This window comes from Anaerobiospirillum sp. NML120448 (genome assembly GCF_023050945.1).
In the GTDB taxonomy this organism is placed as follows: Bacteria; Pseudomonadota; Gammaproteobacteria; order Enterobacterales; family Succinivibrionaceae; genus Anaerobiospirillum.
Map to the genome: position 1 here is coordinate 1 of NZ_JALKIM010000004.1, position 97,744 is coordinate 97,744.

The following is a 97,744-nucleotide window of genomic DNA, read 5'->3' on the forward strand; positions in this document are numbered from 1 at the left end:
ACCATATTTTTCAACTAAAACAAGTGATATTTTACAAAATTTAAAAAAAATATCACTAATATTGAAGTATATAAATAGTTAGTCTTTAGGTTACTTTTGTAATGCTATAATTGCAGAGTTCAGGTAAAAATCACTCCACCCCACATCCACTCCAACTCTAACTCCATTAGCGCCATAGCCTCAATGCACCTAGAACTCTTACTCTTAGTACCTTTCTATCTTGAGTAAATATGTATGGACGCTTTGCCCCTCCTAAGACAAGCTTTGTTCTCTTTTCCCATCATAGTTGCCTGACTAAACTGCTCACAATAAATGTCGTCAGCTATTGCCAGCCATTACCCTGGCAATCACTGGCTCTAGCCTGAGCAAGAGCACAGGCATGGTCAAAGACAAGGTCAAAGGCATAGGCAAGAGCAATGGCAAAGCCAATGGCCTAAACCATATCAGTAGGCGATACGGGTAAGCTCTTTACTTGAGATATTTAGCTTTTATAAATTGGCCTTGTGATGGCATAATCTAGGTAATTGCACCATATGACTGAAATTTGATGTCGGTAATATTACATACCAGAATCTTATTTAAAATTGTGAATATTTACGTATTTGCTATTTTTATCCTAATTGATAGGATTTATTCTATAGTCAATACATCGTTTCTAATAATACTTATCTTGTCGGCTAGATTTTTGCATAGTGGTGCAAGGTTGCTTTAATATCTTGCAAAGATCACTTAAAATAAGCACACTCAAAAGTATTAATAGTTGTTAATTTATTTATAGAGATAATAGCGGTTTTGCTGATGGAGAGATCAGGGGCCACCTGAGCTTATTAATTATGTATTTAGACACCCATTTGATACAAGGTATATGCAAAAACCTTGTTACAAGAGCTAAAGGTGCTTTGGATAGTGCTAACCATCCGAGCTCTTTATTCGTGTCTAAAAACTCCATTAAGCGCACTTTATTAGCTTTAAGCTTAGTACCTTTACTAGCTTTAAGCTCCCCATTAGTTTTTGCTCAAGATAATGAAACTTTTTCTAGTACTGAAGAAGATAGAGTTAAGAATAATCCAAACCTCAACTATGAGCTTGAGCTTTTAACTCAGCATGCCCAAATCGCATCTAATTACAACAATAATTACAACTCTTTAAAGCAAGTTAAACAACCAGCTAATAAGAGTGAAAAGTGCGATTTAAGCTCTGATCTTTTAGATCCAATTTTATCTTCTAACTCTATGGTCTTTTGGGAAGGTAGCTGCAAAAACGATCAAGCTGATGGCTTTGGTCGTGTCTATATCATTACATCAGGACGTATCGTCTTTGAAATGTTGGCTAACTTTAATTCCGACAACAATGATTTGACCACAGCTTATTACACCAAAAACACCAAAATTGACTCTCGTACTATCTATTTTTATGGCAAGTCTAATCGCTATCAAAGTAGTGGTATTCTCATTACCCAAAGCCGTGTTGATAACGACTTATTAGTGGGTATGCAAACAGTTGATAAGGTTAAGCTTATTACTTATCAAAAAGAGACTTCTAAAAACTCCAAATACGTTCTTAACATTAAGGACTATGGTAATTTCGTGCACTTTATTCACGATCTCATTCATACCCCTTATCGCTCCTTATCAATGTCCTATCGCTTAACCAATAGAGCTACTAACACTAACTATGGTTATAACTTTACAGGACAAACTGATGGCAGCATTATTGGCAATTATGTAGATCAACAAAATAACTCTATTCAGTCCGCCATTCCTGTGGATGTGCTTGATCACGTTATGGATCTCAATCGTGAAATTGATATCAATGTTGAGGGTGCACTTAAGAATGTTATTGAGGCTCTTCCAGTAATAGATGCCTACAAGAACGTAGTTTGTAGTGATTCCTATCAAAATCCTACTTGCACCAAGATGAAGTGTAAGGATATTTGTAACCTTAACAAAGAAATTACCCCTGATGATAATGAAGTTAAAGAGCTCTTACTACGCTTAGTAGATCACCACAATAGCAAGCCATTGGTAGCTTATTTAAATAAAGCTAAGACCTTTATGGGTACAGGCAATCTTAATCCAGAATATGACGCTCAAGATAATCTAGCTAATAGCGCCAATAAACAAGCTGCCATAAACAACCCAGATCAATTACAGGCTGCCGTTAATATTGATGGCTCTGCTTCTAGCACTATTGAGCAAGCTTATAGATTTTCACCTGCCCAAAACTATCAAGGTAGTGACTTTAATCCAGCGGCTAATCCTAATAGTGCAGATGCTTTAGGAACTAGTGCATTAAATCAAAATGCTATTAGAGAAGGTGGTTTATCATTTGGTAATCAGGTCAATGCAGATAGCACTGTACGTAGCCAACTTTATGAGGCTAAAGGCCCTAGTCTTTCATACGACCACTATAGTGCTGATGGTGATGTTAACCTCAATGAGCATCCACAGATACCAAAAGATACTCCAAACTTAGCACCTAACAATCTAAGAGCCAATGACCCATTATCACAAGCAGGTAAGGCTCAAAGTCAAAAAGAGCTACAAGCAAAGATTGATAAAGAAAAGGCTATTAGACAAGCTCAAGAGGCAGAGAATAAACGTCGTCAAGAAGAGCGCCGTCAAGAAATCTTAGAGCGACAAAGACAAGGTGATCAATTTAACGAATTACCTCCACCTATAGACTTTAGTCAAGTCGAAGAAGATCCTTATTAATTACATACCCTTATCTAACAAAGATAAGGGTATTTTATTTTACAGCCCCAAAACCTTAAAAATAGCGAAAACTGCTACAGCAATATTATGGCTTACTGCCCTTAGTACTACAGGACTTTAATGCCTAGACTGCGCACATTTTTAGTGCTATGGCGTGAAAGGCTTTAGTTATTTGCAAGTTATTGGTGCAATTTGTGGTTGTAAACTAGCTTTTAATACTTTTTTGCACTGCTCTTAGTCTTATTTAGGGTACGATATTTAGTTGTTTGTTTTCTTAATAAGAGGCCATTTAGTTCTTATTAAGTATTGTCCAAGATTTAATCTTTAGAGGATTGATCATGAGCTTTGTTAGTAAAGTAGTAGTTCCACAGGGTGAGAAGATTACAATTGATATCACTGGTAAGCTTCAAGTGCCAAATAACCCTATTATTCCATTTATTCGTGGTGATGGCATTGGTGCTGACATTACCCCTGTAATGCACGAAGTGGTTAACGCTGCTGTAGCCAAGGCCTATGACAATCAAAAACAAATTTCCTGGATGGAAATTTATGCAGGTGGTCGCTCCTGTGAGGTTTATGGTGAGTTTGTTTACTTACCAGATGAGACCATGGAGTTCATTAAAGACTATCACGTAGCCATTAAAGGCCCTCTTACTACTCCAGTAGGCGGCGGCATTCGCTCTTTAAACGTAGCCATGCGCCAGGGCTTAGATCTCTATATCTGCTTACGTCCAGTTCGCTATTTTAAGGGTACTCCAAGCCCTGTTAAGCAGCCTGAGCTTACCGATACTATTATCTTCCGTGAGAATGCTGAAGATATTTATGCTGGTATTGAGTGGGAGGCAGATAGCGAGGGTGCCAAGCAAGTAATTGACTTCTTACAAAACTCTATGGGCGTTAAGAAGTTACGCTTTACTGAGCATTGTGGTATTGGTATTAAGCCAATGAGTAAGCCAGGTACTGAGCGTCTTATCAGAGCTGCTATTAACTATGCTATCGACCACGATCGCAAGAGCGTAACCATTGTCCACAAGGGCAATATTATGAAGTTTACCGAAGGTGGCTTCAAGAAGTGGGGCTATGAGCTTGCTCAAAATGAATTTGGTGCTACTACTGATGACAAGGGTGTAGTATCTTTCAAGAATCCAAATACTGGCCGCCAAATTGTTATTAAGGATGTGATTGCTGATGCCTTCTTACAAAACATCCTACTCTACCCAGCTGATTACGATGTAGTAGCTGCTATGAATCTCAATGGCGACTATATCTCTGATGCCTTAGCTGCTATTGTTGGTGGTATTGGTATTGCCCCAGGCGCTAATATTGGCTCTCAAGCTGCTATTTTCGAGGCTACCCACGGCACCGCACCTACTATTGCAGGTAAGGGCATTGCCAACCCAGGCTCCATTATTCTCTCAGCTGAGCTCATGCTCCGTCATTTAGGTTGGAATGAGGCTGCTGATCTCATTATCAAGGGTATGGAAGGTGCTATTAGTGCAGGGCAAGTAACCTCTGACTTTGCTACCCATATGCCAGGCGCTAAGGCTCTATCCTCTGAGCAGTTTGGTCAGGCTATTATTGCCCACATGTAAGTTTTTAGCTCTTAGCAACAATTTAACTTACCAAGCCTACTCTTTGGTCTTACGACCAAAAGTAGGCTTTTTATTTTCAATCACACCTGCTACGTCCAGGCATACCAAGGCTATGCCTAAGAGCCATACAAAAGAACCTGGCCTTAGCAAATGCCCAAAGGCATTATCTTAGGCGTGACCATAAACATTCCATTTGCATGGCCTAATCATGGCAATGCTTTGACTATACACACTATCATGGCTCTTATTTGGGTTTTATCAGGTTGGAGCTTAATTTTACCTTAAGAGTGTTTGGGGCTAAATTTACAGGCATAGTGCATATTTTTGCTCCAGTTGTCATGGCACTACAAAAAATAGCTTATCTTTGTTAAAATCTGCAATTTGTTAAGCTTTTTGCTCTACTTTAGCTACTTAAGCAGAGCAGAGATTTTTCTATTTAAACATTAGAGGCTGATATGGCTGAGCGTTTTAAACCACACCTTACTGTAGCTCTAATTATTGAGCATGAAGGTCGTTTTTTAATGGTTGAAGAGTACCAAGAAACTGGTGAGTTATGTTTTGGTACTGTAGCTGGTCACGTAGAGGCCAAAGAAAGCATTATTGAAGCAGCATTGCGTGAAGGTTTAGAAGAATGCGGCTGCCCAGTTGAGCTTGATTATTTAGTAGGCGTTTATGATTACGTAAAAGACTACGAAACCATTTTACGCTTCACTTTCAAGGCTCATTTAAAGGATCAAGATCCTAACCAAGTTAAAATTAGCGATCCTGATGGTGATATCGTAGCTATTAAGTGGATGACTAAAGAGGAAATCTTTGAGGGTAAAAAAATGTGGCGTACCCGCCTCATTGGCCCAAATTATGAGGACTACTTTAACGGTCAACAAGTTCCTCTTTCATTTATTACTACTGTACGTTCTTAAAAACTTATGTCTGATACCCTATTTAGCCCTGATCACGAATTTAAAAGTGCTATCCCTTATGAGCAATTGCAAGGCAAGCATGTAGTTGTTGGTGTTTCAGGTGGCGTAGACTCCTCACTATCAGCTGCTTTATTAAAAGAAGCAGGCATGAAAGTTACTGCCCTCTTTATGAAAAACTGGGAAGAGGATGATACCGATAGCTATTGCTCAGCTGCTCAAGATAGACAAGATGCTCAGCAAGTCTGTGATACTTTAGGTATTGAGCTTAAAACCATTAACTTTGCTGCCGAATATTGGGATCGAGTTTTTGAAAACTTTTTAAGTGAGTACCGTGCAGGACGCACTCCTAACCCTGATATCTTATGTAATAAAGAAATCAAGTTTAAAGCCTTTTTAGACTATGCTCTAGAGGATTTAAATGCTGATTTTATTGCTACAGGTCACTATTGCTTACGTAGTTTTGACCATGGTATCGATGGCCCTGCTCACTTATTAAGAGGCCTTGATAAGAATAAAGATCAAAGCTACTTTTTACATGCCATAGGCCCTAATAAGCTACACAAAGTCTTATTCCCTGTAGGTCATATCGAAAAGCCTTTAGTCAGACAAATGGCTCAAGAGCGTGGCTTAGTAACCGCTAGAAAGAAGGATAGTACAGGTATTTGCTTTATTGGCGAAAAGCGTTTTGGTCAATTTTTACATCAGTACCTTCCAGATGCTTCAACACCAGGCCCTATTATTTCTACAGACAATAAAGTAGTAGGTGAACACCCTGGCCTTATGTATTGCACTATCGGACAAAGAAAGGGTCTGCATATTGGCGGCAGCGCTGATGGTACTGGTGAGGCATGGTATGTAGTTGACAAAGATATGAGCCGTAATGCTCTAATCGTTGCTCAAGGACATAACCACAAAGCACTCTTTTCTAATGGTTTATGGGCCAGCAATGATACTTGGATCATTGGTATGCCACCTACTCCATTAAAATGTACTTGTAAGGTACGCTATCGTCAGCCTGATGTTAAATGTACTTTAGAGCGTGTCGATCACGCTTTAGATGGAGTAAATGTACGCTCCATGCTGAAAGTAACTTTTGATGAGCCAGTTTCTGCTGTAGCCCCAGGCCAATCTGTAGTCTTTTATAATGGACAAGATTGTTTAGGTGGAGCCATTATTGAAGCTCCCATTAAAGATTAATTTAGCTAATACGCATTAATAATTTGGAAAGGATTGTATGGCCAGTGTAACTTACTTTGAAACTATTGCTCTTGCAGCACTGTTCCAGTCAGCTGCTCAAATCCAACGCATTGCACGTTTTGGAGCTGTTGACGAAAAAGCAATTGCACCTTTAATGCGTGCTTTAGTGATCACCAATCCTCAAACTATTGAGGAAATTTATGATCCTAAAACCATTATCCCTGGCTTAAATCAATTACTGACCTCTTTATACCCTAAAGAGGCAGCTCAGCCAAAGAATGCTGAACTTATTAAAGTAGCTTTTAGCATTATTGGTTTAGCTGGTACTTTAGAAAAGCAAGAGCCAATTTTTCAACAATTAGATCGTGAAGTTGATGTTCTAAGAGAGAATGTTTTAACTTTACACCCTGATTATGAAAAAGCCTCTGAAAACATCCTTATGGACTATGATGTTATCAAGCTTTATTCCAAAATTTATAGTGCTTTAATTAGCCCTAATTTCCCTAAGCTCATTATTTATGGCGAAGAAAGCTACTTACGCCGTACTGAGCTTCAAGAAATGATTCGTGCTTTATTATTATCTGGTATTCGTGCTAGCTTGCTTTGGCACCAAGTAGGCGGCAAGCGCTACTCCTTGATGTTCCGTTATAAGGATATTATTGAGTGTGCCCGCCAAGTTATTAATGATAATAATAAGTAATATCCAAAGATTTTCTTATAACTAATAAGCCACCTTGGTTGTGGCTTTTAGCTTTTAAGTTTTTAGCTTTATAAGCTAAGAAATATGAGCGCATCCTGTGCACTTAGTTAACTAAATGTTACTTCTTTTTTTGAGGTTAAGTTATGCAATTATCGCCTATCACTGCGATTTCACCACTTGATGGTCGCTATGAATCAAAGGTTCAAGAGTTACGTGCCATTTTCTCTGAATATGGCTTGATGCGCTTTAGAGTACAAGTAGAACTCACTTGGCTCAAGATGTTAGCAGCTTGCCCACAAATTAAAGAGGTTCCAGAGTTCTCTGCTGAGGCTATAGCTTTTATTGACAACATTATTGAAAACTTCTCTATTGAAGATGCTGAGGATATCAAGCGTCGTGAGGCAGTTACCAATCATGATGTTAAGGCAGTTGAGTACTTCTTAAAGGACAAGACCTCTACCAATGAAGAAATTGCTAAGGTTAAGGAGTTTATCCACTTTGCATGTACTTCTGAGGACATTAACAACAACTCTCACGCTTTAATGCTTAAGACTGCTCGTGAAGAGGTAATCTTACCTTTATGCGATAAGTTAATTGAAGAGATCACTCGTCTTGCACATGAGTACGTTAACCTACCACTCTTAGCTCGCACTCACGGTCAGCCAGCTTCCCCTACCACCTTAGGTAAGGAAATGGCTAACGTAGCTTATCGTTTACGCCGTCAACGTAAGCAAATTGCTGAGGTTGAAATTTTAGGCAAGATCAATGGTGCTGTAGGCAACTACAATGCTCACTATAGCGCCTACCCAGAGGTAGATTGGCCATCTTTAGCTAAGAACTTTGAAGAGTCCTTAGGCTTAACTTGGAATCCTTTCACCACTCAGATCGAGCCACACGACTATATTGCTGAGCTTTTCAACGCTATCGAGCGTTTTAACACCATCGTTTTAGATTTTGACCGTGATATTTGGGGCTACATTTCTTACGGCACCTTCACTCAAAAGACTATTGCTGGTGAGATTGGCTCTTCTACTATGCCACACAAGGTTAACCCAATTGACTTTGAAAACTCAGAGGGTAACTTAGGCTTAGCCAATGCTATCTTTGCTCACTTAGCTAACAAGCTCCCAGTATCCCGTTTCCAACGTGATTTAACTGACTCTACAGTGTTACGTAACTTAGGTGTTGCTTGCGGTTACTCAATCTTAGCTTGGAAGAGCACCTTAAAGGGCATTTCTAAGTTACAAGCTAACGAAGCTCACGTACGTGACGAGCTTAACCACAACTGGGAAGTTTTAGCTGAGCCATACCAGACTGTAATGCGTCGTTATGGCATTGCCAACCCATATGAGAAGTTAAAGGAACTAACTCGTGGTCGTGAGGTAAACAAGGAAACTATGCTTACCTTTATTGACACCTTAGAGATCCCTGAGGAGGCTAAGGAGAACTTACGTAAGTTAACTCCTGAGACCTATATTGGTATTGCCGATAAGATCACTGCCACTTTATAAGAGATCTTTTAGCTAATAGCTTTTAAGCTTGGCTCTTAAAATAGAGCATAAGCTCGTAGGGCATAGGAAGTTTTGATTAACTACTATGCCCTACTTAAGTTATCATGAGGGCTTTTTAGCCCTTTTGCTTTGGTGTATCCAATCTAGGGATTTTAAACCACAAAGATCTCTAGCTTGGTTGCATCTTTAAGACAAAAACCATATTCGTGCTCTTCTCGAGCATCAAGCTTTAATTGTTTCTTGCGCCCTGCGCTTGATAAAAGCCGTACATAACAACACTAACTTGTGTATGTAGGTACCATAGTCTTATTTAGCTTATATTGTTTGTTCCTAGTAATGATGCTTAACTCTAGTGTAAACAATTATGCCTATTACTTAAGACTTAATAGACAAGGCAACAAAGTACTAAGAACTATCCTTGGTGCTTTAGTCTTTTACAATACAAAGATCATCTCAATAGCCTCTATAGTCAGGTAATCACGACCCTATAGATTTAATGCAACTTGAGCACTGACTTATTAATAATGCTTAAATACCAAGTAAGCGTACCTGACTTAACTTAATACCCAGGCGACCTTACTTTTTAAGCTCTCTTTGTCTTAATGTATGCTCATTTGTAATCACTATAGATGAAATTACCGAGGCCAATTTTGAGCCAGACACGCGAACGTTATTTTGAGTGGATCCTTGTGGGTCTAATTCTCATTATGGGTAGCTTGCTTTTCTATCAAGCATTGCCTTTTTTAAACGGTACTTTGGGTGCTATCACTCTCTATATCTTATTAAGAAGGGTTAATCTATTACTCTCTACCCGCTTCTCTCCATCCATAGCTCCATGGATTATTACTATAGCTGTTACTATTTTTGTACTGATACCATTATCTATTTTCTTATGGTATCTCATTGATTTGGTACAAAGCGTCAACTTTGACGTACAAGTAATTATCAAGCGCTTTACTGATACTATTCGCTATCTGGAAAGAACTACCAATTTACAGATTGTTTCTGAAAAATCAGTAGCCTTTATTACTGCCAAAGGAACAGCCTTTGTTAACTCTTTAATGGCTGGTATCAATAACGCTGCTATCAATCTCTTTACTACTATCTTAATCTTATTCTTCTTGCTTGCAGGTGGAGTAAAGATGGAGATTGCTATTGCCCGTTGCTTACCTTTTTCTGATAACAACAAGCACACTATTATTAATAAAGTAAGCACCATCGTACGCTCTAATGCTATTGGTATTCCTTTATTAGCCATGATTCAAGGTGGTGTTGCTGCTGTAGGTTATTGGATTTGCGGCGTTAATAATCCAATTGAATTTGGTGCACTAACTGGTTTTGCCTCCATGATTCCAATTGTAGGCTCTATGTTAGTGTGGATACCTTTAGCTATTGTTCAATATTTTGAGCAAGGCACAGCTGCTAGTATTTATGTAGCTTTATATGGCGTGATTGTCATTTCCCAGTGTGACAATGTATTGCGCATGTTTATGCAAAAGCGCATGGCTAATACTCACCCATTAATTACTATTTTTGGTGTGATTGCAGGTCTACCTTTATTTGGTTTTATGGGTTTAATTTTTGGCCCTCTCTTAGTGGCCATGTTCTTATTGTTCTTGGAAATGTTCATTAAGCAATACATTATTGGTGATGACTTAAGCCTCCAAGATGCAAAAGCCAAGCGTGCTCGTACCTTTGATCCACAATCAAGCATTAAGGCTAAGCATAAATCTCAAGAAGAATTTATTGCCCAAGCTACCATTAAGAGCAAGCAGCTCAAAAACCGTGCTCAAATCAAGCACCAAAACAAGCAAGAGCTCTTATCAGGCAAGCAAAGCTCACCTGCTTCCAAAGCCAGCACCAGTGCCAGCACCAGTGCCAGCACTAGCACTAGTGCTGCTAGCGCTGAAAGCAGCGCCTTAGCAAGCACTGCAACCAATACCAGTGCCAATGCACAAGCTAAGGCTAATAACAAGGCTAGCGACAAAGCTATTACTAGCACTAAAAATACAGCTAAGAACAAGGCTGACTTTAAGACTAGCAAGGCTGAGATTAAGCAACAAAAGCGTCAGGCTGCTAAATTAAGAGTTCAAGAGGAACAAGAGGCTAATGAAAGAGAATTAGCTAAAAAGACTCTTAGTGTTCCTAAAAGAGAACCAATTAACTTAGCTGAGCGCTCTTTATTAAACTTTAACCATATTCCAGACAATAACCATCTTTCTGATGATGCCCCTGGTAAAAATATGGTAGCCCGTGCTGTATCTCAAGCGATCAACTCTTTTGATAAGTTTGATGACTTAGATGGCAATATGGCATTTGGTGGCAGTGAGTTATTTAAAGATGACTACCTAACTGCTAATACCAAGCAACAATTAGCTAAAAAGCGCAGCTTTAGTAAGATGGATCTTGAACAAAAGCCAATTCCTTTTGTTCAGGCTAATGATTTATCATCAAGCGCCCGCCCAAGCTCAGATGAGGCAACCAAGGCTCAAGCAAATGCCCCAGAGCACAGCTCAAATGAGGTCAGTAATGAGCCTGTATTAAGTTCTAAGACTCAAGATAAGGGCAGCAAAGAGCAGAAAACTGAGCACCATGCACGTAATGCACGCTCTAATCGTAAAGATCGTAAAGATAAAGCTCATCGTAACGATAGAAGCGAGAAGAGTGAGCGTAACGAACGTAGCGAGCGTAACGAACGTAGCGAGCGTAATGAGCGCAAAGACCGCCCTGAGCGCAACGAGCGTAGCGAGCACAATAGCCGCAAAGATAGAGCTCACGCTAAGGCTAGCGATCGCCACAACAAAAAGAATGACAGAAGCTCAAGTTATGAACGTAACAAGAGCAATAGTAAGGCAAGTCGTACTCGTAAGAGCCATGATAGCCATAAATCACGTCGTGATAACTTAGGCTACCAAACCATGCGCTCTGAGCGTAGCTCTGCTGTAGCCCAAGAACCTGTTATTCGTACTGTGGTATCACACCAATATGGTAACTTTGATCTTAATAAGAGCCGCAGCTCAGGTCTTAAGACCCAATTGGTATCCATGCATACTGCTAAAGGCACAGTGGTGGCTCAACCGCCACGTCGTCGCCCATCAAAGCGTCGTCCATATCACTAAAAGCTTGCTAGCAAGTTAAAACAAAAGCCAGAGCCTTCCCAAACGAAGGACTCTGGCTTTTTAGTTTTGATTACTACTACCACCACCACCAGCACCAACCGCAACAGCAGCAGCATCAGCCACTGCAACAGCAACAAAGCTCAACAAGCACTACCGAACACCACCATAGACCTCATGGCAATTAATAAGAACCAAACGGCTCAACGCTGTAAACAAGCGTAATTTCATTAATTAGGCTACTAAAAATGAGATAGAGCCTAATCTTGACTAAATTTGCTATGATTAATGGCCGTTAGACATAGAGGCAATCTTACATGTAGTGCATAGAGTTGCTTTTTATTGCACTTAATTTTAAAATTTTGTTGTCACTATAGTTTTAATTTTTCATAGATAAGATTGGCTTATTTATGTGACTATCAGTCTTTAGTTTTAGCCTTAATATTTGGATCTAGCTTCACTTTTTTTAGCTCTGGTCACATATCTTTTGTTGCTCTCTAGCTATAATTTAGTATGTTAGTATTTTCCTTACAAAATTTTAGACGTTGTATGTTTATTATTAAATTGCTTGCCGTTTTTGTATAAGAATTTTATTTTTTGCTTTTGTTTACCACAACCTCATAGCTAAACAATTGGTCTTAATTGAGCTATTGGCTTGCTTTTATTTACAAGACAAAAGCAAACTTTGATGTTAGTTGTTAGCTTCTACAAACATCATTTTTATTATCAAGGTACTATGCTTGAGCCTGGTATTAGTCGTCTGTATTGTCTGTAGCATTGGATTTAGGAAAAATTGCATTAGTTTGCAATAAGGATTTTTTATGGTCAGTTATATTAGTGAAATTAAGCTCAAGCAAGGCTTGCGAAAAGTAACAGCTATTTCGCTTATCAGCCTAATATTGCTGTCCTTATTTGCTTTTTCTACAGTTAAAGTAGTTTCTTATGTATATACCTCAACTAATAATGCTGAGGTTGAAACAACTATTAATGAGTATGCCATTACCATTAAGAGAAAAGCCCAAGGTGAAATGAGAGCCTTGCGTACTCTCGCTATGTTTACCTCCAAAAGTGATGACATTACTAAGACCTATAGTGCTGTAGGAACTGATAATATTCCTTTTGATGTAGTAGGATTCTGGAATCTTGATGGTTCCTGTGAGCAGGTTTCTATTAGTGGCGCTCGTACTGATTCTCACTATAAGAATTTACCACCTCAAGTAAAAGTTGCCATTTCCTCTGCTTGGCTGGGACAAAGTGCTGTATCTGCCCCTTACTACTCCCCTACCATTGGTCAGGAAATGATCACCTATGCATCTCCAGTTCATGCTACCTCTGGCAATGTAATTGGAGCCCTCTCTGGAGCTGTAGGTCAGCGTTCTTTTGATACAGCTTTACAACAGCTCTCTATGGTTAACCAAGGAATGGATACCTTTTTATGTAATTCCTCTGGTTTTATCTTCTCAACTGGTGTTAACTCCATTATTCCTAACGATTTAAAATCGATTAATGACTTTACTGGTTTTGATGAGATTACTCATGAGCAAATTAAAGTTGGTCTAGTTTCCACCAATAGTATCCAAATTGAGACCCAGCTTTATAACAAGAGTTATTTAATTACCTTAACTCCTTTAGGTTTTTCTGATTGGTATATTGGCACCTTAAGCAATAATGAGTTTAGTGAAAGTCCTTACTTTAAGTCCATTATCATATTGATAGTAAGCTTGTGTGTGATCTTCACTTTATGTGCCTTCATTGCTGTTTACCTCTTTATCAGCATGAAGAGCAGCTATAAGACTCAGCTCTTAATTGCTCACTACGACCCAGTGACCGATGCTTATAACTACCAAAAGTTCTTATTAGAGTTTAGAAATATCGACTATCGTACTAATACAGACAGCACTTACTCTGTAGTATCTCTTAACATTCATGACTTTAACTATATTGAGGACATGTTAGGCGAACTCCAGACTGATGAGTTACTACGTATTATTGCTAATACTTTAAAAGAGCAAGATAGTATCTTAATGTTCTGCCACCACGAGCTAGATCAATTCTTTATGATCTTACGTCTCAGAGAGCAAAAAGAAATTGATGCTGAAATTCGTCGTATTATGAATTTATGCGTCAGCAGAATTAATGTAGAAGTTTCTACTATTCCTATTGTTATGTACGCTGGTGTGGCCTTTACTTATCCAGACTTAACTCCAGATAAGATTGTTAGCCGTGCTGAATTTGCTAAAAAGCAGATTACTAAGACCTATACCCACGCCGTACGCTTCTATGATGAGAATGCTTATAAGAAAGAAGCTTTCTTACATAGTATTGAAAAGAGTATGAGAGATGCTTTAATTAAGGAAGAGTTCAAACTATTCTTACAGCCAAAGATCGATTTAGCTACAGGAAAGGTCTATGCTGCCGAAGCCTTAGTTCGCTGGATTTCTGATAGTGATGTCATAGTATATCCAAACGACTTTATTCCTTTATTTGAGCAAAATGGCTTCTGTACTGAGCTTGACCTTTATATGTTTGATAAGGCTTGTGCTCATATTCGTTACTATATGGATAATGGTATTGAACCAATTTACTATTCCATTAACCAGACTAAACTTTTAATTTTCCAAAAGGGCTATACCGCTAAGTTAAAGGCCATTATTGATAAATATCAAATTCCGCCTAAATACTTAGTAATTGAAGTATTAGAAGATTTAGCCACCCATAATGTTAACGAGCTGAACAACCGTATTAATGAGCTTAAGAGCCTTGGCCTCTCTATTGCCTTGGACGACTTTGGTTCTGGCTATAGCTCCCTTAATATTGTTGCTGGCCTGGACATTGATGAAATTAAGTTTGATCGTGAGTTCTTATTAGCCGAAGATCCTGAGCAGATTAAGAAGAATCACATGATCTTACGAGTACTCTCTAAATTAGCCAAGGAACTTGGTATTCGTACTGTAGTTGAAGGTGTAGAGCGTCACGAAGATGTTGAGTTCTTAAAGAGCATCGATTGTGACCTGGCCCAAGGCTATTACTACGACCGCCCAATTCCTGTTGACGCTTTTGACAAGAAGTATATGTTCCCAGGCACTCCTTTAGAGGATAAGTCAGAGCCATCCAAAGATAGCCCTGATGCTAAGTAAGCTTTAGTTAACAAAAAGAAAACAGCCTCTGATACCACCTACTAAGCCTCATGGGGTTTAGTAGGTGTCAGAGGCTATTTGTTTTGTTTTAAAGTTACTGCTTATTTAAAGAGATTGGGATTTTCTTCAATAAAGGTACAACTACCTTTCATATCAAGATCACAAGCTTTTTGGACAAGCTCAATAATCTTAGGGCCATTAGCCTTATCACCCTTTTTAGTATAAGCGCCTACAGCTTGCTCGCAAGCAACACCAGATTTAAGATCACAGCCCTTAGTAAACCATTTAGCAGCACGATCTAGATTTACTCTAACCTTCTCTCCTTTTAAGAAAATGTAGCCTACCTTTAAGCAACTATCTACATCGCCGCCATTACATTTGCTTTCAAGACTCAATACATCCTTAGGAATACGTTGCGGAGCAGCTACAGTACTAAAAGACGTAGACATTAGCGCACAGGCAGCAACAGCTAAAACTAAAGTTTTTGGCAAGCCAAAAGCATGTTGAAACATATTAAGACTCCTTATAGATCGTAGCCATAAATAAAGGCTTTATAAAAGTATGATAATTTTATCTGTTAGCTCTATCCTAGGTCTATAAACTACATCACACTTTCCTTTGTCCTCTCATAAATTTCCAGCCGCCATCGCCCATCCATTCCCCCAATCATCAAGCCAAGCCAAGAACTGTAAAACCCCTTCCTCTCTTTAGCAAGCTCGCAAGCCTTTTTGTTGTTTTTACAACCAATAATATTGACTATTTTTTTTTTTACGCTAGAATTATACTACACAATTATTTCTTATATGTACGCTTGTTATGTATCTATGGAAAAGGCCTTATTTTCCGCCTTCTCTATTGAAGTAATCCCCATCAAATTGCTTTAAATAATTCTCTTACACCCCATGCTCTTGCACCATCAACTAAAGCTTAGCAAAGATGATAGCTGCAAGCAGCTATAGCCTTAGTAAGTAGAATAGTTTCTTTTGGTCAAAAATAAACAAGCCATGCACATTAAGAAGCTCCTCAAATTTAGATAACTTGGTCTTGTATTCATGAAAGTGCAAATTGCTGGCTTAACCAAATTAGCTCCCTATGTTTGTAATCAGTTAGCCAATCATGGCCTTATGATTAATTCACAAACTGCTATTAACCGCAATTTTCTTTTTAATGGCCCAGTTGAGATTTTTAGTAATTGCATTTTGACCAGAGTACAGATGGACGCTTATTCCTACATTAATAATGATGCTACCATTCGTACTACTAAGATTGGTCGCTACTGCTCTATTGGCAATCACGTAGACATAGGCATGCCTTTTCACAATTACAAATATGCTACTAGTTCAACGGCTATCTTTACAGGATGCAATTTTGAGCGCTATGTAGGTAAGCTACCTGATGTCTTTCCTTATGCTCTCGAGCATCAAGGGTCATTATCAGCAGAGCCAACTATAGGCAATGATGTCTGGATTGGTGCGCACGTAAAAATCCCTGCCTCAGTTAATATTGGACACGGTGCTGTGATTGGCACTAATGCCGTAATTACTAAAGATGTGCCTCCATATGCCATTATTCAAACCAGCACTAACAACCAAAAGCTAAAACCTAATGAGCTTAAATACCGCTTTAAGGATGAGGTAATTGCTGATTTGCTGGAAATTAACTGGTGGGATTATGATCTACTAAAGATGCTAGCTGCGGGCGTTAAAGTTCCTTATACCAAGATAGAGGACTTTATTAAGTTCTTTAAGAACGAAGACCTGAGCGCCTTCCCTATCATTCCAGATGACTGGAAATTATTAACTATTCTTTCTGAAAATAAGATTAAGCTTATCCCAGGTCAAAAAGATATGTTTATGGACTTTACCCATATCGATTTGCCTGACGAGCCTTAATTGAGAACTTGTCTATAAGTAAGCCTGTTTAATTAGGCTGGCACTGTTCTATCACAGCTTCGTCATGCCTTAGCAATATGGGTGTAATGCGAGCAGCCTAAGCCTAGGCATAAGCCTAAGCCTACTTTGTTGGCTTGGGCTTGGGCTTGGGCAGGATGGCTAAGCAAATTGGTACTTTTAGCAGTCTACTATCTGCTAAAAAACAAAAGGCAGAGATATCACTTTGGAATCTCTGCCTTGGGCAAAATAAAGGTAAAACTAGTTAGTCTTTGTAAGTAGCTGCAATCTTATAAATTGCTTCACAATCTTCTGGGGTAAGATGGACAAAATTACCTACAGACTTTTTAGAAAGGTAAAGCAGCTTTAAGAGCTTAGGAATATCATCAATGCTAGCGCCAATTTGTTCAAAATTAAGTGGCATGCCTAAGGATTTAAAGAAGCTTCTTAGTGCGACAATACCAGCTTTGGCAGTACGCTTAGGATCTTCAAAATCCATGCTCACACCAAAAACACGTGAGGCAAATTGAGCAAAACGCATTGGATTATGAGCCATAGTGTATTCCATCCAGGCTGGGAACATCACCGCTAAACCAGCACCATGTGCCACATCATAAAGAGCGCTTAATTGATGCTCTAAAGCATGAGTAGCCCAATCCTGTTCACGTCCTACACCGCAAATATCATTATGGGCTAAAGTTCCTGCCCACATAATATTGGCACGAGCTTCGTAGTTATTAGGATCATGAATTACACGTGGAGCAGTTTCTACAATAGAACACAAGACAGCTTCACAAGTTCTATCAGTGATAGAGACCTCTGGAGTATTAGTAAAGTAACGCTCCATAACATGGGCCATCATATCAACCACACCACAAGCGGTTTGATAAGCAGGCAAGGTCTTAGTAAGCTCAGGATTCAAAATAGAAAAGACAGGTACATTAAAGGCATGGGAAAGACCACACTTAAGAACATTACCGTCTACTTCCTTTTGAATTACAGCACTATTAGAGCCCTCAGAGCCAGCTGCTGGAATAGTAAGAACTACACCAATACCTAAGGCCTTAGTAGGTGCTCTCTTTTGTAAGAAGAAATCAAAGAAATCACCATTATCTAAAATGCCTATGGCTACAGCTTTAGCAGTATCTATTACTGAACCACCACCTACAGCTAAGACAAAATCAACCTGCTGCTCTCGGCCATAATCAATCATTTCATAGACCAGATCAGCACGAGGATTAGGCTCGACACCACCTTTACTTACAAACTCAATACCCTCTTGGGCTAAAGACTTTTCAACTCTCTGCAATAAGCCAGAGCGGACACAAGAGCCTCCACCATAAATAACAAATACTTTATTTACCTTAAGGTTTTTGACAATTGAGCCTACTTCATTTTCTCTACCTGCACCAAAATAATAGGCAGTAGGCTTATGAAAGTTAAAATTATCCATGACATTCCTCACTTACAAAGCAAATCTATTTTTGCGCCTTAGCAACATCAGGGGTTTGATTTACCTTAATCACACACTCGCTATCGTAATAACGACCACTATAAGGCATAAAGTCCTTGGATACGGCTCTATTTGGATAGTCACACTTACGAGTAATGCTTTCTACCCCTAAGAAAGACGCTAAAATCTTATTAGTCCAATAGTCAGGATTAGCACGCACATCAGCAACATAAACATACTTGTAGGTATATGCATGCATTGGGCTAACTACAATATGAGTTTTGCCAGCCTCAATCTGGGACAAAATCTCAGCATCTCGAGCCTTTTGATCATTATTTAAAATAATGGTGCAGTAGATAGCATTAATCATGGCGCTAACCATAAAGAGAGTGCCAAGAATTAACAATGCTTTACTAATTTTTGGAGGCAATAAATTATCAAAACGCTCTAGTGCAACCTTAGCTAGACCAATCACACCTACGATCATAAAAATAGTAAAAGGAGTGGCTGAGCGAGCTGGAAAATTAGGTGAAAAGATCATTAAAAATAAAGCAAAGACACCTGTATAAATGAACCACATACTGCCATGATATAAAGATGGCAAAGAGTATTGGAGCATGGCTGAGCGCACTTTAAAGCGTAAATAAACAGCCATAATCACTAATACAAAACAGGCTAATAAGCTTTCAAAGAAAATATCAACCGAACTAATGGTATGCTCTAAAGCATCAAAGCCTTTCTCCTCCATACTGTCTAAGCGTGCTTGATTGCCAGGAGCAAAGATTAACAAAGCAAAACCAATTAAAAAGCCTGTATAGCCCACACATTGCCACAGCTTTAAACGGTGCATTCTTAAATTAAAAAGCAAATACAAGCCCAGGCCAGTAGCTACAGCTGCTGCGGTGTTTTCATTAGACCAACCAGCTAGCACACCTAAGATAAACATCATAGGAAGTAGTACTAAGATATGAGTTTCCAGATCACGCTCCATAGAAATGCGATAAGGCAACAAAAAGATTAGTACTATAGTGGTTGTCCACAAATAATTGGCTGAGCTGACAATATTAAACACTACCTCACCATAAGCTCTTAACTGCATAAAGAGCAATAAAGAGATAATGAAAATAGGCATGAGGCGTAAGCGCAAGGTAGGCTTAATACCATAAGCGTTATAGTAAATAAATAAAATTAGCGTGACGTAGCATAATGCTTGAGCTACAGCAGATGCAGGCTTACCCCACCATAATAATGTCTGAGCAATAACATGAGCTACAGAGCGCCCGCCCCACTCAAAATAGTGGCGATATTGAGATACTAAAATATCACCAAATGAGCCTACAAAATCTTGAGTTCCTTGAACTAAGAAGTAGCGGTAATCATTTGCAAAATATGGGGTTAAATTTGAGCCCAATGCAATGAGGCCAAACCAAAATAATAAATAACAATAACTGCGAGTGCTTATTTTCATGCTACTGTCCATAATGCTTTGTTAGGAACATTAACCTAAGAGCCTAGCCTAACTTGCTCTAAAATCCCTTGCCTGCAATCTATATGCCCGTATAGCTTAACAAAGCTAACTTAGCACAAATTCAGTAGTTACCACTAAAAATAGTGAGAATAATACTAACCCAGCCCCTGCTCAAACTATAAACTTGGTTATCATTACAACTAATAAATTAGCTAGATCTTTACTATAATTTGCCACTACAATGCTATTGCCCTTAGATAATTACACTCTTAACTTAGCTTTGAGCAGAGTCTTTTGGAGGCTCTAAGGTTAAGAGTAAAGAGTCTAATGAAAACTTGCTTAGGTGAGGCTTATCCTGAAATTATTTTTTATTACAAGGTGAGGTTTAGAAGTTATGGATCAATCGCAACTACTCATGGGAGCTCTTAGCACCCAAAATATAGTGCTTAGTAATCTTGTTGGTAGTGCCCTTGCCTTAGAACTAAGTGCTATCAAAGCGCAAACTAAAAATCCTTTAGTGATAATTTGCTCTGACAGCCAAACTGTTATTCGCTTAGAGCAAGAGCTAGGTTATTTATGTCACCAAGAACCATTGTTGATCTTTCGTGATTATGAAACCTTACCTTATGATCAACTTTCTCCTCATCAGGACATTATTTCCTCACGCTTAAACTTTTTAGCACAAGCACCAAACTTTACTAATGGCATTATTCTTACCTCTGTTAATGCCATTATGCAAAGACTTGCTCCTGTAAGCTATGTAGGTCAAAGCTCTTTTGCTATTCATACAGGCGATAATAGAGATCTAACCAATTTTTGTTTAACTTTAGCCGATCAAGGCTATTTACAGGTTGAGCAAGTGCTATCCCATGGCGAGTTTGCCGTACGTGGCTATATTCTTGATGTTTTCCCAATGGGTCTTGATGAGCCATTACGTATTGAGTTTATGGATGATGATGTTGATAGTATTTCTATCTTTGACATCCAAAGCCAACGTTCCGTACGCAAAATAGAAGGCGTAAACTTGCTATGCGCTAATGAATTTCCTTTAGACTCAGAGTCCATCTCTTTATTTAGAAGCAATTATCGTAATGCTTTTGATAAAGTAAATGTTGCCTCTCATTTGGTTTATAAGTCCATTTCTCAACGCACCATACCTGCTGGTATTGAATATTATCTGCCTCTGTTCTTTAAGGAAACTAACACTTTCTTTGATTATTTAAGCTCTAAATGCTCTTTTGCTCTTATAGGAGACTTTAGTAAAGCTGTAACTGACTATAGCCATTACTTACATCAAAGAGCCAATAGTCTTAGAGGCAATAAAGATCGCATGCCACTACCTGTAGAGCAAGTGTTCTTAACCCCTGAGGAGGTACATCAGTCGCTACAGGATAAAAACTGCATTACTTTAAGATCCGATATCTTAGATCAAGCAAAGCTCTCTGAGCTTAATAGTAATGCTTGCTTGAATGCTCCTTGCGCTGCAGTACACAATATTGCTTTTGACCATCACAATAAAAACAGCGCCCAAAATCTTATTGATTTTGTGGAGGAATTTTGTGGCCAACAACATGGCCGCATCTTAATGAGTGCGCTATCTGAAGGTCGTAGACAAAGCTTAAAAGATCTTATTCCAGCTTCTTTAATTAAGAAGTATGGTTTAACCGCTGCCTCCAACATCAATGAGTTTTTACAAAGTAAAGACCCTATTATGATGACTATTGCTCCTTTTGACCAAGGAGTAATCTTTGATAAGAGCTATGCCCTTACTTATCTTAATGAACAACATAGCGCCTTAAAAGAGGAGCAGCAACTTGCCAGCACCGCACTTAAAACCCCAGTCGCCCTACTTACTGAAACTGAACTTTTAGGATTTAAAGTAGTAAGACAGCGCAAGAGAAATAGCCGCTCAGGAGCCCTGGATCAAGATACCATTATCAAAAACTTAGCTGAACTTACCGAAGGTCAAATCGTGGTACATATTGACCATGGTATTGGACGCTATCGTGGCTTAAAAACTGAGGTAATTAACGGAGTTGAAGGCGAGTATTTAACCATTGAATACTTAAATGGAGACATGCTTTCTATACCTATTACCTCCTTAAATAAGGTAGCTCGTTATTCAGGTGAGGAAAACCCTACTCTCTCTAAATTAGGTAGCGATGCTTGGAATAAGAAAAAAGCTAAGGCTGCTCAAAAAGTTTCAGACGTAGCAGCTGAGCTACTAGACATTTATGCCCAAAGAGAGTTGCGCTCTGGCTTTGCCTTTAAGATAGATGAACACGCCCTTGAGGAGTTCACCTCTAGCTTCCCTTATGAGGAAACAGAAGACCAACAAAAAGCTATTGAGCAAACTTTAGAGGATATGAAAAAGCCTACTGCTATGGATCGTTTGGTCTGTGGTGATGTAGGTTTTGGTAAAACTGAGGTGGCACTAAGAGCTGCTTTTGTTGCGGCTATGAATGGTAAGCAAGTAGCAGTACTTGCTCCTACTACCATTTTAGCTGAGCAGCACTATCAGAACTTTAAAGAGCGCTTTGCCCCTACTGCAATTAATGTTGACCTCTTAAGCCGCTTTAGAAGTGTTAAAGAGCAAAATAATACCCTCAAGCTTTTAAGTGAGGGTAAAGTGGATATTATTATTGGTACCCACAGTCTCTTATCTAGCAAGGTTAAGTTTAAAAATTTAGGCCTCCTTATTATTGATGAGGAGCACCGCTTTGGTGTTAAACAAAAAGAAAAGCTCAAGGCTATGCGAGCTGATGTAGATTTACTCACGCTCACAGCTACTCCTATTCCACGTACGTTAAACATGGCTATGGAGGGCATGCGAGAGCTTTCTATTATTGCTACCCCTCCTGAGCACAGATTAGCTGTTAAAACCTTTATTTATCAAGAAACAGATGATCTCTGCCGTGAGGCTATTATGCGTGAGCTGCGTCGTGGCGGTCAGGTATATTACCTACACAATGATGTAGCCACTATGGAGCTCAAAGCTGAGCACTTAAGCAAAATTGTACCTGAGGCTAAAATTGAAATAGCACATGGTCAAATGAATGAGCGTCATTTACAAAGAGTAATGCAAGACTTTTATCGTCAGCGCTTTAATGTATTGCTCTGCTCTACCATTATTGAAAATGGCTTAGATATTCCTACAGCCAACACTATGATTATTGATAGAGCCGACCTCTTAGGTTTAGCCCAGCTTCACCAAATTAGAGGTCGTGTAGGCCGCTCTCACCATCAAGCTTATGCCTATCTCTTTACCCCTCCTAAGGAGTACTTATCTAAAGAGGCTAAGTTACGCTTAGAGGCTATTGAGAGCATTGGTGAGTTAGGTGCAGGTTTTGTACTTGCGTCTCATGACTTAGAAATTCGTGGTGCTGGTGAGCTCTTAGGTGAAGACCAGTCAGGTCAAATTGAGTCTGTTGGTTTTTCTTTATATATGGATATGCTCAATGCAGCCGTGAACGCCTTAAAAGAAGGTCGTGAACCAAGCTTAAGTGAGCTTACCTTAAATGAGTGCGAGATTGACTTACATCTCCCTGCTCTACTACCATCAACCTATATTAGAGATATCAACACTCGTTTATCCTTATACAAGCGTATTGCCTCTTGTATGAACGAGGAGAGCTTTAGTGATCTTAAGATTGAGCTTATCGATCGCTTTGGTTCTTTACCATTAGAGGCAGAAAATCTTTTTGAGCTCTCACGTCTCAAGCGCTTAGCAGGACGCTTGGGCATTAGCAAAATTAGAGGCGATGAAAAAGGTGCTTTAATTGAATTTGAACAGCACCATAAGGTAGACCCAAGCTACATCATTATGTTGGTCACTAAATCTAAACATAATGAATATCGCATTAGCCGTGAAAATGCTTTGCGCTATAACCTACCAGAGAGTCCAAAAGCTTCACGCCTTAAGATCTTAAAAATGATCCTTAATGCCCTCTATGCCCACAGCACCTTAAAAGCCGAGGACGAGGCCCAATCCACCAACTAAGCCACCATCTTTAAGCTCACGCTAAAACTTTAGCGTGAGCCCCCAAAGGTCAGGCACTGCTTTTGCCAGTATCTGGCCTTTATCTTTGCCCAGTGATTTTTTGCAGATACTATAGCTAATATCAATAATTGAATATTGTCTATTAATGTAGACATTCTATCTTTGTTTTCTAAGCTAGAAAGGAAATGTTTAATGCTTATTACAATCACTCGTGAACTTAACGCTCCTAAAATAGATAGCGCTGACCAGTTCTCTGTTGCTCAAATTGTATTCAGTGCCTTTATCGCTATCTTAGCAGGAGCTAGATCTTGGCAAGAAATTTCTAGCTTTGCTGAAATAAAGTTGCCTCTTATACAAGAATTTATGCCTTTTAACAAAGACATACCATCTCCTGAAACCTACTATCTATTAGCTCGTTTGCTACCAACGCAAGAGCTAGACAAAATCTTTGTTGCTTTGGCAAAGGATATAATTGAAAAATCTCAGGAAGAACAGCTTAATACCAAGAGCAATGAAACATTAAATTCTGTTGTTGCTTGGTACTCCAACTTGAAAATTTCATTAGGCCAATTAAAGTCTGACAATAACATTATTGAGCTACCACAATTACTTGATAGCCTGGATCTTAAAAAGGCAGAAGTTTTTATTGATGATATGGGTACAACAGCAACAGCTATAGCAAAGGCCGTTCACCAGAAAAAAGGACACTATCTGCTAGCCTTAACCGAAAATCAAGAACCTATAATCAATGAGGCTCAAGAGTTATGTGAAAAATATGAGCCAATTTCTTTCTATAAAAACACTCATACTGCTAACGGGCAAACTAATGCTTGTGCTGTTGAAGCCTTTAAGGTCAATAAAAGAGTGGTTACGACCAAAGACGAATGGGCTGGACTAAAGCAAATCCTTAAGGTGTCAACTACCAAGAGCTATGAGAAAAAGAAAGAAGTTGTCGAAGATACTCATTACTATTTAGTTAACTCAAGCTTTGAAGCCAAGCATTACTTACATTTGTTAAATGAGCATGGTTCTAAACAAAATGATTGTCATTGGCAACTTGATTTCACCTTTTATGACGATAAAGCACAGCAAACCAAACAAGCAGCTGCCACCTTCTCAAGACTACTAAAATTTTGTATGAACTTAGTACGTACTGTAGACTTTGGTAAAGACAATAGTTCGTCAGTAAAAATAAGAGCTTTTGTTTTATCCAACTCAGATAAGTTTTTAATGCAGCTGTTTAACAGTAAGGCTAATGAAAGTTAATTGCGGTTAACCTTGATACGCCTGACCTCAATTGGCTTGTCCATAGTGGTTGATCAGTTAAATACTGGACTTATTGTATTTCTAGCACAAGGGCTGGGCTCAAACTATAGACCCCAGCCTTTTTTAGTTTAAAAGAAGGAAGCTCTTATCGCTTGGCTGAGCTCATGCCTGATAGCATGCCTTAACGCAAATCATGCCTGGCATCGTGACTTATGGCATGCCTGACAGCATGCCTCTGCAAAGGAGAAGAAATATGCCCAAGGCTTGCGACACCCCAAAGAGCTCAAGGCTGGGGACAAAGCCTAAAAAAATAAGGCCTCTTAGCATGCGTCCTTTTAAGGAACATGTTAAGAGGCCTGGCTTTAACTTTAACTTTAAAGAGCCTGCGGGGTTAGCGCTGGGCTAGAGAATTAAAGCCAAAATAGGAATAGTAATGATGGAGAGCAAGGTACTCATAAAGGTGCCTTGAGACATAACCTTTGGATCAATGCCTTCTTTGAGGCAAATCATGGTGCCATAGGAAGCAACTGGCATAGCACTTAAAATTACCAACACATCAGTGTACTTCTTATCAAAAGGAGTTAAAGAGTAAATTACGTAGATAAGTGCTGGAATGGCTAACAACTTAAGTAAGCTCATGACATAAATACGCCAATTACCAAACATCTCTAAAACTTTAATATCAGCTAAGGTTGAGCCAATAACTAATAATGATGCAGGAATAGTCATATAACCTACTAAATGAATAGCCTCACCTACTAGCTTAGGAGTTTGAATTTGGAAAAATACCAGAATAATAACAATATAGGTTGCACTTAAAGCAGGAGATAGCACCATACGCCAATTAAGCGTTACTTTACGCTCGCTCTTATCTTTATTACAGCTAGAGATAAAGATTTGTCCTAATAAGAAAATCAGCAAGTTAAAAGGAATAGTTAGCACTGAAATATAGAAAATGGCGTAAGTACCAAACAGAGAGGTAGCCACAGGAATACCAATAAAGTTGATATTACCAAAGGCAAACATAAAGCGATAAATACCTTCTAACTCTGTATGTAAAATCTTGGCACAAATGGTTCCAGTAATTAATAAGAATACTAAGGTTGCAGTACCTAACAATAGTACTGGTAAAATTTCAGATCTCGCAGGCAGAGTATCGCCCATTACCGAGGACAGAATGATACAAGGGGCGGTGACGTTAATAATTAATACTGATAAAGAGCGATTAAACTCGTCATTCATAAGCTTAAGCTGATTACAGATAAAGCCAATAATCACCAACAGGAACAATACGCCCATCTGGCCAAAGGTATCTAAGAAACTCATTACTATCTCTACTATGCTTAGCAAACAATAAGCATGCTAAAGCTAACAACTAAAAAAAGAGTGTGTCATAGCGCCTGCCTTAGCACGAGACAGGCAACCATTACCAACTAATGGCCTCTTGCACAGAAACCAAGGAACGAGAAAAACTAATTGCTCTTTCCTAGCCCTGATTTAAAGGCCGTGTTTTAAATCAATAAACAAAGCCAAAATTAAAATCAGTAGAATTTAATTTGAGAATAAAATCACATAAAAAACCTTATAAATAAGCCTTTTGTGCAATTTTGCTGTAATTTATGCGTCTAGTTTACCAAAAGCACGGTTCAATTAAATAATTGATTTCCTTTTCGCACCTTTTTTGCCCACCATGTTCTTTATTGCCGAAAATTATAGCTTCAACCCCAATCATTCACTAAAGCTAAAAAAGCGCTTATTTTTCTTATAAAACTACTACCAAGGTACAAATTTACCCCCTAACGCCCAACTTATCTCCTCATGTAACTTTGCTTTTATTGCTTACCACAACCAGCCCCCAATCAGCTCTACCCTCTATCATCTAGAAAACTCACCAAATAATACTGCCAATAATATTGCTATCTTGCAGCCAAGCGCTAAGCGCCAGAGCTTGCGCTTTGCGCAATGGGCTTTGCGCCATGAGCTGTGCGCCATGGGGTTTGTGCTTTGTGCACTTTGTGCACTTTGCTCTGAACTTTGGGATGAGGTAATGGGTAAGTGGATGGATTTTTAGAGCAAGAATTGGTCGATGGGCGTGCACCTAAGCTTTAGCTATATTTTGTAAGGTATTTTTAGGCAGGGATAGCTTGTTTTACTTTGGTAGGCAAGACAACAAAGGCTGGTTGCTATGCAATCGTAGTACGATGTGAGCAAAATAGTACTTTTAGTGTAGTGGCGAAAAAATCGCAAAAAGATACTTTTTTTCTTACAATTCCGCATATATACGACAAAGTAGATTATACTATGCAGTCTTTGTTTGTTAAACATGCTTTAAATTTTGCCTAAGCTCTAAATCTTGTGCAACATATTATCTTTTTTGAGCTTAGTGTAGTTTTATTGAATAGGGCTAAATAGCCATTTACCAATATACGTTTATAAGTTGTAAGCCTAAAGACAAGTTTAGAATACAAGCCATCTAAGTTGTTAAATCTTTTATTCTGTCAGTTCATCACAAAGGGGGCAGAACAAGAACTTCTCTTAACCAACAAATTAACTTGATAGCTAAACGCTCTAGTAGAGTGTTTGCTGTATACTTGTCGATTAATTTTTTTAGCTAAGAGACCTCATTTAATCTCTGTTGGCAATATCAGCCAACAATATAAGCACTTTTATTTAGTTTTTTATGTTTGTCTGCTATTTGTAATAGCAGTTGGTATTTATTGATTGTTACAGGTTCGTTTCGACCATGATCAAAATTAAGGACAGTAAACTTAAAATGAAGGCCATACACCTCGCCTTTGTCTCTGCTTTAGCAGTTTTTGCTAGCTCTAATGCTCTAGCAGCTCCTGATAACGATCAAGAGCAACCCTCCAATGCCCGTTTAATCGAAATGAAGGGCCAAATCCAAAGTATTAATGAAGAGTTATCAGATCAAAGAGCAACCTTAAGATCTTTAAAGACTGAAATTGTTGCTCAAAGAGAAGAAACTGATGATTTCCGTCGCTCCTTATTAAGCGAAATGAAGGCTCTCCGCCGCCAAAACCAATCATTAGTAGACTCTATTTATGATGACGGGGTTTTAAAGAGTAAAAATAATATGGATGAAATAAAGCCATTACGTAACTACGATTTACAGACTCCTGATGGCAAGATGTACTTTGGTGAGGACGAGTACGTTTATGTCAAGGAAGCTGATGCTACCTTTGATGCCCGTATTGATACAGGTGCTGCCGTATCTTCCATTTCTGCTACTAACATTACTGAGTTTGAGCGTAATGGTAAGCGCTGGTATCGCTTCACTGTTGAGGCCAATGACCACAATATTGAAGTTGAGGCACCTTATGTACGTACCTCTACCATTCGTCAGGTATCTAAGCACACCACCACTGAGCGTATAGTAGTAGCCTTAAACGTTAAAGTTGGTGATTACTCCACTACTAGCGAATTTACCCTCTCAGATCGTACTCGCTTGCAATATCCATTATTAATTGGCCGTACCTTGATGCAAGATATTGCTGTAGTAGACGTAGCTCGTGACCATATCCAAGGCCGTAACAAAGATACTTTCTTAATCTTATCTCGTGAAGATTATCAAAAGGCTATGAAGCAGGGTAAAGACCCTAATGCTGAGTATCGCCAAAAGAAAGAAGCTGCTGATGCTGTAGGTCAAATCGCCCGCCCATCAGACGAGTATGGCGCTAACTTAGGTTCTAACTCTGAAAATGCCCTCCCAGCAGTACGCAACAAGAGCAGCGTTGATGATGAGGAGAAGCAAAAGAACTCTAATGTGGTAAAGGCTACTCCTAAGAGCCCTGCTGGCACCATCAAGGAGGCCCCAAAGGCTGCTGATAACAAGGAAGTAGCTAAGGACAAAGAGCCAGCTAAGGCTAAAGAGACCTCTAAGAAGGCTGAGTCTCAAGAGCAATCAAAGGATAAATAATAATTAACTGTGCTTTAAGGCTCTTATGACCTTAAAGCATTAAAAACCGACCTATCAGGAAAAATTTTCGATGGTTTCACGTGGCGTTTTCTATGTGGTAACTGCCATCCTGTTTATTACAGGTATTTTATTAATGGCTTACCAACATGTTACTTTTGAAGTTCCTTTTTTACCAGGCGAACAACGCACTGTTTGGCAAGTAGAGGCTAAAGTTGAATTTGAGCCTACAGGCACTGGTGCTGCTACTGTAGATTTGGTGATCCCAGATGTTCAGCCAGGCTTCTTCCAGCTTAGCCAAACCACAGCCTCTTTAGGCTATGGTGCTACCTACATTCAAAAGCAAAATAGCTCCTATGTAGAGTGGACTAAGCGCAATCCAGCTGGTTTACAAACTCTTTACTATCGTGGTGAGTTCTTAAGTGATACCAATGCTAAAGACTCATCTATGATTGTTCCAGCTATTCCAGAGGTAGTTATTCCAGAGCCTTATGCTACTGCTGTAGGTGAGATTGCCTCTAAAGCTCGTGAGCGCTCTTCTGATCCTTTCTCTTTTACTGTACAAGTAATTAATGAGATTGACCGTCAAGAAGAAATTCGTACTCTCTTGTTACAGAACTTCTCCCGTCCTGAGTTAATTTTAAACATCTTGCACTATGCTTCAGTTCCTGCTCGTATTGTGCATGTTTTAGACTTAGAAGATGGCCGTCGTAACCGTACTTTAACCCAGCGTATTGCCGTTTTCCAAGGAACTCACTACGAAATCTTTGATCCAGTAACTGGCACCTCAGGCATTCGTGAGAACCAATTAATTTGGAATAATAATGGTGGCTCTTTAATGGATGTTCAGGGCGGTAAGAATGCTCGTTTATCCTTCTCTATCATAAAGAGCTCTGTACCTGTAGCCCAAGCTGGCTTATTAAAGGTTATGACTGAAAAGGCTCAGGGTAACGATGTTGTTAACCTTTCTATTGAGTCTTTACCACTAGAGGAACAATCCTTATTTAAAGGCATTTTAATCCTCCCTATTGGCGTATTAATCGTAGTATTCTTACGTGTTTTAGTTGGTATTAAGACCTCTGGTACCTTCATGCCTGTGCTTATTGCTATGGCCTTCTTACAAACTTCTTTAGTCGTAGGCTTAATTGGCTTCGTTTCTATTGTTTGTATCGGTCTGGTAGTACGTTCTTGGCTATCGCACTTAAACTTACTCTTAGTAGCTCGAATATCAGCAGTTATTATTGTAGTAATTGCTATTATTGGCGCTATCTCCTTAATTACCTATAAGATTGGTCTTACCGAAGGTATTAAGGTAACCTTCTTCCCTATGATTATTCTTTCCTGGACTATTGAGCGTATGTCCATCTTATGGGAAGAAGATGGCTATAAGGAAGTTCTAAAGCAAGGTGGTGGCTCCTTATTCGTAGCTGTTTGTGCCTTCTTAGCAATGGATAGCTTAATTATTCAGCACTTAACCTTTAACTTCTTAGGTCTCCAATTAGTAATCTTAGCCATTGTGCTCACCATGGGTAACTACACTGGTTTCCGTTTAAGCGAGCTTAAGCGTTTCAAGCCATTAGTAGTTCAAATGGAAGGTAATTTAAATGGTGATGAGACTGAGCCTGAGCATGTTCGTTTAAAGCGTGAAATGAAGACCTTAAAGGCCAATCCACGTGCTTTTGACGACGAGGTCAACGCAGCCGTTCGCAAAGACAAGAAAGAGGCTGCAAGCGAACCTACTGAGGCCAAGAGCAAGGAGTAAGACGTGTCCTTTGTTTCTGATTTTTTCTCCCGTTATACCAGCCCTTTAGCGCTCATGCGCCTTGGTATTATGGGCATGAACCAGCGTAATGTTAATTACATTGGTCGTTATAATAAGCGTCGTCTTTACCCTTTGGTTGATAACAAATTACTCACCAAAAAGATGGCTTTAGAGCACAAGGTTAATGTCCCTAACTTGGTAGGTGCAGTGCGCAACCAGGTAGAGGCTCAAAATATCATCAATATTCTTGGTGATAAAAAAGAGTTTTGCATTAAACCTGCTCAAGGCTCTGGTGGTAAGGGCATTTTAGTTATTACCAATCGTGAAGGTAAGAGCTTCATTAAAGCATCAGGTCAGGCTATTAGCATCCATGACTTACGCCGTCATGTGTCTAATATCCTAGCAGGCTTATTCTCTTTAGGTGGTAAGCCTGATATTGCCCTGATTGAGGATTTAATCCACTTTGATCCTTGCTTTGAGGGCTACAGCTACGAGGGTGTTCCTGATACTCGTGTTATCGTGTTCCAAGGCTTCCCTGTAATGTGTATGATGCGTCTCTCTACTGCGGCCTCTGATGGTAAAGCTAACTTACACCAAGGTGCAGTAGGTGTGGGTATCGATATTAGAACTGGTCGTGCAGTTCGTGCAGTACAGCATAACGACACTATTGAGTTCCACCCAGACACCAATAAAGACCTCTATCAATTGCAAGTTCCTAGCTGGGATGAAGTATTACACTTAGCTTCCTCTTGCTATGAGATGTCTGGTCTTGGTTATATTGGTACTGATATTGTGCTCGATAAGTTCCGTGGCCCTATGCTCTTAGAGCTTAACGCTCGCCCAGGCATGGCCATTCAAACAGCTAATAACGCAGGTCTGTTACCTCGTTTACGCTTAATTGAATCGCTCAATCGTCGCTCTAATATGTCTGTTGAGGCCAAGGTAGCCTTCTCCAAAAAGCACTTTGGTGTCTACAACAGCTAAAGATATCACCCCATGCTAAGGCCGCCTGGCCTTGAGCATGGGCCAAGCCATAGCCCCTAACACGAGCCGTGGCTTGCTCATGCTCCCCTAGGTCATGTCCTAAGATCATGGCCTAGGGCAGAGCCTATAGGCAGATCCTTCGGGCGTAGCCTATAGGCATAGTCTGAGCTTTGGTTTGGTTTGAACTATAAGTTTGGATAGCGATTAATTAGCTATCAAATATAATTTTTTGCAGCTAAGTTAGCTATAGCTTGCATGAGGCCAGAGAAATCTGGCCTTTTGTTTTTGTAGAGGCTGCAGCCATTTTAAGCTGTTTTAATTTGCACTTTTTGATGGCAATAGCTACATAATTACTCAAATTTTTGTTAATCTATAGTTTGAAAGACTTCTTGTTTTATTACTTAATAATAAGAGCATTTCAAGTATGAAGCTTGAGATGTTCATCATTTGTATTATCACTGTAGTGTTCTGTGGTTTATTTAAACCAAACAAACATAATGAGGGGCACCCAATTGATAATTTCTAAAGTAAGTAAGCAAGTAAAATTTGCGATAATGCTAACAATAACTTTAAAATAGATGAGCCTAAACTGTTTTATCTTTTTATAATTGTTATTGAGCGTTTAAGGTCACATAAGCATATTTTTTTGAACCTATAGATATATATTGTTTATCTTAGTATAAGTATGCTTTTTTCTATGTTTAGCCTGCTCTTACCTGTGTCTTCTTATTAGGTAATGAGCCCTTGAGCCTATGCACATTATTAGCATTAAGCTAACTATGCTAGGATAGTTTTTTATTTAACTTTCGCCTTTATAAGGCAACTCCCTTGGTATCCAATTAATCTAGAGAATTTAATTTGATTTTGCGGTTTAACTCAAATGAAGGCTCAAAATAAACAAACCATGAAGGCCCAATATAGTTTTACTCACAAAACTAGATTGCCAGGTTTTGGCCTTTATGTATTAGATAAAAGCTCTCTATTCTTAAATGCCAAGGCAGTTGAGATGCTTGGTCTCGACCCTAAATTTGCCAATACCTGGGCTCATCCTCGTACTATTTTGCGCCAATTCTCTATGCCTATTGTGCATAAAGTCATTTCTTTTGTACGTCAGCTTAAAGATGCCAAATGCGATACTAATCTGGCTAAAGAAATTGAAATTAACTCCTTTAGACTACGCAAATTAAAACTTGATAGCTCAGATATTGACTCTGCACAAGAGCATGACTGCTCTTGCCTTAATAAATGCAATGAAGAAACAGAGATTAAGGCTACTCAAAATACCAGTGGTGAACCTCAGCTGGCCGTTACCATAGACCCTTTCTTTCCTAAAGCGGATCACACATCAGAGCAGGACTCCAATTATCAATATTATGTAGAGTCCAATCATATTTGTCTTAATGGTCTTGGTACTAAAGAGCAAAAGCTCAAGCTTAAACAGTACTTAAAAGGACTAACTCCATGTGATAGTGCTAGTTTTGCTATTGTGCTTGATAAAGGCGAGCTTAAAGGTAAAAAGGTTTATATTAAATTTAATGCCCTTTTTGCTAATGGCAAGCTAAGCCACATTAATATTACTTTTACCAAGCTAGCATCAGCTCTGTTTGCGCTAACCCCTCATAAGGTTGCTGATAGCGCCTCTTTTGACTGGTTTGTTCCATCTGGTGAATGTATTTTTGGCAGTAATTACTACACTATTTTAGGTTACGATCAAAATGATAGCACTATTCCTAAACTCAAAAAGCAATGGCAAGAATATGTAGTGCACCCTGATGATGTTGATGTTATCAATCGAGAGCATGACCTACTTAAAGGCCAAGAGCTAGGCAACGACTTTGAGTTTTTATACCGCTCAAAACGCAAAGACGGCTCTTATATCTGGACTAAATCTATTGGCTGTATTGCCTCACGAGACGAATTTGGCCAGGCAATGCGTGTAATTGGTATCAATATTGATATCAATAGCGTTATGGTGGGATATGAACAATTACAAAATAAGGTGTTTACTGATATTTTAACTGGTATCAAAAATCGCACTTATTTAATTGCTCATTTAGAAAACTTTATTTATCAAGCCACCGAGCCTTTAACTGTGATGTTTGCCGATGTTACTGCGCTTAAGGCTTACAATGATTATTTAGGCCACACAGTAGGCGATCGTCTCTTATGCTCTGCCACTATTTTGCTAGAGCAGGCCATTAATAGAGAGAATCAGCTGATTAGAATTAGCGGCGATGAAGTTGTAAGTATTATGCATAACTGTGATCGCCAAGAAGCACTTACTATTGAGCGTAATATTGAGCAAGTTGTTATTGAATATAACAAGAGCGCCCCTATTCGTATGCCTGTTTTCTTTAGTGCTGGCACGGTTACTATCGATTTATCGGCGTACGCTGGTCGCAAACTCAATGAGCGTGAAAAAGAAATTGCTATGAGCAGGTTTTTCCAGGCCATTCAAGATGCAGATAAAATCATGCAACAGGCCAAAAAGAAAAATCATGATGAACACTATGCCATGGTACGGCAATATATTCAGTCCCAACTTAATAACAATATTGAAATCCAAGATAAACGCCTGTTTGCATAGTATTTATTTTAGGGAGCTTATAAGCTCCCTTTACTTTTAACTCTGAGATTTTGCCCCATGTCACCAAAGTTTAATCAATATCTCAATAATACTGACAATATAGTCTTCTTTGATGACTATGCAGCAGCGGCTATGCAAGATGATGACATAAGCCAGCTAGTTAATAATGCTACAGATACTCAGAGTAAGCTCAATGCTTTTGCTTCCTTACAAGGCCATTTTGTCTTTGATGGTAATAATGGTCTATTTTTGCTTGATGAGGTTTGTTGCGCTATTGTATGCGTAGAAGATCACCATCAATGGCATCCAGTTCAGGATGTCATTAAATATAGCAGTAATTTTGATATTCACCGCTTTGCTATTAATACCACTAGCAATACTTTAGGCGATACCATTTTTGAGCGTATTAATATTATTGATGGCCCTTACCGTGGTCAAACCTTTATTATTCAAGGTTCAGTACTAGAGCGCAGCCCCAGTGGTCAGGCCTTATGGATTGTAGGAACCATCTCTCATGAGATGAGTCCATTTAGTGAATTTTTAGCCCGAGAAATGTCAGGTGACGGCCTTTTTATGTGGGAAGGAGTAGATAATAATATTGTCTGCTCGGCTTCTATGCTTGATATGCTCGGCTATTGCGAACATGCATTTCCTAATAATTTAATAGATTTAATTAATGAAATAGTTCACCCTGACGACAATGATTTCTTATTGATTATGCGTCAATTTAGATTGTCCAATCAATACGGCAACTATTTTGAAAGCTGCTTACGCTTAAAGCATAAGAAGGGTCATTATATTTGGACTATTTTTAGAAGCTTAATTCAAGAGCGTGATGCCAACGGGATAGGCATTAAAGGCATAGGCTCTATTACTGATATCAATCTAGTTAAAGATAGCTTTGAAAACATTAAGCTCATGTTATTTACTGACTCTTTAACTGGCTTGCATAATCGTAACTACTTCCAGCAAAACTACATGCGCTATGAAGCAAAAAAATTACACCCTTTATCTGTAATTTATCTTGATGTTTCTGGACTCAAACTTACCAATGATATTTTGGGCCATAGTTATGGTGACTATTTACTAACTAAAACAGCAGATATCGTAAAAGAGGCTGTACGAAATGCCACTGGCACTGATATCAATAACCAAGATTACGAACACCATCACCACGATGGCGTGTCGCCTTCTCCTTTACCAGAGCACTTCTTTGGTACCAATGATGAGTGGAACGATGGCGAATTTTGCGCTGTAAACTCTCAAATGTTAGGTAATAGCACTGCCTTTAAAGCCCCTGCTGAGCCAACTGAGCCAACTGACAGCCAAGAGCCTAATGAGGACGATAGCTATTCTACTCGCCCTGAAACGGCTCCTGTAATAGAGCTTAACTTAGATGTAGACCCAAGCTACGTTACTTCAAACGATGATATAGGACAAACCGATCCGCTTACTTTTGAGGACTTTAGTAAAGTATCTTTAGACTTTGCTTTAGAAGATGACTTTAATATCGAAAACATTGAGCTGTTACGTCTAGCAGGCGATGAGTTTTTACTTATCTTACCTAAATGCCCAGAATCAGTAGCCCAACGTGTGCTAATGGAAATTATTAAGCTTAAAGATGAGCTTAATGACTACAATAAAAATAACGTAGCCATAGTAGATAGACCAGTACCTTTATGCTTTGGCATTGGCAGCGCTACTTTAGGCGAAAATGGCTTGGAGCACGACCATCTTAAGAACGTAATTGAGCGCGCTGACCATCGTATGCAAGAATGCAAAGAGCAATTACGCAAGCACGACCACAAAATTCTCAAGCGCTATTTTGAAAATAAAAAGGGTCGCCCTATTTCTATGCGAGATGAACGCCGAGTTAACGTCCTGAGCGAGGATGACCGCATCAAGCTGCGTCGTACCCGTATCAACAATATGATGTCCTAGCAGCAGCTAAGCTGCGCTTAGCAGCGCCCGCCCTGCACCTTACTGCGCTGTACGGCGCTTGCGCTAAGTGCCACCAGCGCCACTAGCGCTGGCAGCTGATAGCGCTGTGCGCTGATAGCACACTAGAGCTACAAAGCTCTTAGTGATATGGTGGGGCTCTTAGCTGGAAATAAAAAAGCCCCTGTAAGGGGCTGTGTTTTAGTTAAGATAGCTTAAGATATCGGTAGCTTTAGGCAAAATAAATTCAGTATCGATATCCTCAAGAGCATAATAATCGCACACTCCCGTTAGTACTCCTAACTCATGGCATTTGGCATTACGGAACATTTGGATATCAAGTAAAGCATCACCTACGCCCATAATGTGGTTAACGCTAATACCTGATTGAGCACTAATTAGTTCAATCATGTCAGGATTAGGCTTGGTGCGACAAGTATCGCCTGTACACACAATAGAAAAATATTGCTTGATATTAGGCACATCATCTAAAAAGCGATCTACACCCACTTTAGATTTACCAGAGGCAATAGCCAATTGGTAACCCTTAGCGTGTAAAGTAGCTAAGAGCTCCTCAGTACCCTCAAAAAGCTTAGTAACATTGATATCTTTACTTACTGAAAAAGTATCACGGTATAGCTGGGTTACCTCTAAAGCTAAGCGCTCATCACTAGGATCAGGCAACAAACTTTGAATGCCTAAAGCCAAGCTCATACCAATAGTACCCTTAATGGCCTCAGGACTAGGGATAGGTAAATTAGCGTGCTCAAAAGTACGAGTAAAACATAAAATGATTTGCTCGATGCTATCAGTTAAAGTGCCATCGACATCAAAAGCAAAGAGCTTAACCTGACTTAGAGTTTGAGCTAAACCATCATCGATACGTAAAGACATAAATTTGCCCTATAAACAGTAAATTGTTAAAGCTTATTGCTGAGAGCGTAATACCTCTAATACAGCCTCTAACTCACTTGGTAACGGAGCCTCTACTTTTTGCACACGATTAGTAGCAGGATCAATGAAACTTACTCTAAAGGCATGTAAGAACATACGGTGCATACCCAAGCTCTTTAAATAAGCATTAAAGGCCTTATCACCATACTTATCATCACCACCTACAGCATGTTTAACATAGGCACTGTGAACACGAATTTGATGGGTACGACCAGTATGAGGCATAGCAGCCATTAAAGTAGCAGTGTCACCAAAGCTCTCTACAATGTCATAGCCAGTAGAAGATGGAGCACCCTCTTTAAAGTTAACCTCCACCATACGCTCACCAGAGCGTAATTCATTACGAACTAAAGGAGCATTAACTAAATTGACCTTACGATCCCATTTGCCAGGAACCAAGGTTAAATAGCGCTTTTTAACTACACGGTTACGAAACTGCTCATGTAAGTTACGTAAAGCTGAACGGCGCTTAGCAATAATCAAAGCACCTGAAGTTTCACGATCCAAGCGGTGAGCTAACTCTAAAAATGTTTCTTGAGGATATAAAGCTCTCATAGCCTCAATCAAGCCAAACTCAATACCAGATCCACCATGAGCGGCTAAACCTGCTGGCTTATCAACCACAATCAAGAGCTCATTTTCAAATAAGATACGATTTTTGAGATCTTGTACTAAATGCAAATTACTTGAAGGAATGGTAACAGGGCCAGAGCTTACTCGTACAGGAGGAATTCTAATCTCATCACCTGCTTTAAGCTTGTAAGAAGGACTGACACGACCTTTATTTACTCTTACCTCACCACGGCGCAAGATGCGATAAATCATGCTTCTTGGAACACCTTTGAGGACACGAGCTAAATAGTTATCAAGACGCTGGCCATCATCATCGTAACTAGCGGTCTTATAAGTAACCTTTAACTGTTCCTGACTGTTTGGCTCTGCCATCTTAAAATCCCTCAATTAATATAGGACATATTCTTTAGATAATTACGTCCCCAGACACTGTTTTGTGTAGGCCGACAATATTGTAAAACGGCTTATTTTAGCAAAGTTCCACCCTACTCTCTAGCATAAGCTGTGATAAAGCTAAGGATTTAGTGCGTTAATAGCAGCTTGCACATTAAGACTCAACCAGAGGCGCTATAGTATTTTCTCTACCAAAACTCATATGACACCGCCCATCCTACCACCATCCTAACTTGCAGCTCTACAATGCACATCACCACCCTTTTCCTGCCTGCTAGCTGGCTAGCTTGGCTAGCTAGCCAAGCTCTTCCTGGCAGTCTGCGCTGCCTGGCCGCCTGCCCAGTTCTGCCAGGCAGCTGGCAGCCTGCCATGCCATGACCTGGCCAGACATGACCTGCCTGATGCCTTGGCATGCTTGATATCTTGGGATGGCAGGATGAAGTAAATTGCTTGAGCTCAGGGAGGCGAGGCTTTATTTCCTCATTAATAAAGTACATTAAGTTTATTTTTTTATGAGCCTGATAAGGGGGCTTGTCTAAGCGCTATTTTCTAAAGTTTTTTAGTAATTATGTGGAGGTAGATAATTAAATATCTTGTATCAATGATGAGCTTTGTAAGATAATATGCCATGTTGCGGCAAGTTAACGGTGGTCTTTAAGACACGACCCCTTTACTTTGCCTAGTGGCGCTCTGTATGGCACGGCCATACGTCGCAAACTAAAGAGAATTACTGTGTTCTTAGTAACGAGTCAGGAGCTAAAACTTATAAATAAGTTTAATCCTGAACCATGAGCAAACGTGATCATAAGGTGTGACTTGAGCACATATTGGAGCTTAAGAAACTCAAAACAGATCTACTTTGCTTTGATGTTAAATCAGCTCCCTTACTTTAAACCTTTTATAGGCGTAAGCAGGGGATTTTTTTTGTAAATAATATATAGTTTTGTAAAGCTTATGCTGTTTTACAGCTAACAATGCTAGTGTTACTTATTTGTATTAAGTAGGCCTAGCCAATTGCAAAACACCTAAAGCTAGAACGTTACAGCACTAGATTAAACTGTGATCTTGGCTCTTAACCAAGCAGGATCATAATTAAGAGAGTGATTAGTTTTCTTTATAGTAGCGATAAAGAGTCGACACGGTTGCTCCATCAAGCCCCCTCTTCTAAGAAGATAAGGCGCGCTTGTTGTAGCTTATTACAAATTTCAATACTTATAGGATCAGAAAACTCCTTTGCGCCTAATTCCTGTAGTTAATGGGTGAATTTTCAGCTATTACCAGGGTGCGCCCAGTTTCTCATTGTGATTTTTATTGCTTAATAGTTAGGACTTTAGTCCTACACTAATGTTCACTGCTTTAACCTATGTCATAGCCATGTGCTAGCCATAAATTAAAGTTAATAAACAATAGGCCCTTAACAAAATTTAACTTTCCATTTTATAAGGACAAGACTTTGCTATCTTATAAGTAATTGTAAGCTCAATCTTAAATATCCCTCCTAACTTATACTTAGGATGATGATAGTTATTGGCTGGCAATTACAAGCTTTATTTGCGTAGTAACTTGCGTTAATTTTGTCTATTAAGCATGAAAGCATTGCTATTTTTTAAGCAGAAGCTGTGTTCTGATTTCTAGGAAGGATTGCCGTATAAGGATCTTTTCCGTGAAAAGAATGCTTATCAACGCCACGCAAGAAGAAGAAGTGCGTGTTGCGCTTGTCGATGGTAATAAACTTTATGACCTCGATATTGAATCACCTCAACATGCCAATAAGAAGGCCAATATTTATAAGGGTGTTATCACTCGTATTGAGCCAAGCTTAGAGGCTGCTTTCGTAGACTATGGCGTAGAGCGTCATGGCTTTTTACCTTTAAAGGAAATTGCCCGTGAGTACTACCCAGAAGGCACCAACTTTAGCGACCATAGCCAATTAAAGTCTGCTCTTAAAGAGGGACAAGAGGTTATTGTTCAGATTGAAAAAGAAGAACGTGGTCAAAAAGGTGCTGCTTTAACTACCTTTATTTCCCTTGCAGGTTCTTATTTAGTTTTAATGCCTAATAACCCACGTGCTGGCGGTATTTCTCGTCGTATTGAGGGTGAAGAGCGTGCTGAAATTCGTGCTGCTTTTGAGGGTATTGATATTCCTCACGGCATGGGTGTAATCATTCGTACTGCTGGTGTAGGCAAGAGCTCTGAGGAACTTTCCTGGGACTTATCTATTTTAACTAAGCTTTGGGAAATGATTAAAAAAGCTGCCTCCACTAAAAAGGCTCCTTTTTTAATTCACCAAGAGTCTAGCATTGCCATTCGTGCTATTCGTGACTACTTACGTCCTGATATTGGCGAAATTTTAGTTGATAGCAAAGATGTTTATGAGCACATTGTTCATCACATTAAATTAGTACGCCCAGAATTTTCTGAGCGTGTTCGTTTATACCGTGGCGACATTCCATTATTCTCTAAATATCAAATCGAAAGCCAGATTGAATCAGCTTACTTACGTGAAGTACGTTTACCATCTGGTGGCGCTATTGTTATTGACCCTACCGAAGCTCTTACCTCTATCGACGTTAACTCAGCTAAGGCTACTCGTGGCGGCGATATTGAAGAAACTGCGCTACAAACTAATATTGAAGCAGCAGAGGAAATTGCTCGTCAATTACGTTTACGAGACGTAGGTGGATTGGTTGTTATCGATTTTATCGATATGAGCCCAATCAAGAACCAAAGAGAAATTGAAAATCGTATGCGTGAGGCATGCCGTCAAGACCGTGCTCGCATTCAATTTTCTCGTATCTCCCGCTTCGGTCTTTTAGAGATGTCTCGCCAAAGATTGCGTCCATCTTTAGAGGAATCATCAAGCCACGTATGTCCAATGTGTCAAGGCCAGGGTACTATTAGAGATACTGCGTCTTTGGCGTTATCGATCATGCGTCTGGTCGAAGAAGAAGCACATAAAGAGCATACAGGCGACGTCATGGCCTTTGCTCCAGTTGAGATCGCAACTTTCATTTTGAATAACAAGCGTCGTCAACTAGAAAATATTGAAAAGAATACTGGCATTAAGGTTACTGTAATTCCAGATCCTCACATGATGGCCCCTAGCTATGAGGTTCACCGTGTACTAAACAGCGCTCAAAGCTTACCTTTAGACTGCTCTAAGGATGACCCATCCGAGCTCTTACGTGAGCGTGCTGCTAAGGCCCGTGCTCAAATTCAAGATAGCATGCTCCGCCGTGAGTTTGCTAACAAGAAGCAACAGCAGCCAAGTGCTAAAGAAACCCCTATGGTTTATACCGAGGATATTACTATTAACTCTCCAGCCCCCAATGCTTTAGAGTCCACTGGTGATAACCCTCATACCATACAGGTAAAAAATGCTAACACCACCCAAAATCCCAATTTAAGCCCAGTTCATGTAACTGATGGTGGGTCAAGCGATGGTTCTAGCGGTGGAGTTTTCTCTAAACTCTTCTCCTTTATCGGTAATATCTTTAAAGGTGGTGACGTGCCAGCTCAAAATAAATCTGCAAACGGCAATACTAAGGATAAAGCCCCTGAGGGTTCAGACAATGCCGTAGGTGGTCGTGATAACTCTAATTCACGTCGCAATCCTAATAACCGTCGTAACAATCAAAAACGCCGCTCCGACCGAGCCGAGCGCCCAGAGCGTGGCGAACGCCCTGAGCGTGGCGAGCGCTTAGACCGTTCTGAGCGTGATCGTCGCAAGAGTGAACGTTTTGAAAAGGCAGAGCGCCAAAACCGCTCCGAGAGAAACATGCGTGATGAGCGCATGGAACGTCCAGAGCGTCCTGAGCGTAGCCCTCGCGAGGAGCGCATGGAGCGCCCAGAGCGTATGGACAGAGCCGAACGCCCAGAGCGCAGCCCACGTGACGAGCGTGCTGAGCGTCCTATGCGTGAAGAGCGCCCAGAGCGTATGGACAGAACTGAGCGTCCAGAGCGCAGCCCACGTGATGAACGTGCTGAGCGCCCTATGCGTGATGAGCGTAATTCCTTTGAGGATATTAGAGCAGATCAAGAGTTGTTTGCCGCCTCACAAGGTGACTTACCAATGGACAATTTAGAGCAAGAGCGCTCTGAGCGTCCTGCACGTGGCGAGCGTGCCCGTAAAGAGCGCACCCGTCCTGAGCGTAGCGAGCGTACCCGTAAGGAGCGTCCAGCCCGTGAGGATCGTCGCTCTAAGAAGGTAGAACGCACTAAGCCAAAGATTGCTCTTAATGCCCATACTGTAGGCTTTAATGACCTTGAGAGCTTTGATGTTGCTAACTTAACTATTAGCAAGAACTTTACCTTTAGCGAGCAAGACTTTACTTGTGCCCCTATGGGTCAAGGCCCTGATGTTCAACTACCATTTGAGCAAGCCACTCAAGCTCGTGCTTATGAGGATGGTTACGACTTTAACAAGGACGATTCAGCTGGTGGCTATAATGATGCTGCTGTTTCTGCTGAGGTTTCTACCATCTCAGAGCCTGCTGCTATTGAACTTGCCTTTAGCCAAGATCATGAAGCCCGTGACTTTGAAGCTGGTAATGAATTTGTAAAGTGTGAGCGTGCTGGTGGTTTACATGCAGCCTTACGTCTTGAGAGCAGTGAAGCTGCCCTTTCTATGGACGACGAGCAAGCACAACAGCTCTTACACGAGCACTTCTTTACCCGTCCAGAGCCAACAGGTGCAACTTTAAGTGAGTTTGACCCTAATGGTGAAGCCAAGGCTAAATTAGCTAAAGCTCGTGCTGCTTTAAGCCCAGCCATCTCTAACTGCGATGCTCCTGTTGCTAAGGCAGAAACTCAAGCTTGCGAGGCTGAGGCTGTAGCAATTGATTCTCCAGAGGCCCAAGAAGCTTTACAGATGCAAGAAACTACAGAGGCTACCGAAGCTCAAGAGCAAGTAGTTATTGAGGTTAAGCGCAATAACAGCCGTGCTAAAGCTCAAAAGTCTGAGCGTACCCCACGTCACAATAAAGCTAAGCAAGCTGTAGAGGCAGATTCAGAGGCTGCTGTAGAGAAAGCTCAAAACGATGATGTTTCTGCTAGCTTGGATGCTTTACTAAGCTCTAATTCTTTTATTGATGACTTTGAGGGTGATGATGATGGCCGCCCACGTAAAAGTCGTAAGCAAGAGCGCACTGCCTCTAGACGAGGTAAGAAGGCTGAAACTTTAGAAACTACAACTAGTGAAATTGAAGAACAACCAGTAATGGAAACTGAAATTTCTGTAGTTGATGAGGTTATTGAGTCTCCAGAGCCACGCAAGCACATTGCTCAGGTTTACGAAGAGACTGATGCTGACGACACCTCTGATGAGTTAGAGCCATATGAGAGCCCTTATGAGCGTTCTCGTCATGTGAGTGACTTTTGGTCAGCCGACCGCAAAGACCGACTCTCAGCCCGTTATGCCCGTGTAATGCGTGATGATAATGTTGAAGAATTCGACCACGATGCTCGTACTCGCAACATTAGAACTACCATTACTGAGGCCGTCTCAAGTTTTGATGATAGCTCTATCTTAGATAGCACTATTATTGATAACTCTAAGTATAAGACTGAGTCTGACCTTGCAGACGAAGATAGAGAAGACATTATTGAGGCTAAGTTTAAGTCCATTACTAAGGCATTTAATTATGATGAGGCCCTAGCTGACGCTATGGACACCGATCAGGAATTGCTTGACCCTCAAGAGGACGATAACCAGCAAGAAGAGGAAGTAGAAACTCCAGCTCCTAAGCGTAAGCGTGCTCCTGCTAAAAACAAAAAGGTAGAAGAAGCACAGCAAGAGAGCACTATTGATGCTTCTGACTTTGATTTTGCTGCCCACCAAGAGGTGCAAAATAAGTTAGACAACGATATGGAAGCTTTTGCTCAATCTTTAGCTCAAAACACTCATAAATCTGATGAGGATGACTTCTCTAAGTCATTAAACCAAGCTTATCAAGAGTTTAAAGAGAAATCTGACAACTAATTTAAGCTAAAAAACTCTAAAGCCAGCGCTCCTCCATAAGCCCTGGCTTATCCCAAAGCCCTTAAACTTAAAAAAGTTTAGGGGCTTTGCTTTTTCTCCCCATGCCCATCCCTTGGCCACGCTTTGGCCATGTTCTAGCCCTAGCCCATGCCCAACCACTGCCAACACTCTACCAACAACCTATCAACGCTTTGCCAAAACTATAAACACAACCTACCAACGCTTTGCTGCACTGCGCTGCCATGCATTGCCCTGCCAGGGCTATGGCCCTAAGTTAATGTTCCTATTACTATCTACAGCCTTAAAGTAAAAAGGCAAAAAAAATGGCCATACTGAATATATGGCCAATTTTTTTTGAGCTAACTTAGAGCTCAAAGTGGTGTTCAATTCTTAAAGCTTTAGCATCTACCTGCAGCTTTTAGGAGGGCATTGCAATTGCCTTTGTTAGCAGGTGTAGCGGTGCCATCCTTTGAAATCTTGGTGCAAAGAGCATCTGATGTAATAGCAACAGCAGAAGTAAAGTAACACTTATAGCGATTACCTTTCTTGTCATAAACATCGAAATTAACAGCGTCTATGCCACCTTTTACAGAGTCCTTATCAAGTGTCAACTGAGATTTGTCGATGCCTATGGCACTCTCAGCTTTATCAAGGTAACTATCATCAGATGTGATTCCTTGTGAAACCATGCCACAGCCATTTAAAAATAAAGCTACAGAAGTAGCTGCCAAAGTTTTTACCACTAAACTATTCATATATGATCCATAAAAATGCACTATACCTTTAGTACAGCACGTAAAAATCGATTTTCTATTAATTATATCTAGGCAAAATTGATACCAAATTTCACTTGCTATTTTTTACTGACCCTACTTACATCTATTATGCATTACTCTTCAAAGTGCCTTGCCTAATAGTAAAAAACTTTCCAAATATCTCTTAGAGAGCCTTGTACAAATTATCAGCTCTAAAAGCCTTTATGTAGGGCAGGACAGGCTTTTAAGGGCCCTAAAAACACAAAAGGCTTTAACCTACGAGGTTAAAGCCTTGAGCCTAAACAATGAGCTTATTATTGCTTAGCGTAAGATGCCTGGAAGATTTGGAGCATCACAAACCTTAGCTAAAAGGTTCTTTACAATATGAGCATTGCCAACTACGATATTGCCGCTCTTAGAGAAATTTGGAGCACCAGTAAAGTCAGTAGCAATACCACCAGCTTCACGTAAAATTAAAGAGCCAGCAGCAAAATCCCATGGCTTTAAGCCTTGCTCTAAGTAAGCATCATAACGGCCACAAGCAGCATAGCAAAGATCTAAGCTAGCACAACCAGAGCGACGTACATCTGCACATTGGTTAATTAAGCGAGTGAATAACTCCATATAAGCATCCATACGCTCACGATAACGTACAGGGAAAGCAGTGCAAACTACAGCACCATCAACGCTTTGATGATTGCCTACACGGATGCGACGGTTATTTAAATAAGCACCCTCGCCTGCGCTACCTAAGAACATCTCGTCCTTAATAGGATCAAAGACTACACCCAAGATGATACGACCCTTGTGTTGTAAGCCAATAGACACAGCACAATGAGGAATACCCTTAACAAAGTTGGTGGTGCCATCAATTGGATCGATAATCCAGACGTACTCGGAATCTTTATTACCTTGAAGACCACCTTCCTCGCCTAAAACAGCGTGGTCACGGTAGGACTTTAATAAAATAGAAGTAACAGTATTTTCGCACTCACGATCAATATCAGTTACTAAGTCGTCTTTGCGCTTTTCCTCTACAGTAAAATTATCCTGACCGAGGTTACGAGCAATGACCTTACCAGCAGCACGTGCGGCACGTTCTGCAATATTAAGCATTGGATGCATGTTAAAGAGCTCTCTTGGTTAAACAAAAGTGCTTTATTATACAAATTTGCAAGCCTTTGATATCACATTTTTTTAAATTTTTTTCAATTATTATGAGTAAACTAACTATTGCCCTGCTACAGATTTCGCCATGCTCAAGCTTAAAAGAAAACCTAACTAAAGGCATCAATGCTTGTTTGGCAGCTAAACTAGGTGGAGCTGATATTGCCCTATTTCCAGAAATGTATAGCAATGGCTATGATATATACGATCGTAAATTTGACGATTGGAAACAGGAAGCTATTACCCTCAATGACGATTTTGTCCTAACTTTCCAAGAGCTATCAAAACAACTTAATATGGCCATTGGCCTTACCTTATTAGAAAAGATTTCTTATAGCCAATATCCACAGAACACTTTGGTACTGTTTGATAGAAAAGGCAGGCGAGTACTTACCTATGCTAAGGTGCATACTTGTGATTTTGATGTTGAGCGCTACTTATCGTCAGGTGAAGACTTCTATGTATGCGATCTTGATACCGATTGTGGTACAGTCAAAGTAGGAGCCATGATTTGCTATGATCGTGAATTTCCTGAAAGCGCCCGCATTCTCATGCTCAAAGGAGCTGAGTTAATCCTAGTGCCTAATGCTTGTCCTATGGAAATTAATCGTATCTCCCAACTACGAGCACGTGCCTTTGAAAACATGCTGGCCGTAGCAACATGCAATTACCCCATCAATGTGCCAGACTGTAATGGCCACTCTACTATATTTGATGGTGTGGTCTATAAAAAGAATGAAAATGAATCCCGTGATACTTGTATTTTACAGGCCCCTGAGAGTGAAGGTATTTACTTAGCTACCATAGATTTAGATGAGCTTAGAGAATATCGCAATAATGAAATACATGGTAATGCTTATCGTAAGCCTGATAAATATCAGCTCTTAGTCAAAAAGATTTAGCTTAAATTACCTTTATTAATTGCTACCCCTTGATTTAAACTTTACTAGACCCCACTATCATTTCCAGCAATAGCAAATTTCACTATAGTACCCAAATATGAAAGACTTAAAAAATAATCAGCTCTATCAAAAAATTAGTAATAGCTTTAACGGCGCAGGCTTTGAGGAGAACATTGCCACTACTCAAGGTTTTATTTTAGGTGTCATTTGTCGTGGCCATGGTGCTTCTGACAATAAGGCTTTGACCCTTACTTGCGAAATTTTAAATGGCGGTAACGCTGTTGGCGGTAGCGGCATTGCTCTTTTTACCACTATGCTTATCGAGCTTGAGCGTCAATTAAAAGACCAAAAGGTAGAACTCTTTATTCCAACTAAAAAAGAGCAGGCACAAAAATCAGTACGCTTACAAACAGCTGCTGATATTGCCTATGGCTTTATGCTCGGCTTATGCTGTGAGGGTAATCCTGTGGCAGGTTCTATTGTTGATAGTGACTATGTAGAGAAAAACGCCAATCTCAAAGACTATATGAAGTTTATCGACTTTTTCAAGGAAATCGATGTTAATGATGACTTCTCAGAGGATGACTTTAATGATGTAGTGGAGAACTTACACTCCATGATTCAAGAAATTTATACTCTGCTCAATAAATAAAGCCCTCCCCAGCACTAAATTGGCTATGAGCCAGCAAAAAGCCTTGGCTCTTTGCTGGCCCTTGGGCCTTGGCCACAAGCCAAGGCTCATGGCCCAGGGCCAACAAGCTCTCTCCTGGGCTGAGCACTTCCATGCCTATTTTATGGAGTGCAAGCTTTGTCCTGCCTGCCTACATACCTGGCAGGCGGGCAGGCGGGCTACCTACCTGGCTAGCCAGCTAGCTGGCTGTTAGCTACTGGTAAGTTCACTCTCAAGATCTCGACCAGGCTTTAATAAGAGCACTAGCTCTAAAGCTTTCATCCTATCTCTTAATACGGCAGCCTCTTCAAATTTAAGATCGCGCACTAATTCCAACATTTGTTTTTGAATAAGCTCAATTTCTTTGCTTAACTCTTGGGCTGTTGGCAAGTAGCGGGCACTGATTGGATCTTTTAATAGGTCACGAATGGCCTTTTCATTGAGCAAGGACAAGGCTTTAATATCAAATACTTTGTTAGTGTCACTAGCTTTTTGATTAGAGCGCTTGGTACCTTTAAGGCTATCGATACCATTTTGTTGCTCCCATTGAGCACGGGATTGAGATGGCATGGCTCTCTTTTCTAGAGGTACCTTAAACACCTCTGAATTGGTAATAGCCAATTCCATAACATCAACAATTTTCTTTTTAATTTGCTTAGGCTCAATGCCATGCTCTTTGTTGTACTCATCTTGAATTTGGCGGCGACGTTTTGTTTCATTAATAGTCTGAGCCATAGAGTCAGTAATTTTATCAGCATAGAAGATAGCCATGCCATCAACATTACGAGCTGCACGACCTACAGTCTGAATTAACGAACGACTAGAGCGTAAAAAGCCCTCTTTATCAGCATCTAACACTGCTACTAAGGACACCTCAGGAATATCTAAGCCCTCACGTAACAAGTTAATACCAATCAAAGCATCAAACTCACCTAAACGTAAATCTCTAATAATATCCATACGCTCTACAGCGTCGATATCAGAGTGCATATAACGCACTCTTAGGCCATGCTCGGTTAAATAGGAGGTTAATTCCTCGGCCATTTTCTTGGTTAAAGTTGTGACTAAAGTACGCTCATTTTTTTGAGCTCGCACTCTAATCTCTGACATAACATCATCAACTTGAGTAGCTACAGGACGAACCTCAATAATAGGGTCTAAAAGGCCTGTTGGTCGAATTAACTGCTCTACCACCTGCGAGGAAAGGTCAATCTCATACTGAGCAGGCGTTGCTGAAACATAGATAGTTTGCGGCTGCATACGGGCAAATTCTTCAAACTTTAAAGGTCTGTTGTCATAAGCCGATGGCAGACGGAAACCAAATTGAATTAAATTGTCCTTTCGGGAGCGATCACCTTTATACATGGCTCCAATTTGAGGAACGGTAACATGTGACTCATCGATGATTAACAAGCCATCTTTAGGCAAGTAATCAAACAGACATGGTGGAGCTTCGCCACTTTTACGACCAGTTAAATAGCGTGAATAGTTCTCAATTCCTGAGCAATACCCCACTTCATTAATCATCTCAATATCATATTGAGTGCGCTCTCTAATTCTTTGCTCTTCAAGTAATTTGTTATGAGCTAAGAAATAATCACAACGGTCTTTTAGATCTACTTTGATTTGCTCTACAGCATTAAGCAAGATATCCCTTGGCGTTACATAGTGGGTTTTAGGAAAGACAGTAAAGCGTGGTAACTGACACTCAATAGCGCCTGTTAAAGGATCAAACTTGCTAATACGATCAATTTCATCATCAAAGAGCTCTACCCTAATAGCATAGCCATCAGATTCAGCTGGGAAAATGTCAATCACATCGCCTCTTACTCTAAATGTAGAACGAGCAAACTCTATATCGTTACGTACATATTGCAAGGCCGCTAAGCGATCAATAATTTGCCTTTGAGTAATTTGCTCTCCTCGTGAGATGTGTAACATCATCTTTAAATAAGTTTCTGGCTCACCCAAGCCATAAATAGCCGATACAGAACAAACAACAATGGTATCTCGGCGCTCCATGAGGGCCTTGGTGGCACTAAGGCGCATTTGGTCAATATGATCATTGACCTTGGCATCTTTTTCAATAAAGGTATCAGTAGCTGCTACATAGGCCTCAGGCTGATAATAATCATAATAAGAAACAAAATACTCAACAGCATTATGAGGAAAGAACTCTTTCATCTCACCATAAAGCTGAGCAGCCAAAGTCTTATTATGAGACAAAATCATAGTAGGACGATTTAAAGCAGCAATGACATTAGCCATAGTAAAGGTCTTACCAGAGCCAGTTACACCTAATAAGGTCTGAGCTTTATCGCCTGCAATCACACCATTGACCAGCTTATCAATGGCTTGTACTTGATCTCCTGCTGCCTTAAAAGGTGCTACCAATTGAAAGTTATTTTTAACTGCCACTAATAATACCCTCTAGAAATATTGGCCCTATATTGTAATGATCTCAGTTCGTGATTAGCGCTTGATCTTGATAGCGCAACTCAAGAGATAGTGTAATCTGGGTCGACGTTAAGCTATTTAAATTAACTAAATTCCAACCACAGAGAGCTTTAATGTTTTTTCCATAAAAAAAACCTTGTTTTTTCGCGAATAAAACAAGGTTTCTACATATTATATTGTTGTTATAATTTTAGCACAAAATCATTCTTATGCGTAAACATCAACAGAAGAGCCAACGCTGCCAGAGGCCTTTGGAGCAGAAGCGTTGATTTGCTCAACTGACTGAGCGGTGCTCTCAAGTAACTGTAAAGCTGCTTTGCCCTGCTGTTCGGTGGCACGCTTAGTCATGGCTACGCTTAAAGCCTCAAAACCAAAGTTTGCGCTGGTACCAGTAATGCTGCTCATGGTTATCTCCTAATAAGAAGCAATTTCATATTGTTTTTAACGGCAAAAATAGCCTCAATTTTTAGTAAAAATTCTAGCCACTTTCACCGCATCAACGAAGAACATACTAAGATCCAAGATTTCCTGAATCACAAGTATTATAGCTAAGCAATATATGTACAAACTTAGAATCATGCTTATCTATACGAAAATTTTTACTTAATTACAAAAAAAATGCTCAACCTAAAGCTTAAGATTGAGCATTTTTTTAAATCAAAGTTTACTAAAGCTTATAGCTTGCAACTTATAGCACTGCACCTAACTCTTGACGTAAGGTAGCAGCAGCACCCATTAAGCCAGCCTTTGGCTCAGTAATAACGTAAGTAGGAATATTAGATAAGTAGCTCTTAAAGCGGCCCTTATCCTCAAAAGCCTCACGGAACTTAGATTCTTTGAAGAACTCTAAGAATCTTGGTACTACACCACCAGCTACATACACACCACCAAAGGTACCTAAGGTAAGAGCTAAGTTACCACCGAAACGACCCATTAAGCGGCAGAAGGTGCTTAAAGCCTCTAAACAATCAGGATCTGGGTTAGCACTTAAAGCAGAAGCGGTAATATCAGCAGGAGTAAGACCAGTTCTTAAACGCTCATTACGCATAGCAATGGCCTCATAGAGGTTTAATAAACCAGGGCCTGATAACACACGCTCAGCTGAAACGTGGCCAATACGAGCACGTAAGGCAATTAAAATCATATCCTCTGACATATTGGCAGGAGCTAAATCAACGTGACCACCCTCGCCAGAAAGAGGGATCCAGCGATCACCACTCTTAATTAAGTGAGCTACACCTAAACCAGTACCAGCACCATATACAGCAATAGGAGCATCAGCTACTGGTTCGCCCTCACCAATCTTAACCATAGACTTTTTATCAATACAGGTAACTGACATACACATGGCAGTAAAGTCATTAATAACTAACAAAGTTTCTAAGCCGAGATTTTCCTTAAGCTCTCTTTTAGAAAACTCCCAAGGATTGTTAGTCATCTTGATATAGTCTTGATTTACAGGGCAAGCAATTGCGATACAAGCAGCATTAAACTGAGCCTTAGTCTCTTGTCTAAACTTCTGAATAACAGACTCTAAAGAATCATTCTCCAAAGCAGAGTAAATAATAGGATCAGATAAAGAACCATCTGCTAAATTACAAATAGCTAAACGGGCATTGGTACCACCAATATCACCAACTAAAGCTTGACCTGTTAAAGTAGTCATAAAAAACTCCGCAAATCCAGACTTGCAAAAAAACACAAACACAACTAAAACATTGTTTTAAACAATAGTTAGATATTAGCAAAAGCAAAGATAAAGCGCTGGCTCATTTTGCAAAATTGTAAAGAATGAAAACTATTAAGGTTAATATAGTGTACAAATACTAAAAAACTTATTAATCCCCTGCGCTTTATTCCTATCTTAAAAAGAGTGCAAATAATAGCAATATAGTGTTATTAGTTTCATAAAAGCTTGTCTTAGAGCTTTAGCTTCTTAAGGTTAATATGGTGCATTAGCAAAAGCGCAAAACAAGGCACAGCGCACAGTCATACTAGCTTCAATTAAGCTCAATCTTTTAGCCATCCATATATTAGAGATTAACCATGAATCAGCACATAAGTGTTGCACTATATTTTGCATTCATGGCTTAAAAACCATAGTTTAATGGCACTACAATTTTAGCCCCTGGTTATGCACGTATATTATTTATACATACCATGCAAAAGGCAATAAAAAAGGCCAAGTTTCGCGCTTGACCTTTTTTTAAATAGGAGGATTGTCTATGAAAAGGAGTTAAACTATGAGTTTAGTTAGTTTCAAAACGACCACTTTGCTCTGTTCGTTTCGATGGGTATATGATACCAAATTTGAGACTTGGATCAAGCTTTTTATAAAATTTTTTTTAAAGATTTTTTACCTGTTATCGGTAACACTTTTTCTTGCAAAATCTGATTGCTTAGCCATTTATATGCATTTTAAGGCCTTATAAAAAATTTTTTAATGATACAAATGTTACAAAAAATTGCCTACTTATGGTCTTTTTTGCGTATTTGACAAAGCCAAAATAAAGGCAAATTTAATTTAAGTTTGCTTCTTTGCATGATTGCAACAATTTTTTGCATTGTTATTACATTTTCGCTATCACTAAGTACTGCTTAAAGATTAAAGCAACGAGCGGTAAACAAAAATGGTAAACTTATGCCCACATTTCATGGTTGTAAGGATGTTTTGTTGTGATTAACAAGTTATGCCTCTTCTTAGGCACTACTATCTTACTTAGCTCCCTATTCTCACTTAGTTATGCATCTTCTTTTGCTCAGCTTGCCCAGGCTGAAACTAGCGCTACTGCCACTGCTGCTGCTACAGATGCCTCAACTGCAGCTGCCACTGCAGCCACTGCAGCCTCTGCTGCTACGGAGCAGAGCGAACAAACTCAAGCTCTAGCAGCGCCCGCACCAGAGCTTAACAAGCAGCACGAGAGAGCCATGGCAAACTCAATAGTATGCTTGCCTATAATGACTCATGAGCAGGTGCCTTTATATATTCGCCCGCAACAGTGTTATGAGCTTCAAGGCGGTAATGTCATTAATGGTAATCTTACCGTTCAAGGTAAACTCTTTATTAAGGCAGGCCGCAAGGTTTCATTAACCTCAGGCAATAGTATTACTGTTAGTAATGGTGGCCAATTTGAAATAAGAGGTGAGCTTGATTTAAAAGAGCGCAGCGCTATTAATATTGATCATAATAGTAGCTTTAACTGTACTGGTTTACTGTATATGAGTCAGGGCAGTCAATTTAATACCCGTGGCACCACTGAAATTAAAAATTTAGGCAAAATTTTGATTGAGCCTAATAGCCAAATTATTTTTAGTGATCTTACTAAATTTCGTAATAGCGGTCAGATAGCTTTAAATACTGCTATTTGGGAAGTACGCAATAAAGGCGAATTGAACAACTCAGGTACTATAGATTTATTAGATGGCTCACGCTTACAATTCCTTGATAAAAGCAAATTTATCAATGCAGGAAAAACTAATTTAAACGCTCAAAGCCAATTGAGCTTTATTGATTATGCTCGCTTTGAGAGTAGACGTATGTTTGCTCCTAAAGGCATTGTTACTTTAGCTCGCAATAGCGTGTTTGAAAATTTAGCTTCTTTTAAACAGCAAAAAGGCTCCTCGCTCATCATTCGTGACAATGCTCAATTACTCAACAATCATACCTTTGAGTTGTCAGGAGCGGCCACCTTTACTGGTAGTGCACGTATTCTTAATGATGGTGTCTTTGCTGTTAAAAAAGCTGCCCAAGTTCATACTGAGCAAATGGCAGTCATGATTAATACTGGCACCTTTAGAAACGAAGGTGGTGCCTTTACCATTGATAATCAAAACAACTTTATCAACGACAACATTGTCTCAGGCCACGAAAGCCGCACCCAAGGCCGTCACCGCCTCTAAATATTACGCCCAAGCTATCTGTTAGCTTGGGCTACACCTCCAGCCCTACCCTAAAAACCCACCATACTCACAGCACTTTTGCTGTTAGAGCAGCTAAACCATACCTTAGCCAAATCCCTCTTACCTTTAGTCTGTAGCACTACTACTTATTAACAGCCACCACGATTTAAGCTTTGCTAAATGTATTGCTACCTAGGCTAATACTATAGCTGTGGTTATGTACCTTATAAGCTCTATTAGGCAGTGGCCTCATTGGCCTTACTTTTGGGAAAGGGCATGGTGCTTTGTGCACGTATTTCATGAGAGTAAGGGGAGTTTTTAGGGGCAAAATTGTGAAGTAAATCGGAATATTACGCAAAAATCGCAAACGGTTACGGTATTTTTTATCGCTTAGGCTTATAATCAAAATATGCAGTTTAATACTTCAAATTTTAAAGGTCAGCTCTTTTAGGGAAATTGCGTATAAGCACCCATAGGCAAACAAGAGCTACCGTGATTAAAACTGCACTTGTCATCAGGTAGTTTGCGTTTTTTTGTTTTCTTGAGGTTGTTATGCTTGAAGAGTTAAAAGAGCAGGTTTTTAAAGCTAATCTAGATTTACCTAAGCATGGTTTAGTTACTTTTACTTGGGGTAATGTTTCTGGTATTGACCGTGAAAAAGGCTTAGTTGTAATCAAGCCATCAGGCGTTGATTATGAGACTATGAAAGCCTCTGATATGGTGGTCGTAGATCTTAAGACTGGTAAAAAGGTCGAGGGTGATTTAAATCCATCTACAGATACTGATACCCACTTAGAGCTTTATCGTGCTAGTGAAGATATTAATGGTATTGTTCACACTCACTCACGCAATGCTACTTCTTGGGCACAAGCTGGTTTAGACATTCCAGCTTTAGGTACCACTGGTGCTGATTATTTCTATGGTGCTATTCCTTGCACCCGCTTAATGTCTGACGATGAAATCAATGGCCAATATGAAGCTGAGACTGGCAAAGTAATTATTGAGACCTTTAAGGATCGCAATATTAACTTCAAAGATGTACCAGCAGTATTAGTTCACTCTCATGGCCCTTTTGCTTGGGGTAAGAGCCCAGCTAACGCTGTTTACAATGCTGTAGTACTAGAAGAAATTGCTTATATGGCTTTCCACACTTTTGTACTCAAGCAAGGTTATCTCAAGCCAATGCAACAAACCCTCTTAAATAAGCATTACTTACGTAAGCATGGTGCTAATGCTTATTATGGTCAAAAAGGCCAAGAACACTAGTTAACCTCTAATCATCCTCAAATAAGTAACACGATAAAGTAGAGCTTTTGTTAAGCTCTACTTTTTTACGGCTTGTAAATAAAAAACACTCAAGGCTGCTTAATGTTGAGCACTTGAGTGTTTTTTCTTTTATTATTCAAAATGGTTTTTAAGCTTGATGATATTACCTACGATAAAATCATTGATGGAGCCTGTTCTTGTCTTGGACAAATAATCGTGCAAGAGCTTAATTGCTTGATAGCCTTGAACACGAGGCTCTTGGCAAATAACAAAGTCGATAATATCGGACTTAACCAACTCACGGGTAGTATAGATTTCATCACAAGCAATGACAAAGAACCTACCTAAAGACTCTGCAATAATAGCAGCACCTAAGCCACTAACACCTGAGCCTGATGCCATATAAATGCAATTTACCTCAGAGTGATTTCTTAAGGCTTCCATAGTAACTTGTTGAGTAGTAATGTCATTATCTTCACCCTCAACTACATCAACAATCTTATACTTACTCTTTCTTCTTTCTAATTCGTCAATAAAACCCTGAACACGAGCAGCATGGCCATGATGGCTCTTAAGGCCTACCACTACTAGTATATTAAGCTCTTGGTCAAAGCGAGACTTGTGCAATAAGGCAGCAGCTATTTCTCCTGAGCGGTGATAGTCAGGGCCAACAAAGCAGATATTTTTACAATCCTGAACCTTATTGTTAATTAATAAGGTAGGAATGTTCTCTTGCTCAAGCTCATTAATGCGCTCACGAATACGCTCATCATCTACAGTACATAAAGCTAAAGACTTACAACCTTGATCTTTTAAAGCCTGAATATGCTGTAAATGCTCTTGTACATCCCAGCCTTCAACCTCATGAAGCACTACTTCAATACCAAGATCTTTAAATTCAGCCTCAGCTTCTTTAATGCCTTGCTTGATATCATCGAAGAAAGGGCCATTAATGGAAGGTAACAATACACCAATAGTATTAAGATTCTTTTGTGCTGATAAAGCACGACCTGCTCGATTAGGAACATAGCCTAGATCTTGAGCTAATTGACGAACGCGCCTAGCTGTTTCGGCACTTACTTCGCTCTTATCATTTAGGGCACGAGATACTGTGCCAACAGATACACCAATAGCTTTTGATAAGTCTTTTAAGGTTACAGTCATGACAAAAAAATCCTCGACACTAACCTATGTGTCCCATTACGGTTGGTTATTGCAAATAAGGTCTAATTAATTTGTCATAAGATAAACAATTACAATAGCCAAAAGGACTGATACGCAACCGTTTATTTAATTGCGCCACTGACTGTTTAAATTACAACAAGTTCTTTTAAAATAGGCTTACGTACTGAGCATTATCATTGCACTTAATTAACCTTAATAAAGCATGGACATGCAACGAGAAGCCATTTTTAAATAGCAAAAAACTGTGCTTTGTTTTTTGGTGTGCACAGTGTAATTGTTTTTACGAAAAAAATTTATAGACGATAATTATTCCTAAACTATCTATAAGATAAACGCTATATTTTTCTATCTTAATAAAGCTCAGTAATTATCTATAGCAACTCCCGCAAACGATTGCGGTATATAGATAATAGCTTAAATTATGCCTGATGCGCACAGTAATTTACAAAAAATACAATCCTTAGCACAGTTTTTTGTAATTTTTTATAAAAAAACCTGCCTGCCACCTTTAAAAGCTCTTAAGGCCTATCTTTCATATGATGGTGTCACTACCACTCTTACATTCATTAAAAGCCTTTAAGGCCTATATTTCATCTGATAGTGTCACTACCCATCTTACAATCTTTAAAAGCTCTTACGGCCTTCCTTTCACCTGTCCGTATCACTACCCATCTTACAATCTTTAAAAGCCCTTAAGTCCTACCTTTCATCTGCCCGTGTCACTCCCCTCTTACAATCTTTAAAAGCCCTTAAGGCCTTCCTTTCACCTGTCCGTATCACTACCCATCTTACAATCTTTAAAAGCTCTTAAGTCCTACCCTTCATCTGTCCGTGTCACTCCCCTCTTACAATCTTTAAAAGCCCTTACGTCCTACCTTTCATCTACCTGTGTCACTCCCCTATTACGATAACTTTACTTGCCACATGAATTATTGATAAATTCATCACTTTGCTAATAAGCACACTTATGCCAATATATGTTTAGGAATTAAATTTTAGGAACTAGCAATATGGACGTAACCATTAAGCATTTACCAAATGAGCAAACTTTTGAGCTCACTATTGATGGTCATAGAGCATTTGTAACTTATGAGATTTATGATGGCGCACTTGATGTCAGAAAGACTCTAGTACCACCACCATTAGGGGGTCAAGGCTTAGCTGGCAAGTTAGTAAAAGCTGCTTATGACTTTGCTCTTGAGCAAAATTTAAAGTGCATTGGCACTTGCTCTTATGCTGTAACCTGGCTTAAGCGCCATCCTGAGTATCAGGGCAATGAGAGCAGCGATTTTGTTGAAGGCGGCTGCGCTATTGGCAAGCATAAGCAATAGAAAAAGAATGGACAAATTACCTAATTTGTCCCTTTTTTCTCTCTTAATCTAATTGACGGTCTGCTTTTAGCTGTACCACTTTAGCACCTGGTGACACATCCTCAATAACCCAGACGTTGCCTCCAATAATAGCGCCCTTGCCAATAGTAATACGACCTAAGATCGAGGCATTAGAGTAAACCACTACATCATCCTCTAAAATTGGGTGGCGAGGAATATTAAGCGGCATGCCCTCACTATCTACAGGTATGCTCTTAGCACCTAAAGTTACACCCTGATAGAGCTTCACATTAGAGCCAATAATACAGGTTTCACCGATAACTACACCTGTGCCATGGTCAATAGAAAAGCTATCGCCAATACGTGCGCCAGGGTGAATGTCGATACCAGTCTCAGAGTGGGCTAACTCAGTAATAGCACGTGGAATTAATGGCACGCCCAAGGTTAAGAGTTTATGAGCCATACGGTAATTGCTAATAGCTCTTACTCCTGGATAACAACAAATAACCTCACCAAAAGAAGTAGCCGCAGGGTCGCCATTAAAGGCTGCTCTTACATCTAAAGCTAACTTTGCTCTTAACTCTGACAAAGAACTTATGTACTGCACTGCTAGTGATTTGGCAATTTCCTTAACCTCATCATCACAGCATAAGCACTGCTGGCCTTGTTCATTGACTAAGGGGCTTAGCACTAAGCTATCTACAGCTTTACTGAGCTCTGCTTTGATAAGCTCGGTATTAGTACCCTTCTTAGAGCTTAAATTAAGACTAGATTGAGAGCTAACAGTAGTTCGAGCATGGTATTCATTATCAGCACTTTGGAAACATAAGGCTGCCGCTATTTGCTCAGTTAACAAATCATAAAGCTGCTCTACTTGCAAACCAATATGATAAGAAACAGTATGTCTGTTGATTTTAGACTTACCAAAATAGCCTGGGAAAATAATAGCTCGTGACAATTTAACAATTTCATTAATCGCACGGGCTGATGGCAATGGGTTGCCTTCTAAATGTTGTTGAAATAAGCCTCTTAAAGAATCCTCAGCTGACAAATCGCTAATCACCTGACTAAGCTTTTTAGAATAATCTACCAACTCTCAATCCTCACTCTTCATATATGTCAGAACCAAAATTAAGCTTTAACTAATCCTAAGTGCTCAAGAGCATTAAAGCAACCTAAGGAGCTAAAAATCGCCCCAAGATTTAACATTGCACCCAAAATAAGCTTATTTATTAACAATATAGGGCATAAACCTTTAACTATGGCTTATTTAGGCCTTAGAAAAGTAATTGTGATCTGCTTCAAAATAATACAAGAAAACTAAATTTGCTAACATTTTTCATGTTAAAGCACATACTGAAAAAAGACATGCTAGGATAAAAAACAAGAAAGCAAGTTTCACTAAGCATTTTCGAGCTTATTTATGAATCCTTATTGTTGTATTTGTTACTTACCGCTCATCACCTCTAACAGTTAAAGTCATATTTACTGCTAAAGGGATTAGAGCATTAGAAAAATTTAGAGGAAATTATGTCTAAGATTGCACAGAGCCTTACTTCTTTAATTGGCCGTACCCCTTTAGTTCAAATCAATACTTTAACTGCCGAGCAAGGAAGTGTGGCTAATGTTATTGCCAAATTAGAATACTTCAACCCAGCTGGCTCAGTAAAAGACAGAGCCGCTCTTTATATGATTGAAGAGGCAGAAAAAGCTGGCGTGCTTAAAAAGGGCGCAACAATTATTGAGCCTACCTCAGGTAATACAGGTGTCGGCCTAGCCATGGTAGCAGCAGTTAAGGGCTATAAACTAATCTTAACTATGCCAGAGACTATGAGTCTTGAGCGTCGTCGCTTGTTACAAGCTCGTGGTGCTAAGTTAGTATTAACCGAAGGTGCTTTAGGTATGAAGGGTGCTATTGCTAAGGCACAAGAGCTCCAAGAGCAAACTCCTAATAGCATTATTTTGCAGCAATTTGAAAACCCTGCTAATCCATTAGCTCACACTAAGACCACTGCTTTAGAGATCTTAGAAGATACCGACAATAAGGTAGATATTTTTGTAGCTGGCGTAGGTACTGGTGGCACTGTTAGTGGTGTAGGTAAGGTCTTAAAAGAAAAATTACCTCAAGTTAAAATTGTCGCTGTTGAGCCTAGTGCCTCTGCTGTTCTTAGCGGTAATAACCCTGGCCCTCACAAGATTCAAGGTATTGGTGCTGGCTTTGTTCCAAAAAATTACAACAGCTCTGTCGTAGACCAAGTTATTCCTGTTAGCAATGAAGATGCCTTTGAGACAGCTCGTCAGTTATCTTATAAAGAAGGTATTTTAGTAGGCATTTCCTCTGGTGCTGCTATGGCGGCAGCCCTATCTTTAGCCAAGCTTCCTGAAAACAAAGGTAAAAACATTGTAGTGTTACTTCCAGATACTGGTGAGCGCTACTTATCTACTGAGCTTTTTAGCTACGAAAATTAATCATTAATTATTACTCTCCCTACCTTATCAGGCCATCACGATCGCTATCGTGATGGCCTTTTAACTTGCGCCTTTTAAAAACTATTGCTCCAAATAGTATTTTCTATAATACTAAGCTAAATCAATGATTATTTTGCTAAAGTTAACAATGAGCTTATAGCAAAAAAAATTTGCTTTGGGTTGTTTTTTGCATGATATTAAACTTGCAAAATTATGATATTTTTACTTTTCGCAATAAATCTTTCATGCTCGTCAAGGCAAGAAAAATTTCCCTGCTAAGGAATGCAAAATCTTAGGCAGACGATCATTAGTTTATATGTAACGTATGCGATTCGTCCCCCGCCTCGCTTAAGCGTAGGTGGTGGCATTCTTGATACTTTATGGTAAAAATGCATATTTAAAAATCTGGCTTTGAACTAATATAAGGTTGCTAGTTAGAGAGTTTGTGGAGCATCACTATGGCACATATTAGACAGATCTTGGCTAATCTTAGTATTAGCGTCTCCGAATTTAAAAAGAACCCTAAAACTGTAGTTAAAGCAGTTAAGAGTGAGCCTATTGCTGTTATTATCAACGATAAGCCTGCTTTTTATTGTGTGCCAGCTGATATTCTTGAGTCTCTTTACTCCAAATTCTATGAAATGAATGAGATTCAAAATATTCAGGAACTCAATAATGATAGTGATGACCCTGTATGTACAGGTGATGACGACAGTTTTGGCGTACATGATATTTTCCAAACTATTGAGGACGAGCAAGCTGCTAAGATGGCCTCTAGCGATGACCTAGTTGATCCTATTAAAAACTCTGTTGCCGACCCACTTGATGAAGAAGTTGCTAACAAACTCAATTGTTCCATAGACAACCACCTATTAGAGAGCAACAATAAAGTTGCCTCTTTAAATGCCCCTAATGCTATGGATCTATCATTTAATGATTTAGGGGAGCAGGATAATATTTCTGGCTTTGATGAGTTTAATGAAATTGACCCTATTAGGGACGATGGGTTCAATGATAACTTACTGGGCAACTTTGATAATAGCGATAAGGTCAATGACGACCTTAACTATGTAAGTTCTTTAACTGATATGGACGACTTACGTAGCCCAGGCATTAAGAGCAAGGATGAAAGCCATAGCGAAGCTACTTTAGCTCATGCTGAAAAAGTCGTAAAACAAGAGCAGGAAAAAGCAAAGGACACCAAAGCTAGTGACACCATCCATACTGACCAAGTGCCTTGCAACCAAGTGCCTAGTGATGTATCCCCTAGTGATGCAAAAGCAAGCAAGTCTAGCAAGGCTAAATTAGCCCCTACTACAGACAACAAGAGCACTAAAGATAGTGGAGCTAAAAAGAGCACTAAAGATGGTGAGCAAGCAAAAGACTTAGCCCAACCTAAAAAAGAGCTCAATATTGTTCAAGGTACTGACCATAAGATTAGTGCTACTTCTACTAATGCTAGCGCTAATTCTAGCGCTAGCTCCAAATCAACTAGTACAAGTGCAAGCGCTAGTGCTAGTGCTAGCCCTAGCTCCAAAACAGCTAGTAGCAAAGCAAGTACCACTAAGAGTGATGAGACTAAATTAAATATTGATGCAGGCTCTCAAATCCAGAGCAATAAGGACAATAGCCAAAGCTCCAATCAAGTTTGTGAAGTTCTAAGTGATGTTAATGCCAACAACAACCAAAGCATGCGCAACCTGGTTAGCGGCCCTCACTCTTTTAGCTTGGAGCATGTAGCTAAAACCTACAGCCCTTATAAGCAAAAGAAACTCTTAGAAAAGCGTCAACAAGAGCTTAAGAAAGAGCAAAAAGCTGAGCATAAAGCCAAGCAAAAAGAACTTAAAAAGCTAGAAAAAGCAGCTAAGTATCTCAAGCTTGACCCTAAGAGCGTACAAGAGGCTGAGAAAAAGAAAGCTAAAGAACAACACTCTAAAGATGCTAAAAAGAGCAAAAAGAGTAAGTTTGTAAAATTAAAACCTGATGATGTTAAGAATGTTTAATTCTTGATAAGAATCTAAACTAAAAGCCAAGCCTCCTAGCTTGGCTTTTTTCTTAGGCTAACAACTAACAACACCCCAGCCAATCCTTATTATTAGCCATCTAAAGGAAATACTAATAGGTAAGCCTCTTAGTTAGTAAGCACACCCGAGCCAAAGTAATACCAATAAGCCTTACCATCAGATTGCCTTTTTGGGATAAACAAGCACCATTAATCCCGATATGTCCTACCCCATCCCATATTGCCTCTAACAAGTATTAAGTGAGGTCAGGTGCAACAATGTTTGCACTTAAGCGAGTATGCGAGCGGGCGAGCTTGCAAGCAAACCAGAGAGTGAGTGAGTGTACGAGCAAGAGAGCGGGCGCTATAAGCTTTTAAGACAGAAAGCTTGGAGCCATGTAAGCTTTGAGTCAGGCTTTGGCTTATGTGCTGGTAAGGTAAGGGAGAGAAAAGATAAGAGCTATTAAGATAGCATTTAGTTAAATGGCGGAAAGAGGGGGATTTGAACCCCCGATACCCCGAAAGGTATGCCGCATTTCGAGTGCGGTGCATTCAACCGCTCTGCCATCTTTCCGTGCGTTCTATTATAGGAAAAAACCATTGCAAAGCAAGTCTTTAGGCTAAAAAAGAAAGGATGCTAAAAAGCATCCTTTCCTTTAGGAATTTAATCCATTTTAATTAGCAAGCTTAGAGCTTACTTATTTTCAGAGCCTTGATCTTGCTGCTCTTTAGTAGCGTCAGCCTTAGCAGCATCCTGGGCAGGAGCGGCCTCTACAGCAGGCGCAGCTTCCTTAGCAGCCTCTGGAGCTTGAGCTGGAGCGGACTCTACCTCTTGCTTGTCAGATTGCTCTTGGCTAGGCTCATTGCTTGAGGCTTGAGCGTTAGCAGGAGCGTTAGCTTCTGCCTTGGCATCGGCCTTAGCGTCGGTAGTTGGCTCTTCGTCATCTACTGGAGCGTTAACCATAGCCTCGTTTTGAGTACGTGAGGTGGTACCAAATACCTGTGAGCGCATTTGTGAATCATTTAAGCTAGGATCAATGCTTGAACCAGCAACGATTTGAGATAAAGCACGCTCTTGCATAGCCACTGCTACATAGCGGTTAGCTAAGTCACGAATACCCTGTAAGAAGCCTAAGTACATTTCAGCAGAGTGAATAGAAACGTGCTGAGAGCTAATGATATTAACTAAATCAATTTGTGAACGGTCAATATCACGGTTTAACTTCTTAGCATGCTTTACCATGGCCTCAACATTAGCTGCTGTAGGCTCAGCGGCCATCTTATGTAAGTCCTTAGAAAGCATGTGTAGACGGGCATTAATGTCCATTAAGCTTGACTGCATCTCACCTTGGAAAATGGTGTGACGGTTAGCTACGTGGGTTACAGCACGCTCTACCATATATCTAATAGCCTTAGATGCCTCTCTCATATTGGAGAAAGTAAGATAGAAGAAGTGCTTAGCATCATTGGTAACTTTACTATCTGTAGTAGCGCTGGTGCTATTAGCTAAAGAATAGTACTCAGAACGTACCTTAGAGATATCGTACTCAATGTTAGATGCCTTGTTAAAGTCACGACGTAACTTAAACTCATTGTCGTTAAAGAAGTTCTCTAAAGCACGATCAACTACCTCAACTTGAGCATCAAAGTATACAGGTACAGCCTTAGCAATGGAGTCGAGTACCTTCTTATTGTCGTCCTTAGCTTCAATAACAGAAACAGTAGTCTCAGAGGCCTTCTCCTTTGTGAAGTTAGTACGAATGATCACAGTGATCACGATAAACATCACAATGAAGATAGCAGCATAACCAAAGTTAAAGAATACTAAGCAAACTACAGCACTAGCAGCAAAAGCTGACATAGCGGTTAAGAACCAACCAGCAATAACGGTGATCACACCAGAAATACGGTAAACCGCACTTTCACGAGACCAAGCACCATCAGCAAATGAAGTACCCATGGCCACCATGAAGGTTACATAGGTGGTTGATAATGGAAGCTTTAAAGTGGTTGCAGAGGCAATCAAAATAGAAGCTAATACTAAGTTTACAGAAGCACGTACATAGTCAAAAGGAAGTGGAGCTTCACCTTTTACTACCGCAGGCTTGATATAGCGAGAGCCAATAAATGCTAATAAGAAAGTAGGTAAAAAGTTCTTAAAAGCACGGGAGATACCTAAACCAAAACGAGTTACTACACGGCCTGGAGTAGAGGCACCAAACTGCTCATGCTCACCATGAGTGGAGCTTGAAAGGTTAATAGAGGTTTGAATTACACGGTGAGCCTTTTTAGAGGTCCATAAAGTAACCACCATGATAAGACCAGCCAATGCCAAGAAGATGGTATTGGTATGAGTATTATCATTTAAGATCTCCATATTGATAGAGTGAGGCTCTGGAGAACCTAAATTTAACCAATACATAGCTGAATCTAAAGCAGCTAAAGGAACACCAACGAAGTTAACTAAGTCATTACCTGCAAAAGAGAAGGCAAGAGCAAAGGTACCAGCTAAGATAATTACTTTGAAGACATTAAACTTAATTAATACCAAGATTTGACCTAACACAGTTAGACCAATGAATAATGACCATAAAATGGTGCTGGTATGTTGATTAATGAACTCAATGTACTCAGGCTTCATGAATGAAGCGCCCTTGGCACCCTTCATTACCAAGAAGTAGAAAATTGCGGTAATAGAGAAACCGAAGAACACACCGCCTAAATACTTATAAGTATTTTGGAAGCGGAAAGTAAAGAGAACACGTAAAATAAACTGTACAAGAGCGCCAGAGAAGAAGGCTACTACTACAGAAACCAAGATGGCTGAAACAATGGTAGCAGCTCTATCGGTCTTAATGTAGTCAAAGATCTCAGCGTATGACAAACCATCCATGCTTAACTTATAAGCACTAGCCATTACAGCAGCACCTAATAATTCAAACACAATGGATACAGTAGTCGATGTTGGTAAACCTAAAGAGTTAAAGGTATTTAACAACAAGACATCAGTCATCATTACAGCACAGAAGATCAGCATGACATCGTAGAAGGAGAAGAGGCTAGGCTCAAACATACCACTACGAGCCACTTCCATCATGCCAGATGAGAAGGTAGCACCAATAAGTACACCTAAGGAAGCTACAACAAGGACAACCTGCAGCGGAGCAATACGACAACCAACAGCAGAATTAAGGAAGTTTACGGCATCATTGGATACACCTACGAACAAGTCAATACATGCTAATAGGAGTAAAAAGCCAACGAGCACCAAGAAAATTGTTTCAATCATAAAATGATTCACTTTAAAAAGGCGCTAAATATTAGCCTTTGCTAAATAAAGCCTTCAGTAAATTATCAATTTAGCAGCGCTTACTAACAGTATTAGCAACTTATTGGAGATAAGTTTTCAAAGCATAGCTAACTAAATAAACAGACATACCAAAGTGATGCCTTATTACAGCTTAGGAGCATATTAGGCAATTTTACGCATTCTAAAGAAAGTTCAATCTAAAACTCTTAGCCTTAAGATTTTCAGAAAGGTTTTCTAAAGACCTGTAATAGAGAAAATCTTAACACAGGCAAAAAAGTTGCTGCAAAGATTAGCAAGCGATTGTTAAGTTTTTGTTAAGAATATTTATGCTTTGTTAAGTGATATTTTTTTAAGGCGCTTAGCAAAAACAGCCCTCATAAATGTTAATGATTTTTTAATTTTCTTGGTTTAATTTCCTTTAAAACTACTGTTAAACGCCCGCACCTACGGCACTTTTGAAAATTGCATTCATAAATTTGTTCGCTTCATTAATGGTATGTAAGTTAGCAAATTACCATCTGCTGGCAATTTTTTAATCTAGTGCCTTTATTCCTATTTATCTCACAAGCATTATTAAAAACTTGTCTCTTTGTTATGAAAAATAAAAAGCAGAATAAATGCCCCTAAAATTCCTTAAAAACTACTCTCTAGCAATCCCAAAAAGCGCATAGTTAGCCCTTTGTTTTAAGACCAAATTAATGAGCTAGGTTGGCATTTTTGCAATTAGTATTAGAAGAACTAATATTAGTATTAGCCCTCTTTACCAATTTAAAGACTTTTACACAAAATTTAATATTAACAACTTTATGTTTACACACTGGAAAATATTTAAAGTTTTATAGAGATCAAATTTTTAAAACTTACAATTTGTTCTTATGACCAAATTCCAGTAGCACACAGCATTTTTGCTTTATTACACTTTTAGTACTTAATAAGATTGTTTGACAGTACACAGGTTTTTGCCTAAAGTATATCCAGGCTTTAGACCCTTAAATTTCAAAAAAGGCTAATTTAGGCTATTTTTCTGGCTCTTAAGCTACCTAAAAAACAGCTATCTTTCATTTTCATCTAATTAAGGCATTACTTTAACCGTAAGCGAATAATCCTTGCTAACAACGCTGCTCTTAAAATCATGCTATTGGCTGCAAATTAAAGTTAGTTGTTTTAAAAAAATTTTAATTTCAATTTAATTTAGGTCATAAGTTTTTGTGCTCCAATAGCACGGCTTAACCTAAACACCACCAGCTTTTGTGCATGAATATTTAAAATACATGCTTTGTTAACAACTATTAAAAGCTGGCACTTTTACCCTTGTGAATAAGTACTACTATATGTTTGTCTGACCTGACAAAGATGCAGCCTGCTGTTAGCTCTTTGTCGTTGCTATTTAATACAGATTCAGATCTATAAGTTGCCTATAATCAAGATAAATGTAGCCTTGGACAGTAATAGCAACTATATGACAAATATTGGTGGCACTGTGCACAACAGCTTTATGCTGTGTAGTACAGGAGATTTTGATGATTACAGCTTGCCAACTCTACGATGACAACAGCCTCTCCATTGTTAAAGTAACAGCTGGAGATGCCTTACCCTCTGATGTAATTTGGCTTGACGTTCATCAACCCACCCAAGAAGAAAGTGATTGGTTAGAAAAACTATTCGTTGAGGATGTTCCAGACGAAGACGAGATGGATGACTTAGAGTCTTCCTCCCGTTTTAGAATTGGAGCTGACGGCGTTCATATTCTCTCATTATTCCCACAACGCTCTGCTAATGACACCCGTGGTGTGAATATGTCTTTTATTATGCGCAAGAACCTCCTAATCTCATTTAGAGAGGATGACATTTCTATTGTTCGTTTATTGCGCTATCAAATCCGCTTTGGCAAAGCAGATATCCGTTCAGCCTTAGATATTTTGCTGCAATTACAAGATTTAAAAGTTGATCAACTATCTGACTTAATCGAAGATGCTTATGGCGTTTTGGATGAGACTGCAGATCAAATTTTATCTGATGAGAGCGTAGAAGATACCTTAAGAGAGCTAGTACGCCAAGAGGAATTAAATGGTCAAATCTTGCAAGCACTTTACGATACTCGCCGTGCCTTGCGCTTTATTAAAAAGTCCTTTGAAACTACTTTAGATGATAAGCAAGAACGTAGTATTGATGAGGTTTTAAACGATATTGAATCCATTTTGCCTCACACTCAGTTCTTATCTAATAAGATTAACTTCCAGCTAGAGGCCTCTATGGGCTATACCAACCATAAACAGAATAAGATTATTAAGATCTTCTCTGTGGCTGCTGTAGTGTTCATGCCTCCAACTTGGATTGCTAGCTTATATGGTATGAACTTTGAGCACATGCCTGAGCTTAAATGGGAATATGGCTACCCACTTTCTATCTTATTGATGTTCGTTTCAGCCGCTTTAACCTACCTATTCTTCCGTAAGAAAGGTTGGCTCTAGCAAAGCTAAAAACCATAACTTTGCAAAGCACCAGCACCATAGCGCCCCTATTTCTACTTTAGACGGCCTATGGTGCTTTTCATTAAGAATCACCCATCCCCCATTACCCGTTAAAAGCAGCTTACCTTTAGAGCGTCTCTGCTTAACACCAAGCAACACAAAGCAAAGCAAACAACATCGCAACGCAAGCTAACCCCAGCATATAGTTTAGTATCAATGCATTATATCTATTTCTTTTCACCAAATACTTTAAATAGATATGACAATAATTTTGCCGCTATGGCTTTATTTATAAGTAGCCATTACTTAAGCCCAAATTAAAAGCAACTTTTACCGTTAATGACATTGCGTATTATGCGTGGTCAAGAATCGTTTAAATACGCCATTTGTGCGAATTTTAGTAACATCTAAGCATAGTCTAAGCTTGATTATTTATACTGTTGGCTCAAATCTTGAATTTAAGCTAACAAAAAGAATCTGAGTACGAGCTTTTTTCTAAGTTAATATCATTTATCTTGGTTGCTATTGAGCCAATAAATCCGATATTTACAGTATTTAAGCCAGCTTAAATTATTAGAATAAAGCTCTTTTCTTTATAGCTTTACTATGAGGTTTTTTGCTATAAACTGGCAGATTCAATAAAAATGTTAGTAAAAAGTTTTAAAGTTAATTTTTTGCCTTTTTGGCAAAATTTTTTAACAAAAAAGCTCTTATAAATGGGCTAAAGATCAATTTTTATTAACCGTTAATCTAGTAAAGCGCTTATGTTTTTGAACATAAGTTTAGTACTCAATTTTCTAGCATCAGCTAGACATGTGCGAATTTTTAGGAGTGCAAAATGGCATCTGGTATTACTTCCGCTGGTTCCGCTTCAGGCATGGACTTTGAGTCCATTATTGCTGCGTCGGTTCAAGCTAAAAAGGCCTCAATTGGCAAAACTCTTAACACCCGTAAAGAAGAGAACAACATTGCTATCTCTGGTGTGGGCAAGTTAAAGAGTGCTTTAGAGGCATTCCAAAAGTCTATTAAGGCTTTAACTGAAGACAATGGCTTTAATACTCGTAAGGTAACTACTGACTTACCAACCGAGAATCCATACTTCTCTGTATCCACCAAGGATGACGCCACCAACGGCTCATACGATATTGCTGTAACTCAAATTGCAAAGAACGAGAAGCTCTCTCAAGAGTTCGATTCTAATGCTAAGTTTGAAAAGGGTAAGCTTACCATTACTTTACCTCCAGTAAAGAATGAAGACGGCTCCACTACCCCACGTGAGTTCACTATTGATATCGCTGATGATGACAACATTGCTTCTATTCGTAAGAAGATCAATAACAATGACTTTGGCGTAACTGCAACTACCGTTCAATTAGGTAACGGTAAGACCAAGCTCGTAATTGACTCTGGCATGTCAGGTGACGAAGGCAACATCAAGATGAAGTTTGATGGTGCTACAGGTGGTAACAGCGACAAATTTAATGTTGATTCTGATAGCAACCCTTCAGCTAAAGGCTGGACTGTAGAGCAAGGTCAGAATGCTAAGATCACTGTAGACGGTCAGGAACTTACCTCTCAGAGCAATGAGTTCCGTGATGTGATCTCTGGTATTACTATCAACGTAAATCGTCTCTCTAAGGACGATGGCAAGGGTGGTTTTGAGACTAACAACGTTCAAATTTCAGCTGACGTAGACAAGGTTACTGAAAAGATGAACGCATTCGTTAACGCTTATAACACCTTAATGAGCACCATGGATGGCTTATACAAGCACAACACCTATACCGATGGTCAAAACAACTATGACGGTGGTGAGCTTGCTGGTGACTCCATGTTACGTGGTTTAACCTCTCAAATTCAAAACATGATGTCATCCGTACAGGGTAACAAGAGTGGCTTAGATATTTACTCTGTGGGTATTAAGATCGCTAACGATGGCACCATGTCCTTAGACTCCACCAAGTTTAAGGAGAACATTAACGATAACTTCAACGCCTTAGTTAACTTATTCTCTGGCGATGACGGTGTCTTAACTGAGCTTAACAAGACTGTTGATGAGTACACCAAGAGCAACGGTATCTTATCTTCACGTGAAGATGAGTTAAATGCTAAGAAGAAGAACTATGAGGCTGAAGAGTCTCGCAATGCTGTCTATCTTGAGGAGTACGAGGCTAACTTACGTCAGCGTTATGCTCGCTTAGATAATACTATTGCAGGCTACAATAGCTCTCTCAACTACTTAATGTCTGCCTTAGGTTAATCTAAACACTGGTTATAAATCTTTAAGATTTGTAACCTAGCACTAGATTCGCACAATTATTCCGCCCTAAAGCTTTTATCAAAGGCTTTAGGGCTATTTCATTATTGTCTCCCCTAAAACCCCCACTCATATTTAACTCAATCAATCTCTTACCATCATCACTACTGTTTCCCCCTCATTAACTATCGCCTGCTGCTTTACTAGCTTTTACTGACTAAATCCTAAAAGCATGACCGCTCTATCTTGACCAGCTAATTTAGCAAGCTAACCCCACTCTTAACACAAACCATCTGAAAAAATACACAATAAAGATCAGTAAGTTAAAGGTAAGGTCTATAGCTTCGACAGATAGGCATTACCTTATTGGACTGTCTATTCTTAGCAATTAGCCAAGATTACATCAACAATCGACAGCTGCACACATAAGCGTATTGTAGCGATTGGAACAAACGCAGCTTTGTGCAGCTGAGTGCCTTTGAAAGCATCTCATATGAGCATTAATAAACCTTAAGCATTCTGAGCACAAATAAAAGGAGAAAAGCTACAGTTAAGCGATGAGCAGTCATTCATAGTGTATACATAGCGTAGAGGAGTTAAGCACAGTGCAGCTTAGCTTAGCGCAGTAAAGCAAAGCAAAGCTTAACGCAGCGGAGTGGACTGGAGTGAAGTGAAGTGAAGTGAAGCTTAACGCAGTGGACTGAACGCAGCCAGCGCAGTGGAGCTGAGCGACAGCAGCACAGCTAAGTGCTGCTTAGCAGAGCTGAGCGCAGCCAGCGCAGTGGAACGCAGTGGAGCTGAGCTGTGCGCAGCGCAGCTGTGCGCAGCGGAGTGTGAGGGCATAAAAAAAGAAGCTTACCGCTGTGGGGCGGCAAACTTCCTTTTTAGGCACTATAATGAGGGCCTAAGATAAATTGTATTGGGACTATCGATTATAAAGAATCGCAGCAACCTAATTGCTTCATAGCCTCTAATACACGGTCAACCATGGTCTCTTGACCCTTACGTAACCATACGCGTGGATCGTAGTACTTCTTGTTAGGAGCATCTGGACCAGTTGGGTTGCCTAATTGACCCTGTAAGTAGTCCTTGTTGGTCTCGTAGTACTCCTTGATGCCCTTCCAGCAAGCCCACTGAGTATCGGTGTCGATGTTCATCTTGATTACACCGTAAGATACGGACTCAGCGATCTCAGCCTCAGTAGAACCAGAACCACCGTGGAATACTAAGTCTAATGGCTTCTTGCTCTCAGTGTTGAACTTCTCAGCAACATACTTCTGAGAATCACGTAAGATGGTTGGGGTTAACTTTACGTTACCTGGCTTGTAAACACCGTGTACGTTACCGAAAGAAGCAGCAATAGTGAAGTTTGGAGAAATCTTAATTAACTGCTCGTAAGCATATGCTACGTCTTGTGGCTGGGTGTATAAAGCAGACTCATCCTTATCGGAGTTATCAACGCCGTCTTCCTCACCACCGGTGCAGCCAAGCTCAAGCTCTAAGGTCATGCCCATCTTGGACATACGCTCTAAGTACTTGCAGCAGGTAGCTACGTTGTCCTCTAAGGACTCCTCAGAAAGGTCTAACATGTGGGAGGAGAATAATGGCTTGCCATTCTTAGCAAAGTAATCCTCACCAGCGTCTAATAAACCATCAACCCATGGTAATAACTTCTTAGCACAGTGGTCAGTGTGAAGAACAACTGGAACACCGTACTCTTTAGCAACGTTGTGAACGTGTAAAGCACCAGAAACTGCACCTAAGATTGCATTGCCTTGAGGACGATCAATCTTTAAGCCCTTACCAGCAATGAAAGAAGCACCACCATTAGAGAACTGAATGATAACAGCAGAACGAGCCTTAGCAGCAGCCTCTAAAACAGCATTGATAGAATCGGTACCAACGCAGTTAACAGCAGGGAAAGCATAACCATTCTCTTTTGCTACAGCGAATAACTTACGGAGGTCATCACCTACTAACACACCTGGCTGTACAACATCTAAAATCTTAGTCATTTACTTTAATCCTAAATAAGGCGTTAAAAGAACGCTCTATATTATATACGATTTAAAGATAAAAATTCTTTAAATAGGCACAGTGCACACACTCACTATTTTATGCTATTTAAAGCCTTTTCCGTTATTGCGATCAAAAGCCCGCAATGATGCACACAAAACATCTAGTTGTATTTTAGCACGCATCTTGCGAGCTGGCGGTAATTTAACAAGTACAAGCTTGGAAAAAAAACCGCCTTTTTCAGGTGCTTAATTATTCAGCAGCACGCTTCTCTAAGATCTCAACAGCTGGTAACTTCTTGCCCTCTAAGAACTCTAAGAAAGCACCACCAGCGGTAGAGATATAAGTGATCTTATCCTTGATGCCGAACTTCTCAATAGCGGCAATAGTGTCACCACCACCAGCTGCGGAGAATGCGCCAGACTCAACAATAGCCTTAGCCATCTGCTCGGTACCCTTAGCGAATTGATCGAACTCGAATACGCCAATTGGGCCGTTCCAAATAATGGTCTTAGCATTCTTGATGGCTTCGCAAATGTTGGCAACAGACTTAGGGCCTAAGTCGAAAATCATGTCGTCATCAGCAACGTCAGCTAAATCCTTAACAGTAGCTGGGGTAGCAGCGTCAAACTCCTTACCAACAACTACGTCCTCAAACTTAGGAATAGAGGTCTGAGCAGCTAACTCCTTAGCCTTCTCAATTAAGTCAACCTCACATAAGGACTTACCAACCTTGTGGCCTTCAGCAGCAATGAAGGTATTAGCAATACCACCACCTACAACTAAGTGGTCAGCAACCTTTAATAAGGACTCTAAAACTGGTAACTTGGTAGAAACCTTAGAACCACCAACGATAGCTAACATTGGGCGAACTGGGTTCTCGAAAGCCTTGGCTAAGGAATCTAACTCTTTCTCAACTAAAAGACCAGCACAAGCCTCTGGAGCGTACTGAGCAACACCATAAGTAGTGCCTTGAGCACGGTGAGCAGTACCGAAAGCGTCCATTACGAATACGTCGCAAAGAGCAGCATACTTCTTAGCTAAAGTCTCGTCGTTCTTCTTCTCGCCCTTGTTGAAACGGCAGTTCTCAAGAACAACAACTTCACCCTCGTTAACCTCTACGCCATCGAGGTAATCCTTAACAAGGCGAACTGGGCAATCTAAAAGCTCATTCATAACCTCAACAACAGGCTTTAAGGAGAACTCCTCAGCATACTCGCCCTCAGTTGGACGACCTAAGTGAGAAGTAACCATAACCTTGGCACCCTTTTGAAGAGCTAACTTAATGGTAGGTAAAGAGCTCTCAATACGTACGGTGGAGGTAACCTTGCCGTCCTTTACTGGAACGTTTAAATCAGCACGGATAAATACACGCTTGCCCTGAAGGTCGAGGTCGGCCATCTTCTTGATTGCTGCCATAATGATTATTCCTCAAAATAAAATATTGTGTTCGACGCTACTACCATTAACTATCAATTATGGTTAATGGTAAGAGATCAACGTACCTAGCTAAAACTTAGTGAATAGTCTAGGTCTTCTGCGGTTAAGTTATAGCTTGTACTATAGTCTGCCACACACAGAAATGAAAAACTGATTGCCCTTATTTAGATCAGGAAAAAACAGCTGCTTTTAGAGAATTGATACCAAACTATTATATCTAGTAGATAGCTAAATATATTAGCAATCTTAAGCTTTGGCATCGCTCTTTTGCGTGCATATTATAGCACATTTTTCTCAATTCTATAGGCTCACCAATACTGGACAAAGTCAGTAAACAACTATATTAGATCTAGTTTTATACTATTTAATCAAAAGTTAATCTTAAGCTAATAAGTGGCCGTTTTAGGTTGGTGTTTTAGCTGACAAACAAAAGGCCAAACATCTTAGATATTTGGCCCTGTAATTATTTAATAAGCAATAGCAATTGAGTTCCAAGCCTGTCTTAAATGGTATTGGGTAGACAGAGCTATATGCTTGTAATCCTCTGTAGGATCGAAATTTAGTAACTTAGACTTACGTTTTAGAATATAACTTGCTCGATCTATATACTCTAAAGTCTTAATGGACTGACTATTATTAACTAAAGAACGAGATAATTCTTTAAACTTGTCAGCACTTAAGCCCTCTTCACTAGCTAATAGCTCGTTATAAGTATTTAAGAATGGTTCAAACCACATCTTAATATTAAACTCTAAATACATGTTAGAGCACTCAGTAACAATGAGCATGCTCAAATCACGCAAATCAGGATCCTGACATAAGGAGCGATGAAACAACTTAGTCTTTTCTGGAATGCGGAACTTCTTATGATTGCAAGCAAAATCAATGATTTCACTAACAATAAAGCCTAAATCCTTAAGATGCTCTTGAGTGCCTAATAAGTTAGCTAAGCCTACGGCAACATTAAAAGCATCAGTAATCACATATGAGGTTTGGTTATAAAGCTCAATGGTTGGATTAGTTGTGCGCTTATAGCAGTTTAAAGCATCTTTAAAGGCCTCTAAATCAACACGAGTGCCTTTTGAGACTGATAATAATACTTTATCGCTCTTAGAGGTAGGAAGAGAAATATCAGGATTGTCCTGAGCAAAAGCCTTAAGAATAACAGCACGACGAAGCTTTGATAGTGGCTCCATAGCAATTAAGCCACCCTCTTTTAGAGGCATAGAGCTAATAAGCTGCTCTTGGCTTTGATTAATCATGACATCATGGCTACCAGACTGACAATTTTCAAAGCCAGTGTAATCAAGATCAGAAGCTACACAATAACGACCATGTTGACCTAAGGTAATGGACTTATATTTATCAGGCTCTTTCTCTGCAAATACAGTTGGAGCACCAGAGACTAGTAATAAGAGCTCATTGATTAAAGTGCAAAATTCAAAACGAATATCATCCAAATCAATAATACGCTTATTGAGGTTATCCTTTAAAAAGTCCTCATCTATGCTCTTAATCTCGAACTCAACTTCGCTAATTTCGCTAACGCACTTGCCAGAAGCTATACTGCCAACATCTACAGCTACTTCAAAATTAATAAAGTATGGAAAAGTAAAGACAAGGCTTTGACGCTCAAAATTTGTCTGATACTTACATAATAAGTCTTTACCAGCTAAAACTTGATCAATACCCTCAGGTAATTGGCCTGGCTCAAATAAAGATAAATCAGGCTTTTCTAAGTCTTGCTCACTTCTAGCATTAAACTCAGCATGAGTATGGGCAGCGCTAGACATAACACTCTTAGACTTAAACTTAATAGTTTGCTCCACTCCCTTAAACTTATCAGAGCGGCGAAGTCTTAAGCCCATGCGATATTCTTTAAAAAGCTCATCATCCTTAGTATCAAAGTAATCATTAGACAAGCTTTCACGACGTAACTTAGAAATATCAGCTTTAAATTCCTCAATAGAGTGCTTGGCGGCATACTCTTGTGGTAATGCATGATATGCGAGCAATATCATCTCATTGAACTTAGTACATAAGTCGGCCATGAAAGTATCAGCATATTGCTTATTTAAAGCATACTTATACTCACACTCAATATTGCTTAGAAAATCTACCTTTGCATTCATAGCCACCTCAAAATTAATGAGCTAATAATAATATATCACTAAATACTAACAACCGAATTATTGTGGGCAATAGCACATAATAAGCATGAAGCTCTCTATCAAAGTTCAGAGCAATACTGCCAAAATAGCAAAGATTCAACCTTCCTGCAATCTCTATAAAACTGGCTATAAAAGCAATTTCTTAAAAAATTTAAATAATTATAGATATAAACTTATTAGCTATAAATGCCGTTTATTTGCTTTTATGCGTAAGTTACACCATTTTTCCTATACAAGATTATCAATTTTCTGTTAATAGCTTTCCGTTGCAGGCCTTTTTACAAAATTTAGAATCTCATCATATTATTGTGCACTTGTATGATCTCTTTTGGGAGATATTTTTAGAAGGGCCCATTATTTTGCTTAACTAAGCAAGTCATATTAATGGCAGAAATTAAGAATTAAGGGCAGCAACTTAAGTTGTTGTTAAACAAAAAAGTCCCTAACTAGCAAACTAATTAGGGACTTTTTAAAGGTGGCAGACCTTTTAAAGTCTGCACAGGCCATTATCTAAAACTTGACTATTAGAATAAGCTCTTTGCTACAGCAACAGCATTCTCAACAGTGAAGCCGTACTTCTTGAATAACTCACCAGCAGGAGCAGAAGCACCGTAGTGATCTAAGCCTAATACCTTACCATCTAAGCCAACATACTTGTACCAAGTGGTGGTTGCGCCAGCTTCAATAGCAACACGAGCACGAACAGCGCTAGGTAATACCTGCTCCTTGTACTCTGGGCATTGACGATCGAATACTTCGCAGCAAGGCATGGATACTACACGTACCTTCTTGCCCTCTGAGGCTAATTGCTCAGCAGCGTGGAAAGCTAAGGCAACTTCAGAACCAGTAGCGATGTAGATTAAATCTGGGGTGCCCTCACAATCCTTGAGGATATAACCACCCTTAGCAATAGCAGCTACCTGCTCATCAGTACGTGGCATTTGCTCTAGGTTCTGACGGCTTAATACTACATCAGATGGGCCGCACTTACGCTCAATCATATGAGTCCAAGCTACAGCAGTTTCTACTTGGTCACATGGTCTCCAAGTGTCTAAGTTTGGAACTAAGCGTAAAGATGGGGTTTGCTCGATTGGCTCGTGGGTAGGGCCGTCCTCACCAACACCGATAGAATCGTGAGTAAATACGAATAATGTTGGGATCTTCATAAGAGCAGACATACGAATAGCATTACGTGCATACTCAGAAAAGATTAAGAAAGTACCGCCATATGGACGGAAGCCACCATGTAACATCATACCGTTCATAGCAGCACACATTAAGAACTCACGTACGCCCCAGTGTACATAGTTACCATGAATAGCATGAGGTAATAAGGACTTAGAAGCCTTATTCATAGTGAGGTTAGATGGAGCTAAGTCAGCAGAGCCGCCAGCTAACTCTGGTAATAAAGCACCAAAGAAGTCTAAAGCGTTTTGGCCAGCCTTACGGGTAGCGATAGAAACTGGGTTAGCTTGTAAATCCTTAGCCCAAGCAGCAGCCTTAGCAGCTAAGTCACATGGTAACTCACCGCTCATACGACGCTTGAACTCAGAGGCTAACTCTGGGTACTTAGCTTGGTATTGATCAAATAAAGCATTCCACTCTTGCTCAAGCTTAGCGCCAGACTCAACAGCAGACCACTGAGCATAAATCTCCTCAGGAATAAAGAAAGGCTCGTACTCCCAGCCAATAGCCTTACGAGTTAAAGCAATCTCATCAACGCCTAATGGAGCGCCGTGAGAAGACTCCTTACCTTCCTTGTTTGGAGAGCCCTTACCAATCTTGGTGTGGCAGATAATGATAGAAGGACGGCTCTTTTCATCTTGAGCAGCCTTAATAGCCTTACGTAAAGCCTCACCATCGTGGCCGTCAACCTCTTGAACGTGCCAGTGGTAAGACTCAAAGCGCTTAGCAGTATCATCAGCAAACCAGTTCTTTACTTCACCATCGATAGAAATACCGTTGGAATCGTAAAGAGCAATTAACTTACCTAAGCCTAAGGTACCAGCAAAAGAGCAAGCCTCATGAGAAATGCCTTCCATTAAGCAACCATCACCCATGAATACATAAGTGTAGTGGTCAACAATGTTCATACCATCACGGTTGAACTCAGAGGCTAACATTTGCTCAGCCATGGCAAAGCCAACAGCATTAGCTAAACCTTGACCTAAAGGACCAGTAGTAGTCTCAACGCCTGGTACATCACCATACTCTGGGTGACCTGGGGTCTTAGAACCTAATTGACGGAAATTCTTGAGATCTTCAATGCTTAAATCATAGCCAGTTAAGTGTAATAAAGAGTAGATAAGCATTGAGGCGTGGCCATTTGATAAGACAAAACGGTCACGGTTAGCCCAATGTGGGTTCTTTGGATTGTGGTGTAAGAAACCACGCCATAAGGCTTCTGCCATATCAGCCATGCCAAGTGGAGCACCTGGGTGGCCAGAGTTGGCCTTTTGAACACCGTCCATGCTTAAAGCACGAATCGCATTAGCTAGTTGCTGATATTGTGACATGTTAACTCCTAGGATGAACAAATGTACTGTGGCTTAGAAAATTAAACCAAAATCAACATAGAAAACTAAAACAAAAAACCATTGTTAAACAATGATTAATAGTCAGCATAGGAACAGCTATAAAACTCTAACTACACTGACAGCTCTTGTCTTTAGTAGCCAAACCTTAAAAAGACTTAGCTAGCTTAGAGATTTTTAGCAAAAAGACAAGCTTGACTAAACAAAGATTTTAATTAAATGCCTATTAATATAAAAAACGCTGTGTTTTCTTAGCATTTAATTAAGTTCTTTGCTCTCGTTTTACACAAAATAACTCACCCCTTAAAAAAATGTCTTACGACTAGGGGTGAGTTGCTAAGCCCTATGTAAATAGGGCTTGCATCTTAACCTTAAGCGTTGAGCTCATGGCTAAGCATTAAACCTATAAAGGCTATGAGTGTGGCGCAACCTTTGATTGTGCTCACTCATTAAAAAATATCCTGGCCATTAACTAAAATAGTTGGGAAGCCATCTTTTTGTACAAACTCAATAGAGCCATATGACTTGCCATCCTTGATGGTAAAGCCCTTAATTACATCCTGATCATAAATAAAGTTAGGATCTGCAATTAAATCAGCCTGAGCATCAAGACTAAAGTTAATTTTACCTTGTGGTAAGGAGAAAAATAGATTGAAGTCCTCACCCTTAGGGAAAGCTAAAGAGCCATTAAAATCAATCTTAATGTCCTTAGCTTGAGGATCAGTGTACTCATCTGGACGAACAAAAGAAGCTACTGAATAATTAGAGCCCTTGTTAGCACTTAACTCTAGACCATTTTCTTTAATCATATGTACGAAAGTTTCAAGAATGTCTTCGCTATTAAATAGCTTTATATTAAGACCATTTAACTTACCTGAAACATCTACATACTTGTAGCTATCAAAGCTATCTGCCTTAAAGGCATAATCTAAAGAGAAGTTACCGCTCTTGGTTGGACGAGAGCTCTTAAGCTTTAATAAGACATTTTCAATAGCAGCCAAAGTTGGGTAAGCAACATCATAAGCAGAACCTAGGGACATTTCAGTACGTCCTGTATTAGCAATGTTTAAAATACCCTGACTTTCGCTATAAACATTTAAGTTATTAAAGCCAACTCCTGCCTTATGGTAGCTATCAACATAAACAGAGGAGTGGACATTTTCGTCGCTATCTACCACAATATTGATAGAGGCATTACCTACGCTCTTATAGCCTACCTGCTCTTTTAATTTAGCAAACTCTTGTTCAGCTAAAGATGCTAACTTAGCCTCATCCTTAGCCTGATCATTGATCACAGCCATTTCTTGCATCTTCTTTAATGCAGCTAAGTTCTCATCCATAGTTAATGAAGTGTCGTACTTGTAAGTAACAGTAGGCACTGGATCAGGCACTAAATCATCTAAAGCAATATCGTAGTTAGGATCAACTGCTAACTCCTGTACTACTTCTGGAACAGCCTCTTGAGCAAGCTCTTGCTCTGGTGCAGCCTCCTGTACTGGCTCTACAGCCTGAACATGAGCATGAGCATGATCCTCAAGCTTGGTAATTTCGCTCTCATCAAGCTCTCTAATTTCAATGCCAGAATCATCGTTTGAAGCTACGCTATTTTCAAGGTCTTGAGCAGGCTCTTGAGATGGCTCTTGATCCTGGGCCTGAGCTTGTGCTTGGGCCTCGACCTCAGCTGCTGCACCCATGGTGTCCATATCAGCGGTCACTGGGGTGTTCTTAATAGTCTCAACAGAATCAATTTCTTGTTGGTCGCTAGCTTGCTGCTCACTTAAGTTGTCCATAGCAAGTACTTGAGCTTCCATGGCCTCAGCATGGGAGGCAACATCAGCTTGCTCAGCAGCTAGGGCTGCTGGAGCAGCAGCGGCTGCTGGGGCAGCTGCCTGGGCTTGGGCGGCGGCTTGGGCCTTGGCTTTGGCGCGGCTTGATTCTAAGGTTACGTTAAGAGCGTCTTTTTTGGCTTTTTCTAAGGCTTTGGCAGCCTCTGCATCTTGCTTGGCTTTAGCAATCTTGGCTCTTTGAAGGGCTTGCTCTGCTTTTTCTTTTTGGAAAAGATCAAAGGCTAGAGCATGAGCTTTAGCCTCAAGAGCTTGGGAATTATTTAAGAAAGAAATATTAGAGGTGAAGTTTAACTGGCCAGAGATTAAGCTTACCTTACCGTAAGCTTCAAGCTTAGTTAAATCATTAAGCTCAAAGTATTTAAGGGCATTTTCTTGGTTTACTTTGGAGTTTACTAAATCAAGATCAATGCTATAGCTTGCATAACCAGCACCAATAGTCATAGGAAGCTTAAAGCTATCCTCACCATCAGTAACAACTAAGGTAACATCGTGACTAAACAAACCAGCTTTTGGCTCATAAAATTCTACTGAAATGGTACCTGGTTCAGCTTGAACGCTTTGAGTAACAAAATGCTCAATACCTAAACGAGCCTTTTCTAAAGTAGATGAATAGTTAGCAAAACTAACAGCATAACCGCCTGCTAACACTACAATGGCCGCTGCTGCAGCTCCGATAGTAGCAATGCGCTTCTTGTTTAATTCCATGGTGTTCCCCTAGGGCTTAAGAAATCATTAATGCAAAACTTTAAATACTTTCCTTACCAAGACAATCATTACTACCTAATTTGTGCCAATTTCTTAAATACGCACACTAGGTGGATGTTAAGTCGCTACTATTAGCTTATTTAAATAAGATTAACTCTAGGCTAATAAAAGGTGACTACTTATCTGACATTGGGGAGAGGGATGGTTTATAAACATTAACAATCTATAACAATCTGTCTCCCCAATGTCAGAGACAGTATAAAGAAAGCCACTAAATTGTAGCTTAATTGCCAAAAAAAGCCGATCTAAAGATCGGCCTTTTTAGACATAGATTGATATTTTTTAAGCTTTAGAGCTTGGTATTAACCAAATACCTTACGATAGTCAGCCTGGAACTTCTCGATGCCCTGGTCAGTTAATGGGTGACGGGTCATCTGCTCAATTACATTGTATGGAACAGTAGCAATGTCAGCACCAGCAAGGGCACAATCCATGATGTGAATTGGGTTGCGTACAGAAGCGGCAATGATTTGAGCGTCAATGTCACCTACAGCAAAGATATCAGAAATCTGACGGATTAAGTCGATACCTGGCATGGAGATATCGTCTAAACGACCTAAGAATGGAGATACGTAAGTTGCGCCAGCACGAGCAGCTAATAAAGCTTGGTTAGCAGAGAAGATCAAGGTTAAGTTAGTCTTAATGCCTTCAACTTTACACATATGGCAAGCCTTTAAGCCCTCAACAGTCATAGGGATCTTAACTACCATATTTGGGTGAATAGCGGCGATCTCACGAGCCTCTTTCATCATAGTAGGAGCATCTAAAGTAGTTGGCTTAACTTCACCGCTGATAGGACCATCAACAATAGAAGCAATCTCTTTGATAACTTCATTAAAATCACGGCCAGACTTTGCAATTAAGCTTGGGTTAGTGGTAACGCCACAAATAACACCCATATCATTAGCTTTACGGATATCTTCTACATTTGCAGTATCAATGAAAAAACGCATGACATCTCCCATTATTTCATCAATTTAAAAACCTATAACTTAAGTTATAAGGTTTATTAAAAATATAATTTAAATTATTTGCTCTAGTAAATCTTAATAACTACTAACCATAAATTACTAGAGTACAGCTAACATCACAATACGTGTCATTGTTTAGCATACGCCTGTCTATTTAGTTAAGAGCAGGCCTAATTAAAAATCTGTTCAGACAACCACGTAGCTAACTTGATAGCTTTTATCTGTTTGGCTGATAAAAGCATCTTAAACCATTAATTGATAAAAACCCTCAATAATATCTTAGTTACGTGAGCTAGATCGCTTTTTTTCTTATTTTGTGCACGAACACGGAGAAAAATCCCTAAAATTCATAGGCACAAGCACCAAAATCGCAACCGTTTTAGAACAAGAAAACAAACCATATGATCTTAGATAAAACTCATCTTAATTAACCAATGCTAATGACCCATTAAGTTAACTTAAGACTTTGATTAATATCACGATGTACAATAATCAAAGTTATTAAATAAAGATTTTTATTAAGTCTTTTATTATCAGGCTTAACAAAAATTTAGAAAATCTTATTGCCATCAAATCTCAAGGCCAATCCTTCTACAGCGCCACCATGACAACAAACGTTTACGGAATTTCTAAACCACCCCCAAAAACGATAGTCTAAGTGCCTTTATTCAAGCCCGCCCGCCCCTTGACCATCCAGCCTTTTTGCCAAGCTACAGCAAAGTTCTTCCCTGCACTTTGCTCAGCCAAGCCATAGGCCCAAGGCTTTGGCCTTGACCTTGACCTTAGCCTTGAGGCTAAGGACAGGGCCAAAATTTTGGCCTTAAAGCCATCTAAAAATGACTAAAGCTTGGTACTAAGCAACTACAAAAATTTGCGTAATTTCTAGCAACAATTTCAAGGCGCACAAGGCCTACTAAAGCTCAAAACAAGAGCTAAAGCATGCTACTAAAAACTACAATGGGCTTTAGTTTACTCACAACATTAATCAAGCATAATGACTTAGGGGCTATCCTCTCTTAGCTTTTAAGAGGCAGCAGTCTATTAGCAAGCAAACTACAAAGGAATTGAGCTTACCTGCAACATATTAAGGCTCACAGCTTGACCATAAAGGCGCACGAGCCTGACCTATGCTCACATGGAACACAAGTATGTTACTAAGCAAACTACAAGGTGAAATTTACTAGAAAAAAATGAAAAGCATAAGCTTGGATAAGCTTACTGACTTCTTGTCATCATCTGACAGTGCCTTGCCTTTAAGTTGCTAGTGAGAAGCAAGAACACTATACTTTCAGTAAATGTTTAATCAATGAACATTGCTAAAGGCAGTACACACACATACATACGCATTAGCGATGAGTGCACAGATAGATAATCATAATCTAAGATCTTTAAATTTTAAAGACTCAGACGATGAAACTGCTAATATCGTTGGTTTTATTCCTAGCAAAAAACGCTAATAAGCGAATATTAAAGTCAATCTACTATCCGATAAAAAAGCCTTTTTCGAAAAGAAAAAGGCTTTTATTAACATTAACATTAACGGCTTATTCACATTATTTTAAATCTACTTCTTTTTCCTCTAAATTTCCCCACCCTTGTTCCATAGCTTTACTAACTAAATAAAGTATATCTGACATTTTAGGGATTCTAGCTTGTCCTTTTGCAGATAGTAACTTTCCATTAGGTTGTCTCCACATAAATCTATACCCTGTTTCAGAAGTATTAGCATCATAGACATACTTACAATATTGGAAACAAAGTACCCATTTATTTTCAACCTCATGTCTTTTTACTTCGTGAATAACCTTTACATAAGACATTCAAATCACTCCTTTATTGAAAATTATCCTTATGTGTTAAGCGTTGATATTGATTAACTTCTATGTCTTAACTATAAAAAACCCCTATCCTAAAACTAAAGAACACTGTTAAGCTGTGGTTAGTTTTAGATAGGAGCTTATCGCACCTATAGTGCTTTGGTATTTGGTATAAGCAGGGCAATCTGCTAGTTTACATTTGATCTGCTGATACTAAAGGCTCGCCACTATCAGGCATCATAGAAGATGAATAGAACAAGTAAAGAGCTTGAGTTCCAAGTTCACCATGACCCATATCTTTTAGCATGCCGTAGGCCTTACGAGCCAAATCAACACCAGGTAAGCTAATACCTTTATGGCTACATACCTTAAGTGCAATATCTAAATCTTTAATAAAGTGAGCAATCTTAAAGCCAGGAGCAAAATCACCCTTAATAATACGAGGGCCATAGCTCTTTAATGAGAAGGAACCTGCTGCACCACCTTGTAAGGTATTAATAGTTTGCTCCACATCAAGGCCCATACGCTTGGCAAATACAATGCACTCACAAGTAGAGAACATGGATGAAGCAACAGCAATTTGGTTACAAGCTTTAGCTAGCTGACCATTGCCAATAGGGCCAAAGTGCTCAGCACGAGGGCCTAAAACCTTAAATACTGGAGCTAAAGCTTCAAAATCTTCCTTATCACCACCACAAAGCATGGTTAAAGTAGCATTCTTAGCACCAATATCACCACCAGTTACAGGGCAATCTAAAATGTGCACGCCACGGGCTTTGGCAAAATTATAAATCTCTACAGCTAAGTCAGGTAAAGAAGTGGTCATATCTACACCGATAGCACCTTTCTTCATTCCCTTGATAGCGCCATTAATTGGAGACATCCAAACCTGACGTACATCCTCTGGGAAACCAACAATAGAAATTACCACATCACAGTCTTGAGCACACTCAAATGGACTATCAAACCACTTAGCACCCTGCTCAATTAGCTCCAGGGCCTTTGCTTTGGTTCGAGTATAAATATGCATCTCATAGCCAGCTTTTAACAAGTGACCAGCCATTGGTGCACCCATAACGCCTAAACCAATGAAACCAATTTTTTTAATGTCCATGACTGCATCCTACATGTTGCTCAATAAGGTATCTAATGCTCCCTATCATACTACTATGCAAAAAGCTTATCTAGGATTAATAATTGCGATTACTTAGTATTACTCTATTAGAAAGATGACAAATTTTATCTGTTTGATAAGTACGCATTTTTCTCTCGAAATTTAAGGCTCCTTTCTTTGGGAAGAATATCAAGACTTTGCCTTATTTTGGCCCTTTAGAGCTATTAGTTTAACTGTGTTTATCATTATCTGGCCATTAAAATACTAGTATGAGGGAGGCCTAAAAATTTTTCACTATAGTAATATGCTCTTGAACTATTGCTGTATAATCATGCGGTTTTGGCAAGAAGAATGCACTTTAAAGTTTGGTCTCTTAATTGAGCCAATTAAGCTTATTTAGTTGCAAGTATGTTGCTATCTAAACATCTCTATTTTCTTAATTGTTGCAACTATTGATTCTTAGTCTTCATCCTTGATCAAGCACTAATAATTTAGGGCTTTATTGCTAACAATGCTGGGGGATCTTGGCCTGCCTCGAGATGCCTCACAAGGATAGAAAGCTAGTTTTAATGGTTGGAACTTGGTCTTTAAAGTTTATTTTTTTGTTTTCCTTAAAGCTTTAAGGACTTTCTCACAATTTTCTGACATCGTTTAGGAGGGAAATCATGTCACGACTCTTTACATCTGAATCCGTTTCTGAGGGACATCCAGATAAAGTTGCCGATCAAATCTCTGATGCAATTTTAGATGCTATCTTAGCTCAAGACCACAAGGCACGTGTTGCCTGTGAGACCTTAGTTAAGACTGGTATGGTTGTAATCGCTGGTGAAGTAACTACTAAGGCCAATGTTGATTTAGAGGCTGTGGTTCGTAAGACTGTATGCGATATTGGCTACAACTCTACTGAAGTAGGCTTTGATGGCAATTACTGTGCATTCTTAAATGCTTTAGGCAAGCAATCTCCAGATATTAACCAAGGTGTTGATCGTCAAAACCCAGAAGATCAGGGCGCTGGTGATCAGGGCTTAATGTTCGGTTATGCTTGCGATGAGACTGCGGTATTAATGCCTGCTGCTATTACCTATGCTCACTTATTAGTAAAGAGACAGTCAGAAGTTCGTCGTCTTGGCGTACTTCCTTGGTTACGTCCAGACGCTAAGAGCCAGGTAACTTTTGCTTACAATGATGATGGCTCTATTAGCCACGTTGATACTGTAGTACTCTCTACTCAGCACTCCCCTGATGTATCTTTAAGCACTGTAGTAGCTGGTGTTCAAGAAGAAATCATTAAGCGTGTTATTCCTGCTAAGTACTTAACTGAAAATACTAAGTATTTTATTAACCCAACTGGTCGCTTTGTTATTGGTGGCCCAGTAGGTGACTGTGGTTTAACTGGCCGTAAGATTATCGTTGATACTTATGGTGGTGCTGCTCGTCACGGTGGTGGTGCTTTCTCTGGTAAGGATCCATCTAAGGTAGATCGTTCCGCTGCTTATGCTGCTCGTTATGTAGCAAAGAATATTGTTGCTGCTAAGCTTGCTCGTGAGTGTGAGATTCAAGTATCTTACGCTATTGGTGTAGCTAAGCCAGTATCCATTTCTGTTAATACCTTTGGTACTGGCACTGTAGCTGACGAGAAGATCTCTAATATTGTTAATGAGGTCTTTGATCTACGTCCATATGGCTTAATTAAGATGCTTGATTTAGAGCGTCCAATCTATCAGCCTACTGCAGCTTATGGTCACTTTGGCCGTGATTGCTTCCCATGGGAGCAAACCAATAAGGTAGACGACTTATTAGCTGCTTTAAGCTAATTAGCGCCCGCACCCAATAATTTAGCTAATTAGGGTCTCCCCTCATTTTAGACCCGATAAGGCAAGGCCTCCTCAGAGCCTTGCCTTATTTATTTGGGCTTTATTAAAATTTAGGAGCTACATTAGATAAGTAAAGACTAGTGTAAGGAAAGACTTGCTCCAAGTCCTCGGTATTTAAACCAATACCTAAAGACATAATCACTACGATATTTTTGACTCCACGTGCCTGGAGATTTTTCAAAATATCTAAAGAGCTTTTCTTTTTGTAAGGAGGGCTTAAAAAGATATGCAAGATATCTTTATTTCCTTGTTCATCCACACCCAAAACTACGTATAAAGATAGATCACACTCATTAGCATTAATCTCTTTTACCACAGTAAAATCAAGCTTATTGATGCTAACAAAAGCATATTCACTTTTAAGCGTGCTTACGCCCATATCTTTAATGCTGGACAGTACTTGCTCTTGGATAAGGTGTACACTTTGAGCAGGCAACTCATAGCCAAACATCTTTTGCAAACACAACTCAACATTAGCCTGAGTCATACCCTGAGCAAACATAGAAAATACTTTACTCTCAGTACTGCTCACAGCACGAGAGTGCTTTCTTACTGAAATAGGTTCGAAAGAGCCATCACGATCACGTGGTACCATAATTTCTAAAATACCAAATGAACTTTTGACCTTCTTGTGAATAAAACCATTACGTCTATTACTACTTTCTTTGGCCGTACTAGCAGACTTTTCATAGCCAATATGGGCAATAAACTCAGCATTGAGTAATAGATTATAGAATTTTCCAAGAGCTTGTCTTATCAAATCTTGAAAGTAGGTTGAGGAGTTGTCCTCATAATGCTTAATACATTCAAACGCTACTTTCTTACTGTTTTGGATATTAATATTAACCATTATTTGGGCTGCTCAATCCAATCTTACAGATCTGAATTAAACAGACTACTCCTGTAATAAATTTACAAAACTATTAGCCAAAATAAGCCCAAGTAAGCCCCTATTAAGCTTACCATCTGAGCTTAGCTTTTAGATAACCTTGCCCCTACCTTAAATAAGCATGGAGTAAGCCCTCTAGTAATATCTCTTAGGCTTATACTTTCAGTTTCACAACTTTAATAGTGCTGACGACTACGAACTTAGCTATGCGCTTAGCTTTGAGCTTAGCCATATAATAAGCGCTTTTAAAGTAGCACTTATACTCACATCAGCTTTTTTAAGCAAAAAAAAACTCTTGGGCTTTGCTTGCGGCTCCTTATTTTGCTGCAAGAAACTCAAGAGTTTGATCTATTTGAATTTTGTCGATATGTTATTGTAACACGATTAGGCTTATATGGTAGAAGCTAAATCTGTCTAGTTGCGAATAATAATTTCTTGACGAAGTACAGAAATATCGTCTTCTTCGAGGTTATCACGCTCAGCACGGTGAATAATTTCCTCTTGTGAATAAACATCACCAGGGTATACCACCACTAAAGCATCATCACCTACTTGTAAGAAGTTAGTCTGACCATATTCAGTATAACGAGTAGCACCTACAGATACTAAAATTCTAGTTGGACGATTAGCTTCATTTAAATAGAGGTTAATATTCTCAGCAGGGCCTTCGTCTTTTTGATTGTTAAGACGATCAATTAACCAAGCAATAAGCTTCTCATAGAAGTAAGAGTAGTCTTTTACTGCACTATCCTCACCATATGGATATACCTTACCATCACGCACTAAGAAAGAAGCAATACGATAACGATCTAAAATACAGCCTTCACTAAGGTTATCAACCTTTAAGTAGTTGCTAGCAAAGCCCTTACTTGCTGGACCCCAGTTTTTCTTTTGGCTGATCTTAGTAGCGCCTTGCTTACGAATAGAACAGTCGTTAGCAGCACCAAAAACTACAGGATGAAGAGCGGTAACTTTATCAGAAGTCCACTCTACATCAAATACAATAGCGCACTCTGGCTCAATTTGTAATTTTTCTTCACCCTCTGGGAAGATAATAGAGTAATCATCAAAAGGGAAAGTGCCTAAGAACTCTGGAGTGTGAGCACCAATCTCAGGAATATAAGTTGGGAACACGGCTTTTGGAGCATTGGCCTCAGCAGTTTTTACCTTAGTAAAATCTTTATCTTCACCAGCCTGCTCTAAATGTCCAGTAAAGTTTCCAGCCACACCAAAACAAGCAATTTTCTTTAAATCAATCAGCATACTAAGCCAACTCCACTAAAGACAATAAAACACTCTCAAAGACTCACTTTGCTACTAACTCTTTGAGATGATCAACTTTTCTATCTTAGCATAATTATTGATTGTGCCTTGTGATCTAGCTAAACACTTTATCTAATCTAAGGTGAGCAAAATTATTAAGACTTAATCCCAGTGAAGCATAAGCTTTCACGACTATAGGAACACTGGACTTAGCATCATATAATAAGGAATTAAAACCTATACTGATAATCAGAGGGAAAGATTGATGTTGTCTTCATGGAAAAAAACCTTAACTGTACTTAGTAGTGCTTTAGCACTATCTTCTATCATGATAAGCCCTAGCGCCCAAGCAGTTGAATCTTTTAGCAAAGCTAAAAAGATTCTGCCTTCCATTTACTACGAGCTACAGCAAAAATATGGTTATACTTCAACCATCTATTGCGGTTGTGAGCTTAGTTATAAGGGCAGCGGCAAAAATGTTCGTTGGTCTGTAGATTTAGATAGCTGCGGCTATGAGGCTCGTAAGAACCTTAAAAGAGCTCAACGTATTGAAGTTGAGCATGTCATGAGTGCCTGGGAATTTGGCCACCAGCTTAAGTGCTGGCAAGAAGGTGGCCGTAAAAACTGTGGCGATAATAGCTTGTTTGATGAAATGGAAGGCGATCTACACAACCTTTACCCAGCTGTAGGTGAGGTTAATGGCGATCGTGGCAATTTCCAATTTACTGATATGGGTGCTAAGCCTACTCAATATGGTCAATGCCAAATGGTAGTTGATTTTAAAGGCAAAAAGGCTCAACCACCAAAAGATGCTATGGGCCCTATAGCTCGTGCTCATTTGTATATGGCCGAGCAATATAATATCCGCCTGGCACCTGCTCAGCGCAAGCTCTATGAAGCTTGGAATAAACAGCACCCAGCCACACCTTTTGAGTGTGACCGTAATGAGCTGATTAAAAAAGCTCAAGGTAACTACAATAGATTCATTAGCGAAAGTTGTAAGTTAACTGGCAATGGCGATAGTTCTAATCTCATTCCTACCCCATATAAGGTTAACCATAGCGACGACTACGCACAAGAGTTATACAAAAAAGTACTAAACAAATAGCTAACAAAGGAACAGCCATGCGTATCCCTAGAATTTATGATGCTAATATGCCTGATAGTGAAGGCTCTGAGCTAATACTAGATGAATTTGGTGCTAACCATGTCAGCAAAGTACTACGTTTTAAAGTAGGCGATCAAATACAACTTTTTGATGGCCGAGGTAATGAGTATTTAGCACAGCTAACTCAAGTAGGCAAAAAGACCCAAGTTCGTTTAACTCAAAAGCTAGAGCGTAATGTAGAAAGCCCTATTCAAGTAGAGTTACTACAAGTTATCAGTCGTGGGGATCGCATGGATTTTACTATTCAAAAAGCTGTAGAGCTGGGTATTAGTAAAATTATCCCGCTAACATCAGAGCGCTGCGGAGTAAAGCTTGATGCTGAGCGTGCCGCTAAGAAAATTGAAAGCTATCAAAAGATTGCTATTGCAGCATGTGAGCAATGCGGTCGTAATGTGGTGCCTAAAGTTGAAGCGCTCTGCTCTTTAAGCTCTTTTTTACAAAGTCATAACAGTACTTGCACTGCACCTGACTCTAATTTGTGCACCGACCAAGACGGTTTTTTAAACATTACTTTAGATCCTAGAGCTCAATATAAATTAAGTGAACTACCTAAAACAGGTAAATACCGTATTTTAATTGGCCCTGAAGGTGGCTTTAGCGCTGACGAGGTTGAGCTTACTAAAAATAGCGGTTTTGTTGGCGTTACTTTAGGCCCTCGTATTTTAAGAACGGAAACAACAGCTTTAGTAAGTCTAGCTATTTTAGGATCTGCTCTTGGCGATCTGTAATATTTAATAATTTTAGTATTAGAATTACACTAATTTACACAACAAGCATATTGTTAGGAAATTACCGTGACTAGCCAAAAAGAAATATTACTGGGCAAAGAAACCACTTATTGTGAGGAATACAATCCTTCCATTTTATACCCTATTCCTCGTATTAAAGGACGCAGCTCTTTTACTCCTGCTCCTTTTCAAGGATATGATTTGTGGCGTATTTATGAACTTACCTACTTAAATCCTAATGGTCTTCCACAATGCTGCATGGCTACCATCAAAGTACCATGCACCTCAGCTTTTATTATCGAGTCTAAGAGTTTAAAGCTCTATTTGGGATCTTTTAGCCAAACTATCTTTAGTTCTAATGATGAGGTTAGAACTGTGATCGCTAAAGATTTAAAAGAGATGTTGGTCTGCGATGTTGAGGTTAAGATTTTCCCTATTGCTACCCGCTCTATGCCTATAATTGGTTTTGATAGCCCACTGCTTGAAAATGAGAGTGCAGCTAAAGAGTTTAAATTTAAAAACTTTGAGGTCTGCCCTCAACTATTAAAACTCATGGAAAATGGCCCACGTATTAGTGAAAGCTTAAATACTAATATCTTTAGATCACGTTGCCCTGTTACTGGACAACCAGATTACGCCAGCGTTGAAGTTAGCTATGTTGGCCCCAAGATTGACCATGTTTCTTTACTAGCCTACTTGGTTTCCTATCGTCGCCATCAAGGCTTTCATGAGCAATGCGTAGAGCAAATCTTTACTGATATTCATAATATTCTCAAGCCAGATGAGTTAACTGTAACAGCTTGCTTTACTCGACGTGGTGGTATTGATATTTCCCCTGTAAGATCCAATGCCAATATGTTTGATGATCCTATCCGTACCCCAAGACAATAAAGTAATATCTTTACCTTAGGCAAAGAAAGCTCTAGCGGAGCTAGAGCTTTTCTTTTTATGCCTCAGCTCACATCTTTTAATATAAAGCTGAAAATTTCTTACACCTTTAACCAATTTGTCACTTTAGGCTAATAAACCTAGGATAAGATGTAATTTTGAGCTAAGAGTCTCCTTGTTCTCACACTTGAGCATCAACAACATAATTAATCTCTTAGCATGGTATATCTCTGATTGTTTCCTGTCATATGTGGCAGTAAGTAGGTGAATATGGGAATACAAGTTGTATGGCCGTCAGGCTCAATGGCTTTACTCACACAGCTTGAAGCCGATCGTATCTCGCTTAAGTCTCAAGGTGAGCTTTATGACTTATACCGCAACTGCTCTTTAGCTGTTTTAAACAGTGGCAACCTAACTGATAACTCAAAAGAGCTCTTAGATAACTATCAAACTTTTGAGATTGATGTTGTTCGCAATGAGCGTGGTTTAAAGCTTGAGTTAATTAACCCTCCTGAGTCAGCTATTGTTGATGGTAAGGTTATTAAAACCTTACAAAAGCATCTTTACTCAGTGTTACGTGATATCGTACAAATAGGATCAGTAACCCAAGATGTTAATGCTCTATTATGCGATAGCAATAGAGGTTGCATTATCACCAATGAGATCTTCCATATTTTACGTGCCGCAGAGGCAGTAAAAGCTGATAACAACCCTAATATTGCTGTATGTTGGGGCGGACACTCTATTTCTGATTACGAATATAAATATGCCTATAAAGTAGGTAAGGCTTTAGGTCTTAGAGGCATTGATATTTGCACTGGTTGTGGCCCAGGCATTATGGAAGCTCCAATGAGAGGCTCTCTTGAGGGTCATGCGCTGCAAGATAATGCCCAAAATTGCGATCGTATTGGTCTTACTGAGCCATCCATTATCGCTGCTGAGCCGCCAAATCCTTTTGTCTCTAACTTGGTAATTATGCCTGATATTGAAAAGAGACTAGAGGCCTTTGTCCGTTTAGGCCATGTACTGATTGTTTTCCCAGGAGGCCCAGGCACAGCAGAGGAATTACTCTATATTCTTGGTATTAAGTTATGCCACGAAAATAGACACAACCCTATTCCAATCATTCTTACTGGTAACGAAAATAACAAAGACTATTTTGATGCCATTGATGATTTCTTAGTACATTGCTTTGGCCCAGATATTCGTCGCCATTATCAAATTATCATTGGTGATGAAAAGAAAGTTGCAGAGCAAGTTGCTGAGGGCTTAAAGACCATTCATGCTCATCGTACTTTGATTCACGAGTCTTATTGCTACAACTGGTCTTTATATATTCCAAAAGAGCTACAAGAGCCTTTCAAAGTTAGCCACGAAAGCATGGCTGCTCTTAACCTTTCTAAAGATCAAGAGCCTTATTTATTAGCCGCTAATTTACGTCGTGCTTTCTCAGGTATCGTTTCTGGTAATGTTAAAGAATACGGTATAAAGCAAGTAAATGAAAAAGGCCCATTCAAGCTTCATGGCGATAAGGAAATGATTGATTACTTAGGTAAACTCATGACTGACTTTATCAATCAAGGACGTATTTTACTTTCACAAAAAGATTATGTTCCTTGCTATGAACTAGATGCCAAAGATTAATATATTTAAGCCCCTAAATTAGGGGCTTTTTTCGCTTTGTATGTTCTCGCTAACAGAAAAAATGAGATCTAAAGCTAATTTTTTTGCACCTTTTTAAAACATTCCAAAAAGTCCATTCTCAACAGAGCACATTTTTGGTGCTTTTTATAGTTACAAGTTAGGTAACTAAGCCGCTACAAATAAGCTATTTATCAAATAATTTTAGTTAGTCTTACCAATTTTCAGCATATATTGGCTATTACGATAAATTTGCGCAATTAAAGTGCGCAATTTTTTAACTCTTGCAAGCTTATTTATGGCCGCCTAATATAAATTAAAACTTACATTATCCATGTTTACAACACGGGACTTTAAAGCCTATGTTAAATGATATGGCAAATCTCCTTTATCATTGTTAGAAGTAATAAGAAATAGCTATGCAAAATCTTGATATCGCAAAATTTGGTGGTACCTCTGTTGCTAACTATGAGGCCATGAGCAAGTGTGTACAAGTGGTTACTCAAAACCCTAACACTAAACTTGTTGTTGTCAGCGCTTGTGCTGGCGTTACCAATCTTTTAGTAGAGTTAGCCTCTGGCGCTCACGACACTACTAAACGTGAAGAAATTATTGCTCAGATTTTTGCAATTCATAAAGCTATTTTTGACAAATTACCTGATAGCGCCAAGCATGAAGCCGTAATCAATGAATACTTAAGTGTAGTACGCGATCTTGCTGTTCAGGCAACCATGACCCGTACTGACATGATCACTGATCGCTTAGTATCCCATGGCGAGCTTATGTCCTCTTACCTCATTACCGAAATCTTTAAGCAACAAGGCTTTAAGGCAGAGTGCTTTGATGTTCGCCAAGTAATGCGTACCGACTCTACTTATGGTAAGGCCGTAGCTTTAGTTGAGGTTATTTCCACTTTATCTAAGCAGCTTTTACAACCTATCTTAGATAAGGAAGATACTATTGTTGTAACTCAGGGCTTCATTGGTGCCGACTCTAGCGGTCAAACCACTACTTTAGGTCGTGGTGGCTCTGACTACTCTGCTGCTTTATTAGGCGAGGCCTGCCACGCTAAAACTATTTCTATTTGGACTGACGTGCCAGGTGTTTATACCACCGATCCACGTTTAGTACCACAAGCTATGCCAATTAGCGAGCTTACTTATCTTGAAGCTGCTGAGATGGCAACTTTTGGCGCTAAGATCTTGCACCCATCTACTTTAGTTCCTGCTGTAAGATGTGGTATTCCTGTTTATGTTGGTTCTAGCAAGGAGCCAGAAAAGGGCGGTACTTGGGTTCGTCCAACTACTGATTACTCTCCTTCTTTTAGAGCAGTGGCTTTACGTAAGAACCAAACTTTAATTGTGCTTTCATCTCCAAAGATGGTTGGTGCAACTGGCTTCTTAGCCGAAGTATTTAGCATCTTTGCTAAATACAAGCTCTCTGTAGATCTTGTTTCTACCTCCGAAGTTTCTATTGCTATTACTTTAGATGCAGGCTCTCAAACCTCTGGTCTTTCTAATATTCCTGAGGCTCTCTTCCACGAGCTCCGTGAGTTCTGCCACGTAAAGGTAGAAAGCGGCTTAGCTTTAGTAGCAGTAATTGGCAATAACATGTCACGTACCTCTCATATCACCTCAGAGGTATTCTCCTCCATTGACAACTATGCTGTACGCATGATTTGTTATGGAGCTTCCAGCCATAATCTTTGTTTCTTAGTAGGCGAAAATGAGGCCGTTGAGGTTCTAACTCACCTCCACCAAAGCTTACTTGAGAGCCAAAAATAATTAACTGATATCAGACATAATTTAATAAGGCGCATTGCTCACATGAGCATGCGCCTTTTTCATATTACCCCGCCCAGGCCCACAGCCAGGCTAAGACCTACGGCCTTTATGCCATAGGCCTTTGGCCATGGTCTTGGCCGAGGGTATGGGCCTTAGCCTGTGAGCTTTAGCCTACGCTAAAGATGCTCAGGCAAGCCATGGTTAATCATAGGGGGCTTAGACAATAAGCTTTAGCTCTTGGGCTCTTTTGTAAATTTCCTCAAAAGCAATAAAACTATCACGAGCACACTGATCTTTTAGAGCTAATAACTCTTGATAGCTAAGCATCATAATGCCACTAACTTCACTTGGCTGTCTGCTAGTAATGCAATCACCTTGGCATAAATACAATTGAGCCATCACAAAGCCATCACTAATAGCATAAGGAATACACAGCTTGCCAAGTTTAGTAAACTTAAGGCTATGATTGCTATCTACATCAATACCTACTTCTTCAAAAAGCTCACGTTTAGCACTGTGATCAATATCTTCACCACTTTGCACTACACCACCTACGCAAGCATCAAATACACCAGGAGCATAATCCTTAGTTAAAGTTCTTAACTCAACTAAAATACGGCCACTATTATCCATTACTACTACATAAGTGGAACGATGAGGTAAATGATTGGCTCTCATGACGGCACGAGGTACGGTATCAACTACTTCATCGTCACGATTAACAATATCGACCATTTCCTTTTTAGCCATATAAAAGCTCCTTGCTCTTTAAACAAAAATCAATATAGATGATAATACACCACAAAGCTTATAAGGGGCTATGATGCACTTTACAGGCACATTTATGTCAAAAATCTAGGATGTTTTGAGTCCCAAATGAACTTAGAAGAAGAAAACCAGCAATTAAGAGCCCAGATAGATCAGCTGCAAAAAGATAACGAGCTTATGCAAGAGCGTATCGCTTGGCTGGAAGATAGTTTAGATGCTAATAGCAAATATCTTGATGACATGCTATTACGTGTTGATAAAGTTGAACGCCAGATTAAATATTTAGCGTCAATGCAAGATCAGCCAGATGCTGTTAGACCTTTAAGTGAAGAAACCCCACCACCTCACTATTAAAACTAACCAAAACAGCCCTATTAATGTTCTAACAAGAGCTTAATAGGGCTTTTTAATAGCGCAATTTTTTGATCTGTACAAATGCAACAAGGCCCCTTGAGTTTTTCTCAAGGGGCCTTGTCTTAGAAAAATTAAGCCTGGCGATGACCTACTCTCGCACAATCGTACGTTGCACTACCATCGGCGTGACTACATTTCACTTCTGTGTTCGGAATGGGGACAGGTGGGTCTATAGCACTATGGTCGCCAAGCAAATCGGTAATTAAAAATGTCTTAGACTTTAGCTTATTTAACTCTTGCTAACTTAATGGTCTTAACCTTTGCCTTAAACCTTTCGGGGTTGTATGGTCAAGCTTTCGGGTCATTAGTATTGGCTAGCTTCACGCATCACTGCGCTTCCACATCCAACCTATCAACGTCGTAGTCTTCAACGGCCCTTATGATTTAACTCGGATAACTCATCTTGAGGCCTGCTTCCCACTTAGATGCTTTCAGCGGTTATCAGTTCCGAACTTGGCTGCCGGGCGGTGCCATTGGCATGACAACCCGTAAACCAGCGGTTCGTTCACTCCGGTCCTCTCGTACTAGGAGCAATCCCTCTCAATTATCCCACGCCCGCGGTAGATAGGGACCAAACTGTCTCACGACGTTTTGAACCCAGCTCGCGTACCACTTTAAATGGCGAACAGCCATACCCTTGGGACCAACTTCAGCCCCAGGATGTGATGAGCCGACATCGAGGTGCCAAACACCGCCGTCGATATGAACTCTTGGGCGGTATCAGCCTGTTATCCCCAGAGTACCTTTTATCCGTTGAGCGATGGCCTTTCCATACAGAACCACCGGATCACTATGACCTGCTTTCGCACCTGCTCGAGTTGTTGCTCTCGCAGTCAAGCCAGCTTATGCCATTGCACTGACCTTACGATGTCCGACCGTAATCAGCTGACCTTCGTGCTCCTCCGTTACCCTTTAGGAGGAGACCGCCCCAGTCAAACTGCCCACCAGACACTGTCCTCTTCAAGGTCTTTGTCGAGTTAGAACTTCAAACAGGTCAGGGCGGTATTTCAAGGACGACTCCACATGAGCTGGCGCTCTTGCTTCGATGTCTCCCGCCTATCCTGCACAAACATGTTCAAAGTTCAGTGTCAAGCTGCAGTAAAGGTTCACGGGGTCTTTCCGTCTAGCCGCGGGTACACTGCATCTTCACAGCGATTTCGATTTCACTGGGTCTCAGGTGGAGACAGCGTGGCCATGGTTACACCATTCGTGCAGGTCAGAACTTACCTGACAAGGAATTTCGCTACCTTAGGACCGTTATAGTTACGGCCGCCGTTTACTGGGGCTTCACTCAGGAGCTTCAGCTTGCGCCTAACCCCATCATTTAACCTTCCAGCACCGGGCAGGTGTCACACCCTATACTTCCCCTTTCAGGTTTGCAGAGTGCTGTGTTTTTGTTAAACAGTCCCAGCCACCATTTCACTGCGGCTGCTCCTAGCTCT

58 protein-coding genes, 1 tRNA gene and 2 rRNA genes are annotated in these 97,744 nt (G+C 39.7%); 33 read left to right on the forward strand and 28 right to left on the reverse strand.

Going from position 1 to position 97,744, the window contains the following annotated elements:
- The first annotated feature begins 932 nt into the window (after window positions 1–932).
- The 8 genes from MXE38_RS01350 to MXE38_RS01385 all read left to right on the forward strand — a co-directional run bounded on the left by MXE38_RS01350 (window position 933) and on the right by MXE38_RS01385 (window position 14,887).
- Window positions 933–2,714 (forward strand): hypothetical protein, encoded by a 1,782-nt coding sequence (locus MXE38_RS01350; protein ID WP_246910313.1) that lies wholly within the window; start codon window positions 933–935, stop codon window positions 2,712–2,714.
- A gap of 338 nt (window positions 2,715–3,052) precedes the next feature.
- Window positions 3,053–4,306 carry an NADP-dependent isocitrate dehydrogenase gene (gene icd / locus MXE38_RS01355; protein WP_246910316.1) on the forward strand — a complete coding sequence of 418 codons (1,254 nt, stop codon included), beginning with the start codon at window positions 3,053–3,055 and terminating at the stop codon, window positions 4,304–4,306.
- A gap of 455 nt (window positions 4,307–4,761) precedes the next feature.
- Window positions 4,762–5,226 carry an NUDIX domain-containing protein gene (locus MXE38_RS01360; RefSeq protein WP_246910318.1) on the forward strand — a complete coding sequence of 155 codons (465 nt, stop codon included), beginning with the start codon at window positions 4,762–4,764 and terminating at the stop codon, window positions 5,224–5,226.
- Between the two features lie 6 nt (window positions 5,227–5,232).
- Window positions 5,233–6,423: a tRNA 2-thiouridine(34) synthase MnmA gene (gene mnmA, locus MXE38_RS01365; RefSeq protein ID WP_246910320.1), complete on the forward strand. Its 1,191-nt coding sequence runs from the start codon at window positions 5,233–5,235 to the stop codon at window positions 6,421–6,423.
- A 37-nt stretch (window positions 6,424–6,460) separates the two neighbouring features.
- A complete protein-coding gene (locus MXE38_RS01370; RefSeq protein ID WP_246910322.1) occupies window positions 6,461–7,123 on the forward strand; it encodes a DUF489 family protein in 663 nt (220 codons plus the stop codon).
- 143 nt (window positions 7,124–7,266) lie between these two features.
- The gene (gene purB, locus MXE38_RS01375; protein WP_246910324.1) at window positions 7,267–8,634 is read left to right on the forward strand and encodes an adenylosuccinate lyase; all 1,368 of its coding nucleotides are present in this window, start codon (window positions 7,267–7,269) and stop codon (window positions 8,632–8,634) included.
- Between the two features lie 629 nt (window positions 8,635–9,263).
- On the forward strand, window positions 9,264–11,753 hold the full coding sequence (locus tag MXE38_RS01380; RefSeq protein WP_281503125.1) for an AI-2E family transporter: 2,490 nt from the start codon (window positions 9,264–9,266) through the stop codon (window positions 11,751–11,753).
- A gap of 818 nt (window positions 11,754–12,571) precedes the next feature.
- Window positions 12,572–14,887: an EAL domain-containing protein gene (locus tag MXE38_RS01385; protein WP_246910328.1), complete on the forward strand. Its 2,316-nt coding sequence runs from the start codon at window positions 12,572–12,574 to the stop codon at window positions 14,885–14,887.
- A gap of 101 nt (window positions 14,888–14,988) precedes the next feature.
- Here the strand turns inward: MXE38_RS01385 and MXE38_RS01390 are convergent, their stop codons facing one another.
- Complete coding sequence (locus tag MXE38_RS01390) at window positions 14,989–15,399, reverse strand: tetratricopeptide repeat protein (RefSeq protein ID WP_246910330.1); 411 nt, start codon at window positions 15,397–15,399, stop codon at window positions 14,989–14,991.
- Window positions 15,400–15,939: 540 nt separating this feature from the next.
- Between MXE38_RS01390 and MXE38_RS01395 the strand changes: the two genes are divergently transcribed.
- Window positions 15,940–16,779 carry a CatB-related O-acetyltransferase gene (locus MXE38_RS01395; protein ID WP_246910333.1) on the forward strand — a complete coding sequence of 280 codons (840 nt, stop codon included), beginning with the start codon at window positions 15,940–15,942 and terminating at the stop codon, window positions 16,777–16,779.
- 262 nt (window positions 16,780–17,041) lie between these two features.
- Here MXE38_RS01395 and MXE38_RS01400 read toward each other — a convergent pair whose 3' ends face one another.
- Window positions 17,042–18,229 carry an iron-containing alcohol dehydrogenase gene (locus MXE38_RS01400; protein ID WP_246910336.1) on the reverse strand — a complete coding sequence of 396 codons (1,188 nt, stop codon included), beginning with the start codon at window positions 18,227–18,229 and terminating at the stop codon, window positions 17,042–17,044.
- A gap of 25 nt (window positions 18,230–18,254) precedes the next feature.
- The gene (locus MXE38_RS01405) at window positions 18,255–19,709 is read right to left on the reverse strand and encodes a DUF6056 family protein (RefSeq protein ID WP_348647348.1); all 1,455 of its coding nucleotides are present in this window, start codon (window positions 19,707–19,709) and stop codon (window positions 18,255–18,257) included.
- Window positions 19,710–20,091: 382 nt separating this feature from the next.
- On the opposite strand from MXE38_RS01405, the gene mfd reads away from it, so the two are divergent.
- Together mfd and MXE38_RS01415 are read left to right on the forward strand one after the other, a co-directional pair.
- Window positions 20,092–23,697 carry a transcription-repair coupling factor gene (gene mfd, locus MXE38_RS01410; RefSeq protein WP_246910342.1) on the forward strand — a complete coding sequence of 1,202 codons (3,606 nt, stop codon included), beginning with the start codon at window positions 20,092–20,094 and terminating at the stop codon, window positions 23,695–23,697.
- 192 nt (window positions 23,698–23,889) lie between these two features.
- On the forward strand, window positions 23,890–24,963 hold the full coding sequence (locus MXE38_RS01415) for an ISAs1 family transposase (protein WP_246910344.1): 1,074 nt from the start codon (window positions 23,890–23,892) through the stop codon (window positions 24,961–24,963).
- 402 nt (window positions 24,964–25,365) lie between these two features.
- Here the strand turns inward: MXE38_RS01415 and MXE38_RS01420 are convergent, their stop codons facing one another.
- Window positions 25,366–26,289, reverse strand: a complete 924-nt coding sequence (locus MXE38_RS01420) for an AEC family transporter (RefSeq protein ID WP_246910346.1) — start codon at window positions 26,287–26,289, stop codon at window positions 25,366–25,368.
- 1,417 nt (window positions 26,290–27,706) lie between these two features.
- Between MXE38_RS01420 and MXE38_RS01425 the strand changes: the two genes are divergently transcribed.
- The 5 genes from MXE38_RS01425 to MXE38_RS01445 all read left to right on the forward strand — a co-directional run bounded on the left by MXE38_RS01425 (window position 27,707) and on the right by MXE38_RS01445 (window position 36,171).
- Complete coding sequence (locus MXE38_RS01425) at window positions 27,707–28,900, forward strand: ATP-dependent zinc protease (RefSeq protein ID WP_246910348.1); 1,194 nt, start codon at window positions 27,707–27,709, stop codon at window positions 28,898–28,900.
- Window positions 28,901–28,970: 70 nt separating this feature from the next.
- Entirely contained in the window at window positions 28,971–30,659 is a 1,689-nt protein-coding gene (locus MXE38_RS01430) for an inactive transglutaminase family protein (RefSeq protein ID WP_246910350.1), read from the forward strand.
- 3 nt (window positions 30,660–30,662) lie between these two features.
- The gene (locus MXE38_RS01435; protein ID WP_348647349.1) at window positions 30,663–31,643 is read left to right on the forward strand and encodes an alpha-L-glutamate ligase-like protein; all 981 of its coding nucleotides are present in this window, start codon (window positions 30,663–30,665) and stop codon (window positions 31,641–31,643) included.
- 880 nt (window positions 31,644–32,523) lie between these two features.
- Complete coding sequence (locus tag MXE38_RS01440; RefSeq protein WP_246910351.1) at window positions 32,524–34,230, forward strand: sensor domain-containing diguanylate cyclase; 1,707 nt, start codon at window positions 32,524–32,526, stop codon at window positions 34,228–34,230.
- Window positions 34,231–34,287: 57 nt separating this feature from the next.
- The gene (locus MXE38_RS01445; RefSeq protein ID WP_246910354.1) at window positions 34,288–36,171 is read left to right on the forward strand and encodes a diguanylate cyclase; all 1,884 of its coding nucleotides are present in this window, start codon (window positions 34,288–34,290) and stop codon (window positions 36,169–36,171) included.
- Between the two features lie 198 nt (window positions 36,172–36,369).
- On the opposite strand, the gene MXE38_RS01450 is transcribed toward MXE38_RS01445, so the two are convergent.
- The gene (locus MXE38_RS01450) at window positions 36,370–37,062 is read right to left on the reverse strand and encodes an HAD-IA family hydrolase (RefSeq protein ID WP_246910356.1); all 693 of its coding nucleotides are present in this window, start codon (window positions 37,060–37,062) and stop codon (window positions 36,370–36,372) included.
- Window positions 37,063–37,095: 33 nt separating this feature from the next.
- Window positions 37,096–38,067, reverse strand: coding sequence for a 23S rRNA pseudouridine(955/2504/2580) synthase RluC (gene rluC / locus MXE38_RS01455; protein WP_246910358.1), 972 nt, complete (start codon window positions 38,065–38,067; stop codon window positions 37,096–37,098).
- A 1,693-nt stretch (window positions 38,068–39,760) separates the two neighbouring features.
- Here rluC and MXE38_RS01460 point away from each other — a divergent pair.
- Window positions 39,761–44,068 (forward strand): Rne/Rng family ribonuclease, encoded by a 4,308-nt coding sequence (locus tag MXE38_RS01460; protein ID WP_246910443.1) that lies wholly within the window; start codon window positions 39,761–39,763, stop codon window positions 44,066–44,068.
- Window positions 44,069–44,466: 398 nt separating this feature from the next.
- Here the strand turns inward: MXE38_RS01460 and MXE38_RS01465 are convergent, their stop codons facing one another.
- Both MXE38_RS01465 and MXE38_RS01470 read right to left on the reverse strand, forming a co-directional pair.
- Complete coding sequence (locus MXE38_RS01465) at window positions 44,467–44,823, reverse strand: hypothetical protein (protein WP_246910360.1); 357 nt, start codon at window positions 44,821–44,823, stop codon at window positions 44,467–44,469.
- A 321-nt stretch (window positions 44,824–45,144) separates the two neighbouring features.
- Window positions 45,145–45,948, reverse strand: coding sequence for an inositol monophosphatase family protein (locus tag MXE38_RS01470; RefSeq protein ID WP_246910362.1), 804 nt, complete (start codon window positions 45,946–45,948; stop codon window positions 45,145–45,147).
- Between the two features lie 92 nt (window positions 45,949–46,040).
- On the opposite strand from MXE38_RS01470, the gene MXE38_RS01475 reads away from it, so the two are divergent.
- A complete protein-coding gene (locus MXE38_RS01475) occupies window positions 46,041–46,892 on the forward strand; it encodes a carbon-nitrogen hydrolase family protein (protein ID WP_246910364.1) in 852 nt (283 codons plus the stop codon).
- A gap of 97 nt (window positions 46,893–46,989) precedes the next feature.
- Window positions 46,990–47,544, forward strand: coding sequence for a UPF0149 family protein (locus MXE38_RS01480; protein WP_246910366.1), 555 nt, complete (start codon window positions 46,990–46,992; stop codon window positions 47,542–47,544).
- A gap of 228 nt (window positions 47,545–47,772) precedes the next feature.
- Here the strand turns inward: MXE38_RS01480 and uvrB are convergent, their stop codons facing one another.
- The 3 genes from uvrB to MXE38_RS01495 all read right to left on the reverse strand — a co-directional run bounded on the left by uvrB (window position 47,773) and on the right by MXE38_RS01495 (window position 51,685).
- Window positions 47,773–49,980: an excinuclease ABC subunit UvrB gene (uvrB, locus tag MXE38_RS01485; protein WP_246910368.1), complete on the reverse strand. Its 2,208-nt coding sequence runs from the start codon at window positions 49,978–49,980 to the stop codon at window positions 47,773–47,775.
- Window positions 49,981–50,226: 246 nt separating this feature from the next.
- Complete coding sequence (locus tag MXE38_RS01490) at window positions 50,227–50,424, reverse strand: hypothetical protein (RefSeq protein WP_246910371.1); 198 nt, start codon at window positions 50,422–50,424, stop codon at window positions 50,227–50,229.
- Window positions 50,425–50,707: 283 nt separating this feature from the next.
- Window positions 50,708–51,685 carry a glucokinase gene (locus MXE38_RS01495; RefSeq protein WP_246910373.1) on the reverse strand — a complete coding sequence of 326 codons (978 nt, stop codon included), beginning with the start codon at window positions 51,683–51,685 and terminating at the stop codon, window positions 50,708–50,710.
- A gap of 1,010 nt (window positions 51,686–52,695) precedes the next feature.
- Between MXE38_RS01495 and MXE38_RS01500 the strand changes: the two genes are divergently transcribed.
- Complete coding sequence (locus MXE38_RS01500; protein ID WP_246910375.1) at window positions 52,696–53,919, forward strand: hypothetical protein; 1,224 nt, start codon at window positions 52,696–52,698, stop codon at window positions 53,917–53,919.
- Between the two features lie 552 nt (window positions 53,920–54,471).
- Window positions 54,472–55,185, forward strand: a complete 714-nt coding sequence (gene araD, locus MXE38_RS01505; RefSeq protein WP_246910377.1) for an L-ribulose-5-phosphate 4-epimerase — start codon at window positions 54,472–54,474, stop codon at window positions 55,183–55,185.
- Window positions 55,186–55,317: 132 nt separating this feature from the next.
- On the opposite strand, the gene MXE38_RS01510 is transcribed toward araD, so the two are convergent.
- Window positions 55,318–56,349 carry a substrate-binding domain-containing protein gene (locus MXE38_RS01510; RefSeq protein ID WP_246910379.1) on the reverse strand — a complete coding sequence of 344 codons (1,032 nt, stop codon included), beginning with the start codon at window positions 56,347–56,349 and terminating at the stop codon, window positions 55,318–55,320.
- A 1,031-nt stretch (window positions 56,350–57,380) separates the two neighbouring features.
- On the opposite strand from MXE38_RS01510, the gene MXE38_RS01515 reads away from it, so the two are divergent.
- Window positions 57,381–57,701: a GNAT family N-acetyltransferase gene (locus MXE38_RS01515; protein WP_246910381.1), complete on the forward strand. Its 321-nt coding sequence runs from the start codon at window positions 57,381–57,383 to the stop codon at window positions 57,699–57,701.
- Window positions 57,702–57,744: 43 nt separating this feature from the next.
- Here MXE38_RS01515 and MXE38_RS01520 read toward each other — a convergent pair whose 3' ends face one another.
- Entirely contained in the window at window positions 57,745–58,794 is a 1,050-nt protein-coding gene (locus MXE38_RS01520; protein ID WP_246910383.1) for a hypothetical protein, read from the reverse strand.
- 437 nt (window positions 58,795–59,231) lie between these two features.
- Here MXE38_RS01520 and cysK point away from each other — a divergent pair, with 437 nt between their 5' ends.
- Entirely contained in the window at window positions 59,232–60,170 is a 939-nt protein-coding gene (cysK, locus tag MXE38_RS01525; protein ID WP_246910385.1) for a cysteine synthase A, read from the forward strand.
- Window positions 60,171–60,628: 458 nt separating this feature from the next.
- Entirely contained in the window at window positions 60,629–62,173 is a 1,545-nt protein-coding gene (locus MXE38_RS01530; RefSeq protein WP_246910387.1) for a hypothetical protein, read from the forward strand.
- Window positions 62,174–62,656: 483 nt separating this feature from the next.
- Here the strand turns inward: MXE38_RS01530 and MXE38_RS01535 are convergent.
- A tRNA-Ser gene (locus MXE38_RS01535) sits at window positions 62,657–62,746 on the reverse strand.
- Between the two features lie 120 nt (window positions 62,747–62,866).
- Entirely contained in the window at window positions 62,867–65,461 is a 2,595-nt protein-coding gene (locus MXE38_RS01540) for an inorganic phosphate transporter (RefSeq protein ID WP_246910389.1), read from the reverse strand.
- Window positions 65,462–67,002: 1,541 nt separating this feature from the next.
- On the opposite strand from MXE38_RS01540, the gene corA reads away from it, so the two are divergent.
- Together corA and fliD are read left to right on the forward strand one after the other, a co-directional pair.
- Window positions 67,003–67,953, forward strand: coding sequence for a magnesium/cobalt transporter CorA (gene corA / locus MXE38_RS01545; protein ID WP_246910391.1), 951 nt, complete (start codon window positions 67,003–67,005; stop codon window positions 67,951–67,953).
- Window positions 67,954–68,791: 838 nt separating this feature from the next.
- Window positions 68,792–70,213 (forward strand): flagellar filament capping protein FliD, encoded by a 1,422-nt coding sequence (fliD, locus tag MXE38_RS01550; RefSeq protein ID WP_246910393.1) that lies wholly within the window; start codon window positions 68,792–68,794, stop codon window positions 70,211–70,213.
- A 929-nt stretch (window positions 70,214–71,142) separates the two neighbouring features.
- On the opposite strand, the gene fbaA is transcribed toward fliD, so the two are convergent.
- The 8 genes from fbaA to MXE38_RS01590 all read right to left on the reverse strand — a co-directional run bounded on the left by fbaA (window position 71,143) and on the right by MXE38_RS01590 (window position 84,885).
- The gene (gene fbaA, locus MXE38_RS01555) at window positions 71,143–72,225 is read right to left on the reverse strand and encodes a class II fructose-bisphosphate aldolase (RefSeq protein WP_246910396.1); all 1,083 of its coding nucleotides are present in this window, start codon (window positions 72,223–72,225) and stop codon (window positions 71,143–71,145) included.
- Between the two features lie 253 nt (window positions 72,226–72,478).
- Window positions 72,479–73,645, reverse strand: a complete 1,167-nt coding sequence (locus MXE38_RS01560; RefSeq protein WP_246910399.1) for a phosphoglycerate kinase — start codon at window positions 73,643–73,645, stop codon at window positions 72,479–72,481.
- Window positions 73,646–74,133: 488 nt separating this feature from the next.
- The gene (locus MXE38_RS01565; protein ID WP_246910403.1) at window positions 74,134–75,798 is read right to left on the reverse strand and encodes a CYTH domain-containing protein; all 1,665 of its coding nucleotides are present in this window, start codon (window positions 75,796–75,798) and stop codon (window positions 74,134–74,136) included.
- A gap of 563 nt (window positions 75,799–76,361) precedes the next feature.
- A complete protein-coding gene (gene tkt / locus MXE38_RS01570) occupies window positions 76,362–78,353 on the reverse strand; it encodes a transketolase (protein WP_246910406.1) in 1,992 nt (663 codons plus the stop codon).
- A 467-nt stretch (window positions 78,354–78,820) separates the two neighbouring features.
- Window positions 78,821–80,923 (reverse strand): hypothetical protein, encoded by a 2,103-nt coding sequence (locus tag MXE38_RS01575; protein WP_246910408.1) that lies wholly within the window; start codon window positions 80,921–80,923, stop codon window positions 78,821–78,823.
- Window positions 80,924–81,285: 362 nt separating this feature from the next.
- Entirely contained in the window at window positions 81,286–81,936 is a 651-nt protein-coding gene (fsa, locus tag MXE38_RS01580) for a fructose-6-phosphate aldolase (RefSeq protein ID WP_246910411.1), read from the reverse strand.
- Between the two features lie 1,571 nt (window positions 81,937–83,507).
- Entirely contained in the window at window positions 83,508–83,774 is a 267-nt protein-coding gene (locus MXE38_RS01585; RefSeq protein ID WP_246910413.1) for a hypothetical protein, read from the reverse strand.
- A gap of 190 nt (window positions 83,775–83,964) precedes the next feature.
- Entirely contained in the window at window positions 83,965–84,885 is a 921-nt protein-coding gene (locus MXE38_RS01590; protein WP_246910415.1) for an NAD(P)-dependent oxidoreductase, read from the reverse strand.
- 665 nt (window positions 84,886–85,550) lie between these two features.
- Here MXE38_RS01590 and metK point away from each other — a divergent pair.
- Window positions 85,551–86,699: a methionine adenosyltransferase gene (gene metK / locus MXE38_RS01595; protein WP_246910417.1), complete on the forward strand. Its 1,149-nt coding sequence runs from the start codon at window positions 85,551–85,553 to the stop codon at window positions 86,697–86,699.
- A 103-nt stretch (window positions 86,700–86,802) separates the two neighbouring features.
- Here the strand turns inward: metK and MXE38_RS01600 are convergent, their stop codons facing one another.
- Window positions 86,803–87,609 (reverse strand): transposase, encoded by an 807-nt coding sequence (locus MXE38_RS01600; RefSeq protein WP_246910419.1) that lies wholly within the window; start codon window positions 87,607–87,609, stop codon window positions 86,803–86,805.
- A 453-nt stretch (window positions 87,610–88,062) separates the two neighbouring features.
- Window positions 88,063–88,911, reverse strand: a complete 849-nt coding sequence (locus tag MXE38_RS01605; RefSeq protein ID WP_246910421.1) for a DUF5718 family protein — start codon at window positions 88,909–88,911, stop codon at window positions 88,063–88,065.
- A 265-nt stretch (window positions 88,912–89,176) separates the two neighbouring features.
- On the opposite strand from MXE38_RS01605, the gene MXE38_RS01610 reads away from it, so the two are divergent.
- The 5 genes from MXE38_RS01610 (at window position 89,177) to lysC (ending at window position 95,120) form a co-directional block, all read left to right on the forward strand.
- Window positions 89,177–90,019, forward strand: a complete 843-nt coding sequence (locus tag MXE38_RS01610) for an endonuclease (RefSeq protein ID WP_246910423.1) — start codon at window positions 89,177–89,179, stop codon at window positions 90,017–90,019.
- Window positions 90,020–90,036: 17 nt separating this feature from the next.
- The gene (locus MXE38_RS01615; protein ID WP_246910425.1) at window positions 90,037–90,807 is read left to right on the forward strand and encodes a 16S rRNA (uracil(1498)-N(3))-methyltransferase; all 771 of its coding nucleotides are present in this window, start codon (window positions 90,037–90,039) and stop codon (window positions 90,805–90,807) included.
- Window positions 90,808–90,873: 66 nt separating this feature from the next.
- Window positions 90,874–91,698: an NADPH-dependent 7-cyano-7-deazaguanine reductase QueF gene (queF, locus tag MXE38_RS01620; RefSeq protein ID WP_246910428.1), complete on the forward strand. Its 825-nt coding sequence runs from the start codon at window positions 90,874–90,876 to the stop codon at window positions 91,696–91,698.
- Between the two features lie 267 nt (window positions 91,699–91,965).
- Window positions 91,966–93,339, forward strand: a complete 1,374-nt coding sequence (ppnN, locus tag MXE38_RS01625) for a nucleotide 5'-monophosphate nucleosidase PpnN (protein ID WP_246910431.1) — start codon at window positions 91,966–91,968, stop codon at window positions 93,337–93,339.
- A 416-nt stretch (window positions 93,340–93,755) separates the two neighbouring features.
- Window positions 93,756–95,120 (forward strand): lysine-sensitive aspartokinase 3, encoded by a 1,365-nt coding sequence (gene lysC, locus MXE38_RS01630; RefSeq protein ID WP_246910434.1) that lies wholly within the window; start codon window positions 93,756–93,758, stop codon window positions 95,118–95,120.
- Between the two features lie 216 nt (window positions 95,121–95,336).
- On the opposite strand, the gene MXE38_RS01635 is transcribed toward lysC, so the two are convergent.
- Window positions 95,337–95,870, reverse strand: a complete 534-nt coding sequence (locus MXE38_RS01635) for an NUDIX domain-containing protein (RefSeq protein WP_246910437.1) — start codon at window positions 95,868–95,870, stop codon at window positions 95,337–95,339.
- Window positions 95,871–95,996: 126 nt separating this feature from the next.
- Here MXE38_RS01635 and MXE38_RS01640 point away from each other — a divergent pair, with 126 nt between their 5' ends.
- On the forward strand, window positions 95,997–96,242 hold the full coding sequence (locus MXE38_RS01640) for a hypothetical protein (protein ID WP_246910439.1): 246 nt from the start codon (window positions 95,997–95,999) through the stop codon (window positions 96,240–96,242).
- Window positions 96,243–96,377: 135 nt separating this feature from the next.
- On the opposite strand, the gene rrf is transcribed toward MXE38_RS01640, so the two are convergent.
- Window positions 96,378–96,493, reverse strand: a 5S ribosomal RNA gene (rrf, locus tag MXE38_RS01645).
- A 93-nt stretch (window positions 96,494–96,586) separates the two neighbouring features.
- A 23S ribosomal RNA gene (locus MXE38_RS01650) occupies window positions 96,587–97,744 on the reverse strand; the annotation flags it as partial.

Excerpts from the sequence above, each read along its gene's own strand:
- icd (WP_246910316.1), top strand. The coding sequence starts at position 3,053 with ATGAGCTTTGTTAGTAAAGTAGTAGTTCCACAGGGTGAGAAGATTACA.
- MXE38_RS01360 (WP_246910318.1), top strand. The coding sequence starts at position 4,762 with ATGGCTGAGCGTTTTAAACCACACCTTACTGTAGCTCTAATTATTGAG.
- mnmA (WP_246910320.1), top strand. The coding sequence starts at position 5,233 with ATGTCTGATACCCTATTTAGCCCTGATCACGAATTTAAAAGTGCTATC.
- MXE38_RS01370 (WP_246910322.1), top strand. The coding sequence starts at position 6,461 with ATGGCCAGTGTAACTTACTTTGAAACTATTGCTCTTGCAGCACTGTTC.
- purB (WP_246910324.1), top strand. The coding sequence starts at position 7,267 with ATGCAATTATCGCCTATCACTGCGATTTCACCACTTGATGGTCGCTAT.
- MXE38_RS01380 (WP_281503125.1), top strand. The coding sequence starts at position 9,264 with ATGAAATTACCGAGGCCAATTTTGAGCCAGACACGCGAACGTTATTTT.
- MXE38_RS01385 (WP_246910328.1), top strand. The coding sequence starts at position 12,572 with ATGGTCAGTTATATTAGTGAAATTAAGCTCAAGCAAGGCTTGCGAAAA.
- MXE38_RS01390 (WP_246910330.1), bottom strand. The coding sequence starts at position 15,399 with ATGTTTCAACATGCTTTTGGCTTGCCAAAAACTTTAGTTTTAGCTGTT.
- MXE38_RS01395 (WP_246910333.1), top strand. The coding sequence starts at position 15,940 with ATGAAAGTGCAAATTGCTGGCTTAACCAAATTAGCTCCCTATGTTTGT.
- MXE38_RS01400 (WP_246910336.1), bottom strand. The coding sequence starts at position 18,229 with ATGGATAATTTTAACTTTCATAAGCCTACTGCCTATTATTTTGGTGCA.
- MXE38_RS01405 (WP_348647348.1), bottom strand. The coding sequence starts at position 19,709 with ATGGACAGTAGCATGAAAATAAGCACTCGCAGTTATTGTTATTTATTA.
- mfd (WP_246910342.1), top strand. The coding sequence starts at position 20,092 with ATGGATCAATCGCAACTACTCATGGGAGCTCTTAGCACCCAAAATATA.
- MXE38_RS01415 (WP_246910344.1), top strand. The coding sequence starts at position 23,890 with ATGCTTATTACAATCACTCGTGAACTTAACGCTCCTAAAATAGATAGC.
- MXE38_RS01420 (WP_246910346.1), bottom strand. The coding sequence starts at position 26,289 with ATGAGTTTCTTAGATACCTTTGGCCAGATGGGCGTATTGTTCCTGTTG.
- MXE38_RS01425 (WP_246910348.1), top strand. The coding sequence starts at position 27,707 with ATGATCAAAATTAAGGACAGTAAACTTAAAATGAAGGCCATACACCTC.
- MXE38_RS01430 (WP_246910350.1), top strand. The coding sequence starts at position 28,971 with ATGGTTTCACGTGGCGTTTTCTATGTGGTAACTGCCATCCTGTTTATT.
- MXE38_RS01440 (WP_246910351.1), top strand. The coding sequence starts at position 32,524 with ATGAAGGCTCAAAATAAACAAACCATGAAGGCCCAATATAGTTTTACT.
- MXE38_RS01445 (WP_246910354.1), top strand. The coding sequence starts at position 34,288 with ATGTCACCAAAGTTTAATCAATATCTCAATAATACTGACAATATAGTC.
- MXE38_RS01450 (WP_246910356.1), bottom strand. The coding sequence starts at position 37,062 with ATGTCTTTACGTATCGATGATGGTTTAGCTCAAACTCTAAGTCAGGTT.
- rluC (WP_246910358.1), bottom strand. The coding sequence starts at position 38,067 with ATGGCAGAGCCAAACAGTCAGGAACAGTTAAAGGTTACTTATAAGACC.
- MXE38_RS01460 (WP_246910443.1), top strand. The coding sequence starts at position 39,761 with ATGCTTATCAACGCCACGCAAGAAGAAGAAGTGCGTGTTGCGCTTGTC.
- MXE38_RS01465 (WP_246910360.1), bottom strand. The coding sequence starts at position 44,823 with ATGAATAGTTTAGTGGTAAAAACTTTGGCAGCTACTTCTGTAGCTTTA.
- MXE38_RS01470 (WP_246910362.1), bottom strand. The coding sequence starts at position 45,948 with ATGCATCCAATGCTTAATATTGCAGAACGTGCCGCACGTGCTGCTGGT.
- MXE38_RS01475 (WP_246910364.1), top strand. The coding sequence starts at position 46,041 with ATGAGTAAACTAACTATTGCCCTGCTACAGATTTCGCCATGCTCAAGC.
- MXE38_RS01480 (WP_246910366.1), top strand. The coding sequence starts at position 46,990 with ATGAAAGACTTAAAAAATAATCAGCTCTATCAAAAAATTAGTAATAGC.
- MXE38_RS01490 (WP_246910371.1), bottom strand. The coding sequence starts at position 50,424 with ATGAGCAGCATTACTGGTACCAGCGCAAACTTTGGTTTTGAGGCTTTA.
- MXE38_RS01495 (WP_246910373.1), bottom strand. The coding sequence starts at position 51,685 with ATGACTACTTTAACAGGTCAAGCTTTAGTTGGTGATATTGGTGGTACC.
- araD (WP_246910377.1), top strand. The coding sequence starts at position 54,472 with ATGCTTGAAGAGTTAAAAGAGCAGGTTTTTAAAGCTAATCTAGATTTA.
- MXE38_RS01510 (WP_246910379.1), bottom strand. The coding sequence starts at position 56,349 with ATGACTGTAACCTTAAAAGACTTATCAAAAGCTATTGGTGTATCTGTT.
- MXE38_RS01515 (WP_246910381.1), top strand. The coding sequence starts at position 57,381 with ATGGACGTAACCATTAAGCATTTACCAAATGAGCAAACTTTTGAGCTC.
- cysK (WP_246910385.1), top strand. The coding sequence starts at position 59,232 with ATGTCTAAGATTGCACAGAGCCTTACTTCTTTAATTGGCCGTACCCCT.
- MXE38_RS01530 (WP_246910387.1), top strand. The coding sequence starts at position 60,629 with ATGGCACATATTAGACAGATCTTGGCTAATCTTAGTATTAGCGTCTCC.
- MXE38_RS01540 (WP_246910389.1), bottom strand. The coding sequence starts at position 65,461 with ATGATTGAAACAATTTTCTTGGTGCTCGTTGGCTTTTTACTCCTATTA.
- corA (WP_246910391.1), top strand. The coding sequence starts at position 67,003 with ATGATTACAGCTTGCCAACTCTACGATGACAACAGCCTCTCCATTGTT.
- fliD (WP_246910393.1), top strand. The coding sequence starts at position 68,792 with ATGGCATCTGGTATTACTTCCGCTGGTTCCGCTTCAGGCATGGACTTT.
- fbaA (WP_246910396.1), bottom strand. The coding sequence starts at position 72,225 with ATGACTAAGATTTTAGATGTTGTACAGCCAGGTGTGTTAGTAGGTGAT.
- MXE38_RS01560 (WP_246910399.1), bottom strand. The coding sequence starts at position 73,645 with ATGGCAGCAATCAAGAAGATGGCCGACCTCGACCTTCAGGGCAAGCGT.
- MXE38_RS01565 (WP_246910403.1), bottom strand. The coding sequence starts at position 75,798 with ATGAATGCAAAGGTAGATTTTCTAAGCAATATTGAGTGTGAGTATAAG.
- tkt (WP_246910406.1), bottom strand. The coding sequence starts at position 78,353 with ATGTCACAATATCAGCAACTAGCTAATGCGATTCGTGCTTTAAGCATG.
- MXE38_RS01575 (WP_246910408.1), bottom strand. The coding sequence starts at position 80,923 with ATGGAATTAAACAAGAAGCGCATTGCTACTATCGGAGCTGCAGCAGCG.
- fsa (WP_246910411.1), bottom strand. The coding sequence starts at position 81,936 with ATGCGTTTTTTCATTGATACTGCAAATGTAGAAGATATCCGTAAAGCT.
- MXE38_RS01585 (WP_246910413.1), bottom strand. The coding sequence starts at position 83,774 with ATGTCTTATGTAAAGGTTATTCACGAAGTAAAAAGACATGAGGTTGAA.
- MXE38_RS01590 (WP_246910415.1), bottom strand. The coding sequence starts at position 84,885 with ATGGACATTAAAAAAATTGGTTTCATTGGTTTAGGCGTTATGGGTGCA.
- metK (WP_246910417.1), top strand. The coding sequence starts at position 85,551 with ATGTCACGACTCTTTACATCTGAATCCGTTTCTGAGGGACATCCAGAT.
- MXE38_RS01600 (WP_246910419.1), bottom strand. The coding sequence starts at position 87,609 with ATGGTTAATATTAATATCCAAAACAGTAAGAAAGTAGCGTTTGAATGT.
- MXE38_RS01605 (WP_246910421.1), bottom strand. The coding sequence starts at position 88,911 with ATGCTGATTGATTTAAAGAAAATTGCTTGTTTTGGTGTGGCTGGAAAC.
- MXE38_RS01610 (WP_246910423.1), top strand. The coding sequence starts at position 89,177 with ATGTTGTCTTCATGGAAAAAAACCTTAACTGTACTTAGTAGTGCTTTA.
- MXE38_RS01615 (WP_246910425.1), top strand. The coding sequence starts at position 90,037 with ATGCGTATCCCTAGAATTTATGATGCTAATATGCCTGATAGTGAAGGC.
- ppnN (WP_246910431.1), top strand. The coding sequence starts at position 91,966 with ATGGGAATACAAGTTGTATGGCCGTCAGGCTCAATGGCTTTACTCACA.
- lysC (WP_246910434.1), top strand. The coding sequence starts at position 93,756 with ATGCAAAATCTTGATATCGCAAAATTTGGTGGTACCTCTGTTGCTAAC.
- MXE38_RS01635 (WP_246910437.1), bottom strand. The coding sequence starts at position 95,870 with ATGGCTAAAAAGGAAATGGTCGATATTGTTAATCGTGACGATGAAGTA.
- MXE38_RS01640 (WP_246910439.1), top strand. The coding sequence starts at position 95,997 with ATGAACTTAGAAGAAGAAAACCAGCAATTAAGAGCCCAGATAGATCAG.